We start from the raw sequence: 115,343 nt of genomic DNA on the forward strand, positions 1-115,343 counted from the left end.
AAAGGCCCGAGGCGGCGTAAACGCGCGCCGAATCCGTGACAGGCGCGCGCCCATGTTTTAGGTCTCCGCCTTCGGTTTCACGGCAGACGGCAGGCGCACGCGGATACGTTTGATCCGGCGCGGGTCCGCATCAACGATCTCGAACTCGGCCCCCGACGCATGCGGGATCACCTCGCCACGCGCGGGCACACGCCCGGAAAGAAGAAACACGAGACCGCCCAGAGTGTCGATCTCCTCTTCCTCTTCTTCCTCGGTCAGACGCAAACCGATGGCCGCCTCGAATTCATCGAGAGGGGCTTTGGCCTGCGCGATGAAGACACCCGGCGCGGATTGGGTCCAGAACACATCTTCATCGATGTCGTGCTCGTCCTCAATCTCACCGATCACCTGTTCGACAAGGTCTTCGAGCGTCACAAGCCCGTCCACCCCGCCGTATTCGTCGATAACCAGCGCCATATGCATGCGCTCCGTCTGCATCTTTTGCAGCAGCACCCCGATTGGCATCGAGGGAGGCGCAAAAATGAGCGGGCGCAGCATTTTGCGCAGATTGAACCGCTCGCCCTTGCCATTAAAGCCATGGGTGAGTGCAAAATCTTTGAGGTGCACAAGCCCCACCGGCGTGTCCAACGTGCCTTTGTACACGGGCAATCGCGTCATGCCGCTTTCCCGGAAGACCTCAACAAGATCCTCCTTCTTAATGTCGGTCGGAACCGCCACGATCTCCGCTTTGGGAATCGCAACGTCATCCACCCGCATCCGGCGTAGATTGACCATGCCGGGGCGTTGCACGGGCTGGGATTGCGCCACAGATGGGCTTGCCCCGGCCAAGGCTGTTGTTTCGGAGGGTTTGGCGGTAAATGCCGCCTTCATTCGGTCGAACCAACCAGAGGGATTGCGCCCATGACGGCGCGGTCTGCTCTGTGGTCTGCTTATAGGGTCGATCGGCGCGCTCTGCGCTGCCGTAGAAGACCCAGGCTCGGTGTCGCCCATGCGTCCTTTCCAAATTGAACCGGTCTTTTGCGACCGTTCGCCTAATATGGGTCTTCGAGACCCATGGTTGCAAGTATTTCGATCTCGGTTTGCTCCATAATTTCTGCATCCCTGTCGGTTATGTGATCATAACCCAACAGATGTAACAGACCATGAACAAGCAAATGGGTGACATGATCGGCGAATGTCTTGTCCTGCTCCTCGGCTTCGCGGGCGCAGGTTTCATAGGCGATTGCGATATCCCCGAGCTCTACCGTGCCGTCGAAATCCGGCTCCGGCAGCGGCGGACGCTCTCCCGGCGTGGCCCGCTCGTCCGCCGGCCATGACAGCACATTGGTCGCCTTGTCCTTCTCGCGAAAATCCGCGTTCAGCACCTTGATCCGCGCATCATCACAGGCCAGCACGGAGCCTTCGCACAACTCCGGATCAAGCGCCAGATACGACAAAGTGGCGGCCTCGGCGGCATGCGCCAAGGCCTCAAGCCCCGCCTCGTCCCAGCGGTCATCCTCAATAATGACTTCAACGGCCATGCGGCGCTCCGACGATTTCTTCGCGCTTATTGCGCTTCGTCGGCCTCATACGCTTCGATGATCGCCGCCACAAGCGGGTGACGCACAACATCTTTCGAGGTGAAGTAGTTGAACGAGATGTTCGGCACGCCTGCGAGGATGCGTTCGGCATCGCGCAGCCCCGATTGCACGCCGCGCGGCAAATCGACCTGAGAACGGTCGCCGGTGATCACCATGCGCGAGCCTTCGCCGAGACGGGTCAGGAACATTTTCATCTGCATGGTGGTGGCGTTTTGTGCCTCGTCGAGCACCACAAAAGCGCGGCTCAGCGTCCGGCCCCGCATGAAGGCAAGAGGCGCGATCTCGATGGTCTTTTCCTCTTTCATCTTCGCCAGCTGCTTGGCCGGAAGAAAATCATTCAGCGCGTCGTAAAGCGGCTGCATGTAGGGATCGACCTTCTCGTCCTGCGTCCCCGGCAAGAAACCCAGACGCTCGCCCGCTTCAACAGCAGGGCGCGACAGGATGATCCGGTCCACATGACCATTGATCAGCATGTTCACCCCAACCGCAACCGCAAGATAGGTCTTGCCCGTGCCTGCCGGACCGATCCCGAAGGCGAGTTCGTTCTTGAACAGGTTCTCGACATAGGTTTTCTGCGCGCCAGTGCGGGGTTCGACAAGCTTCTTGCGGGTCTTGATTTCGACCTCGCCACCGCGGAACATTTCCATCTGATCGCCGGGCAAACCGTGTTCGGCAGTGTCGACATGGCCCATCCGGATCACGCCGTCGATGTCGCCGGGCTCGATCTCGCGCCCTGCTTCAAGCTTACTATAGAGTTCCTGAAGAACCGATGCGGCGCGACCGCGGGCACTGCCCGTCCCCATCACGGAAAGCATATTTCCTCGTCGGACAATCTGGACTTCGAGCTTATGTTCGATTTGAGCGAGGTTCCGGTCAAATTCGCCGCACAGGTCTATCAGCAACCTGTTGTCATTGAATTCGAGAAGCGTTTCGTGGACTGCGTCCTGCGATTTCGGGGGTGTCAACGCGCTCAGGCCCAAATATTGTCTCCGACTCTAGAATGGCTCCTGAGTCTGATGGTGCCAAGGGATTGGGGCTCTGGCAAGCTGGGACACAAAATCTTCACAGTGAGAGCGTGCACTCCGGCGGAACATCGCCACAAACTGCACAAAAATTAATCGATCAGCAAAGGCGCACACAGCACACACAACGCAAAACAAAAAGCCACCCAATCATCGGGTGACCTTTCTGTTCTCACGTAAAATCGCGTCTTTGGACCAGTTTTACGATGTCGATGGGTCAATAATAGAAGACCCTTTCTTATAAGGGCCAACGGCCGTATCAGGTGCCGCTGTCCCAGAGCAGACAGGTTTGCCATATTTATCGACACGCGGCGACAGGTAGCCCTCAACACCATCGTCGATGATCCAGTGGTCACATCCCTCCGGGTCGATCCAAATGCCGGCAACCAGATTGGACAGGTGTTTGGCATCGAACCCACGGTCGATGGTTTTATCGCGTTTTGGCACATCCATAAAGCCCGAGTTACAGGCCGACAGAGTTCCGGCAACAGCGAGAAGAGCGATCGCTTTCATGGCTTTCATCGTCTCTCTCCTCACTTGATGCAGATGATTTCGACGCGGCGGTTTTTCTGCATACCCGCTGCGGTCGCGTTCGAGGCGATCGGTTGACGCTCGCCATAGCCGCGAACATCTGCGATCCGGGCCCCGGTCGCTTTTGCGATCTTGGCCACCGCATTGGCGCGGTTGTAGCTCAGACGCATGTTATATTCGTCAGAGGCCCGGCTGTCGGTGTGACCGACGATAATGTATGCGGTCGCATCGGCCTGTTGGAAAAACGCGGAAAGACGTTTCCGCCCCGCCGCAGAGATCGAATATTTGTCGGTCGCAAAAAGCTGGTCGGAATTCATCACCGCGCAGCTTTGAACCGGGTGACAGGTCGGGCGGCCCTGACGGTCGCGCTTGAGGTCCATATAGCCCTCTGCCCCGTCGTCCATCACCCAATGCTCACAGCCATCCGGGTCGATCCAGATCGTCGGCGTGTAATTTTCGCCCTTCACCACATTTTGCGCAAAAGCGGCGGGGCTCACCAATGCCAACCCCGCACTCATCGCTAGGGCCAACACTGCCCTGCTTGTTCCAGCAAACATATCGAATTCGTCTCCCATCCCCACAGGCTAGGCGTCCGCTTACCCGTGATCGGGCGCGCCCCCTGCAGTCTACCGACTGCATACGCCCACTCGCTAAATCATGACTGAAAAATAGCAAGTTTGTGGCGAAAAGATAGCAACTATCGAGGATTGTGGCGAAATTTAGTCATTCATTGTCGCCACGCAGATAACGAAAGAAGCACACCCGCCTGATTGTTAACCAGACGGGTGTTTAATGTAGGATAGGAGAGACGTGTGAGGCGCGCGAACGCTTAGCGAAGCACTTCACCGGCGAGCGAATTCGGGCCGCTCTCGATGATTCTCACCCGAGCGATTTCGCCCACGGCGACATCATCCGTGACATGGACCGCATGGAGATAGTCAGATTTGCCAACCATCTGCCCCGGCAAGCGCCCTTTGCGCTCGAAGAGAACCGACACGTCGCGCCCGACCATGGCGTCCTGGAACGCATGCTGTTGCTGCGTGATCAATTCTTGCAGACGGTGAAGACGTTCAGAGGCGACATCGGGGTCCACCATCTTCGCTTCTTTCTCTGCGGCGGGCGTGCCCGGACGTGGCGAGTATTTGAAGGAGAAGGCGGAGCCATAGCCGACTTCGCGCACGAGGCTCATCGTGTCCTCGAAATCCTGATCCGTCTCGCCGGGGAAGCCGACGATGAAATCGCCGGACATGGCGATATCGGGGCGCGCGGCGCGGATACGTTCGATCAGGCGGAGGTATTCCTCGGCAGTGTGCTTACGGTTCATCGCCTTGAGGATTTTGTCAGACCCGGACTGCACCGGCAGGTGCAGATAGGGCATCAGCTTGTCGCACTCCCCATGAGCCGCGATCAGATCGTCTTCCATGTCGTTCGGGTGCGAGGTCGTGAAGCGGATGCGCTCCAGACCATCCACCTTCGCCAGCTCGCGGATCAAACGGGCAAGCCCCCAAGTCCCACCTTCGCCCGCACCGTGGTAGGCGTTGACGTTCTGGCCCAGCAGGGTGAGTTCACGCACCCCGCGCTCCACCAGATCGCGCGCCTCCGACAGCACACGGTCAACCGGACGCGACACTTCCGCACCACGGGTATAGGGCACGACGCAGAAAGCACAGAATTTGTCGCAGCCTTCCTGCACCGTCAGAAACGCCGCCGGAGCGCGTTTTGCCTTAGGGCGGGCTTTCAGTTTCTCGAACTTGTCCTCTTCCGGGAAATCGGTGTCGAGCGCCTTCTCACCATGACCGGCCTTGGCCTCAAGCTCCGGCAAACGGTGATAGGACTGCGGCCCGACCACCAGATCGACCATTGGCTGACGCTTCATGATCTCTTCGCCCTCGGCCTGCGCGACACAGCCCGCAACGCCGATCTTCAGATCAGGATTGGCAATCTTCAGATCCTTGTAGCGACCAAGCTCGGAATAGACCTTCTCCGCCGCCTTCTCGCGAATGTGGCAGGTGTTCAGAAGGATCATGTCCGCCTCTTCGGGAGACGACACTTCCGTATACCCCGAGCCGCCAAGGCTCTCAGCCATGCGTTCGCTGTCATAGACGTTCATCTGACAGCCATAGGTCTTGATATAGAGCTTCTTGGTGTCGGCCATGGCCAAAAATCCACGTATGATGGGGAATTGAGCCGGTTACCTAGCGCAAGAGCGCTGACAGGGCAAATGGGTTTTGCCGCACTGGGGCCGCAAGCCCCCCACTCCAACCCCGCCCCTTACCCGCTCAACCTGCACAGATCCCAAGAGAGATTGCGCCCCAAGTCCTTGCAATCCCCTGCCCTTCATGCCTTTTTTACCCTCAACGGGGATAGTGACCCGGTAAGGGATAATCATGCGGTACGACAGCCTCGACACTTTCCTCAAAGACGGCAAGGACGCCCTTTTAAAAGGGCCGATCGCGATGATTTTCGCCGAAGACCTCGTCGAAGTCGCCACGACACTGCGCCACCACTTGTCTCTGGGCTTCAAACAAGTGCTGCTCTTTGCCCCCGATGAGGTCAAACTGGCCGAAGGGCTGGAACTGAAAATCCATCGTATCCGCTACATGACCCGTGAGCGTCATATGCTGACCAATGCCGTCAATCGCATCATCGATGCGGCACCCGGCATCTGGATGTATTACTGCTACAACGCGGAATACCTGTTCTTTCCCTTCTGCGAGACGCGCACCATCACCGATATGCTGACCTTCCACACTGAAGAGAGGCGCGATGCGATGCTCTGCTATGTGGCCGATCTCTATGCCGATGATCTGGGGGCGAACCCGAATGCGGTTTCGCTTGAAGACGCGCATCTTGACCGTTCCGGCTATTACGCACTTGGCCGCCCCGACGCGAAAGGGCACGCGAGGGAGCGTCAGCTCGACTTCTATGGCGGGCTGCGCTGGCGGTTTGAGGAACATATGCCGCCCAACCGCCGCCGCATCGACCGGATCGCGCTGTTCAAAGCGAAAAAGGGATTGCGGCTCAGTGAGGAACATCTGTTCAACGACGAAGAGTACAACACTTTCGCCTGCCCCTGGCACCACAACCTGACCGCAACGATTGCCTCCTTCCGGACCGCCAAGGCACTCAAGTCCAATGCTGGCTCGACCTATGACATAGACACGTTCATGTGGCACAACTCCGTCGAATTCGCTTGGCACAGCCAGCAATTGCTGGATTTGGGCCTGATGGAACCGGGGCAGTGGTTTTGAGCGCCTCAAATCCGCGCCAAAACTGCGTCATCCGCTGAATTTCCGGCATCGGGTTGCATTACATATGTAAGCCGTTATCCTCTCGCGCAATCGCAACGGGCACCTGCGCAGAGGCGCGGCCCCGAAATTCACCCCGAAAAGTTAGGACGCCTCATGACCGAAGTTAAATCGGGCGACAAAGTACGCATTCACTACACCGGCACGCTCGTAGACGGCACCGTCTTCGACAGCTCCGAAGGCCGCGACCCGCTTGAGTTCACCGTTGGCTCCGGCCAGATCATTCCGGGCATGGACAAGCACCTGCCGGGCATGACCGTCGGCGAAAAGAAAACCATCGTCGCCGTGGCGGACGAGGCCTATGGTCAGCGTCACCCGGAAGCGCAACAGGCCGTGCCGCGCGCACAAATCCCGGCGGAAATCCCGCTCGAAGTTGGCCTTCAGCTTCAGATGCAATCCCCGCAAGGTCAGGTCATTCCCGTGACCGTGGTCGAGATCACCGAAGAGGAAGTCACCCTCGACGCCAACCACCGTCTCGCGGGCGAAGACCTGACCTTCGCCATCGAACTGGTTGAAATCGTCTGAGCTTAGATTTTGCTCTTCAAAAGAATGAAGGCGGCGCGCATTTGGCGGGCCGCCTTTTTCATTGATCCCACGCAGGTTTGGAGTCAAATGGCGCTATGACCTCCGCGTTTTCTCCAGATTGCTCAAATTGCGCCGCGCTCTGCTGTCTGGCATTGGCGTTCGATCAGGGCGACATGTTCGGCCACGACAAAGCCGCAGGAATGCCCTGTCACAACCTCGATGGCTTCGCCTGCTCCATCCACCCCCAGCTTGCAGATAAAGGCTATCACGGCTGTGTTGCCTTCGATTGTCTCGGCGCGGGGCAAAGGGTGACGGCCCTGTTCGACGAGACATGGCGCGAAGCACCGAAACGCACGGCCCCGATGATCGAAGCCTTTCGCGTGATGCGCGAGGTTCAGAGCCTGCACCAAATGCTTCTGGCCGCCAGCGCCCTGCCCCTCCCGGACGACAAACGCGCAGAGCTGCGCGGTCGGATAGAGGATCTGGAGCAGATCAAGACAGAGCTCGCAATGCTGGCGCAGTTTGATCCGAGCGAGGCGAAGCGCTGGCTCAGAAGCCTCGCGCCTTTCGTCAAACCGGCGGCGTAAAAGCCGCGCGCGCCGCAACCGCCTTGGCATGATGCGCGCAGCCCGGATGGTGGTCGTTGACCATGCCCATCGCCTGCATGAACGCATAGCAAGTGGTCGGCCCGACGAATTTCCAGCCCTTTTTCTTGAGCGATTTGGAAAGCCGTTGCGAGGTCGGTGTCTGCGAAACGATCTCCCCACCGCTCTCATCGGTCTGCGGCTCGAATGACCAGAAAAAAGCGGCGAGCGAGCCGTGTTCGCGCTCCATCTCGATGGCGCGGCCTGCATTGTGAATCACTGCTTCGATCTTGCCCCGGTGACGGATGATACCCGCGTCCTGTACCAGCCGCTCGACATCCTCCCCGTCAAACTCTGCCATGCGGTGATAGTCAAACCCGACAAAAGCGGCGCGGAAATTCTCGCGTTTGCGCAGAATCGTCCACCACGAAAGACCGGACTGGAACCCTTCGAGACAGATTTTCTCGAACAGACGCCGATCATCGGCGACGGGATAGCCCCACTCCTCGTCGTGATACCGGATATACTCCGGGTCAGAGGCGCACCAATGGCACCGGCACAGCCCGTCCTCTGCGGTAAACAGTCGCTCCATCACGCATCCCTTCAAACAAAAAGCCCCGCCATGATGGGCAGGGCTTTCTCAAAACTGTCAAGCTCTTGCGATCAGTGGCGCGCTTTCGGGCGCAGGCGGATCACCACATCGACGGCCGCGATCTCCATGCCCTCGGGCGGTGTCGGCAAGCGCTCGATCTTAAGCTCCTTGGCGGGCGCATCTGTTAGCTCGCCATTGTCTTCCCAGAAGAAATGCGGATGCTCGTCCATGTTGGTGTCGAAATAGCTGCGGGAGCCATCAACCGTGACTTCCTGCATCAATCCGGCCTCACAAAAGGCGCGCAGCGTGTTGTAGACGGTCGCGAGAGAGACTTTCTCTCCCTTGTCACAAGCCGCATCGAACAGGCTCTCTGCGGTGACGTGCCGGTCATGCCCGTCGCCCACGAGCAGGGTCGCCAGCGCTATCCGTTGACGCGTCGGACGCACGCCTGCGCTCGCCAGCCACGCTTCGCCGCGGCGGTTTTCAAGGGTCTCAGTCTGGGGCATGGGCTTCGTCATGTGCGTCCAATTCCTGGGTTTACCGATGAAATATAGAGGATCAGCCACCCAAAATTCAATTAGAAATACTCTAAATTGCCTTTCACATTGTTTTCACCGTGTCAATTTCACCCCTCATCCCCGCGCCTGTTGCGCTTGCGTGGGCACCGGGCGGGGTGATAGAGGGGATGCGACTTTAGAAAGATATGAGGAAGGCAAGGGCGTTCATGGCTGATTACCCTACGAGTTTCACCAAGGAAGACCTGCTCAAATGTGCGGCAGGCGACCTCTTTGGACCGGGCAATGCACAACTCCCGGCCCCGCCGATGTTGATGATGGACCGCATCACCGAGATTTCCGGAGACGGCGGCCTGCATGGCAAGGGCCACGTCGTGGCGGAATTCGACATCACGCCCGATCTGTGGTTTTTTGAGTGCCATTTCCCCGGCAACCCGATCATGCCCGGCTGTCTCGGCCTTGATGGGTTGTGGCAGCTGACCGGCTTCAACCTCGGTTGGCGTGGCTGGCAGGGGCGCGGCTATGCGCTTGGCGTCGGCGAAGTGAAACTCACCGGCATGGTCCGCCCGGACCGTAAAATGCTGACCTATAAGGTCGATTTCAAGAAAGCCGTTCAAAGCCGTCGCCTGACCATGGGCGTGGCCGACGGGATCGTCGAAGCCGACGGCGAAGTGATCTATCAGGTCACCGATATGAAAGTCGCCCTGTCGGAGAGCTGACCTTCTCACCTTTACGGCGACACCTAAAATCATTTGAGACGGCGAAGAGTTCTTCGCCGTTTTTTTGTTGCGCCCTAAGCCCCCAAGGCCCAAGCGCCCCTTTCAGATTTTTGCCCACACATAATTATGAGTTCAGACTCATAATCTTGATTATTAAATTGAATTAGACTCATAACCATTTGCCATCTATTTGAACAACAAAGCACAATAGAAAACGTCTGAAGTGATGATTTTTCGTCGTTAGCGACCGCAAATCACAGCAGGCAAATAGGAGCGATAGACCATGAACATTCCAGCCCAGCGCTTCGATCAAAAAAGCAAAGCCGGTGACTTCACCTTCGTGATCCGCAGCCTTCGCTTCGACGAGAATTACGAGCCTGCGGAGAGCACGCGCCTGACGACCAATTTCGCCAACCTCGCGCGTGGAGAAAGCCGTCAGGACAACCTGCGCCGGGCGCTCACCATGATCGACAACCGTTTCAACGCGCTGGCGCATTGGGACAACTCCAAGGGGGATCGCTATTCGGTCGAGCTTGAGATCATTTCCGCCGATCTGGACATCGAAGGCAATGGTACGGATTTCCCGGCGATTGAAATGTTGAAAACCACGATCGTCGATCACAAGACTGGCGCGCGGATCGAAGGCATCGTCGGCAACAGCTTTTCCTCCTATGTGCGCGACTATGATTTCAGCGTGCGCCTTTTGGATTACAACAAGGGTCGCGACGGGTTCAGCGTGCCGGAAAACTACGGCGATCTGCACGGCAATCTCTTTAAACTCTTCGTCACATCTCCCGCCTATCAGGAGAATTTCACAAAACGTCCGGTGTTCTGCCTGAGCGTATCACACAACAAAACCTACACCCGCACCGCCAACGAACACCCGGTTCTGGGCTTTGAATACCAGCCAGACACCACCTCCTTGACCGAGGCCTATTTCAAGAAAATGGGCCTTCAGGTGCGCTATTTCATGCCGAAGAACAGTGCCGCCCCGCTGGCCTTTTTCTTCTTTGGCGATCTTTTGAATGATTACAGCAACCTCGAACTGATCTCGGCGATCAGCACGATGGAGAGCTTTCAGCGGATCTACCGCCCGGAAATCTACAACGCCAACGCGCCCGCAGGTGTTGTGTACCAACCCAGCCTCGATCATCAGGACTTCTCGCCGACGCGCATCGTCTATGACCGCGAGGAACGCAGCCAACTGGCCGTCAAGCAGGGCAAATACACCGAAGAGCACTTTATCAAACCCTATCAGAGCATTCTGGACGCCTGGTCGGCGCAATACGCTGCTGAATAACCCGCTTTATAAATCTAAGGCGTTTTCCCGATCCGGCGGTTTCAAGCTGGCTCGGGAAACGCCGTTCCAAGTCAGACAAGAAACGCACAAGGTCTCAGATCATGAACAAACTGCTCCCCACCTCCACCGCCGGCAGCCTGCCGAAACCCTCCTGGCTGTCCGAGCCGGAAAAGCTCTGGTCTCCTTGGAAGCTTGAAGGCGAGGCTCTGATCGAGGGCAAACAGGATGCTCTTCGCGTCACGCTCATGGAGCAACAGGTTGCGGGCATCGACATCGTCAGCGACGGCGAACAAACCCGTCAGCATTTTGTCACCACCTTCATCGAAGGCCTCGACGGCGTCGATTTCGAGAAACGCGAGACGGTGAAAATCCGGGATCGTTATGACGCCAGCGTGCCGACCGTCGTCGGTGCCGTGTCGCGCCCGAAATCGGTTTTTGTCGAAGACGCCAAATTCCTGCGCTCACAAACCAAAGCCCCGATCAAATGGGCGCTGCCCGGCCCGATGACCATGATCGACACGCTTTACGACGCGCATTACAAAAGCCGCGAAAAGCTTGCTTGGGAATTCGCCAAGCTTCTCAATGAAGAAGCCAAAGAGCTTGAGGCCGCAGGCGTCGATATCATCCAGTTCGACGAACCCGCCTTCAACGTGTTCTTTGAAGAGGTGAACGACTGGGGCATGGCCACGCTGGAGCGCGCCATGGAGGGCCTGAAATGTCAGAAGGCCGTCCACATCTGCTATGGCTATGGCATCAAGGCCAACACCGATTGGAAGCAAACGCTGGGTTCGGAATGGCGCCAATATGAAATGATCTTCCCGAGCATTCAGAAATCGAGCGTCGATCTGGTTTCGCTTGAGTGCCACAACTCCCATGTCCCGCTGGATCTGATCGAACTCATTCGTGGCAAAAAGGTGATGGTCGGCGCCATCGACGTGGCCAATAAAACCATCGAGACCCCGCAGGAAGTGGCAGACACGCTGCGCAAGGCATTGCAATTCGTGGATGCGGACAAGCTATTCCCCTGCACCAACTGCGGCATGGCCCCGCTGTCGCGCACAGTGGCACGCGGCAAGCTGAATGCACTGTCTGCCGGGGCAGAGATTGTTCGACGCGAGCTCCAAGTCTGAGGGCCATTCGAGCGGCACCTGAAAATAAGGCGTATGAGGGCTCCCTTCATGCGCCTTTAACACGTCTCCTGATGTTCTCCGGGCAGCCTCCCCCTTGCACCGCGCTCCCCCCCTGCACTACAAAGCACGCAAACACCTAAGGGAAGGAATACGCCATGCGTCGCGTCGTCGTCACCGGGTTGGGGATCGTCTCCTCCATCGGTAACAATGCCGAAGAAGTGCTCGCCTCGCTGAAAGCAGGCAAATCCGGCATCACCGCAAATGAAGACATGAAGGAATACGGCTTCCGCTCGCAGGTTGCCGGGGCCATTGATCTGGACATCAAGGAACATGTCGACAAACGCGCTCTGCGCTTTATGGGACCGGGCGCTGCCTATGCCTATATCGCCATGCAACAGGCGATTGCCGACTCGGGCCTTGAAGACAGCGACGTGGTGAACCCGCGCACGGGTCTGATTGCTGGCTCCGGTGGTCCGTCCACCTCCGCCATGCTGACCGCGCATCAGTCGGTTCTCAAGACCATGTCCACCAAGCGTGTTGGGCCGTTTGCCGTGCCGAAATGCATGAGCTCGACGATCTCCGCCAACCTCGCGACGGCCTATCAGATCAAGGGGATCAACTACTCGATCACCTCGGCCTGTTCCACCTCCCTGCATTGCATCGGCTCTGCCTCCGAGCAGATCATGCTCGGCAAACAGGACGTGATGTTCGCAGGCGGCGGCGAGGAACTCGACTGGACCCTGTCCTGCCTGTTCGACGCAATGGGTGCGATGTCCTCCAAGTATAACGACACGCCGGAGAAAGCCTCCCGCGCCTTTGACGCCAATCGCGACGGGTTCGTGATCTCCGGCGGCGGCGCGATCCTCGTGCTCGAAGAGCTGGAACACGCCAAAGCCCGCGGCGCGAAAATCTACGCCGAAGTCACCGGCTTTGCCGCGACATCTGATGGCGCCGACATGGTTGCCCCCTCCGGCGAAGGCGGCGAGCGCGCGATGCGTCTCGCGCTCTCCACGCTGGCTGAGGACCGCAAGGTCGGCTACATCAACGCACATGGCACCTCGACCCCGGTCGGCGACGTCGGCGAGGTTGAAGCCGTGCGCCGCGTCTTCGGCGAAGGTCAGACCCCAGTGATTTCCTCCACGAAATCCATGACCGGCCACTCCCAAGGCGCGACCGGTGCGCAAGAGGCCGTCTACTGCCTTCTCGCGCTTCAGAACGATTTCATCATCCCGTCGATCAACGTCGAAACCCTCGACCCGGCGATCAAAGAGGGTGAGATTGCCACCAAACTGGTGGAGAATGCGGGCCTTGATACGGTGATGACCAACTCCTTCGGGTTCGGCGGCACCAACGGCTCGATGCTTTTGTCGAAATATCTGGGGTAAGAGACACAGATGGCTGATCTTCTCAAAGGCAAACGCGGGCTCGTCATGGGCGTCGCCAACGAGCGCTCGATCGCATGGGGCATCGCGAAAGCCTGTGCCGATGAAGGCGCGGAACTGGCCTTCACCTATCAGGGTGAAGCTTTCGGCAAACGGCTTGAACCGCTCGCCGCCTCCGTCGGCTCCGACACGATGGTTGATGTGGATGTGACCAACCCCGAGCAGATGGACGAAGCTTTTGCGGCGCTCAAAGCGAAATGGGGCAAGCTCGATTTCGTCGTCCACGCGATTGCCTATTCGGACAAATCCGAACTCACCGGACGGTTCCGCGACACGACTGAGGCGAATTTCAAGAACTCGCTGCATATCTCGTGCTTCAGCTTCATCGACGTCGCCAAACGCGCCTCCGAGCTGATGACGGATGGCGGCACCTTGATGACGCTGACCTTCGCGGGATCGAACACGGTTGTTCCGAACTACAACGTCATGGGCGTCGCCAAGGCGGCTTTGGAAAGCTCCGTGCGTTACCTTGCCAACGATCTCGGCCCCGAGGGCATCCGCGTCAACGCGATCTCCCCCGGCCCGATGAAAACTTTGGCCGGATCGGCCATCGGCGGGGCACGCAAGACCTACAAACACGCCGAACAAAACGCGCCGCTGCAATCCAACGCGACGCTCGAAGCGGTCGGCGCAACGGCGGTTTACCTCGCCTCTGACGGTGGCCAATACACCACCGGCGAGATCATCCGCGTCGATGGCGGCTATCACATCATGGGCATGCCCCGGATCGAAAACATCTGAGCCATCAGACAGACGACCAGACAAACCCCGCTTCGGCGGGGTTTTCTTTTGAGTATTTGCCGCAGCAAAGGAAACATGACGCCACGTCCTGCGCGCGCCTGCGCGAAGCTGATGTAGCCTCTTCTCAGGGAGAGAGACATGTATGACTACATCATCATCGGCGCGGGATCGGCGGGTTGCGTTTTGGCGGACCGATTGTCCGGGGACGCGGGGAAGCGGGTTTGTCTTTTGGAGGCGGGCGGCAAGGATCGCTCCCCCTTCATCCATATTCCTTTGGGATTGGCCGTTCTGGCGCGCCTCAAAGGGGTGAACTGGAGCCACCACACCGTTCCCGATGAGGCTCTGAACGGGCGCAGGCTCTACTGGCCGCGCGGGCGGGTGCTTGGCGGATCGTCCTCGATCAACGCGATGATCTACATGCGCGGACACCCCGAGGACTATCGAGGCTGGGCGCGATCTGCGGGCGATATGTGGGACTGGCCGCGTGCGCTGAAGCTGTTCAAGAGTCTGGAGGGGAACGCACAGCTCTCGGATGAGCACCACGGCACCGATGGGCCTTTGTCGGTCTCCGATCTGCGCAGTCCCAATCCGCTTTCGCAAGCCTTTGTCAAAGCCGGTATTGAGGCAGGCTTTCCAAAGCGGCGCGATTTCAACGGCGCGGATCACGAAGGCGTCGGCCTGTTCCAAGTCACGCAGAAAGACGGCAAACGCTTCTCGACGGCGCGCGCCTTTCTCGATCCGGTGCGCCATCGCAGCAATCTCGACATCCTCACAAATGCGCAGGTCACGCGCATCCTGATCGACGGGCGCGTTGCCAAAGGAGTCGCGCTCAACGATCGCGAGATCCGACTCAATCCCGGCGGCGAGGTCATCCTGTCAGGCGGCGCAATCAACTCGCCCCAGCTTCTGATGCTCTCCGGGATTGGCCCCGGCGAGACGCTGCGCGCACAGGGGATTGAGGCGCTGCTGGATCAGCCCGAGGTCGGGCGCAATCTGGCGGACCATCTCGACATCACGGTAATGTCTGCGGCGGCGGATCGTCTGCCCATCGGCATCGCACCTTCATACCTGCCCCGTGCGCTTCGGGCCGCGTGGCAGTTTGTTCGGCAAAGGCAGGGGGAACTGACGTCGAATGTCGCCGAAGCAGGCGGGTTCGTGCGCTCGGCCCCGCAGCGCGACAGGCCCAACCTGCAATTCCATTTCATCCCCGCCTATCTGCGCGATCACGGGCGCAAGACCTCCTTCGGCTATGGCATGACACTGCATGTCTGCGATCTTTTGCCAGCCTCAAAAGGCACGATCACACTGGCCTCCCGCGATCCTTTCGCGCCACCGAAGATCGACGCGAATTATCTCAGCGCGCCGGAGGATGTGGAGACGCTTCTGTCAGGCCTCAAGATCGCACGGCAGGTGATGCAGGCCCCGTCCCTCGCCCACCATGTCAAAGCGGAGCGTCTCCCCGGCCCGGAAGTGCAAAGCGACGCGGCGCTGATCGACGACATTCGCGCCCGGTCGGAGACGATCTATCACCCGGTCGGCACCTGCCGCATGGGGCGCGATGCCGGATCGGTGGTCGATCCCGAAGGCCGAGTGCGCGGGGTCAGCGGGCTGCGCGTGGTGGACGCTTCGATCATGCCCGAGATCATCGCCGGGAACACCAATGCGCCGACGATGATGATCGCGGAAAACATCGCCGATCAGATGAGCGCGCCCCCGCGAAAACGCTGATCTCAGTGACAGCCGCCGGGGCCGCAGCTGTCGCAACTCTCACAGGCCCGCGCCCGGCCCTTCATCTCGATGAACTTTTCGTCCCAGGCTTCACCATCGCCGAATTCAAGGAAGTGCTGATACTGCTCGTGCCGGTCCGGCAGAGGCCGCGCGTGTTTGATTGGACACCAGTAGTATTCCGTCCGCCCCGCCACCTCGCGCACATAGGCCAAAAGCCCGTTGCAATAACCGCAATAGACGCAGTTCAGCTTTTGCATGAAGTTCAGATAGGTGAGCTTGTGCCGATCCACCGCAATGTATTTTTTGCGCTCGACTTTCGGGATGCCGTAGACCGGAAAACAGATCGCCTGATAGACCGTCACGAACAGGTCCATCAAGGTGAACGGAATGATCAGCCCGTAGATCACCGGAGCTGTCACGATCTCCCAAGGCCGGGCGCGGCGCAGGAAAACCGCCCAGCGTACCTTGAGCCTGCGCCCACGCCTGCGCGCTTCTTCCTCGAAGACCACACGGCCATTGCTCAGACGATACTGAAACCGTTCCCGCGCCTCGACCGCCTCCTGTTCAAGCTGCGCCTGTAACTCGCGCAGACTTTCACGCAGTTTCTCCACAGTGCCGTTCATCGGGCCCTCCAGCCTCTTGGTGCTTCGCCTCGACAAGGTAGAGCCTTTTGTACTGAAAACGAAAACTCCTTTTTTGTAACCCTCGCTTCGTCGTGATCTGTTGCTCTTGCGCGCTGACTGTCGGCGATCAGGAAACAGAGCGTTGATCCGCCTCCTGACGAGTCCCGAACAAAAAGCGGGACACATTCTCGCCACATTTTAGACCGATCAAAGTCTGAAACTGGTTCCCAAAAGGCCGCAATTCGACTCGCCATGACTTTTCTGCTGCTCGCCATCGCCCTCGGGCTTCTCGCCCTGCCGCTCGTCATCCGCCCCTTGCCAAGCGAAGGACGGCTCCACGCCAGCGGCTTTAACGGCAATGGCGTCCTTATCGGCTTCGCAGTGACACTGGCCGTCGCCTACCTGACCTCCCCACTGTTCGGTTTCGGGTTTGTTTTCACAGTGTTGTTCCATGAGGTAAGTTCGGCCTACGCCTGCCGCATCATCGGCCATGACAGCGCGCGTATTCGCCTTGTGCCCCTCCCGATCATCGCCCCGCCGCGCTCCGACCGGGCGTTCAGCCACGCCATCGAGGAAAGTTTCGCCGCACTTTATGCCCCGGCGCTCGCCATTGTTCCCATGGTCTTGGCATTTGCCCTATTCCATGTGCTCGCCCCTGTTGCCCCCGCGCTTGCAAATATGATGCGCGTCTCTGCCATCATGCTCGGCACGTTCAATTTCATCGTCCTTCTGCCCTTCATGCCCTTTGCGGGTGGGCGGGTGATACGCGCCATCTCCGATGCGTTCTGGCCCCGCCTTGGCACGGGCATCAGCCTCTTCATGACAGCCGCCTTCGCCTCCGCCGCGCTGCGGGATCATTCCATCGCGATGGGACTGCTTGCGGCGGCCGGGATCCAGAGCTTGCTCTACAAACGCCCCGCAGAGCAAAAGCCCCTGACGCATAACGAAGCGCTTCTGGTCATGGCCTGTTACGCCTTCGTACTCACCGTGCATTACCTCGGCGGCTCGCTCCTTCTGAACATCTGGCTCTGAGAGCGCTGCTCTTCCCCTCCCTGCGCAGACGTGACACTCTGCGCGCAAGGAGGCCCATATGGTTCAGTATTTCACCACGAAAGACGGCTTAAACCTCGCCTATGACGTTCAAGGCGACGGGCCGCCCCTGCTTTGTCTCGCCGGGCTCACCCGGAACATGGACGATTTCGACCCCGTGGTGGTGCATTTCGCGGACCGGGCAAAGGTGATCCGCCTCGACAGCCGGGGGCGCGGTGCCTCGGATCATGATCCGAATTTTCTCAATTACACGATCCCGCAGGAGAGCGCAGATGCCTTGGCCCTGCTCGACCATCTGGGGATCGACAAGGCCGCTATCCTCGGCACTTCGCGCGGCGGGTTGATCGCCATGGCCCTTGCCGTCACCGCGAAAGAGAGGCTTTCGGGCGTGCTCCTGAACGACATCGGTCCGGAACTGGACCCGACCGGGCTCGCCGGGATCATGGACTATCTCGGACGCCCCTCGGCCTATCGCAGCTTTGAAGACGCCGCCAACAAACTGCCGAACGCGCTCGGCGATCAGTTTCCGAATGTCTCCCGCGATCAATGGCTCACCTATGCCCGGAGGATTTGGTCGGAGGGCGAGCGCCGGCTTGAAGCGCGCTATGACATGAAACTGCGCGACGCGATTGAGGCGCAAAGCATCACCGGCGCGGCGCCCGATCTCTGGCCCCTGTTCGAGGCCTTCGCAGGCCTGCCCCTCGCGCTGCTCCGGGGCGAGAATTCGAACCTGCTCAGCGCCGCCTGCATGGAAGAAATGCAGCGCCGACGCCCCGACATGATCGCGGCCGAGGTCAAGGATCGCGGCCATGTTCCCTTTCTCGATGAGCCGGAGAGCCTCGACGTCATCCATCGCTTTCTGGAGGCCCTGTCATGAGAATTGCACTCGGGGACATCACCCTCAATGTCGAGATCAGCGGGCCGGACACCGGTGCGCCCGTGGTCTTTGCCCATGCCCTCGGCACCAATCTGCACCTGTGGGACGAGGTGCTGCCGCATCTGCCCGAAGGCCTGCGTCTCATCCGCTACGACCTGCGCGGACATGGCCTCTCCGACACCCCGAAAGGCCCCTATGCAATGGGCACCTTGGTGCGGGACGCCGAACGGTTGCTCGATCATCTCGGCGTCAAAGACGCGGTCTTCGTCGGCATTTCCATCGGTGGGCTGATCGCGCAGGGGCTGGCGGTCAAACGTCTCGATCAGGTGCGTGCGCTGGTGCTCTCGAACACCGCCGCCAAGATCGGCGCGCGGAGCATCTGGGACAAACGTATTGCGGGCATTCAAGAGAAAGGGCTGGAGAGCATCGTCGCCCCGACGCTCGAACGCTGGTTCTCGCCCAAGTTTCGCAAGTCTGAGGCGGCAAAGCGCTGGGGGCAGTCCATTCTCGATACCTCGTTGGAAGGCTATCTCGGCTGCGCGGCGGCGATTGCAGGGACGGATTTCTACACGCCGACATCCGGGTTGCGCCTGTCGTGCCTCGGCATCGCTGGAGGCTATGACGGCTCCACCCCGCCAGATCTTGTGCGCGAAACCTTAGGCGTCATTCCCGGCTCGCGCTTCGAGTTGATGCGGCGCTCCGGACATTTGCCGCCGGTCGATGCGCCAGAGGATTTTGCCGCGCTCCTGAGCGATTTCCTGAGAGAAATCGCCCACACCAAGCGCGACCAAAATCCGCGCGATCCTATTATTCCGGATCTCGGCAGTCATCATCACGACCATCATCACGAACACGACCACCAACATCATGATCACGATCATGACGGAAAGTGCTGTGGCAAATGATCCTGCGTTTCTCCTGATCCACGGTTCCGCGCACGGGGCGTGGTGCTGGCGCGACCTGCTGGCGGAGCTGCACAGCCGCGGGTTTGAGGCGCGGGCCATTGACCTGCCGTCGCAGGCGGATGATCCCGCCGATCTGGAAGCAGTCGGGCTGAACGAAGACCGCGACGCCATTCTGGCCGACATCGCGTCGCATGAAGACCGCCCTGTTGTGCTTGTCGGCCATTCCGCAGGTGGCTATGCGATCACCGCAGCGGCTGAGGCCGCCCCCGACAAAGTCGCCGCGCTCGTCTATCTCTGCGCCTATGTCCCCGTGGATGGTATCAGCCTTGCCGACCTGCGCCGCTCCGCGAAATCCCAACCGGTTCTGGGCCTGATCGAGAGAACCCGCAACCGGCAAGCTTACCGTTTCAAGCCGGACGCCGGAGGCGAGGCTCTGTGTCACGACTGTTCCGACGACGTCAGAACCTATGTCACCGCCCATCTCGGCGCTCAGGCGATCCGCCCCCAAGAGACGGCCCTCGCAGTAACCACCGCCTCAACCGCCCTCCCCCGCCATTACATCCTTTGCGAGCACGACCGGGTCATTCCCCCCGCCGAGCAACGCACCATGTGCGCGGGTTGGCCTGAGGCTTCGGTCCACACTCTGCCCTGCGGCCATTCCCCCTATTTCGCTGCGCCGAAACGCCTTGCGGACACGCTCGCAGGAATTCTGCATCAAGCGGGATAGACAGCCCCGCAGCGACAGGTCACAAAGGGCGGGTTGTTTTCCCGGAGCCCGGCATGCCCCGTCACCTGCCTATCGTTTTCATCGTCACGACTGTCCTGATCGACGGGATGGGCATCGGGTTGATCTTCCCGGTGCTACCGACCCTGATCCGGGAGTTGACCGGCCAGACCCTCGCCGATGCCGCGATCTGGGGCGGGGTTCTCGCCACCGGCTTTGCCGTGATGCAATTTTTCTTCGGCCCCTTCGTCGGCAACCTCTCCGACCGGTTTGGCCGCAAGCCCGTGCTCATTGCCGCGCTCTTTGTGATGATGATCGACTACCTGATCATGGCGCTGGCGCACACGATCTGGCTTTTGCTCATTGGCCGCCTCATTGCCGGGATTTCCGCCGCGACGCCGGGCACGGCTGCCGCGTTCATGGCCGACATTTCCAAACCCGAAGAACGCGCCCGCAATTTCGGCTATGTCCACGCCGCCCTCGGCGTCGGCTTCGCCCTTGGCCCCGTCATCGGTGGCCTCCTCGCGACACTCGACACCCGCGCGCCATTCTATGCCGCAGCCGGTATCGCTGGGCTCAACATGCTTTTCGGCATCCTCGTCATGCCCGAAAGCCTCTCGCCCCAGAAACGCCGCGCCTTTGACTGGAAACGCGCCAACCCGTTCGGAGCGTTCCGCGCCATCGGGCGGCTCAAAGGCTTGGCCGGTCTGCTCGCCGTTTTCGGCCTCTATGAGACCGCCTATTTCGTCTATCCCGCGATCTGGTCCTTCTACACCGAGGCGCAGTTCGGCTTCGACACCGCCACCATCGGGCTGACGCTCTTTGCCTTCGGTGCCACCATGGGACTGGCCCAAGCCGTCCTCGTCGGCCCTCTGGTCAAACGCTTCGGTGCCTATCGCATCGCGATGGCAGGTATCCTGCTCGACAGTCTCGTCTTCATCACCTTCGGCCTCACCACCAGCGTTCCGATGGTCTGGATCATGTCCGTACTCTCGGGCATTTCCGCCATCTCCATCCCGGCACTGCAATCCATGATGAGCGGTGCGACCCCCGATGATCAGCAAGGCGAGTTGCAAGGCGTCACCGGCTCCATCGCCGCGATGGCCACCATCGTCAGCCCGCTCGTCATGACCGAAACCTTCTCGATCTTTTCCCGCCCCGACACCGCGCATTACCTGCCCGGCGCGCCGTTCCTTCTGTCTCTGGTCATCGTCATGATCGGCGGCCTCATTCTCTGGCGCTGGCAAAACCGTCACGGCCATGCCTGAGCCGCGCCAAGCAGACCATTGACCGCTTTGCGACCAATTTGATCTAGGCACGGGACCGCTTGTGGATTTCATGTTATACTCTACGCCGTAAATAGGAGGAGAAACCATGACACGTCACATCACAGACACGTCTCGCCGAGAGACTGGAAACGGTCGCACGTCTCATTATGTCCCCATTGATCGCGCCGCAACACGCGCGCCGACATGGGATAAAATAGACCGCGCCCGCAAAGCACCGAAAGATGCTTCCCGCGTCAAACAGTTCCTGCGGATCGACCGCGGCAAAACCACCTGAGTCGCGCCATTGATACTCCGCTGTGTGGGCCGCGACTGACGGCCCCGCAGGCTTTGCGAATTTGGATAAAAATTAGTTTGCAAAGATGTAAGCCAGCCACTGAATTGCAAATTTCGTTTCGAAAATCTGTGCACAAAAGTATACCGGGGGTTTCCATAGCCCTTTTCGCAAGAAAGTGACTGGCAGCCCCCCTCCACAAAAGAATAGATGCACTCAAGCTCGACGTACTCTCGGGAGGAAGTGCGTCTGAAGTTTTCTCTCAAATCCCCCCGTCTGTCCAAAATCCGTTTCAGCTATGGAGAGACTTACCTTGTCCACCGCCAAGCGCCACGTGCCTCAATCTCTGCAATCCAAAATCATGTCCGCGGAAGACGCTGCCAGCCTGATCGGCAATGGCACCACCATCGGCATGAGCGGCTTCACCGGCTCCGGCTATCCCAAAGCCGTACCGCAAGCGCTCGCCCGTCGCATCGAAGCCGAGCACAGCAATGGCGATCCGTTCAAAGTGAACATCTGGACCGGCGCATCGACTGGCCCCGAGCTGGACGGCGCACTGGCCAAGGCTGACGGGATCAATTTCCGCCTGCCGTTCAACACCGACAAAACCATGCGTGATAACATCAACGCAGGTAAAACCAATTACACCGACATCCACCTGAGCCAAGTCGCCCCGATGGCTTGGGAAGGGTTCTTCGGTAAAATGGACACGGCTGTCATCGAGCTTTCCGGCATCGCCGAGGACGGCTCCCTGATCCCGTCCTCCTCCGTCGGCAACAACAAAACCTGGCTCGAACTGGCGGATAAGGTCATCCTTGAGGTCAACTCCTGGCAGACCGAATTGCTCGACGGGATGCATGACATCTACTACGGCACCGCTCTGCCGCCGAACCGTGTGCCGATCAAGATCACCAAACCGGACGACCGCATCGGTCAGACCCATTTCAACATTGACCCGGCAAAAATCGCGGCCATCGTGCACACAGATACGCCGGACCGGAACGCGCCCTTCACGCCGCCCGATGCCACCGCGCAATTCATCGCTGGCGAGATCATCGAATTCCTGAAATGGGAAAGCAAACGTGCGGGCCTGCCGCCGAGCCTTCTGCCGCTGCAATCGGGCGTCGGGAACGTACCGAACGCTGTGCTCACCGGCCTGATCGACACGCCCTTTGAGCAGATGACCGCCTATACCGAGGTTATTCAGGACGGCATGCTCGATATGCTCGAAGCCGGAGCCCTGCGCATGGCTTCCGCAACCGCCTTCTCGCTGAGCCCGGAAAAAGCGCAGTACTTCAACGACAACGCGCATATCTTCCGCGACAAGCTCTTGCTGCGTCCGCAGGAAATCTCGAACCACCCCGAAGTGATCCGTCGCCTTGGCTGTATCGCGATGAACGGGCTGATCGAGGCCGATATCTACGGCTCCGTCAACTCGACCCACGTCATGGGCTCTCGCATGCAAAACGGCATCGGCGGCTCCGGCGACTTCGCCCGGAACTCCTACTTGTCGATCTTCGTGACGCCGTCGACCGCGAAAGGCGGTGCGATCTCCGCCATCGTCCCGATGGTCGCCCACACCGACCACATCCCGCAGGACGTCCACGTCATCGTCACCGAACAAGGTCTGGCCGACTTGCGTGGCCTCTCGCCCCGCCAACGCGCCGAGCTTGTGATCGAGAAATGTGCGCACCCGGATTATCGTCCGATGCTGCGTGACTATTACGAACGCGCGAAGAAAAGCTCCTTCGGTGGCCACGCCCCGCATGATCTGCGCGAGGCGCTCAGCTGGCACCAGCGCTTCATCGAAACCGGCTCGATGAAGTAAGACACTCCACAAGATAATCGAAAGGCTCTCCCTCTGCGGAGGGCCTTTTTTATTGTCCTGCCCTAGCACGCCCCCCCACCATCCGGATGTTTCCCGCAGTAAAGGCCGACGCTTTGCCGACACATGTCCGACAGGATGCAGACGCGTATCTTTGACACAGGTTTTCCCCCTGTCCCTTTTCCGGCAGGGCGACTAACATATATTTAAAAATGAATATTTAAAAGAGACTCAGAAAGGATGGGATCATGACTCGCAAAGTCGACGTGGTTGTCATCGGAGCCGGCAGTGCTGGCGTCACAGCGCTCTACACGCTTCTCAGAGCCGGGAAATCCGTCGTTTTGATCAACAGCGGGCCGGAGGGCACCACCTGTGCCCGTGTCGGCTGCATGCCATCGAAAGCCTTGATCGAAGCCGCCTCTCTCTATCACTCCAAGGACCGTCTGGAGATGTTCGGCCTGCGTGGGGCCGAGGCCCTCAGCGTCGATGGCCCCGCCGTCCTCGCCCGCGTCCGCGCCATCCGAGACAAGCTGGTGAATGGCTTTGTCACCCGAACCCACCGCCATCTTGATGAAACGCAATTCATTAATGGGCATGCGAAAATCACCTCCCCGACAAGTGTCGAAGTGAACGGCGAGCGCATCGAGACCGATGCCATCATCATCGCCACGGGTTCAACGCCCGTCCTGCCTGCCCCGTTCCGCGCATTGGGCGACGCGCTTCTGACCACAGACACGATTTTCGAGGAAGAAGACCTGCCGAACTCCCTCGCCGTGATCGGCCTCGGCGTCATCGGCTGCGAGATCGGCGTCGCGATGGGGCGTCTTGGCGTCGAGGTACACGGTTTCGACGCCGCCCCTGTGATCGCCGGGATCAAAGACCCTGTGGTGGCCGCGGCCGCGATGGACTGGCTCGGAAAGGACATGTCCATCACGACGGGCGTTGCCGTTGAACCCCGCCTTGAGCCGAATGGTCAGGTCACCATTCAAGCGGGCGCCAAAACCGTCACCGTGGACCGCGTGTTGGCAAGCATCGGCCGCCGCCCGAATGTGCAAGGCCTCGGGCTGGAAAATCTCGGTGTCGAGCTGGATACCCGCGGCATGCCACCCTACGACCCGGAAACACTCCAGATCGGCGATCTTCCGGTCTATCTCACGGGTGACGCCAATGCGGACCGCCCCCTCCTACACGAAGCCAAGGACGAGGGCAAAATCGCCGTGCTCAACATCCTTGCGGGGGAACGCAAACCATTCCATCGGCGCGTCCCCCTTGGCATCGCGTTCACCACACCGCAAATCGCCTCTGTCGGCGCGTCACTGGATACGTTGGACCCGGAGACCACCGCGATTGGCAGCGCCTCTGCCGCCAACAACGGGCGCTCAAAGGTCAAAGCCGACACCGACGGGATCATCCGGATCTATGCCGACAAGAACAGCCTGAAGCTTTTGGGGGCCACTTTGGCCATTGCCGATGCGGAACATATGGCGCATTGGCTGGCGCTGGCGATGGAACAGGGCATGACGCTGGACGCCTGTCTCGCGTCGCCCTTCTACCACCCTGTTCTTGAGGAAACCTTGCAGGACGCCTTGATGGATTGTCTGGCCAAGACCGGACAGAAACTCCCGCATCCTCCGGGGCTGACACCGGCCTGAATAAAGGTGAGAAGCAATTCGCCTGATGAAGAAGAACAGACAGACGCCGACGGTTGAGACACTGTCGGAGTCTTATGTTTAGGCGATGCGCCCACGTCACAAAACACGCCACTTGAGCGCAGCACCGCACGATCAGACCTGTCGATTGTCAGTGGAGAAAAAAGCGCACGAAATGCAAAAAACGAACTCGGAACACCTCTTAAAACACTGTTTTATTTGCAAATTAAAAATAATCTCGCCCACATAAACGTGCACGTTTGGATCATACACGCGCGACATGAGTTACGTCCTCCAAACTCCGAAAGCGAGGTGCTGCCGTCCCGACAACAAAAAGGCCCGCGCAGCGGCTTGCCTCCACCAGCGCGTCAATCAGCAGCTCAATTACGAGCCCCCAGCGATAGGAACAGGCACAGGAAAGTCGTCGATAGAAATCCATCGAACTAAGCGGTGTGAAGCCGACCCCGCGGTATCGGCATAGGCAAAACAAAACGCACCGACCGGAGCAGATAGGCTAGTGGCTCTTCGCTGTTGATGTGACCGGCAAGTTCGTCAACGCCCGACAGGCATGAAGGTTGATCCGCCGTTGAGTTGATCGATGCCGATGAGATCATGTGTCTGGCCCGGCGTCAGACAAAGCGCAATGGGCCTCCGCGCCTCGTCGGTCGGGGCATGAACCTTGGTCGTCCACCCGTAGAACCCCGCGCCGGTAAGCACGGTGGCTGGTAACACAGTCTTCGACGGGCTGACCGCGATCATGGCACAGGTCTCGCCCCGCAAACCAACCTATCATGGCTGCGTCGACGGCGGGTGATCCTCGCCGGATTTACCGGAGGCTCCAAGCATTGAGCAGGACGGAGCATCATGCGCAAAGCAACAAACAAGATAAGCCAAACTCGCTGAGTACAGGAGATTTGGCCTGCCTCCAGATTTCAGACATGATGTTTCAAATGCGCAATGATTTTTTCCGCTTCATGCCGCCGGTCTGAAAACCGCTGAGAGATGTGGATGTGCCGGGCAAGAGAAATCCGCCGGGCAGCGGTGATGCGGGACATATCAGGGAGAGACGCATGCGCGGCATAACCGTCCAGAAAAGCCATGTCCCGGGCCAGGGTCGTGCCAAGCCCATTATGATACCGAAGCGCCAGCTCATCGAGATGGGCTAGAAAGTTGCCGAGGTCAATCGCCGGGTCCCCCATGGCCACCAGATCCAAATCCAGAAGCGCCACCCCCCCCGCCGAACAGATCACCTGATCCGGATAGAAATCCCGATGCAAAAGGACCGGTTCCGCGGGTGTTTCAAGACGCGCAATATCGGGGGCAAGCGCCCGTTCGACCGCTTGCAACGCCGAGATGTTCTCAGGCGCACGCGCTTTCTCGGCTGCAAGGGCCTGTGTCAGGACGGCGCATTCCTGTGCAAGCGTCCAGTCGCGTTCGACTTCGACCCCACTGGTGTGCAACCGGGCCAGCGCCTCTCCGGTCTGCCGAAGGGCGTTGCGCAAAACCACTTCTGACGTGCCGTTCAAGAGCAGACACGTCAGATCAGGCCCTTTTATTTCCTCTTGAAACCAAAGACATACCTCTTTCATCTCTGCGAGGACAACAGGCACCTGCACCCCATGCCTGCCATCCAGCCCGGCCGCGCGCAGAGCAGACTGAAGCGCAGGCGTGCGGCGATCGGCGCGGCCAAAGCGCAATTTGCCATAGGCCGCACGCCCCACGGCGTCGGCATAGCGGAAAATGGCTCTGCGACCGGGTTTCAGACGGAGACAGTGCACCTCGCTCGGTGTCCAGCCAAGCGCATCAGCGACAGTGCCGGGGGTTTGAGCGATATGGAATGCGGGTGTGCCCAGAGGGGCCAGAAGTGCTTCAACCCGTTGCAACAGCGCTGCGCAGCGCTCTGGCCAGTTCGGGTGACGATCACGGAAGGGTTCGATCAGCAATCCCGCGAGGGCGGCGGCGCGATGCGCGCGGATGTCCTCCGCTGGCATCCCGTAGCCGTCGAGAAACGCCTGGCTCAAATCTTGTCTTGTGTTGGGGTCGTAATCGAGCCGGGCCAGAAAACTTGCGACATCGCACAGAGGATCGCCCGTTCCGGCACGGTCCCAGTCGATAAAACACACTGCGTCATCGGGGGTTACGATCACCTGATCGGCGCTGAAATCACCATGGCTGGCCGCAACCTTGGGACGACACGCGGCAAGATGCCCGGAGAGCATCGCGGCACAATGCAGGGCACGCGGGGCAAGATCGGGCAAAAGATCAGCCAGATCGCGCAGCGACCGAGACGGGTCGGTCGCGGGCAAAGGGCACAGCCCGCGCATCGGGTGCCGGTGCAAGTCTGCCAGCCGTGCACCGATCCGGCGATAGAGCTCAGGGCTTGGACTGTGATCCGCCGCCCGGCCGGCCACCCATTCGATGTCAAGCGTCGCCTGTTTCGCATCACTGGCAAGCAGCCGCGCGCCACCGAAACCTTCGCCCAAACAGGCCCCGGCGCGGGCCTGATCAAAGAGACCGGGCGCAAAGGCCCGGCGCAACCCGCCGTCAATGCGTTGCACAAATCGGCGGTTGGGTTTGAAGGTCACAAGACTGTCGGGATCGGCTTTGCGCAGTTTCCGGGCCGCCGGAATTTTCCTGTCACGCCAGACCGGCAGGGCAACAAGGCAAGCGGGCACATCCCAAATCCCGTGTTTGCGCCAGTTCGGACGCGACAGATAAGTCTCGAAACGTGCTTCGGGCGCGGTCCGCAGGACAAAGAATTGCCCGTCGGCGCACCGAGCCGTGGCTGTGGCATTCACCCCGGGCTTGTAGCGCAGATAGGTCAGTTCCGCGGGGTGCCCCAGAAGTCGGGCCAGATGTTCGGGATCCAAAAGCGCGGCCAGACCGGGCAAGCCGGGATCACGGGCGACAAGATCGCGGTCAGCCTTGCAGAGCATGTTTGCCTCCGCTCTGATGGGCAAACAATCGGGCGAAACCGGTCTCTGTCGCGGCCAGACGGTCCGGCGTCCCGTCTTCCTGCACCCGACCGTCCCCCATCAAGATCACCCGATCGAAACAGCGCGCCAGCGACAGGTCGTGGGTAATGATCAGCGTGGTTCGATCGCGCGCCAGCCGCAGGATTGCCCGGCGCAGATGGGCTTCGCTTTCGGCATCCAAACCGACAGTTGGTTCGTCCAGCATCAGGATCGGGGTTTGACACAGAGCGGCCCGCGCCAAAGCGATCCTCTGCCGTTGACCGCCGGAGAAATTCGCGCCGCGTTCGGCCACTTCGGTGTCATAGCCATCGGGCATGGCGGTGATAAAATCCTCCGCACCGGCAAGCCGCGCGGCGGCGCGAATGTCATCGTCACTGATCTCCCGCCCTGCCCCAAGGGCGATGTTTTCCGCGACGGTTCCGGCAAACAGCACCGGGTCCTGCGGCAGAAAGGTGATCTGGGCACGCAGGCTGTCGAGTGTCACGGCATCGACCGGCGTGCCGTCGATGAGGATCGTGCCGCCCTGCGCCTCTCTCAGGCGCAGCAAGAGCCAGAAAATCGTGGACTTTCCGATGCCAGATGGACCGATCAAGGCAACGGATTGCCCCGCCGGAATATCGAGAGAGAAATCTTTGAGAACCTGCCGCCCGTCGGGGTAATCGAAGCCCACCCTGTCAAAGGAGATATGCCCTTGAAACACCGGGGCCGGATGGGCATCGGCACGGTCGCGGATCTCCGGTTCGGTGTCGAGCAGATCGAACACGCGTTCGGCGGCGGCAGAGGCCTTGGCAAGACGCCCGGAGTATTTCGCATAGTCTCTCAACGGCCGGAACGTGTTCTTGAGATAGGTCAGAAAAACAAGCAGATCGCCCGGTGTGAGCCGCCCGGCAAGCACCGCATGTGTGCCGAACCACAAGACGGCGGCGGTGGTCAGACCGATCATGACATCGACGCTGCGTTCCATCAGGGCGCCAAGACGCCCGGTCTTGATGCTGTCGCTTTGACTGGCACCGTTGGCGGATTGAAACAGCCGCCCTGTGGCCTCTTCGAGGCGCAGCGCCTGTACGGATCGGATCGCACCAAGCATTTCAGAGGCGCTGTCGGCCAGACTGGCCTCGCGTTTGCGCTGCACCCGGCTGGCGGTTTTGATGCGGTTGCCGATCCGCGTGGTCATCAAAAGCAGCACCGGCACCGGCAAAAGCGTCAGAAGCGCCAGCGTCCAGTCGAGCCACATCATCACCGCAACCATGCCGGTGAGAATGAAAACATTCGTCAAAAGCGGCATGACGGCGGTGGTGGCGGTGTCCTTGAGCATGCCGACATCGCCGATCAGTCGCAGGGTCAGATCGCCGGGGCGGGTGGTGTCGTGAAAGGCAGGCGGGAGCTTTTGCAGATGGGCAAAGAGATCGCGCCGCAAGCCGGTCAGCGCCCGACTGCCCGCCACGGCAAACAGACTTGTCGAAACGAATTGAAACAAGGCGCGCAAGCCGATGACAAGCGCCAGCCCCACGGCGCAGAGCGCGATAAAGGCGTTGAGACCAGAGAGGGTCAGCCCACCGATCAGCGTGACCGTGAAAGGGCCTTCGGTCGGGGTGCGCACCACCCGGTCGATGATGAATTTGAGCGGCCAGGGTTCCAAAAGGCGCATGGCCGTGGCCATCAAAAGCGCCAAAACACCGGAGATCAGCGTGCTGCGAGACCCGGCCAGATAGGGGCTGAACCGGCGCAACATGCGTATGAACGCAGGCAAAGCATCGCGCAGACGGTCTTTGCGTTTGCCGCGCAACGTCCTCGAACCGCCCATGATCACAGCCCCTCAGAGGCCACAAGCAACTGGCTCCGTTCGAGCACGGTTCTGGCATTGGCCTGCCAGGTGTGATGGGCGATGACATGGCGGTGCCCTGCCTCTCCCATACGCCGGGCCCGCTCCGGGTCTTGCGCGAGGGTGGCAATCGCCCGGGCCAAGGCTGCGGGGTCATCGGGCGGGCAGATCAGGCCAGTGTCGCCATGCGTCACGATCCGGGCCAGATCGCCGACATCGCTGGCAATCACCGGCAGGCGCGCGCCCATATATTCATAAAGCTTCAAGGGCGAAAAATAGAACTCCTGAGCCGCCGAATAGGGCGCGATTCCGACATCCGTTCTGGCCAGCCAGTCCGGCACCGCGTCATGCGGGATCAGCCCGGAAATCTCGCCGCCAAGCGCTGCGATCCGCTCAGAAAACCGCGCACGCTCCGGTCCGTCGCCGACGATCAACAGACGAATATCGGGCCGTGTGGCATGCAAAATCTCCATGGCGCTGACCAGCACATCAAGATCATGCCAGGGCTTGAGACTGCCGACGAAGCCGACGGTAAAGGGTCGGTTGTCCTGACGAGGGCGGTCATACATCGCGGGGTCAATGGCGTTGGGCAGATGAAGCACATTTTCTGCTCCGTGATCCTGCGCATAGCGGACGACCTGAGGGCTGACGGCGGCGACAAGGGCGGCGGACTGCATGGCCGCCTGCGTGGACGTCAAACAGTCCTGCGGCAAGATCATCTCGCGATGCCGTTGCTGTTCTTCCATCAGTGGCGCGTTGACTTCGAGCACGGAGGAGACGCCGGCCTCCCGCGCCCATGTCATCGCGCTGTGCGACAGAAGTGCGTGGCGTTCATAGACAAGGTCGAACGGCCCGGCGTCGCGCAAAATGTCCGGCAGGGCTAGGTCGAGCGCCATAAGCGCCTGCATCCGCGCCTCAGCGTTGGATGTCGACGGTAGAGACAAAGGCACAACCGGCGTCGTCTCAAGCCCCTTTGGGCGTGTGCCTTCACAGCGGGGCGAGAACAGGGTGACCTCGGCCCCCATGCTCTGAAACGCCCGGACCATGGATTGCACATGCACAGAGGCCCCTTTTGCACCAAAAACCGGAATGCCGGGATCGAGACAGATGTAAGCGATGCGCATCAGAGGCCTCCCTGAGCGGCCACAGCCCGGTCATCACAGCGCAACCTATCGAAAATCCGACCCAGTTCGGCGGCGTTCTTGTGCAGGTTGAAATCGGCTTCGATCCGCGCGCGTGCGTTGCGCGCGAGCGTAGCACGCAGCTCGGAATCGCGCCAAAGCCGGGCAAGCTGATCAGCGAGATCGCGGGGATTGCCCTCCTGCGCCAAAAGCCCGGTTTCTGCCTGTGCCACCAGTTCAGGAATGCCGGTCACAGGGGTGGCGACGACCGGACAACCGAGCGCCATGGCCTCAAGCAGGACGGTCGGCATGCCATCGCGATTGCCGTCGGACCCCACGATACAGGGACAGGCCAAGAGCGTCGCCTTCTGCATCGCGCGGATGATGTCGTCTTGCGGCATCGGGCCGATCAGGCGCACGGTTTCGGACAGGCCGGAGGCGTCGATCTGGTCCTGCAATTCCTGCTGCATGTCACCGCCGCCGACGATCCGGCACGGCAGGCGCAGCCCCTTGTCGCGCAGGATGTGCAGAGCCTCGACAAGAATATGAAACCCCTTTTTTTCGACCAGACGCCCGACAGCCAGAATCCCATGCGGCTGATCTTGCGGGGCGGACCAAGTGAAGGCGTTCAGATCGATACCATTGAAAATCCGAACCAGCTTTTGGGGATCACAGCCCAAACTCTCGTTCAGATACCGCACATTGTAATCGGAGACCGTGACCACCGCATCTGCATCGGCCAGCTTGAGCGGCAGGTGATGATCCTCATCGTAATCGCAATAAATATCCTTGGCATGGAGTGTCACCGACCAGGTGATCCCGGCCAGAGCCGCGGCGATGCGGGCAACGGTGGCCGCCAGCGTGCCGAAATGCGCATGCAGATGGGTGATATTCCGGCTCAGACAGTCCAGCGCCAGAAGGATGGCCTGATACAGGTCGCTCTCACTGCTCTCCGGAAACTGCATCATGGCCGTCATCGCCGTGGGGCGCAGGACGTAAAGCGCCTTTTGTGCCTCCCAAAGCGAGTCCTGTTTGCGCAAAGGCTGACGCAGACGCGTCACGGGGGCACGCACTTTCGAAATGATATTCTGGAAATGCGTTTCCTCGACCGGACGCAGCGCAAAGATTTCGATCTCGCGCCCCTCTGCCTCATGGGCAAGGATTTCGTTGACGACGAAGGTCTCAGAAAACCGCGGATAGCGTTTGACGACATAGCCGATCTTGCCAGTCGTCTGTGCCGGAAAACCAATGGGAGACGGGGAGGAAACGGTCATCAGAGAGCTTCTTTCAGTGCTGGGGAGGAGGAGGTGATCGACGGGGCTTGGGCGAGAATTTCGGCGGCACGGTTGCGGACGCGTTCAAACCCGCTCATATTGAGAGGGCGGGCGGGCCGCGCCGCCGCTTGTGGCCGCGACAGCCACTGGCTCAGACTGTCGGGGGACAGATGTTCGGGCAAAAGCATATCCACGGCGCCTGCGCGCGACAGCCGTTCGGCCCGGATCACCTGTTCGCGGCGAGGGCGGGTGCGCGGGACGATGAGGGACCGTTTGCCGAAGGACAGCGCCTCGCACACGGTGTTGTAGCCGCCCATGGTGATCACCCGGTCGGCAGCGGCGAACAGTGAGATCGGTTCCGGCAGAAAGCGCAGGATCTGCATGTCGTCACGTTCGCCAATCTGGCGCGTCAGGGCGGCTTGATCCTTGCCGGGCATCTGTGTGCCGGTCAAAATGATGCCGCGCCGGTTCGGGGGCAGCGTCGTGCGGGCAAAGCTGTGGCAAAGATCGGCCCCGTCCTTGCCCCCGCCCACGGCACAGAGGACGAAGGGACGGTCGTCCTTGTCCGGCAAAGATTTCGTGGCGGCCTCGGTGGCACGGGGCAACGACAGCCGATGCCGTTGATCAAGATACCCCATGAAGCGGCTGCGGGCGCGGAAATCCGCGCTGAACCCATATTCTTTCGGCAGATCGAAAAAGGCGCGGTCGCCATAGATCCAGATCTCGTCAAACCAGTCACGCAACGCACGCTGGTTTCGTTGCCGGAGCCATTGCGCCCGCACGGTTTCCGGGCTGTCGATGATATCGCGGAGCCCGAGAATGACACGGGCACGCCCGCGCTTTCGCAGCATGTGTAAAGCCGGATCAAGTTCGCCCTGACACCCGCGCGGAACATTGTCGACAATCATCAGATCGGGGTCGAAGGCCGCCAGCGCCGCCTTGATCGTCTCGGCGCGCAACACCGCGATCGTGCGCAGATCAAGACCAAGATGCCGGGCCTCATAGGTGCCCTCGGCGGTCTTGCCATAGGCCGGCAGGGTCAGCATGTCGACGCCTTCAGGGATATGGAACCCGCCCGCCTCGTGCATCCCCGCAATCATCAGGATGTCGGGCCGGGGTTCGATGCTGCGCAGGGCTTGGGCCAACAGAAGATTGCGGCGCAGATGCCCGAAACCGACGGTGTCGTGGGAATACAGAACGATGCGCGGCGCACCGCCGTGCCGGGTGATTTTCGCACCGTTTGCAGAGAAATGTTTCATCGTCTGGTCCACCGATCCTTTTGCGGTTCCCGCAGGCGTATTGCGGGGCTGTTTTGCGTATCGGATAAGGTGGGCAGCCAAGATTGGAATTCAAATTAGAACTTTACGAGGCCGCGCCCGTGAAGATTAGAAGTTTATAAGAATGCCGTCTCGGGTGCTGTGTTCTTCTGTCAGGTGAATTAAATCAGGTCCGCGTGCAGGTGCATGACAGACCTGCGGCCGCACAGGGCGTGGCATGCGCCAAGAGGAGGATAAGGGATGAAAATCCGGGCAAAGCTTCTGGTCAGCCACGGTTTCGTGGCACTTGTGGTCGGCTGTATCTGTGTCCTGATCCTGATTGGATTACAGGCCACGGACGACTCCCGGCATTCCTTTGAACGCAGCTATGAAAGCCTGCGCGAGATCAATGAACTGAACTCGGACGCCAACCGGCTTTCCGAACAGATCGCGGAGTTGTTCACCGTGGGTCTCGAAGGGCGCGGCGAAGTAACCGAAGCCTACGACCATCTGATCGTTCAACTCGATGTGTTGCAAACCGCACTGGAGGCCGATCTGGCCGGGGCGGCGCCCGAAGACCGGGAAAGCGCGCAGGCCATGCTCGACTGGATCACCGAACTTCAGACAGAGGTGGAAGGTCTCGGCGCCGCTGGGGTGGAGATTTTCGATCTGTTGTCGAAAGGCCAGCGCGAGGTGGCGCAATCGCTTTATGCCCGCCGGGTGGAGGACGATCTCGACACCAGTATCGGCACGCTGATCGACGAGGCGATCCGGCGCAATGCGCGTAGCGTCACCGCCGAAATCGACGCATGGGACGCGTTGACCGAACGTCAAAGGCTTTTGGCCATCAGCATCGTCGTCACTGCGGCGCTGGTTGCGGTGGGCACGGCCTTGCTTCTGGACAAACAGGTGTCACGCCCGCTTGCCGATCTGTCGGCGGCGGCGGACAATCTGGCAAGCGGTCACGGCGAGATCGCACTCGACACCCGGCGCAGTGACGAGCTTGGCGATCTGGCCGAACGGTTTCAGGAGATGGTGCAACGGATTTCAGAGCAACAGGCCAGTCTGCGGGCCGCCCGCGATTCATTGGCCGAACAGGTCTCTGAGCGCACCGAAAGCCTGAGCCAGCGCACCGAACAGCTTGAGGCCGCGAATGCGCGCCTGCGCGAGCTGGATTCGAGCCGGACCCAGTTTTTGGCAGACATCAGCCACGAGCTGCGCACGCCACTGACGGTGATGCGCGGTCAGGCGGAGGTCGCCCTGAGAAATCCGAACCCGTCGAGTGAATTGCTTCAGGCTGCGATGCAGGCCATGGTGCGCAAGACGGGTCAGCTCGGCCAGCTCGTCGATGACCTGCTGTTCCTCGCACGTTCCGAAGCCGGGGCGATTCAGGTGATCCCCTCCCCGACCATGCTTCAGGAAACTCTGGCGGAGGTGACGATGGATGCCCGGTCTCTGCGCGCCGCCGATGGGATACGCATTGCCCTGCATCAACCGGAAGACCCGGTGATGGTCGATGCCGATCCGGCGCGTTTGCATCAGGCGGTGATGATCATTCTCGACAATGCGATCCGTCATGCGCCGCGCGACAGTGTGGTGTCGATCGACCTGAAACGGTCCGATGGCATGGCATACCTGTCGATTTCGGATATGGGCGAGGGCTTTCACGAAGCGGATATTCCGCATGTGTTCGACCGGTTTTATCGGGGCCGCAACAGTCGCGGGGCTGGTGGCAAGGGCAGCGGTCTCGGTCTGGCCATCGCCTATTGGATCGTCAGCCGTCATCACGGTCGGATCTCCATCGGGCAGGCGGAAAACGGCACCAACGGCGCGCGGGTGGATGTGATCCTGCCGCTGCTCACGGAAACGGACGGGACGGACCGCCATGCATGATATTCTTCTGGTGGAAGATGACGACGAAATCGCGGATTTCATCCTGCTCGGGCTGACGAACGAAGGCTATAACGTCCGACACGCTAATTCTGCGGCGGCGATGTGGGAGGTGCTTGCGGAACGGCAGGTGTCGCTTATCATTCTTGATCGCATGTTGCCGGATGCAGAGGGCGCGATCCTCTGCGAAACCCTGCGGGACACTCATCCCGATCTGTTTATCCTGATGCTTACGGCAAAGGATTCTCTCGAAGACAAGCTGGCGGGTTTGCGGTCTGGCGCAGATGATTACATCACCAAGCCGTTTTCGTTCGAAGAGTTGTTGTTGCGTCTTGAGGCATTGCTGCGGCGACGCGAGGGCGGCATTTCGGAAAAGAACGGAACCCTGTCCTGTGGTGTCTTCGAGTTCGATCTGACCCATAAATCCGTGCAACGCGAAGGTCGGGAACTTGGCCTGACGCCAACCGAATTCGCCCTTTTGAAATATCTGGCCGACAATGCCGGGAGCGTCGTGAGCCGGATGGACATCTTGTCCGGCGTCTGGGGCAAGAATTTCGATCCGAACACGAATATCGTCGAGGTCTATATCGCCTATCTGAGACGTAAGGCAGACGGTCCATTCGATGAAAAGATGATCCGCAATGTGCGTGGCTTCGGCTATGTGCTGGAAGTCTGAGTCCGGATTTACGGCTGTTTGGGGCTCAGACACCCGAGCGCTGAGTGCGGTCTGGTGGCATTGTGGACGTTGTCGATGAAGTTTAGCAAATCGGCGGGACATCATCGAAGGTATCGTATTCAGCGACATAGACCGCCTAAAGCGTTTCTACTTAAACCTGAATCAGGGTTTGAGCAGAAACGCGGAGCAACGTCCAAGCGGAGCGGGCGTTTCGACTTTATGTGATAGATCAAGTTAAAGTCGAAACGCTTTAGACCTTCAGCGTCTTCATGAAGCTCTCGGCCTGTGCGTTATCATACGGATGTCCTCGACGGCTCATCGACCCGAAGAAGCCGTGTCGCTTGAGGATGCGGCGATGTCGGGATGCTATGGCGGCTTTCAGCGCGGTTGCCGTGAGGCACGTCGATATTGCGACCCAACCCATAAAGCGTTCGGCCAAAAACCTGAGACACAGCTTTGGGCCGAACGCCGCGCAACATATGAACATTGCAGGTGCCCCGCCTTTATCCGATGCCTCAGGTTAAAGACGGGCCACTTTGCCCAACACCCCTTGCGCGAGCAGGCATCCATAACGACGGTCAGATAGGCGAAACCAGTCTTGATGGCGGCATAGGTATGTACCCGGCCCAGATCGGGATCAGTGTGCGGCAGATATCATACTTCTGGCTGAGCGCGCGCCTCGCCTCGTTCTGGAAATAGGCTTCGACAACTTCGCGTTTCTTGGCTGTGCTATGTCGTCGATGCTTCTTGGTCATGTGGTTCTCCTTATCAGAACCACGCCCCGGTCGACATCCTCAGATCAAACTGTCCAGCCCGAGGGGCGCACTCCAGGAATGGTCCAATGACACAGGAGCGCTTTTGGTGGAGTCGATCGGGATCGAACCGACGACCTCGTCATTGCGAACGACGCGCTCTCCCAACTGAGCTACGACCCCACATGAACTTTGATTTGGACCTTTTGCACCGGGTTGTCAAGCATCCCGGCGCATGCGGAAAGCCCGCGTATCAAGCGGGCAATTTGCCGTTTTGTTCGACGAAAGCGATGATGTCGCGCGCCGGGCGTGCACCGGCGATCCGGGCCACTTCCTTGCCGCCCTGATAGAGGATCAGCGCGGGAATGCCGCGGATGCCGTTCTTCATCGAGACGGTCGGATATTCCTCCGTGTTGATCTTCGCGAAGCGCGCTTTGCCCTTGAGCGCCTGCGCAGCCTTGGCGAATTCCGGCGCCATCATCCGGCACGGGCCACACCACGGCGCCCAGAAATCGACGAGCACCGGGAGGTCGTCTTTCTTGGACAGGGCATTGAGGGTTTTCGGATCAAGCTCCGACACTTTCCCGGCCATCAACGGTTCGCCGCAAGTGCCGCATTTCGGCCCGGCAGAGAGTTTCGCCACGGGCACACGATTGACCTGACCGCAGGTCGGACACGCGAGTTTCACATCGGTTTTTTCAAGGGTTGCGGCCATGTCCCGCCTCCTTTTCATATTCGAGTTACAGAATATATGTATCCTGACGGAACCCGGTTCAAGAGGCCAAAATGACACCTTTCCGAGACCTAGACGCGGCGGAGCAAGCCCGCCTACGCAACGCCTACGCCGAAGAGATGGCGCGGCAAACCAACACCTGTTCTATGGACGAGAAAATCAGCCGTTTCAACGCATGGCTCGCGCCGCAGGGCATCTCCTTTTCAGAAGACGACCTGCGACCGAAAAAGCGCTGATTATTCCGCCGCCTCGATATAGTGCTCTGGCGGCGGGCAGAGGCAGATCAGGTTGCGATCACCATAGGCGTTGTCGACCCGTCCGACCGGCGGCCAGTATTTGTCCACCCGGAACGCACCCGGCGGGAAACAGCCCTGCTCGCGCGGGTAAGGCCGGTCCCATTCTGCGACGAGATCATTGACCGTATGGGGCGCGTGTTTGAGCGGATTGTTGTCCTGCGGCAACTCTCCCGCCTCGATCTGCGCGATCTCGGCCCGGATTGACAGCATGGCTTCGCAGAAACGGTCCAGCTCTGCCTTGGTCTCGCTCTCGGTCGGCTCGATCATCAACGTGCCCGGCACCGGGAAGGACATGGTCGGCGCGTGAAAGCCACTGTCGATCAGGCGTTTCGCAATATCATCCACGGTCACCTCAGTGGTCTTCTCGAAGGCGCGCGGGTCGACGATGCACTCATGCGCGACGCGACCCTGTTTGCCCTTGTAGAGTACCGGAAACGCGTCATTCAGGCGCGCGGCGACATAGTTGGCGTTGAGGATCGCCACTTTCGTCGCCTGCGTGATCCCCTGCCCGCCCATGAGCATGCAATAGGCCCAAGAGATCGGCAGAATCGAAGCGGAGCCGAAATTCGCCCCGGAGACCGGCCCTATTTCATCCGAGCCATCCGGCGCGCCGGGCAGGAAGCGGGCGAGGTGCTTTTTCACCCCGATCGGCCCCATGCCGGGACCGCCGCCGCCATGCGGGATGCAGAAGGTCTTGTGCAGGTTCAGGTGCGACACATCCGATCCAATCTCGCCGGGTTTCGCCAGCCCGACCAAAGCGTTGAGGTTCGCACCATCAAGATAGACCTGCCCGCCAAAATCATGCGTGATCTTGCAGACCTCTTTCACCGTCTCTTCGAACACACCGTGGGTCGAGGGATAGGTGATCATGCAGGCGGCAAGTTTGTCGCCAGCGGCTTCCGCCTTCGCGCGGAAATCATCGAGGTCGATATCCCCGTTCGGAGCGGTTTTGACCACCACGACCTTGAGGCCGACCATTTGCGCCGAGGCCGGGTTGGTGCCATGCGCGGACATCGGGATCAGGCAGATGTTGCGCCCGCCCTGCCCGTTGGCGCGGTGATAGGCCTGAATGGTCAAAAGCCCGGCATATTCGCCCTGCGCGCCCGAATTGGGCTGCATCGACATGGCGTCATAGCCGGTGATCTCACAGAGCTTTGCGCTCAGATCATCGATCATGGTGCGATAGCCTTCGGACTGATCCTCCGGCGCATAGGGGTGGATCGCGTTGAACTCCGGCCATGTGATCGGCATCATCTCAACGGCGGCGTTGAGCTTCATCGTACAAGACCCAAGCGGGATCATCGCGCGGTCGAGCGCCAGATCGCGGTCGGCAAGACGGCGCATATAGCGCATCATCTCGCCCTCGGCACGGTTCATGCCAAAGATCGGATGTTCCAGATAGCTCGTCTCACGAACGAGGCTTTCCGGGAAACCGAGACCGGGGAAGCCAGACGGCACCTCCGCCTCATGGCCGAAAGCGCGCCAGACCTTGGCGATCACCTCATCGTCCGCCATTTCGTCCATGGCGATGGCGATGCGGTCCTTGCCCACTTTGCGCAGGTTCAGCCCCTCTGAGACAGCGGAGCGCAAGATCACGCCCTGCATCGCACCGACCTCAACCGTGATCGTGTCGTAGAAGGCGGCGGGAGAAACCTTGAAGCCTTCGGACTTGAGACCTTCAGCGAGTTTCACGGCCTTGGCGTGGATTTGCTCGCCAATGGCGCGCAGCCCTGCGGGACCGTGGAAGACGGCATAGAAAGACGCCATGACGGCAAGCAAAGCCTGCGCTGTGCAGACGTTGGACGTCGCCTTTTCGCGGCGGATATGCTGTTCGCGGGTTTGCAGTGACAGGCGATAGGCACGGTTGCCTGCGGCATCAACGGACACGCCGACAATCCGCCCCGGCATGGAGCGTTTCATCGCGTCCTTGCAGGACATAAACGCGGCGTGCGGGCCACCAAAGCCCATGGGCACGCCGAACCGCTGTGCAGAGCCGACGGCAATATCGGCATCCATCGCGCCCGGCTCTTTGAGCATGGTCAGCGCCATGAGATCGGTCGCCATCACCGCCACGGCTTTCGCCTCATGCAGCGCAGCGATCTGGTCGGTGAAATCCGTGACATCGCCATAGGTGCCCGGATATTGGAAGATCGCGCCAAAGACCTTGGACGGATCAAGGCTTGCCGGATCGGCTACGATCACCTCGACCCCGAGCGGCGCAGCGCGGGTTTTCATCACTTCGATGTTCTGCGGATGACAGTTTTCATCGACGAAAAAGCGCATCATTTTCGATTTCGACACCCGCTGCGCCATGGTCATCGCTTCGGCGCAGGCGGTGGCCTCATCAAGAAGCGAGGCGTTCGCAACCGGCAAGCCGGTCAGGTCCGACACCATTGTCTGGAAGTTCAGCAAAGCCTCAAGACGGCCCTGCGCAATCTCCGGCTGGTAGGGCGTGTAAGCCGTGTACCAAGCCGGATTCTCAAGGATATTACGCTGGATCGCGGGCGGCGTGGCCGTCCCGTAGAACCCCTGCCCGATCAAAGACGTCATCACGAGGTTCTTTTTGGCCACCTTGCGGATATGGCCCAAGACCTCATGCTCGGTCATCGGCGCCCAGTCGAGCGGCGCCATCTGGCGGATCGCCATCGGCACGGTCTCGTCGATCAGAGCATCGAGAGAGCGCGCGCCGATCACCTTCAGCATCTCGTCCATCTCAGCGGGAGACGGGCCGATGTGACGGCGGTTGGCAAAATCATAGGGATTATAGGTCGACGGGGTATAGGCCACGATGCGCGTTCCTCAGCCGATAAAGTCTTTGTATTCCGCTTCCGACATAAAGTCGTCGAGCGCGGACATGTCCTCGATCTTCATCTTGAAGAACCACGCGTCGCCCATCGGGTCTTCACCCACTTTGCCCGGATCGTCGGAGAGCGGGGAATTCACTTCCACGATCTCGCCGTCGAGAGGCGCGAGGATGTCGGAGGCGGCTTTCACGCTTTCGATCACCACAACCTCGTCGTCTTTCGACACGGTGGTGCCTTCCTCGGGCAGTTCAATGAACACCACATCGCCCAGTTGCTCTGCGGCGTGCTCGGTGATGCCGACGACGACCAGATCGTCCTCGACGCGGAGCCATTCGTGTTCTTCGGTGAATTTGATGTCAGCGGCCATGTGTTTACGGTCCCTTGCGTAAGTATCAGCGTTTGTAAGTAGAGGTGCGGAACGGCATCGGCGCAACCGTTACGGGCAGGCGTTTGCCGCGCAGCTCAGCGAAAACTTCGGTGCCGTCCACCGAATAGGCAATCGGCAGGTATCCCATCGCGACCGGGCGCTCGACCGAAGGGCCGAAACCGCCGGAGGTGATCTCCCCGATTTGACGCTCGCTCTCGGCAGAAGCAAAGAGCGGTGTGCCTTCGCGCATGGGCGCCCGGCCCTGCGGCAAAAGCCCCACGCGTTTGCGTTCGGCACCGTTGTGAAGTTCCGACAGGATGCGATCCGCGCCGGGGAAACCGCCTTCGCGCGTGCCGCCCGAGCGACGCACCTTTTGGATCGCCCAAGCGATATTGCCCTCGACCGGGGAAGTCGATGTGTCAATGTCGTGACCGTAAAGGCAAAGCCCGGCCTCAAGCCGCAAGCTGTCGCGCGCGCCGAGACCGATCAGCGCGACGTCGTCCATCGCAACGAGTTGCTCCGCAATCTCAGTGGCCAGCTCGGCAGGGATCGAGATTTCAAACCCGTCCTCGCCCGTATAGCCAGACCGCGAAATCCACCATTCGACCGCATCGACAGTGATCCGCACGGAATCCATAAATTTCAGCTCCGTCACCTGCGGCACAAGGCGCGCCAAAGCCGCCTCTGCGGCCGGGCCTTGCAGCGCCAGAAGCGCGCGGTCGGTGATCTCGGTCACATGGACATGATCCGGCAGGCTGGCATTGAGATGCGCGATGTCCTCTGCCTTGCAGGCCGCATTGACCACGAGGAACAGCCCGTCGCCAGTGTTCGAGATCATCAGATCGTCAAGAATACCGCCGGTTTCATCGGTGAAAATCCCATAGCGTTGCCGCGCAGGTTTCAGGCCCAGCACATCCACCGGCACAATGCTTTCCAACGCCAGCGCCAGCGCTTCGAACCCTTCGGGCGAGGTCAGCATCACCTGCCCCATGTGCGAGACATCGAACAGTCCGGCGGCTGCGCGGGTGTGCAGGTGTTCCTTCATCACGCCCAGCGGATATTGCACCGGCATTTCATAGCCTGCAAACGGCACCATCTTGGCACCTTGAGCCACATGGAACTCATAAAGCGGCGTGCGGTTCAGATCAGTGTTCAGATCGGTCATAGCGTCCCTTTGCATATCGCCGACGCATCTCGGCATCACCTTCGCAGGTTTCCCCACAGGATGCCCCCTCTGTCTAGGTGCCTGAGATCGTTATCCCTTCGGCGGAGGCAAAAACCCCTCTCTCCAGAGTGTTGACCGTGCGAAGGTCCGTTTACCTGAGAGTTTCCCGGGGCGGTTGCTCCTTCGGTAGGGGTGTCCCCTTCTCCCAACGCACGACGTTTTTGGGACGTTATGCGAGGTCCGGATTCGGAGCAAGTCGGAAAAGTTTCCTATCGGAAACATAAGATGAAAAAACCGCCGCGCGGGCAACCCGGCGGCGGTTTGATGTTTGTTTCTGAACAGAAACGCTTAGAGCGTCGGCTTTTTCTGCAAAAGCGGCATGACGTTGGACATGTCCGGGCCGCGCTCCATGCCGGTCACGGCTTTGCGCAGCGGCATGAACAGACCCTTGCCCTTACGGCCCGTCGCCTCTTTCACAGCGGAGGTCCACTCTTTCCAGCTGTCAGCCGTATAGGGCGGCTCGGGCAGCATGGTGAAGGCCTCGGCGATGAAGTCTTTGTCCTCATCGGCAATCAGCGGCGTCGCGCCATCGCGGAACAGCTCCCACCAGCCAGCCATATCGGCTTTGACGGTGATGTTCTCACGCACGACAGTCCAGAACGGCTCGGCGATCTCGGCGGGCACACCCAGAGCCGCCACATCGTCTGCCACATCCGAGAAGGGCTTCGTGTGGTTGATCTGCGAGGTCAGCGCAAACAGGTCTTGGCTGTCGAACTTCGTCGGAGCCGCGCCGAATTGCGACAGGTCAAAACCTTCGACCAGCTCGTCCATCGACGTGCGCAGCTCAACCGGTTGCGAGGAGCCGAGACGGGCCATCAGCGACAGAAGCGCCATGGGCTCAACGCCTTGTTGACGCAGATCGCGCAGGGACAGAGTGCCCAGACGTTTCGACAGAGCCTCGCCATGCGGGCCGGTCAGAAGCGAGTGGTGGGCGAAGGACGGCACCTTGCCGCCAAGCGCTTCGATGATCTGGATTTGCGTCGCCGTGTTGGTGACGTGGTCCGCACCGCGCACGATGTTGGTGACGCCGTAGTCGATGTCATCGCAAACGGAGGCGAGCGTGTAGAGGAACTGACCGTCAGCGCGGATCAGCACCGGATCGGACACAGAGGCTGCGTCGATGGAGATCGGGCCGAGAATGCCATCTTCCCAGTCGATGCGCTGCTGGTCGAGTTTGAAGCGCCAAACCCCATTGCCACGCTCGGCGCGCAGTTTGTCTTTCTCAGCCTCCGACAGCTCCAGAGCAGCGCGGTCGTACACCGGCGGCTTGCCCATGTTCAGGAGCTTCTTACGCTTCAGGTCCAACTCGGTCGGCGTTTCGAACGCCTCATAGAACCGGCCTTTGTCGCGCAGCTCCTGTGCAGCTTCCTCATAACGATCTAGACGCTCGGACTGTTTCTCGAACCGATCCCAGGTGAACCCGAGCCATTCGAGGTCTTCGAGCACGCCATCGGCATATTCCTGGGTCGAGCGCACCTGATCCGTATCGTCGAGACGCAGAATAAACTGCCCCCCGGCCTTCCGCGTCAGCAGATAGTTGAACAGCGCAGAGCGCAGGTTCCCGATATGGATAAAGCCCGTGGGAGAGGGCGCGAAACGTGTGACGATCATTTTCTGTCTCCTGTTGCGCTCCCTCTTTCATATCACGCCTCAAGAGTCCATATCGGGTGCAGTCTGACACATGAATTCACAGAAAAGCGACTGGGGACCACAGCAATGACATCACCGCTTCTCGACGCCTGCGCCCCCGATCTCGACCAGATCGAAGATATTGCGCGCGCCACCATGGCCGATCTGCCGCCCGCCTTCAAAGTGCTGGCGTCGAATGTCGCCCTGACGGTGATGGATTTCGCGCCCGAGGATTTGCTCGCCGAGATTGGCATCCAAGACCCTTTTGAGCTGACCGGGCTTTATACCGGCATCCCGATGACCGAAAAATCCACGATGGATCAGGCCACCGCCCCCGACACGATCTGGCTGTTCCGCCGCCCGATCCTCGATGAATGGTGCATGCGCGGCAATGTGAGCCTTCAGCAGATGGTCGCCCATGTCACCGTGCATGAGCTGGCGCATCATTTCGGCTGGTCGGATGAGGACATCGCCACCATCGACAAATGGTGGGAATACGACTGAGCCGGGGGCAAGCGTCCTGACGCAAATGTCATCCGGTAGGGCCCGTATTGTGCTACACTTCAAGGGTTAGTTTCCAACAGAGAAACCCCGGAGGATGCACATTATGACCCCTATTCGACTGACCACGCCCCACCTGTCCCGCCGTCACCTTTTGCTCGGCGCCGCAAGCCTGCCGGTCGCGGCCAGCATGCCCTTCGGGGCACGCGCGGAGGCGCCGATGATGGGGGCCGCCCTTGCTCCCTATCGCCGCTTCACTCTTGGTTCGTTCGAAGTGACCACCCTCCTCGCGGGCACCCGCACCGTGCCGGAACCGCACAAGATTTTCGGCCTGAACGCCAGCGACGAAGACTTCGCCGCCGCTTCAGAGGCAAATTTCATCCCGGCAGACGCGGCGCAGTTCTTTTTCACCCCGACTTTGGTGAACACCGGCTCCGAAGTGATCCTGTTCGACACGGGCCTGTCCCCAGACGGCATCGTCGCGGCTCTGGCCGCTGCGGGTTACACGCCGGATCAGGTGGACCGTGTGGTGATCACCCATATGCATGGCGACCATATCGGCGGGATTTATTCCGACGCCCCAACCTTCGCCAATGCCGCCTATTCGACCGGCACTGTGGAGATGGACCATTGGGACATGTCCGGCAATGACGGGTTCGAGGCCAAGATCCGCCCGCTGCAGGATCAGTTCGATCTGCTCGAAGGCGGATCTGAGGTGGCATCCGGCATCACCGCGATGGAAGCATTCGGTCACACACCCGGACACATGGCTTTCCATCTCGAAAGCGAAGGCAATCGCCTGATCCTCGGCGCAGATTTCGCCAATCACTATGTCTATTCTCTGGCCAATCCGGACTGGGAAGTGCTCTACGACACCGACAAAGGCACCGCCGCGCAAACCCGGCGCAAACTGCTCGATATGATGGCGGCGGATCGGGTGCCTTTCATCGGCTATCACATGCCTTTCCCGGCCCTCGGTTATGTCCGCGCCAAGGACAGCAGCTTCGAATATGTCCCGGCCAGCTATCAAACCATGATCGAGACCTGATCAAAGCCTGAGCGTTCGGGCCTGCGGCTGCGCAAAAAGCAGACGCAGGCCCCTACCTATCTGACTTGGATCAGGGCTGTTATCGCTACCTGGGGTAGGCTAGGGTCACGAGGCATGTGAATCATGCTTCGAAAAACAGGCTTCGGCACAGACGAAACGGTTGGCAAAAATGGTCCAGATTCTGACAATTACACTGAACCCGACGGTGGACCTTTCCACCGCGACCCCGTCCGTCAGCGCCGGTCCCAAGCTGCGCTGCACCAGCCCTGAGGCCGACCCCGGCGGTGGCGGGATCAACGTCTCCCGCGCCATCAAGTTTCTCGGCGGCGAAAGCAGCGCCTTCACCGCGGTCGGCGGCGAAACCGGCGCGCATCTTTTGCGGCTTCTGGCCGAAGAACATGTCCGCTTCACCGCCTTTTCCGTCACCGGCGGCGCAACGCGCCAATCCATCGCCGTCACGGAGCAAGACAGCGGCAAACAATACCGCTTCGTCATGCCCGGTCCGTATTGGCATCATGAAATGGTCGATGAATCCCTCACGGCCATCGTTCAGGCCGCCCCTGCTGGCGGTGTCGTCGTGCTCTCCGGCTCTCAGCCGCCGGGCGTTCCGATGGATTACCCAGCCCGCCTCGCACGCCATCTCGCCGAAAAAGGCATTCAGCTTTTCGTCGACACCTCTGGCAAGCCGCTGCACGAGCTGACCAAGAACCCGGCCAATCCCTATGTCCTTCGGATGGATGATGTGGAGGCCGAAGACCTCGCCGGGCGCAAACTTCCGACGCGCAAGGACACCGCCGATTTCGCCAGTGAACTGGTCGCGCGCGGCGTAGCCGAAAACGTCATCGTCGCACGGGGGGCCGATGGCTCCACGCTTGCCAACAAGGACGGGCGCTGGCACGCCTCGCGCGCCATCGCGGCAGAAGAGGTGGTTTCCGCCGTCGGCGCGGGCGACAGTTTCGTGGGGGCTTTCTCTTTGGCGCTCACAAAGGGCGACACGATGCAGGACTCCCTGTGTTTCGGCACAGCCGCCGCCTCCTCCGCCGTCATGTCCGCGGGCACGCAGCTCTGTTCGCTCGAACAGGTCGAAGCCCTCCTTCCCGGATGTGAGCTGGTTGAGGTCTGAGGCGTTACGCGCCCTCAGCCGACGCCAGCGCCAGACCATCGACGACAGCCGTAAAGGCCTCGCCGCGAAGTGGGCGCGCCTCCGGCAAGACTGTGTCGCAAGCCGCCTCGACCACATGCATCAGGGACGAGCCGCCAACATAGACCACCGCGCCGACCGCCTCCGGCGAGAGCTGCGCGCGGCTCAATGTTTCGGAAATCGCCTCCTCAAGCTCCGCCCGATACGCCGCGAGGTCGAGCGCGAGTGCGCTGGGTGTCAGCCCCGCAACGAGCCCCTTCTCGACCAATGACAGGTTGATCTCCGCCTCAGCCCCACCATTGGCGACGATCTTTGCCGCCTCGACCGCGAAGGCCACGTCATGGCCCAGTTCCGCCTCGATCACTTCGACAAGACGCGCGAGTTTCTCCGGCTCGACCGCATGGCGTTCCAGATCGCGCACCTTCATCAAGGTTTCGCGCGTGTAGAGAAACGGGATTTTCTGCCAACTCGCCAGATCGTTGAAAATCTGTGTCGGCATGGGCAAAAGCCCGTCTCCCAGCGTGCGGCGCAATTGCCCGCCCGCCCCGAACAGCGGCATGGCATGGGCAAGGCTGAGCGCCCGGTCGAAATGCGTCCCGCCGAGGCGGATACCGTGGGAGGCGAGAATTTCAACCTGTCCTTTGTCCTTCCGAAACAGCGTGAAGTCCGAGGTGCCGCCGCCGATGTCGACAACGAGGCCGATCTCACCGGCCCGCAAATCCTGTGACGCCAGCGCGGCCGCTTCGGGCTCCGCCAGAAAGCGGATGCGGGAAAACCCAGCCATTTCATAGGCCTCGCGCAGATCGCGCTCCGCCTGCGCATCGCGTTCGGCATCCTTGGAATGGAAATGCACCGGGCGTCCGGAGACGACCCCGGTGACGGGCTGGCGGATCTGATCTTCCGTGCGCTGTTTCAGCGTGGCGAGGAATTGCGCGATGACGTCCAAAAGGCTCTGTCGTTTGCCCCCGATGGGACGCGTTTCGCGCAGTAGCGGCGTGCCGAGTACGGATTTGAGCGCCCGCATATAGCGGCCTTCATCGCCATCAATCAGCGCCTTATTCGCCGCAGACCCAAGCCGCATATTGCCGCGCGGATCGAAGAAAACCGCCGTCGGCAGGGTCTTTTCGCCGGGTTCCAGCTCCACGAGCCAAGGCGTGCCATTGGCCGCAAGGCCGAGTGCGGAGTTCGATGTGCCGAAATCGATGCCGACGGTGAGATCCATGACGCGCCTCTTCCAATCCGAAAGGCCGTTGTCTAGCGCTCCCGCTACATCAGAGCAAGGGGCAACAGCCCCTTACTTCTACCCCCTTTCAGCGCGTTAAGGTTAATCAGATTAAGGTTAACGCGCGAGGAAGAGGTACCCGAGGACAGGTTCGGGAGATTAACTCTGATCGCGCCAGCGGCTTGCAATCGGATAGCGACGGTCGAGCCAGAAGGCTCGCGGCGTGAGGCGCGTCCCCGGCGCGGACTGGAAGCGTTTGTATTCCGAGATATAGAGCAAATGCTCCACCCGCTTCACGGTCGCACGGTCAAACCCGGCGTCGACCAGATCGGCCACGCTTTCTTCCCGGTCCACCAGTCCCGTGAGGATCGCGTCGAGCACCTCATAGGGCGGCAGGCTGTCGTCATCGCGCTGATCCGGGCGCAGCTCCGCTGAGGGCGGCTTGTCGATGATCGACACGGGGACAACCTCACCTTCCGGCCCTTTCATCCAGTTGCGGTGATTGGCGTTGCGCCAGCGGCATTGCTCGAACACGCGCGTTTTGTAGAGGTCTTTGATCGGGTTATAGCCGCCGTTCATATCACCATAGATCGTGCAATAGCCCACGGCCATTTCCGATTTATTGCCCGTTGTCAGCAACATAGATCCGAACTTGTTCGACAGCGCCATCAACAAAAGCCCGCGCAGACGCGACTGGATATTCTCCTCCGTCGTGTCAAACGGCAGATCGCCAAAGATCGGCGACAGCGTCTCAGTGATCGCGTCGCGCCCCTGCGAGATTGGCACGAAGTCATAGCGGCACCCCAAACGGTTTGCGATGTCCTTGGCGTCCTCAAGCGACCCCTCGGAGGTGTATTCCGACGGCAGCATGACGCAATGCACATTCTCCGCGCCCAGCGCATCGGTGGCAATCGTCGCAACAATCGCCGAGTCGATCCCGCCGGAAAGGCCCAGAACCACTTTCTTGAACCCGGTTTTACCAAGGTAATCGCGCAGGGATTCGACCATGGCGCGATAATCCTGCTCCCATTCGCCGGGATGTGCGACAATTTCACCCGGCAGGGCGCTCCACTTCCCGTCTTCCTTGACGAAATCGACATGGCGCAGCGCCTCGTCGAACACGGGCATGACATGGGCCGGAGTGCCGTGACGGTTCAGCACGAAAGAGCCGCCGTCGAACACCTGATCGTCCTGCCCGCCGACCATGTTGAGATAGACAAGCGGCACGTCATTTTCGATCACACGCGACACCATATGGGTCAGACGGGTGTCGTATTTGTTGCGGTAATAGGGCGAGCCGTTGGGGACGAGCAAAATCTCCGCCCCGCTCTCGACCTGCGCCTCGGCCACGTCTTCGAACCACGCGTCTTCGCAAATCGGCGAGCCGATCCGCAGCGGGCCGATGGCATAGGGGCCTTCGAACGGGCCTGAGGCGAAGAGGCGTTTTTCGTCGAAAACCTTGTAATTCGGCAGGTGATGCTTGCGCAGAACCTGTTTCACCCGACCCTCGGCCAAAATCCAATAGCCGTTGTAGAGCGCATCGCCATAGGAATACGGCGCACCAAGCCCGATGGCCGGACCATCCACCGTCAGCGCGGCCAGTTCCTCGGCCTTCGCCATGGCGGCGTTGATCAAAGCGGGCTTCATCACCAAATCCTGCGGCTGATAGCCGATCAGGAACAGCTCGGTGAAGGCGATCATGTCAGCCCCCGCCGCCTTGGCCTCCGCATAGGCCGCACGGACCTTGTCCGCATTGGCGTCAATCGCGCCTACGGTCGGGTTAAGCTGGGCTAGGGTAAGGCGGAATTTGTCGATCATGGCTCTCGCGCGTCCTGATATGTTGAGGCAAGGTTTAGCAGAATGACGCCCAAGGGAAAGCCGCTCACAGTAAAAACATTTGAAGCCCGGCAGCCAACCCCCTAGGCTGTCGCCCGACAGCAAGGCCCAACGGGGCAGCACGGCCCGACCCACGGCGTTCTTCGCCAGAGGCAGGCTCCGGAGCAGAAATTCTGGAATGGAACAGAGCAAAGTGACACGGATGCGCATCATGCTTGCCGCGGCGACCCTGATCGGGCTTTCGCCTATCGCCGTCATGGCACAGGACGACCGCCCGGTGGAGACCCACCAATTCGAGGAAGGCGGCATTTACGAAGGCACCTTCAAGGACGGGATGCAGGACGGCGTCGGCACCTACCGTTTGCCGAACGGGTTCGAATACACCGGCGAATGGGTGATGGGTGAGATTAAGGGCCAAGGCCTCGCGCGTTTCACAGACGGCTCCGTCTACGAAGGCTCCTTTACCAAGGGCAAACCAGACGGTTTCGGCAAGATCACCTATGCCGACGGCGGCACCTATGAGGGCGATTGGGTCGCGGGCGAAGCCACCGGCTCCGGCGTTGCGACCTATGCCAACGGCGTGAAATACGAGGGCGGCTTCCTCGCCGCCAAACATCACGGCCAAGGCCGCATGGAAAGCCCGAGCGGCTATATCTATGAAGGCGCCTGGGTGAATGGCGTCAAAAAGGGCAAGGGCAAGATCACCTATCCCGAAGGCGCGACCTATGAGGGCGAAATGGCCCGCGACATGCGCAACGGCGTGGGCGTTCTGACCACCGACGAGGGCATGGTCCTCGACTGCAGCTGGGTGGATAACCAGTGCAATGGCGAAGGCACGATCACCCAACCGAACGGCGATGTCTACAAAGGCCACCTCGTTGCCGGAAAACGGCAGGGTCAGGGCATGGTCTCCTATGCCAATGGCGACGTTTACAAAGGTGAATTCGAGGATGACAAACGCCACGGACAGGGCACCTTCACCGGCGCGGACGGCTATCTTTACACCGGCCAGTGGGTCGATGGGCGGATCGAAGGCGACGGCGAAGTCACCTATCCTGACGGCTCCGTCTACACCGGCCAGTTCAAGGACGACCTGTCTCACGGCAAGGGCAAAATCATCTACCCGAACGGCACCATCTACGAGGGCGATTGGCTCTATGGCGTGCCCGAAGGCGAAGGCGTTGTCCACTATGCGGGCGGCCTCACCTATGAGGGGAGCTTCAAGAACGCGCAGAGCGACGGCCATGGCAAAATGACCTATGCCGACGGCTTCGTTTACGAGGGCGACTGGGTTGCAGGGCAACGTCAAGGCAAGGGCAAAGGCACCTATCCCGACGGCACGTCCTATGAAGGCGATTACGTCGCGGGCAAGCGCGAGGGCAACGGCACCATCGTTATGCCTTCGGGCTTCACCTATACCGGCGAATGGAAAAACGGAGAGATTCAGGGCAGCGGTAAGGCGACCTATGCCAATGGCGACAGCTATGAGGGCATGTTCGTCTCCGGCAAAGCCAACGGGCGCGGCACGATCACCTATAAGGACGGCCGCGTGGTCTCCGGCGATTGGGTCGATGGGGCGCTTGTGTCCGAGGATGCGGCCCCGGCAGGCTCCACGGATGCGCCCTCTGACGCGACCTCGGAAGAGACGGCTCCGGAAACCACCGAGTAATCCTTAAACGGTATCCCCATTGGAGAGGCGGCCCAGAAATGTGGCCGCCTCTTTCCATATCATCTCACGCTTTTCCACATCCATCCGGTCCCATGTCCGGTACATCTGCGCCATGCGTGGATTGCCTTCGAACCTCTCGCGGTGACGATCGAGGAACTGCCAATAGAGAAGATTGAACGGACAGGCCCCCTCGCCCGTCTTCTTGGTCACGGAATAGGCACAGCCCCCGCAGTAATCCGACATTTTATGGATGTAATTGCCCGAGGATATATAGGGTTTCGACGCGATCACACCGCCATCGGCGAACTGGCTCATACCGACCGTGTTGGGCGCTTCGACCCATTCGAACGCGTCAATATAGACGGCCAGATACCATTCATGCACCTCCGTCGGGTTCACCCCGGCCAAAAGCGCAAAATTGCCGGTCACCATAAGGCGCTGAATGTGGTGGGCATAGGCCTCGTCGCGGGTCTGCGCCACGGCATGTGACAGGCAGTTCATCTTGGTCTCGGCGCCCCAATAGAGCGCTGGCAGACTGCGTTGGTGGTTGAGTTTGTTCTGATGCGGATAGTCGGGCCCTTTGAGAAAATACAACCCACGCACATATTCCCGCCAGCCAAGGATTTGCCGGATGAACCCTTCGGCGGAGTTGATCGGCACTTTGCCGTCGCGATAGCGCTTCTCGACCGCGCGGCAGAGGTTCAACGCGTCCAGCAAACCGATGTTGAGATAGGCGGACAGGAGCGAATGGTGCAGGAACCGGTCATTTGACAGCATCGCATCCTGATAAGTCCCGAAATCTTTCAGGTGATGATCAAGGAAATGTTGCTGCGCCCTCTCCGCATCTTCGCGCGTCACCGCATAGGAAAACGGCCGCAGTTTCCCGAAATTCTCACCAAACCGCACCTCTACGAGATCAAGCACTGCGCAGGTAATCTCGTCGGGCTCAAACGTCACAGGCTTGGTGCGGAACAGGTCGTCACTGGCCGGTTTGCGATTATCGTGATCGAAATTCCATTGCCCGCCGCAGGGCTGATCGTCGTCCATCAAAAGCCCGGTCTTGCGCCGCATCTCGCGGTAGAAATATTCCATCCGAAGCGCCTTGCGCCCTTCAGCCCAAGCCGCAAACTCCCGTTCTGACGCGATGAACCGCGTGTCGGGAAGCTGTCGCACCGGGATCGCGCTTTCTTCGGCCTCAAGCCTGAGACGCCATTCCCCCGCTTCGGTCATGACAATCTCATCCGCCCCATGCGCTTGCGCTCTCCGCCGCGCTTCGCCCAAAAGCGATTGCGTGTTCTCCGGATCGTCGAGCTTCGTATAAGCCACCTCCCAGCCCGCAGCGCGCAGCTCTTCGGCAAAGTGGCGCATGGCGGCAAAGATCAGTGCGATCTTTTTCGGGTGGTGCCAGACATAGTCCGTCTCCGCAGTGACCTCTGCCATGACCACCAGATCAAGCGAAGGATCGCCCGCTTGTAGCGATGACATCTCAGGGGAAAGCTGATCGCCAAGGATCAGAAGGACACGGCTCACCACTGCACCTCCTCGCCCTTCCAATCAAAAAAACGCCCCATGTCCTTCGGACCTCGCACATCCATCACCTCGATCAGATGCTCTGCGGCCTCGTCGGGACTTAACTTGTCGCGGCTATAGCCCTCGGTGAATTTGGTCGCCACGGTTCCGGGATGATAGGCGATGAGACAGGACTGTTTATGGCTGCGCGCGATCTCGATCGCTGCGGTACGAGTGAGTTGATTGGCCGCCGCCTTCGCCGCACGGTAGCTGTACCAGCCGCCCAGATGATTGTCGCCGATGGAGCCGACCCGCGCCGTCAGAACCGCCACCACCGACGGGGCATCTTTGGGCAGGAGCCGGGGCAATTCGCGCAGAATGAGCGCCGGACCAATGGCATTCGTCGCGAACTGATCACGGAGCGCTTCTGCGGACAGCGCGCGCAGAGATTTCTCGGGCGGAGCACCTGCGCCGCCCAACTTGCCCGTCGCGATCACCACCCGCTCGAACGGCCCCTCCAACGCCCCAAGATGTGTCGCGACGCTCAACGGATCGGTGACATCAAACCCATGCTCGGACCGAGACAGCCCCGTCACCTCATAAGAACGGGCGGCAAAGGCGCGGGCCAATGCCCCGCCGATGCCGCCCGATGTGCCAATGATCAACGCTTTCATGCCGTGTCTCCCGTATCGTTTTCAATACGAGGGAAAGGCAGGATCGGATCAACCTTTGAGTTTGTTTACCTTCATGATCTTCATGATCATTTTCTCATAGAAGGGTTCGGACACGCCGCGTTTCACTTTGCGCATGAAGTACCATTCAAAGCCAAGTTTCGCCCAGTGCACCCATTTGCCGTGACCGGCCCAGTTGACGTTGCGCGGCGGGTTCTGCGGCATGGCAAGGAAAGCCGCACCACCGTCACCAAAGTCGGCAAGGCAAAGCGCGTTCCAGGTTGCGAGGTTCTTCGGCTCCTCGCCTTTCATGATCAGCGGAATGTTATGCGCAGTCGCGGTCACCATCGACTCGATCATGAAGCCGGTTTTCGGCACACCGGTCGGGATCACGGTCGGCTCCGTCGGCGCGATGGCGATACACACACCGATGCCGAAAATGTTCGGATAGGTCGGGTTGCGCTGGAATTCGTCCACGATGACGAAACCACGCGGGTTCACCAGCCCTTCAACCCCCATCAGCGCCGGAATACCGCGGAAGGCCGGGAGCAGCATGGAATAGGAGAACGGGATCTCGTGTTCCTTCACCGGGTTGCCGTATTGGTCATGCTCGGTGACGAAGGCTTTGCCGTCTTCGAATTTGTTGGTTTTCGCGTTGGTGATCCAGCGGATCGAACGATCACGCATGTAGGATTCCAGCATACCTTTGGTGTCGCCCACACCTCCGAGGCCAAGGTGGCCGATGTAGGGTTCCGGCGTCACGAAGGTCATCGGCACCTGATCGCGGATTTTGCGGCGACGCAGGTCGGTGTCCATGGTCATGGCATATTCATAGGCCGGACCGAAGCAGGATGCGCCCTGCACAGCGCCGACGACAATCGGGCCGGGATTGGCGCAGAAGTCATCCCACATTGCGCCAGATTCGGAGGCGTGCTCAATGGAGCAGACGGAATGGGTATAGCCTTCGGGACCGAAGCCCTCAATCTCATCAAAAGCCAGCTCCGGACCGGTCGCCAGTACGAGATAGTCGTAGGTGACCTCTTTGCCGGAGGCGAGTGTGATCTTGTTCTCTTTCGGATCGAGCGCCACTGCGCCGTCACAGATAAAGTCGATACCCCGGCGTTTCATCACCGGTTCGAGTTCAATGGTCAGCTCGTCTTTCGTGCGCCAGTTGACACCCGCCCACGGGTTCGACGGCGTAAACTGGAAATAGCTCTTATTGGAAATGACCGTGATCTTGTCATCCTTGCCCACGGTTTCCTTCAATTCATAGGCCTGGATGGTGCCGCCAAGCCCGGCTCCGAGCACAACGATATGCGCCATGATGTTATCCCTTCCTTGATACCTCCGCGTTCCGGGTCAACATCCCGACGGAGTTGAATGTGCGTAATTGTAGCACAGGTTATTGCTCACCGGCTTGATATCGCCCCAAATCGAGTCGGTATACATTCGTATTCATATTTCTGAATGGGATTGCAAGGGGGTTTTTCAAGGTGGTCACATGCCGCAGCCCGCACGGATCGGAAATAAGGGGTTTTCAATCCCCCTCGTCCCGGTATATTCCAACCCCATGACGACGATGGCTCATATCCCTTCCCAAGCCCTGCGCCCCTGCGCAGCGCTTCGTCATGACCTTCTTCTTCTTAGCTGCCTCTGAGCGTGCCTTCGGCGCGAGGCTCAGAGGTGACCGCATGCGCCGAGACAGCACAGCCCGAAAGCTAAGAACAACAAGAGAGATTTCAAAATGACCGAGACATCCAAACAGGACCACGTCCTGATTTTCGACACGACCCTGCGTGATGGCGAGCAAAGCCCCGGCGCAACCATGAGCCATAACGAAAAGCTGGAAATTGCCGCCATGCTCGACGACATGGGCGTCGATATCATCGAGGCCGGGTTCCCGATTGCCTCCGAAGGTGATTTCGAAGCGGTCAGCGACATCGCGAAGAATTCCAAGAACTCCGTCATCTGTGGTCTGGCCCGCGCCAACTTCAAAGACATCGACCGCTGCATGGAAGCCCTGAAACACGCCACCAAGCCGCGCATTCACACCTTCATCGGCACCTCGCCCCTGCACCGCGACATCACCTCGCTGTCGATGGATGCGATGGCCGATCAGATCCACGAGACAGTGAGCCACGCCCGCAACCTCTGCGACAACGTGCAATGGTCGCCGATGGACGCGATCCGTACCGAGCATGATTACCTGTGCCGCGTCGTTGAGATCGCGATCAAAGCGGGCGCCACGACGATCAACATCCCCGACACCGTCGGTTACACCATCCCACGCGAGTCCGCAGACATCATCCGCATGTTGCTGGAACGTGTGCCGGGCGCGGACGAGGTGGTCTTCGCGACTCACTGTCACAACGATCTGGGCATGGCGACCGCCAACGCGCTGGCCGCTGTTGAGGCGGGCGCACGTCAGATCGAATGCACGATCAACGGTCTGGGCGAACGTGCGGGCAACACCGCCCTCGAAGAGGTCGTCATGGCGCTCAAGGTCCGTCACGACGTGATGCCCTTTGACACCGGCATCGACACGACGAAGATCATGAACATCTCCCGCCGTGTCTCGCAGGTTTCGGGCTTCCCGGTTCAATTCAATAAGGCCATCGTCGGCAAGAACGCCTTCGCGCATGAATCCGGGATTCACCAGGACGGCATGCTGAAGAACAAGGAAACCTTCGAAATCATGCGTCCGCAGGACATCGGTCTGTCTGGGACGTCCCTGCCGCTGGGCAAGCACTCCGGCCGCGCCGCGCTGCGCGCCAAGCTGGAGGACATGGGCTACCCGATGGCCGGCAACCAGCTGAAAGACGTGTTCGTCCGCTTCAAAGATCTCGCCGACCGCAAGAAGGAAGTCTATGACGACGACCTGATCGCACTGTTGCGCGACGCCGGTGCTGCCGAGCAAAACGAGCGCATCAAGGTGAAATTCCTGCGCGTGATCTGCGGCACCGAAGCCCCGCAATCCGCCGATCTGACGCTCGAAGTCGATGGTGTCGACAAACAGGTCACCGTGCAAGGCGACGGCCCGGTCGATGCGACCTTCAAGGCGATCAAGGAAATCTTCCCGACCACAGCACGCCTGCAACTCTATCAGGTGCATGCCGTAACCGAAGGCACCGATGCACAGGCCACCGTCTCCGTGCGCCTCGAAGAAGACGGCAAGATCGTCACCGGCCAAAGCTCCGACACCGACACGGTCGTCGCTTCCGCCAAAGCCTATGTGAACGCGATGAACCGCCTCTTGGTGCGCCGCGAGAAATCGGCTCCGGATTCGGATGTGAAAACCGTGAAATACACCGACGCGGTCTAAGACAAATCGACAGATCACGAAAAAGGCGCTCCTTCGGGGCGCCTTTTTTACGGGCAACACCAGTTTGTGAGCGGGTCTTCGCCACGCCCCCTGCCTCGCCCCCCTTTCCCAGCGGCCTCTGGCCCCCTATAAGTCTGCCGATATGGGGATTCTCTCCCTTCGGCGCAGCGCAAGAAATCAGGAACATTATGGTGGGACTTTCGAGTATCTTCTCCTCGGATATGGCAATCGACTTGGGCACGGCGAACACGCTGGTCTATGTCAAGGGCAAGGGGATCATTCTCAACGAACCGTCCGTGGTGGCCTATCATGTCAAAGACGGGCGCAAACAGGTGCTCGCCGTTGGTGAAGACGCCAAGCACATGCTCGGCAAGACCCCCGGTTCCATTCAGGCCATCCGCCCGATGCGCGAAGGTGTGATCGCCGATTTCGACACCGCCGAAGAGATGATCAAGCACTTCATCCGCAAGGTTCACAAGCGCACGACCTTCTCCAAGCCGAAAATCATCGTCTGCGTGCCGCAAGGCGCGACCCCCGTCGAGAAACGCGCGATCCGCCAATCCGTGCTCTCCGCAGGCGCCCGCAAAGCCGGTCTGATCGCCGAACCCATTGCTGCCGCCATTGGCGCAGGCATGCCGATCACCGACCCGACCGGCAACATGGTCGTGGACATCGGCGGCGGCACCACCGAGGTGGCCGTTTTGTCTCTGGGTGACATCGTTTATGCGCGCTCCGTGCGCGTCGGTGGCGACCGTATGGACGAGGCAATCATCGCCTATCTCCGTCGCCAGCAGAACCTTCTGATCGGCGAAGGCACAGCAGAGCGCATCAAGACCACCATCGGCACCGCCCGCATGCCCGACGACGGGCGCGGTGCCGTGCTCACGATCCGTGGCCGCGATCTTCTGAACGGTGTACCGAAGGAAATCGAGATCAATCAGGCACAGGTTGCCGAAGCTCTGGCAGAACCCGTTCAGCAAATCTGCGAAGCGGTGATGCAAGCTCTGGAAACCACCCCGCCCGATCTCGCCGCCGACATCGTCGACCGTGGCGTCATGCTCACCGGCGGCGGCGCGCTTCTCGGCGAGCTGGACCTTGCCCTGCGCGAGCAAACCGGCCTCGCGATCTCGGTCGCTGACGAGTCACTCAATTGTGTGGCTTTGGGCACCGGCAAAGCGCTGGAATATGAAAAGCAACTCCGGCACGTTATTGATTACGACACCTGAGACCTTGTGCCGCCCGCGGCGCAAATTGGTTGCCTGAGAGGACATCTTGGCCAGAGACAAGGGCAATGCGGATACTTATGTCCGCCCGATTCGGCGTCTGCTGATCGGGATCATGCTGTTGTGCCTCACCGGATTGTTCATCCTCTGGCGCATCGACAGCCCGCGCGTTGAACGGCTGCGCGCCAATCTGGTGGACAAGGTCGTCCCCTCAATGGAATGGGCTTTGGTGCCGGTCACAAAGACCATCGGCATGGTCGAGAACTTCCAAAGCTACCAGCGGCTTTATGACCAGAACCAAGAGCTTCGCAACGAGCTGCGGCAGATGCAGGCCTGGAAAGAGGCCGCGCTTCAGCTGGAACAGAAGAACGCCAAGCTGCTTGATCTCAACAACGTGCGCCTTGATCCGCGATATACATATGTCACCGGGATCGTCATGGCCGACAGCGGCTCCCCGTTCCGCCAATCCGTGCTTTTGAACGTCGGCGCTCGTGACGGCATCATGGACGGATGGGCCACGATGGATGGGATCGGTCTTGTCGGACGGATTTCCGGCGTCGGCCAAAACACCGCCCGCGTGATCCTTCTGACCGACAGCAACTCGCGCCTTCCGGTCACGATCCAACCCTCCGGCCAACGCGCGATCCTGTCGGGCGACAACTCGATCCGCCCCTCGCTCGATTTCATCGAAACACCGGAGCTTGTGCGCCCCGGTGATCGGGTGATTTCCTCCGGCGATGGCGGGGTCTTCCCGCCCGGATTGCTCATCGGTCAAGTCGCCAAAGGCCCGGACCGGCGTTTGCGGGTCATCCTTGCCGCCGATTACGAACGCCTTGATTATCTGCGTGTCCTGCGCACCCATGAGAGCGAAAAAATCACCGACCCCGGCGAGTTGATCATTCCCGAAGGCGAAGGGCATCCGGTCAGCGCAGTGGAAACACCCGCAGCCTCGGAGGCGGGCGATGGTTGATCCTCGCACCGTCCGCGCCATTTCCTTCCGTCTGGGCTTTCTGCTCATCGCCTTCCTGTCGGCTTTTTTCTATCTTCTGCCCCTCAAGGTCGGCTCAGGGCATTGGCCCGGCCCCGATCTGATCCTGTCCGTCACCTTCGCATGGGTGCTGCGTCGCCCGGATTACGTGCCGGTATTTCTCTTCGCCCCGGTCATGCTGATCGCCGATTTCATCTTCCTGCGCCCGCCCGGCCTCTGGACCCTGCTCAGCGTTCTGGCATTCGAATTCCTGCGCCGCCGTGAAGCCACATCGCGCGATATGCCTTTTGCCGTGGAATGGATGATGGTCGCCGGCGTCATGCTCGCGATGGGCGTGCTCTATCGCCTGACCCTCGTGATTTTCATGGTGGACCAGACCTCCCTTGGCCTCGCACTCATGGGACAATTGTCCACGCTTCTGAGCTATCCTTTCGTGGTGATCTTCTCACACTACGTGCTCGGCATCACCAAGATCAGCCCCGCTGAGGCCGATGACATGAGGTATGCACGATGAAACGCACTCCGACAGAAACGGCCACCTCCAGCCGCAAAATCACCCGCCGCGCCCTGTTTCTTGGCGGCTCTCAGCTTGCCTTCATGGGCGTTCTCGGGCTGCGCATGCGTTACATGCAGGTCGATCAGGCCGATGAATTCCGGCTTCTCGCCGAAGAGAACCGCATCCGGGATTCCCTTTTGGCCCCGGCGCGCGGTTTGATCTATGACCGCAATGGCGCCGTTCTGGCCGAAAACGAACAGACCTTCCGCGTCGTGATCCGCAAAGAAGATGCCGCCGAGTTGGATGCCGTCTTGATGAAGCTCGAAGAGCTGATCGGCATCACCGCAGAAGATCAGGCCCGCGTGCGCAAGGAACTCAAGGATGCCGGCCCCTCCGCCCCGGTGATCATCGCCGACCGCCTGAGTTGGGAAGATTTCTCTCTGGTCTCCGCCAACGGCCCCGCCCTGCCCGGCGTGACGCCCGAGGTCGGCCTGTCCCGCTACTACCCGCTGCATGAAGATTTCGCGCATCTCGTCGGCTATGTCGGCCCGGTGTCGAGCTATGACATCTCGAAGATGGAGACGGTCGATCCGCTCTACAAAATCCCGAAATTCCAACTCGGGAAATTCGGGGTCGAGGCCAAGCTTGAAGACGAACTCAAAGGCAAAGCCGGGCTGCGCCGCGTTGAGCAGAACGCCTATGGGCGGATCATTCGCGAGCTTGACCGCCAAGAAGGCCAGCCCGGCCACAACATCCAGCTGACGGTCGATCACAAGGTCCAGAATTTCATCCACGCGCGTCTCGGTGGCGAAAGCGCCGCCGCCGTGGTGATCGATGTCGAGACCGGCGATCTGATCGCCGCCGCCTCCACCCCTGCATTTGATCCGAACCTGTTCGTGCGCGGCATCTCTTCCGCCGATTACAGCGCACTTTTGGAAAACGATCACCGCCCCCTGCCCGCGAAGTCTGTGCAAGGCTCCTACCCGCCCGGTTCCACCTTCAAAATCGTCACGGCGATGGCGGCTCTGGAAAATGGCGACGTCACGCCCAGTGAAACCGTTCGCTGCCTCGGTCATGTCGAGGTCGGCGGACGTCGGTTCCATTGCTGGAAACGCGCAGGCCACGGCAATCTGAACCTCGTCGGATCGCTGCAACACTCCTGCGACGTCTATTATTATGAGATGGCCCAGCGCACCGGGATCGACAACATCGCCGCGATGGGCCGCAAGCTCGGGCTCGGACAGGCCTATGATCTGCCCCTGTCGGGGGTCAATTCCGGGCTGATGCCAGACAAGGAATGGAAACTCGCGAAACGCGGCGCGGAATGGGTCGTCGGCGACAGTCTCAACGCATCGATCGGTCAGGGCTACGTGCTCGCCACCCCCTTGCAGCTCGCCGTGATGACCGCGCGTGTGGCGACCAATCGCGAGATCATTCCACGCGTCGTGAAATCCATCAATGGCGTCGAGCAGCCGGTCTTGGGCGGCGCGTCACTTGAGTTGAACGAAAACATGCTACGCGCGGTGCGCCAAGGCATGTTCGAGGTCTCCAACAACAACCGTGGCACGGCCTATGCCTCCCGCATCGCCGATGAAAGCCTGCGCATGGCGGGCAAAACCGGCACTTCGCAGGTGCGCTCGACCGTCGTGAACAACAAGGAAGTGCCTTGGGAAGAACGCGACCACGCGCTCTTCGTCGCCTTCGCGCCGTTTGACAATCCGCGCTATGCGGTCTCCGTCGTGGTCGAACACGGCGGTGGCGGCTCCTCTGTCGCAGCGCCGATTGCCCGCGACATCATGCTGTTCTCTCTCTATGGCGCGGTTCCACCGCTGAGCGCCTATCCGTCCTCGCAACAGAACACGATCCGCGAGCGCTTCCGCGCCCTGCCCCTGATCGGCACGGAGCAAGACGGCGACGACGAGAGGAGCCAAGCATGAGCTATCTCGAAAGCAACCTGAAGACGGTCCCCACCGGACTGTCGAAAGTACTCTATCTCAACTGGGCGCTGGTTCTGCTGCTCTCCGCCGTCGCCTCTGTCGGCTTTCTGATGCTCTATTCCAACGCGGGCGGCTCGTTCCAACCTTGGGCAGAACCGCAGATGAAACGCTTCGCGCTCGGCATGGTGGTGATGTTCATGATCGCCATGGTGCCGATCTGGTTCTGGCGAAACATCGCAGGCGTCGCCTATCTCGCATCCTTTATGCTGCTGATCTTCGTGGAGTTTTTCGGCCATGTCGGCATGGGTGCCCAACGCTGGATCGACTTGGGCGTCATAAAGCTCCAGCCCTCCGAGTTGATGAAGATCGCCCTCGTAATGCTCTTGGCCGCCTATTATGACTGGCTGCCGATGGAGAAAGTCTCGCGCCCGCTCTGGGTGCTTATTCCGGTCATTCTGATCCTCGTGCCGACCTTTCTCGTGCTCAAACAACCTGACCTCGGCACCTCGATCCTTTTGGTCGCAGGCGGGGCCATCGTCATGTTCGCGGCAGGCGTCAGCTGGTGGTATTTCGGCGCGGTGATCGCCATCTTCGCGGGGCTCGTGAGCGCCGTCTTCATGTCTCGCGGCACCCCGTGGCAATTGCTCAAAGACTACCAGTATCGCCGGATCGATACGTTCCTCGATCCCTCCACCGACCCTTTGGGCGCGGGCTATCACATCACGCAGGCGAAGATCGCCCTCGGCTCAGGCGGTTGGACTGGGCGCGGCTTTATGCAGGGCACACAAAGCCGCCTCAACTTCCTCCCGGAAAAGCACACCGACTTCATCTTCACCACTCTGGCAGAAGAATTCGGCTTCATCGGCGGTTTTTCTTTGCTCGCGCTTTACGCCGGGATCATCATCTTCTGCCTGATCTCCGCAATGAACAACAAAGACCGCTTCGGCGCGCTGGTCACCATCGGCATTGCCGCGACCTTCTTCTTCTTCTTCGCGGTGAATATGTCGATGGTCATGGGCTTGATGCCCGTTGTGGGCGTTCCCTTGCCGCTGGTGTCCTATGGTGGCTCGGCGATGCTTGTGCTGCTCGCCGCATTCGGGATCGTACAATCCGCCCATATCCATCGCCCGCGTGGCAAAAGATAGAGAGACCGAATGGCCCTGACCCTGCTGTTTTCCGCTCCTGATCGAATTTGGCCCGCCTATGAAAAAGTGCTGCCTCAGGTGTTGGCGCACGCAGGGATCGACGCGGTCCTGACCCGCGACGCGGATCCGGCGACGGTCGATTACATCGTCTATGCCCCGAACGATCACCTGAGCGACTTTAGCCCTTTCACCAATGCGAAAGCGGTGCTGAGCCTCTGGGCCGGGGTCGAGAAAATCTCGCCGAACCCGACCCTGACGCAACCGCTGTGCCGTATGGTGGACGACGGTCTCGCGCTTGGCATGCGCGACTATGTGGTCGGTCATGTGATGCGGTATCACCTCGGCATGGACCGCCACATCCACGGTCTCGGCGGCAACTGGGATAAAACCACGCCGCCTCTTGCACGCGATCGCAAGGTCACCGTGCTGGGACTCGGCGAATTGGGCCAGACCTGTGCCAAGGCGCTCGCGCAGTTGGGCTTCGATGTCACCGGCTGGTCACGCCGTCCGAAAGAGATCGCCGGTCTCACCTGCCTGTCTGGCCCGGACGGATTGCAGCAGGCCTTGAGCACAGCCGAAATCCTCGTCCTGCTTTTGCCCGACACAGCTCAGACGCAAGGCATACTCAATGCCGACACGCTGAACGCCCTTCCGAAAGGCGCGATGATCGTCAATCCGGGGCGCGGCACATTGATTGATGACGATGCTTTGCTGGCTGCATTGGAAAGCCGTCAGGTGGGTCATGCCACCCTTGATGTCTTCCGCATCGAACCCCTGCCCGTGGACCATCCCTATTGGTCTCACCCCAATGTCACGGTCACGCCACACATCGCCGCGGAAACCCGCCCGGCAACGGCTTCCGAGGTCATCGCAGAGAACATCCGGCGCGGCGAAGCGGGTGAGCCGTTCCTGCATCTTGTGGACCGGGCCGCAGGGTACTGACCCCCTATCCTTTGTGCTATAAATACTCAGATCACCGCAGGATCGGCGGCGCGTTCGGGTCCATCCCCGGCGCGGAAGGTCCGTTGGTTTCAAGCGGCTCCGGCTCCGGCAAATCAAACCGAAGTCCGAAGCGCGCCAGAGAAGCACAGACCGGCTCGGAAGATTTGAAAAACGCCACATCGAGCGCCCCGGCCTCGATCCCGGAAAAGATCAGCGCCTCGGAGACGAGCTTTGCAAGAACCGTCTCAGATCCGGGAATTTGATCCACGAATGCAATGAGGTGCGAGCGCACACCGTCTTCGTATTTGACCCCGGACAGATAGCACAGCTTCGCCAGCCCCGCCGCAAGCGCAAGTTTCGCATCCAGCGCCGTGATCAGGAGTTCCGGAAGCCCCGCAGGCGGGAACACCTCTTCGGCTTTGCCGTGGGTTTCCGTCGGCGCGTTTCCGAGCGTCGCGTGCAGCCAATCGACCGCCTCGCCGGGCAGAAGCATTTCGGACGGCGCGACAGAAAGGTTCAGACCAAGCCCGTATCCCGACCCCGCAAGCATTTCAGCCAGTACCCGCCCCGACATCGCCGCATAGGGGGCGTGCCCCGCGAACTCCGCCAAACGCTGCTCACGGTCGAATGCCAGAACAAAGCTGTTCTCTTCGACCGGGAACACACGCGGCGTGATCGGCCCCTCCCCGTCATGTTCCTCTTCCAGCAACAGGAACCACTCGCCATCGGCCACCCGTTCAAAGAAGCGCAGGCGCGCATTGTCGTCCTCCGGCGCGGCCTGCATGGCGGCATGGGCAAGATCAACGGGCGTTTGTTCGGTCATAGCATTTCTCACAACAGCTCTTGGACACGGGCGCGCAAGTCCGGCAGAAGCTCGACTTCGAACCACGGGTTCTTCTTCAGCCAAGCCGTATTGCGCCAGGATGGATGAGGCAAGGGGATGATGCGCGGCCCATAGGCGCGCCAGTCTTTCACGGCGTCCGTCAAACTGCCTTTGAAACCGGTGTGATACCGAACCGCATGCAGTCCCACAGGCAGGATCAGGTCCAGATTTCCAAGCTCTTCCATCACCTTGTCATGCCACGTCTCGCGACACAGCGCAGGCGGCGGGATATCGGAGCCTTTCGCATCATAGCCGGGAAAACAAAAGCCCATTGGCACGATGGCAATCCGGTCACGGTCGTAAAATGTCGGCTCATCCAGCCCCAGCCATTGCCGCAACCGATCTCCCGACGGGTCGGTGAAGGGACGTCCGCTCTCATGCACCCGCGCGCCCGGCGCCTGCCCCGCGATCAAGATGCGCGCAGAAGGCCGGAACCAGACCACCGGGCGGGGCGCATGATGCGTCGCCGTCGCGGCAAAGCGCTCCACACAGAGGCGGCAACCGGAAATGTCTTGAACTAGGCTCATGGCAGAGGTTCTAGCCCACCACGTCCGAAAGCGCCACTTGACTTATTTTGATATTTTTAGAAATATAAAAATGAATCACAGGAGTGGCACATGAGTATTCTACATTTTGACGACATTTCACTGGCAGAAGCCGCAAGCACCTTTGCCGCTCTCGGCTCCGAGCAGCGCCTGCTCGTTCTCCGCGCCTTGGTCCGTGCTGGGCCGAAGGGGCTGACCATCGGTGAATTGGGCGCGCGCACCGGCATCACCGGCGCGACCCTGACCCACCACATGAAAACGCTGGCCGCCACGAAGCTCGCCAAGCAGGAAAAACACGGCCGCTCCGTGATCTGCATCGCCGCCGATTACCGCGAGTTGGACACACTGGTCTCTGCGCTTTTGTCCGAATGCTGCGCCGATTGTGGCGAAGACAACTGCACCCCAGAGGCCCATTGCCACGAAGATCAATCCCCGGAGCATCGTCATGACTGATCTCACACAGACCCCGCCGCGCCAGCCCTCGCTTTGGAAGAAGACCGACAAGGCCTTGTTGCTCTCCGCTCTGGTGCTGATCGCGGTTGCCGTGTTCGACACGGCGAACCTGCTGCCGACCTTCGAATTCACAATCGCCGCATTGTGGCGCGCCGCACCCTTCCTCCTGTTCGCCATCCTCGCGACCGCCTATGTGCAGGCCTCGGGCGCGGAAACCCTCTTGTCCCGCGCCTTTGAAGGGCGCGAGGTGCAGATGATCATGGTGGCGGCCATCGTCGGCGGCATCTCTCCTTTCTGCTCCTGTCAGGTCATCCCCTTCATCGCCGCATCCCTCGCGGTTGGTGTGCCGCTCTCTGCTGTCATGGCCTTCTGGCTCGCCTCCCCCCTGATGGATCCGGCGATGTTCTTCGTCACCTCAGGCGAACTCGGCTTGGATTTCGCCATCGCCAAAACCATCGCGGCTGTCGGCATCGGCCTGCTCGGCGGCTTCGGCGTCAAACTGCTCGGTGGAACCGCCCTTTTTGCCGATCCGCTCAAGGCATTCACCAAACCCTCCAGCTGCGCCACCTCGGGTCTGCGCGGCAAGCCGGTTTGGGCGTTCTGGCGCGAAGAAGGTCGAATCGGCACGTTCAAATCCAGCTTCCTGAAGAACCTGATGTTCCTCGGCAAATGGATGCTCGTCGCCTATGTGCTGGAAAGCGTGATGCTCTCCTACCTCCCCGCAGACATGATCGCGTCTGTGATGGGCGGAGACGGGCTGCGCCCGATCCTGATCGGCGCTCTGGTCGGCGCTCCGGCCTATCTCAACGGCTTCGCCGCCGTGCCACTGATGTCCGGGCTAATCTCTCAAGGCATGGCCGAAGGCGCTGCCATGTCCTTCATGATCGCGGGCGGCATTTCCTGTATTCCGGCTGCGGTTGCCGTCTGGGCCCTAGTCAAACCACGCGTCTTTGCAGCCTATATCGGCTTTGCTTTGCTGGGCGCGGTTTTGGCCGGGGTCATTTGGTCCGTTTTCTAAACACAGCTGCGTGAAATGGACACAGGGGGGGCATTGCTCCCCCTTGCCGCGCTTGCCCTACTGTCCCAGTTGGACTACTCCCGAATAGGTCAACTCGACCGTTCGAAGGATGCAAAGCATGTATAAAATTTGGGATTTCGTCACAAATTATTCCCTGCTTTTGATCTCCGGTACGATTATTGCGCTGATCTGGGCCAATACGGATGCCGCCTCTTACCACCATTTTGTCCACATCCCGCTCGCTGAAGATTTCTTCATCGGCCATCTGCATGTCGATGATCACGGGCATGCGCATCGCACTCTGACCCTGCACTACCTGTTCAACGACGTGCTTATGGCGTTCTTCTTTGCCGTGGCGGCGAAAGAAGTCTGGGAAGCTGTGATCCTGAAAAACGGCTCCCTGCGCGGCAAGAAAGCCGCAACCCCGCTCATCGCCACGGCGGGCGGTATGCTCGGGCCGATCGTCGTCTATCTCGGGCTTGCATTAATGTTGGGCTCGGACACCTATGACGCCGTCAAAAACGGTTGGGCCGTCCCGACCGCGACCGACATCGCGTTTTCCTATCTCGTTGGACGCCTCGTTTTCGGCGCGGGCCATCCGGCCGTTCGCTTCCTGCTGTTGCTGGCGATTGCCGATGACGCCGCCGGTCTTGTGATCCTCGCGATCTTCTACCCCACCGGCGAATTGGCCATGCAATGGCTGCTTCTGTCTCTCGCAGCCGCTCTTGTGGTCTTCCTGCTCGTCAACTGGCTGCCCCGCACCCTTGACCGCCACAATCAAACGCGCCCGAACTCGACCTGGATCCGCAAGCATCTCGGGTTCTGGCCCTATCTGATCGCAGCCTGCATCTCTTGGTACGGCTTTATGCGCGCCGGGATTCACCCGGCTCTCGGATTGTTGCCAATCGTTCCAACAATCCCGCATGCTGACCGAGCTTTCGGCATCTTCTCGGAAGCCGAACAGCATTTGCATGATTTGCTCAACGACATCGAACACAAGCTCAAAGCCCCGGTAGAAGTTATCCTGTTCTTCTTCGGATTGCTCAATGCAGGCGTCGAATTCAACGCCATTGGCGAGCCGACATGGCTGGTGCTGGCCGGCCTTCTCATTGGCAAACCGGCGGGCATTCTAATCATGGGGGCACTGGCGGCACATGTGCTTCGCCTCGGCCTTCCGGCAGGCATGAGAACCATCGACCTGCTGGTCATTGGCTGCATCTCCGCGATCGGTTTCACCGTATCGCTCTTCATCGCATCGGTTGCGTTCGACTCCCAAGCCATGCTCGGCGACACGCCAATTCAGGACGCAGCAAAAATGGGGGCCGTGTTCTCCTTTGCCGCTGCGATCATCTCAATCGTCGCCGGAAAACTGTGCCGTGTGAAGAAACAATACACCTGAAAGCCTGTCGTCTTCTCAGTCACGTTTCCAAATTGAGGCCGAAATCTTCAAACTCGGCCTGAATCCGGCCACATTCCGGCGATCAGAGATGGATTTCCCATCCCAAGACGACATAATATGGCCGAAATATACATATAGAACGGCCTCACAATAAGCCCGGCGAAACCGGGCAGCCGAGGACATATCGAGGCGGGGAGCAGATGCTCGAATTTGACAATGTCAGCAAGTCCTTCTGGACCGGGAAGCAGCGCAAGGTGATCCTTGACCGCGCCTCTTTCCGTGTCGAGCTTGGCAATTCTCTCGGCATTCTCGCACCGAACGGCACCGGCAAGACCACCATCATCAACATGATGTCCGGTCTGGAAAAACCTGACGAGGGCGAGATTAGGCGCGGCTGCCGCGTCTCCTTCCCTCTCGGTTTCATGGGCGGTCTTATCGGCAAACATACGGCTCGGGAAAACGTGCGTTTCATAGCGCAGCTTTACGATCTGGACCCCGATTACGTCGAGGCCTTCTGCCGCTGGCTTTGCGATCTCGACGAATATTTCGACATGCCCGTGTCAAAATATTCCTCAGGCATGCGCTCTCGCTTGTCCTTTGCGCTTTTGCTCGCGCTCGATTTTGATATCTATCTGATCGACGAGGGGATGCCCGCCGCTGCGGATGTGAACTTCAATCGCAAGGCCGGGAGCATTTTGCGCGAACGCCTTGAACGTACAACGATTGTTGTGGTCTCCCACCAGGCGGAGACCCTTGAAAAATTCTGTCGCTCTGCCGCCGTCCTCAGAAACGGCAGGCTCTATATGTTCGACACTCTGGAAGAGGCCAAGGCACTTTATGACTACGAAGGTTAAAGCCCAGAAATTCCGTGTGCGTCGGACACCTCGTGCGGCGCAGCAGGCAGAGGCGAACAAGCCAGCCGAAGGTGTCGTGATCGAACCCGGCACCGCCGACGATAAATTGTTCGACAATAGCGCTGCCGACGACGGGTTCGGCGATGTCCCCTTCCCCGGATCTGCTGCGGCAGATCAAACCGCCCCCAAAGGCCCCGCATCGCGCAGACTGTCGAAAGGCACCGTGGCCCAGTCTCTCAGCTCGGGTCAGACCAAGAAGGTGTCCGGCGGCATGAGCGGCGAAGTCACCCCCGCTGATGAGGCCTCGATTGACGCAGAGATTGATGCCATCCGCCGCGAAGGTCTGACCGGCCGCCAACTCCGCATGGCGCGCCGCGTCGCCCAAAAACATGGGATCGCAGCAACCTCAGATTTCGACGCCGTACGCCTCTTGCGCAAACAGGGCATCGACCCGTTCCAACGCAGCACCATGCTCGACATGGTGACGACGGACAAAGAAAGCTCGAACGCCCTGACCACAACCGACGGCCCCAAACTGCCCAAGACCGTGGACCACAATAGCAAACTGCCGTCCAAGGACATTCTTGAACGCCTGAGCCGCGAAGACGAAATCTCGCGCATTCAACAGGACATCGCGAAACGCCGCCAACGCAAAATGCTGCTTCTGGCCGCGCGACTTATGGTCTTTATCGGCATCCCGACCCTTCTGGCCGGCATCTATTTCTACACCATCGCAACGCCGATGTACGCGACCCAATCCACCTTCATCATCCAGCAATCCGAAGCTGCATCCAGCTCGGGCGGGTTCGGCAGCCTGCTGCAAGGCACCTCTCTCGGCTCGTCGCAGGATTCGATTGCGGTTCAGGATTATCTCACCTCGCGCAACGCGATGCTGCGTCTCGACGCCGATGCCGGCTTCAAGGCGCATTTCTCTTCTGACGCCATCGACCCGCTGCAACGCCTGCCGGAAAACCCGTCCAATGAAGCCGCCTACAAGGTCTATCAGGACCGCGTGAGCGTCGGCTATGATCCGACCGAGGGTCTGCTGAAACTGGAAGTGGTGGCAGCCGATCCGCAAACTTCGCAAGAATTCTCGGACCTTCTGGTGAAATACGCCGAAGAGCAGGTCGATCATCTGACCCAGCGCATGCGTGAGGATCAGATGAAAGGCGCTCGGGAAAGCCTTGAAAACGCCGAAGCCAAAATGCAGGCGGCACAGGAAAAGGTCGTCGAACTGCAAGAGCAACTCGGCATCATCTCACCCGATGCGGAAACCGGCGCGATCATGTCGCAAGTCGCGGCCTTCGAAACCCAGCTGCAACAGAAGAAACTGTCTCTGCAGCAGCTGCTCGACAACACGAACCCGAACCAAGCGCGTGTAGACGGAACCCGTGGCGACATTCGCCGCCTTGAGGGCATCATCACCGAACTGCGCAATCAGCTGACGGATGCAAACAACGGAACAAGCTCTCTGGCCCGGATCACGGCGGAACAGCGTATGGCGGAGGTCGATCTGGCCACGCGCCAAACCATGGTCGCACAGGCCATTCAAGCATTGGAAGCGTCCCGGACAGAGGCAAACCGCCAAGTGCGTTATCTGTCCCTCTCCTCGCCCCCCGTGGCTCCGGATGAGGCAACCTACCCACGCAAGTTCGAGAACACTTTGCTGGCGCTTCTGGTCTTTTCCGGCATCTACCTAGTGGCCTCTCTGACCGCCGCCGTTCTCCGCGAACAGGTTTCCGCCTGATCCGCTTCGAACAGATCTCAAGCCATCAAACAGGAACGCCCCGGATCATTTTTCGGGGCGTTTTTCTATAAAATCATTCCAGCATCGAACGCCGACCTGAGCTGCGGAAAAATCTTTTCCCGATGACAGTTTTTTTGTCGAAAAAGGGTTGCGCCCAGCGCGGGGACGGACTAATTAGCCCCCCACGTTGGGGTGTAGCCAAGTGGTAAGGCACCGGTTTTTGGTACCGCGCACCGTAGGTTCGAATCCTACCACCCCAGCCATTTCCTCCCAGTGTGACGTTCGCCGAAGATTGGAACCTATCCGGTTCTACTTTGCATCTTGCCCGGGCAAGACTGGCATCTGCTGACATTCCGAACGTCTCACCGTCGAGAATCCTTCTGAACTAACAGGCATTTGCGCCGGTGTGATCTCGTCCCTAGACTGAGGTCTGACGAACACGGAGGGCACAGGTATGGCCAACTGGTATTCGGCTGACCTGCACTTCGGCCACCACCGCATCATCGACTTCTGCACGCGTCCCTTCGCCTCAACCGCGGAGATGAACGCGGCCCTGATCGCCAACTTCCAGGCCCGCGTCGCCCACGATGATGATCTCTGGATTTTGGGAGATTTCGCCTTTGGCCGCGCTGATGATACTGCACAGTTCGAGAGCTGGTTTCACAGCCTTCCTGGTCGCAAGCATCTGATCATCGGCAACCACGACGATGAAGCGGTCATCTCTCTTCCATGGGCAAGCGCCGAGTACATGGCCGAGATCCAGGACGGCGATCACAGCCTCGTCCTGTGCCATTATCCGATGATCACTTGGAACGGCGCACGCAGAGGTGCCCTGCAGCTGTTCGGCCACGTTCACGACCAATGGGCAGGCTCACGAAACAGCATAAATGTCGGTGTCGACCAGTGGGATTTTCGACCGATCCAGATTGGAGAAATAGCAAAGCGGGCAGCCCGTATGCCGGTTAACAAGCATTGGGCGGATGTCGAACATGGAAACGAGCTTCTGTAGACCAGTTGAACGGGTGGCATCTCGGACCAGCTGGTTGAGCGATTGCATGGTGAGCGAGAGCTCGGAGGTTCGATCTCGCAAGGGCAGCTCGCATCGGCGTTGAAAAGCACCAGATAGTTCTGCCTTTTTCGTCAGGGGATTTGCCTCTACCGCGCAGACCGGTGCTGTTTTTCTTGAACAAATCCATGCTGCCTTGATCCGCACCTTTCGGCGTGTCGATCGCTGCGCAGTCCTTCCCCTGTCAAACCCGAGGGTGGCCCATGAGCGACCATTTCTTCGTCGTGACGGGCGGTCCCGGTGCGGGCAAGACCAGCCTCATCACCGAGCTCGCCCGCCGCGGCTTTCACACAATCCCCGAATCCGGTCGCGCCATCATCCGCGAGGAGATGCAGAGCGGCGAAGACGCCCTCCTCTGGGCGGACCGCATGGCCTATGCCGAACGGATGCTTGAACGCGACCTCCGCGCCTACGAGGACGCTCAGGCGCTCTCAGGCCCCGTGATCTTCGACCGGGGCATTCCCGACATAATGGGCTACCTGACCCTCTGCGGCCTCCCCGTGCCGCCCCACGTCGCCGCAGCAGCCAAGGCAGCCTGCTACAACGCCCGCGTCTTCCTAGCGCCGTTCTGGGATGAGATCTTCACGCAGGACACCGAACGCAAGCAGACCCGCGCCGAAGCCGAGGCGACCTGTGCCGTCATGCGCGAGACCTATACCGCGCTCGGGTACCAACTCACGGAGTTGCCGCGCACCGACATTGCAAAACGCGCCGACTTTGTCGGTCACCAACTGGCCAATTGACCGTCATCTTCAGGTGCTGCACCGAAACTGCTGAACAAGACAAGTTAAGCGCTCTCTCCGGCTTTCTACGGCTTGAGGTCCTCGACCCCTTTTGACTTCATTATGCAGCTTCGGTCATGTTGCTCCACAGCTCCGCCACAGCGGTCACCCAGATCGGCCCACAACGAGGCCGCCAACGCCGGTTTGCCAGCACCGTTTTGCCGGGAATTTGAGTATAATACATATCTCTACCGGTCCACCCGTCGATGGCCTCTCATTGTTAGATGCAGCGCCAATGACTATTAGGATAGTCAAGGCTCAAAAGAGTAAACGGATACAAGTAGATACCACAAAGAACAGGTCATAAGCGGTACGTAACCCTAAAACGACGCCTTAGGCGGCCTGAAAAAGCCGCCTAATTTCCCTTGCGGAAGCTGAAGGTATATCAAGAGCATCCACATTTTGACGCCTTACCCACAGCCGCGCCTCCTCTTGAGACATATCCCCCCTTCGAGCCAATCTTTGAAGCTGAGTCGAAGTAAAGCGCGACAATCCTAATCCGATAAAGCTCATCATCGATACAGAACTGGCACCCATTTCTAGGTAAAGCGGAATTGCAGGTATCGATTTAATGCTGTCCTCATAGCCATGTTTTCGCAGCGCAAACTCGAGCACTGCATTATAGCAAGAAAACAACCTCACATACTTGAATCTAACATCATTCTCAATCTCCGTTAGAGTCTTCCTGATAACTGTCGCTGTGTTGGATTTAATTCCGTTATCCTGATTGTACTTCAGGTTGGCATCAATAATCATTGGCAAAGGATCCCCGCGCATCCAGCGCCGAATAAGCTGGGTGAAGTATATTGCCGACTTGTCTTTCTTGGGTAACTTAAGAATTTCCTGATGACACCGTTGCAGAACGGCAATGTAGCTATGGTATGCGTTTGGGTCTCTTGGGTGTTTGGGGATAACATAGTCAGGCCCTTTGGACTTGAGGCTTTTTTCCAATCTATCGAGCAGAGATTGCTGCCTGTAGATGGAAACCGTGGGCGCAGAAGAAATTGTCCTTTCGTCCAACTCCACTGAATCGAGCGCCTGTGCTATGGAATTTTCTAACTCAATCTTCGTCCGGCTGCCTTCATCCAGCCCAGCCCTAGACAAAGCATCACTTAACCGACCTCTCATCTGGTCCTGCACAAGCTTCACGAATGTATTTTCATACTCGTCCTGTACTCGAGGGTCGGGCACGCGGTCCCTGTCTCTAATGTACTCGATCAAACCGTCAGCTTGACTAACCAAATGCGATAAGAGTGTTGGCTCAACATCCCGATCACTAGAACCTGATAAAGGGTCAGACTCCCAGGACCCGTAATCAATAAGGAAGATATTGCCTGAGAACTCTTTTCCCAAGCGACCAGCACGTCCTGCGAGATTCCAAAAATCAACTGATGATATTGGAGCTTCACCTTTTCGCGGATTATGGAGGAAGAGGTTTCGAGCCGGCAGATTCACTCCCTGCAGCAATGTACTGGTAGTCACAAGATAGTTCAAACTGCCTTCGCTAAATGCATCTTCAATGGCCTTGCGCACCAAGGATGGAAGGCGGCCATAGTGGTATCCAACGCCCTGTCGTACGAACGACGCCAACTGAAAGTCTGGATGTACGGCTTCCTTTATGAACTTCGAAAGCTCTTCTTGGGCAGCTGTCGGCGTTCTTTCCTCAACATCACTCAGCCCAAAAGCGATCTCCTCACACTCACTTGGGCCATATGCATAGAAAAGGCTTTGGCCGGCACTGCCTAAACGCAGACCCAAATTCACTAACTTTGATTTGTGATCCAGAAGAGGCTGATCGCACTCAACCGTGCCAAGCTCAATGGGTTGCCCATCACTCCAAAAAGACACTTTGGCGCTATTTTGAGGAATGTGGCCTGTATTCAGAAAGAAGATGTTCTGGGTTACCGTCGGCTCATCGGTCGAAACTGGAATGGCCAGCCGTGCAAACCCATGAGCAAGCTTTTCTGGGGCAGATAGGTTTGGCCCAGCAAATACTAACTGACACTCCTCAAACTCTCTTCGATGACTGCGGAAAGCAAGACCCCGCGCGGTCCATCCCCAAGGTTTTGCGCTTCATCGACCACAAGAAGCTCAGGAGAGAGACTTGGATGGGCGGACAATAAGAGTTGCATTCGCTCTTGAGTAACGACAAATACAGCCTTTGCGGGCAACTTCCCTTCCGACGGGATGGGAGTTGTAATCAGCTCAACATCAAGACCAGAATTTACTAGCCACGACGAAACATCTTCGGAGACCTGAGTGATCAACGCTCGAGAGGGAACCAAAATTGATGCGTGAGATATCCGCTTCTCTTCGAAGAGTTTTCTTGCATAGAACTGCAAAACGAACGACTTGCCGGCAGATGTCGGCGCGGATATCCCGATAGTTTTCTGGGAACTTAGCTTGTTCCATAGTGCGACCTGAAAATCTGTTAATGAGAAATCCTGAGCGCCCAACGTTACGGAGTTTTGCTGTCGACGGATTGAATTCTCCGCAATTGTTCTTTGCGGCAAAGAGAATTCACTGGCCTCGTAACGCCGTTTCGCGAATTCCATCGCCGGAAAGTTCCCTAGACGACCCAGTGCCAGCAAAAGGGCATATATTGATCCTGGATGTGAATCCGATGCGTACTCGGATATCCCAGTCGCGATTTCGTACGCGCGCTTGCGCAACTCGGGCCGCTCCGAGCACGCCAGCGTCAGCGCGCTGGAAGTCAGACGACGAAGCATCAAATTGAGCTCACCGTCCTCGCCATTAGGCTCTTCAAATCCAAACATCTCTGAGAATAGACGATTTCTGAGATTGCTTGTATCTTGCTGAAACCTCGGGTTGGACCAGATCCGCTCTGCCAGCTCTTCAATCATTTGGCCAACCTATTCTGCTCTGAAACTTGTCTCGAAAATCTTGAGCCGAGGGAACTGGAACAAGAAAGAACTCAAACCTAAGCTCTCCCATGCCGCGATCTTGAATCTTTCCGGGGAGAGATTTTAGAAATTTTTGGGTGGCCTCGTTCACGGCATTGGTGAACTCCTGCTCACTGTTGTTGGTTGGAAAATCAAAAACCAGCAAACACGCAAAGACAGTGACGCACTGATTGTAGTCCTCGCTGTAGGGGTCAAGATAGTTAATGAAGGCCTGCTTGGCCTCTACGGTTGCGGTGTTGAAATCGGAGAAGCTTGACACGATTGGAATTTCGAACTCCTGGCCGCCCCCATCCATGAAGTCTTTGATCGAGTTCATCGCGCTAGCGAAGGCGTTTCCTAGCGAGTTGTGCGCCTTGGACTCCCCCCAGTAGAGAAGTAATTTTTTCGTGTCTTCATCGAACTTTGCATGAATTCCGTCAGTTCCGTGTACCGGCATGTTATTGTTAGTTTTAAGATACATTTTGGATACGATCTGAGGCGCCCCAAGCAGCCATTCGACCAAAACGAAAAGCAAAATTTCGCCAGCTTCTCCTGACCTGTGGCTGCCCTTCTTCGCTTTTATGAAGAGACTACGAGCGCGCTCGTGTAATTGGGTCGAAATCTGATTGACTAAAACCGGATTATTTTCTGCGAGTGCTTTTTTCATTCTTGCATGAACGGGTACGATCTCAGATCGCGGCAAGCAGAACGATACAATTTGATGGTACAAGACCTCAAGAAATTCGTCGAACGTCTGCTTCCCATCTTTGAATGCTATATAACTACAGCGGACATCAATGCGTTCGCCGAGTTCATCGGTGTCATATGACAAGTGTCGTATTCGACTTGATAGGCTTTCGAAATTGCCTACGAAACTTTCAAGTTGTTCTGCTATTAACATTTTTCTTGCTGGAACCTGCCTGAACTAAGGCGTGCTACGCTCATAGTTTAATTTTGAATCAACACTTCAACAGTTTCTACCTGCGATCAAGAGCGACATACGACCGCCAACATCTCCGCCGTTCTCTATCTGTTACTTCCTTACCCAACATAGCCTCCATAACTCCATGCAGCGCCCACACCATTCCCCGCCTCATGCTGGGAGCAACTCAGGATGCGAGACTTACATTTAAGACATTGTTACACAATAACTTTTACGGCGCTCAGGGAGGAAATGTCGAAACACCCAAACGACGACTTTCGACGCTCAATATCACTATTCGTTCAGCAGCTTCCTACCGAGGATCGCAGGTTTTCCAAATCACCCACAAGATTAGCCGTCCTCAGCGAACGGCTGTTTGCTCCCAGGCGACCTCTTGGCTTTCGCCGGTAGAAATGACCACGAAGGGCAGGACCGGAGACCCTCAGCATCAACGTTTCGACCCCTGCCGTGCCAGGGTGCGGTAGATGGTTGGACGAGAGACGGAGAAAAGCTCGGCCAAGTCAGAGATCGAATACTCACCAGTCGTGTGCATCTTGGTCAGCTCAGCCGCCTGCCGGCCGGTAAGCTTTGGCTTCTTGCCTCTCAGCTTCCCTTTGGCGCGGGCTACCGCCATGCCCTCGCGGGTGCGAAGCCGGATTAGGTCCGCTTCGAATTCGGCGAAAGTCGCCAGCACGTTGAAGAACATCCGTCCCATCGGATCGTCTGGATCATAGACCGTGCTTCCTAATGCGAGCCGCACCCCGCGCACAGCTAGCCCGTCGGCGATGTCGCGCGCGTCCGGCACTGAACGGGCCAGCCGGTCGAGTTTGGGCACCACCAGCGTGTCTCCCGAGCGCACAGCGGCCAGCGCCTGGGCGAGCCCAGGCCGGTCGCGGTTGCGTCCGGTCAGCCCGTGGTCGGTGTAGATTCGCTCGGAGTCGACGCCAAGGATTTTCAGCGCCGCTCTCTGCGCGGCGAGATCCTGAGCGTCGGTGGAGCAGCGGGCATAGCCAATGAGGAGGTTCGTCATGCGGCAACTGTAACGCAACCGCCCCCTTCAACGATAAATAAAACGTACCACTCTATCGAGACAAAATTTGCGCAGTTGCAGCATAGCTAGAGGCCACATGAGGCCCGTCCGTTGAACGATCCTCTTACGGACGCGAGTAAGCCGATTACCAGGGCAGCACGATCCATGTCGCGACTATGGGACGTCTAGCGGAAAGGGCGGAAACCGGTCATTCGCTGCAGATGCCAACGGTTAGGACTTAAACGTTGGGAGCAGACATTGAGCGGCAAACAATTAACCGGCGGAACATATTATTCAGGGCGTTATGTCAGATCACTCACCCTTTGAAGGCTCTTCGAAGCGCGTTTCAATATCCGTAAATGTGATGACTTCCACGGAGTGCTTAACGGCCAATTCCGCAAAAATCAAAGGAGTGGGTTGGCTGAGCAATAAGACACGCTCCACTGTCTCAATCTCCATGCCAACATAGTCGCCCACCTTGTCGAGATTCGCCTCAATCTCTTCACATCTGTTCAAGTGCTTTTTGAGGTCGTCTGGCTTGCCGTTACTCTTGATGATGCCTTGATACTTCGATAACCGATTTGCGACTTCGCCGATTGTCTTATCAAAAGACAAATCTTTGCATTCTATGATGAGAAGGCGCTTACTCGCCTTATTCCATGCCAACACATCAACATCACCAAATGTCTGTGATTTCGGTCTGTTGAAGATTTGACCATCCGATTGATTAGGCTTGGCTTCCCAGCCGATCTCACCGAACTTCTTCGCTACAATGCTATTGAACTCTTCTCCCATCTCACCATTGATTGCGTCCATCAACTTATAAAGCTTCCCGTTCGTTCTGAACATGTCATGCGAAAATGCGCCTTGAAGCGTATTCGCATAGAACCGTTCCAAGTGCTGGACGCACATTGCGGGAGCGATCATCAGCACTGGGTCTTCTTCATCATTCAACTGGATAATGGGTTTCGTCACCAATGACAGTTGTCGTTGAAATCGCCACGGATGCCAAGCGTGGTCAGGATAACCGTCTGACACGTCAGTCCATGATGGACGCGGTTGAAGCGTAAAGCTATCGAGACATTTACCGATTTTTTCATCGTCAAGTTCGATGTCCTTCCCGATCCGTTTGACAAGAGCTGAGCGTGCCTCTTTGACGATCGGCTCGCGATCTGTCTGCAGGATCATCCAAAAACCGCCGATAAATCTGAGAAAATCTTCGGCGCTGAAGCCGAACTCATCAAGCCAAGCGCTCTCAAAGGCATCCTTATCTTTCTGTTCTTTCTCGGAAAGATCGGGCGGTCTTTGGCTTACTTCCTTGGATTCGTAGCGAGAGGCGTATTTTCTCTTCTCTCCTGCGAGGGAGTGTGCGGTAAAATGCTGACCAAACGGTCTTATCACGGAGTCACTGAACCCGTGGTCCATCATGACTTCACCAGCGGGTGAGATCACAATCTCTGGCGGCATAATGCCCGCCAGTATAGCGGCGCGGTATCCGCCCAGATGATGTATTTGTGAGGCATCAGCAAGCAGTCTGTTGATGTCCATATCACCAGGTTCGAAGCCTTTATACAAAGGGGCTTCGCATATGGCAGCCTCAGCGATGATCCTTGAGGCCATGCTCCCAGCAAACAGGCGTCCGATTTCTTCGGACGCATCTTGAACCGCAAAATCATCTGTATCACTCAGTGCCTCGACCGCACCAAAAGTGCGCTTCCACACGTCGCTTTCGTGCGAACATGACTCGTGATTTAGCAATGCGCGCCCAAGCAAAGCTTCACGATCAAAGTTTGCCACCTGTTCCTTGAACCGAGTAGCAAGCACATCAAGCAACTGAGTTAGATAAGCGGCACACGGGCCTTTGCCTTCAATTTTGTGACCGTCCGAGCGGTCGCGACACGACCATCCTAGTCCAATCCGTGTGAAGGCATCGTCTAGCTGTTCAACGACCAAAGGCGACGGCAAATGATCACGAACATAGTCGCGTAAATCTGGTTCAGCGAAGGCGTGTAAGTGCCGCGCTTTCTCTGACTTCACCACTGACCAAATCAGTGTTTCGAGCTCATCGGCATTCAGCTCGCGCCCTTGCGCCTCAACACAGGCGTTGATCAGTGCCCCAACAAGTTGGCGCTCTCCGAAATTGTCCGCACGACGACCTGCCGACATGAAGCCCCTCTTGACATCGATGACAACGTCCACACCCTCGGATTGAGTGCCCGAGCGTCGCTCAATCAGGGAAACAATTTCTTCATCGGTTGGTCTTGGTAGGGTCCCATCAATCGCGATCTCATCGTCGCCAAAAGCGACATGGTGAGACATCTGAACACCCTGCGGCGTCTCATCTTGTGCATCAATCATGCGAAAAACTTTCTCGGCCCAATGCATGGTCAAAGAAAGCAGTTGATAAGCGCTGTGACGGTCCAAGTCATCTTTGGTGCTCACGCTTATCCAATATTTCCCCTTTTCACCAAGATAGACATTTCGATATTCCCCGTCGCGATAGCCAGTCACGTCAACATAAAATGGCGATAGAGATCGCGTACCGTATCGTGGCGTAGCATGTGCGCGTTGCGCTTCTGCAAATGTACCATTGGGACGTTGCAAGGTCCGAATGTCAGACGCTAGATAGGATTCAATCCGCGCATCCAACAAGCTATTTGTTGGGATATGCATCATTCCAGGACGGTCCGCAGCAACAAAATCATGCTCCAACTTCTCATGTTGGACGATGTGTCCATCGTTATTCATCATCCACGCCCACAAATTAAAAATGCCGTTTACATTGATCAGGATGATATTCTGTTCTGACACGGCGTCTTGAGCATCCAATATCTTGAATAAGTCAGTCGTCTTGAATTTAGGCATGTCATGAAAAGCAAGAGCATCATGAGGGGGCATCAAATCAATGCGCCAGTTGTGAGGGAGTCCAGGTGGTCGAAATCCTACGTATCGACCCCAGCCGCATGGAATAACAAGCGTCAAGCCCTCGCGGAAGTCAGACGCCTCAACGCATTTCTTATGCGCTTCCTCTATTGATTTCCCTACATAGTCCGAAATCGGGTCTACTGGGTTCGTGCCGATAAATGTTTCTTCTGTGAAGCCCTCAAATCCATCAACAAAGAACAAGAGGTGTAGGTATCGCCCTTTATCCAGCTCCTGCACGAGTTGTGCGGCATGGAACGGGCCACAATACTGCATCTGAAGTGGCGGAGGGTTTTTCTTGAGCAAGCCCTTATTGGCAAAGAGTTGCACATACGCATTGGCAAGCGCTCCGTGCAGTTCTCTTTCCATGTCCATCCTCTGACATATCGTTATCATCATGTGGCGGATCGCCGTGCCGATCATCGTTGGGTGGAAAACGACCAGTTCATCCTTATGCAGGATGAGAGGATGCCAATCCAATGGGCTATGACCAGGCATATGGTCTAGCAGACCTTTCGCGTGATCTTTCTGAATGAAAAAGGGCTCAAGGGTTGACAGATCAATCGCATGGGCTCCAAGTGCACTCTGCGAGAAGACGACCCTTTGGCGTAACTCTCGCCACGCCTCTGGTGAAGGTTTGCCAATCCCTGATCTCGGTGTTGTGCTCCCTACATAGTATGGCGGGACACCAAATCGTTCTGCGATCAGCTCGGATAGTGTGAGGATCGAGCGAACACCATTCTTCATCATGGTGTAAGGTCCGCCATTCGGCATGTCCTGTAAGATCGTTAAGAACAGTTGAGTGTGGAAGCGATTGCCTTCTGCACTTCCCTCAAACAGTCTATATTGCTGCCCTTCAAATGTGACAGGTGCAACAAATACATCTTCGGTGGCGTCCTCTTGCCGCCCGCACGTCCCCTTATCGAGTGCGTTAAACCAAGCTGTTACATTCGTGGGCGTAGGACGAGATTTTCCTTCTGCATGAAGGAACGCTAAGTGGATAAGGACTTCCAAACGATAATGATTGGCCTGCAACTCGGGTATGGTCATCATGGCGCCAATAATGCGCAAGCAATTTACACGACCATATTTTTTTAGTGCCCTAAAGATTGCTTTGTATTCTTTTGAGAAATCCCCAAATGTTTTGCTGAGGGGAGAACCTGCGAAATTTTCTAGGCTGAAATTCTCGCCAAGATTTAAGCTCGCCATTGTTGCTTCAGGCGGGCCTGATTTTCCTTTTATAAAATCAGAGATCAGCTTTAAGAGATCATCATCGTCTTTAGACACAATACCCTCGCAGGGAGTTGACATATACGCATTTTCGTTTTCCGCGAAGGTCGGCCTTGAGGCCACGCACGCAGCATACTCTTAGCACTTGGTCGTCGGTTCTTAGAGGGTCAGTGGAAACAGTTCTTGGGTTTCGGATTTGTCAGCAACAAGTACTGAGCGTACTCAATCATTCAGCGTTCCCCTATATCGTTCAGCACCAACGAGCACCTACAACATGTGGCCGTTGGGTGGCGTCGATTCAACCGTCGGGGCCGACCTTACCACAACGTGGAAGTCATTATTCTTATGAATGGCTGCTTTGATGGGCCGCGACGTAAAGCCGGAACACCGTACCCAATGGCAGCAAAGGGCCGCCCCTGCCGGGCAGACCGCTGACCTGGGCGTCCAGCACGCCGCGCTGCCGCAAGACCGGTTCCAGCCCGCAGCCAACATTCATGCGAGCCGTTGTATTCGCTTGGGATCGGCCCGGAGTTCGAGCTGGCAGACCGTGAGAGGGCGGTGCTAATTTGTTGCCCTCCAAGTCCCATTGACTATCTCCCAATTGCTAGCAAGTGGGTATCGAGCAATGTTTCCATTATCTCCCCCGGCGGCTGGGCATTGTCTTTTTCGTCGAGGAGTCTCCCAAGCTGGTTTCGGCTTAAATCGAGAACCAATTTTCCTGTGTCGCGAAGCGCTCCGTGTGAAGCGCGTCTCGCCGGTTCGTCAAAGCCTTGAGGTGAAATGATCACCGCAACACCACGGAGAGCCTTTGGGTAAAGATACTTCTCAGTAATGTGGATTAAGTTTGCACCGACAGGATCTTTGTAGTTCTTGAACTCAAAAAGAATATGCCGACTGCCGAAATGCTCAATCAACGTGCGACAAAAAACGTCGCCTCCTTGTATTTTCGAAATGGCGTCAAATCTGCTATCATCACCAGCGACAGGTTTCTGCTTATCCCAGTTACCCAAAACGCCATCGAAAACGTACTGCAGCGCTTCGTAGCAAACATCTTCAAACAAACGCCAGTTTACACCTTTACGGCCCGAAGCAAGGGTTTGCATGTGAGTTTTACCGGTTTCGATTTCGAATAGTTCGCGCTTCAAGTCAGCGCCGCGGGTCGACGCTTGAGGGACTGACTTCGGACCTCCTCCCTGCGACTTCTTCGCTAGCGATAGAGTAATTGTGGTGTTCTTTGCCCTCCTTGCAGATATGCCGGAAGCATCAAAATCACCTAGGGCAGACGACAATTCATCGTCCATTTGGCTGATCCGCTCACGCAATTCAGGATCTGGAGCAAGCGCCAAGAGGTCCTCGATTCCGAGCAGTGTAACATCTGCATCGAGTTCCAATGTGGATGATATATTTTCTCGATAGAGATTGGTCACGATCATCGCATGGTCAGCTTTACAAGCAGCTTGAGCGTTTAGGACCTGCGCGATCGCCTGCTTGGCATTTGGCAGATGCCGGTAGCGTCCCCGATAGAGCTTCACCTCGACAACTGTATTCACGTTGCCGCTCCAAGTGACCAATAGGTCAACCTCTATCTGCGAGGACCCAGTTTTAACTAGTAGGTTACGTTCTACCTCGAAGTTGTTCGCTCGGAATATATCTGCGACTAATTCTTCAAACGCCAAGTATCTGCTACGCGCTTCTTCCCGCCTGCTACGGTCCTCCATACGTCCTCGCTTGTTAAATTTGGCCGCTCCCGGTCCCGTACTCTTAACGCTCGAACATGCCCAATCACAATATGACAAGCGGTTTGATTGCCACGTAAAGTGCAAGTATTTGGTGTTAGCGTCACCTGACCTGGTCAGAAGAGCCCGGCTCTGCTGACCTTGGCCTGCCAGATCATGCTGCACAATGCCGCCGATGGCCGGTTTGGGAAAGTTGCACCGCGGCAACGGTGATCTTTGCCAATGCCAGCAGAGGGCCGTATCTGTCGGGCAGCCCCACTCACCTGGGTGGCCAGCACGCCGCACCGCCGCAGGTCCGCTCCGAGCCCTTCAACGACATTCGGGCCAACCGAAGTTTGGCGGAGGAGTTTGCGGACGCAGAAAAATGTCCCGCCATCTATGCTATCTCACGCTGCGCTGCGGATGCGACAGATCGGTCATTCGTGCATTTTGCAGAATCTTAAGAAGCTAGCCCTTGAGCAAGTCCAAGATAGCCGGGACGAGAGCAATGCCAGCGATTATAAGCCCTCCGATCGCGATCTTCTGGTTGCCTCTAGCACTCCTAACGTCGTCCTCTCGCCTTCTCTCTTCAAGCAGTGCACGGCGAAGTTTCCGACGCTCGTCCGAAATCAAATACTGACTATTGCTCAATCTTGATACGTCCCAAGCGTGCTTGTCGCTGTAGGAGGGCTTGGGGAGATGGAAAGTGTCAGCGTCGTGCAAAACCAACCTGCTTTCAGCGACTTCAACCTCCTCTTCATAGTAGCATAGGATTTGGCTTCTTTCCTCGTCCCATATCTGACGGGCCAGCGGCTCGTCTTTACCCCTAATCAATTCACTTATTCTATGGCGCTCCTCAGCCACTTGCTCTTCAGCTTCATTGAGAGCCAAAACAAGTTTGTCACGGATGGTCATTCTGTCACTCTGAAGACTCGTCTATTCCAGTAATAGTCTACACATTTTCAGTTAACTGGACTCGTTAAGGCTGAAATGACTTGCAGCACGGATTGATCATCGGGCTCGCGCCTCTTCGATTAGGCGTTGAAGGTAACTCGTCCGGTCTTGCTCCCCCCTTTGCTGATCAATCCAAACCCAAGTATCATGTGGCAGACTCATGCGCACCCAGGCCTGCCCGCTGCCCTCTTCTACACGCCGATAATGAATGTTGTGAACTCTACCTGTCGGAATATCAATGTCGTCAACGCGAAGAATTTGCCCTTCTCTTACTTTGCGACGGAACCATGAACCGAGAGCATTATGCTGGTTTTCAACTACTCCCTCAGGCCATCCACGTTGAAACAGTTCACTCAGCGTAAATTCGTCATTAATGGGGCGATCTTCAATAAGGCGATTTATATAAGCAATGTGCTGGTCGAACGGCATTGGTGATCCTTTGTTTGATGTGTCACTGATCTGCAACCTCGCCTCGCGCAACCAACGCTCTATTTGGACTTGTCGCGCTTACGTGCCGATCTATCAAGTCACTTATGCAGCCTGTCGCTTTCATGCCAAGGCGTTTTGTCTTCCCTCAATGAGGGGCGGCGGCATTGATTGTAAGAGCCATTGATAACCGGAAAATCGCGCCTTCTGCCCGACGGCGTGTGTCAGGTCCTGCACGCCGCGCGCCACATGAGCGGAGACATTCGCAACTTCGCTGTGACTGACATTGCGCATCACCATCAAGCCGCTTTTCGCGATCCAGGTGAGCGTTACCGATACTGCGAAGGGTTTCTGCGCGATGCCGCGAACGGTAGTCCGCAGTATCGACCTCTGACCGCTCAAAATGCTGCGGCATGCACGAATGGCGGATTCGGTGAAGCTGCGGTGCAGCGTTGGCTGCCATTGTGAAAGGCAGGTCTGGGCCGGGAGCGAAGGACTGTCGCAGATCCCTTGCACGCAGGTGGCGCTCCTGGGGGCCGTCTACGGGTCGTCCATGCCCTCGGGCGGTGAAACACTGCGGATGCTTTCGAGGAGTTGGCGAAAGACCGGATCAGAGTAGCGGTGACTTTTGAAGAAGTTCGCGAATTGGCAGATCAGCTGGATGTTTCCGCGCAGGTAGCCCAGGTCGGAATCTATCCGATCGGCAGAGACGAGAAAGTGTTTCTCGAAAGGGGTCCTCGGCTCTCCGTCGTAGAGCATTTGGCAGCCCGTGAGCGCGCAGGTCCGTCCCCTTTCCATCAGCTCGGCAATACGTGCCTCAAGCTCGGAGGGAGTCATATCGGTCATCTTGTCCTTCACGCGTCGGAGTTCGAGTTGACCACGCGAGGTCTTCACGGTGTCCAAGATGGTTGAGACTATGCGACGATGGGCCTTGTCCCGGGCCGCGGTAACTAGCGCCCCGCCCCGGTGCGCAATGCGTCCGTCCTCATCCGGCCGGTTCCAGGAGCCGATTACCCAGACAAAGCTGTGAGCGTCGATCAGGCGGACGTCTGTACCCGTCTGACGGGTGAGCTCTTCGCGGATGGCCAAAAGATGGGCAATGAACGCTTGGTAGTTATCCCAAGAAGCGCGCCCCTTCAGTTTGAGTTCTGCGCCGATCTCTACAAGACCTGCCTGAAGCCCACCCGGGGCAACCGGAACGAAGCGGTTTATATCTTTGAGAAAAAAGAGGTATCCCAAGAGCGGATAGTTCCTGCCCAGCATGCCTCCGTCCGAGAGGTCGGTAAAAATCCGAGACTCGTCTCGACGATCCAAGTAGAGATCGCGCAGGAGGCGCTCAAATTCCAAACGCCGTCCACCACCCTCCGAACGGATATCGATGAGCGCTCGGTGGGACACCGCCGGAGGCCACCAGACAAGCAAATTGTTCTGCTCGATCCCGAGACCCTTGTCCTCTTGGATCTCGATCGCATCGATCACACGGGCGGTTATCGTCCCCGATCCGGGTGCCAGGTCTTCCCAGTCGGATAGACCAAGGCGCCCGCGAGCGATCTCATGGTTTCGCACCTTGTAGCCCTCTTCATGGTCGATGAGCCCCGAATTGAAATCGGTGAAACCGTCGCCCCCCGAACTTCGAGCGGCGAGAATTGTACGAAAGATCTCCAGCCCACCGGCAATGCCTTCGGCGGTCACCTTGGGTGTAGTGTCCATTCTTGATTTTCCATTGGTTATGCCAAGAGCCTCACGTCATTAACAGGCTCTATAAAACCGAGAGACCCCATTTCGCGCAAGGGACCGGGCGACGCGCGAAGCGAGGCCGATCCTGATAAAGTTTCGTACGCTGGGGCGGCTCATTCTCGAGCGCCTCGTTCGGCTTTTCACATAGGCAGTGAATGTCTGATTCTGCGATCGATATAGCGACAGACGAAGCTGGATGAACGGCAGCTAATGGGATGTACCGGCTGCTTCCCCCAGCAGGTTAGGCTGTGCCTATGTCTGCAAGTTGGAGAAGTAGCATGGAGAAGAAGACCTTCGATCAGCTGATGTCCATCGGGATCGACATTGGCAAGGATACATTCCACCTCGTCGGGTTTGACCGGGATGGCCAATTGGTGTTGCGCAAGCAGATCAAGCGATTGGCGTTGGTTGCGACATTCGAGAAGCTGCCACGATGCGTCGTCGGGATGGAGGCTTGCCTGAGCGCCCATTTCGTCAGTCGGACCCTGCGCCAGCTTGGTTTCGAGCCGCGCATCATCCCCGCGATTTATGTGAAGCCTTTCATCAAGGGGCAGAAGAACGACTACAATGATGCAGAGGCCATCGCAGAAGCGGCGCTGCGCCCGAACTTGCCGATCGTGCCGGAGAAGAGCCAAGACCAGCTCGACCTGCAGGCCCTTCACCGGGTGCGCTCGCGTCTGGTGTCGCGCCGGACCGCGACCATCAACCAGATCCGCGCCTTCCTGATCGAGCAAGGCATCACGGTGCGCAAAGGGCTTCGGGCTTTGAAGAACTCCTTCAAGGTGATCCTCGAGGAGCGCAAAGACGAGATATCGCCGCGCATGCGGGCCATCCTGATCGGCTTGTATGGCGATTGGCTCTGGCTGGATGATCGGATCGACGCGGTCTCGAAAGAGATCGAGCAGATCAGCCGCACCGAGGAGAATTGCATCAACGTCATGACCATTCCCGGTATTGGACCGATGATCTCGACGGCCATGGTTGCCGCGATTGGCACGGGAGAAGCATTTGGTCGTGGACGGGATTTCGCCGCATGGGTCGGCCTGGTTCCCAGACAATACAGCACGGGCGGGCGAACGGTGCTCGGCCGCATTTCCAAACGTGGCAGTCGATACCTGAGGATGCTCTTCGTTCAGGCTGCCAAGGTCATCCTCATGCGGGCCAATCGATGGCCTGACTTCAGCTTTGGTGATTGGCTGACCCGGGCATCGGAAAGAATGAACAGGAACAAGCTGGCCGTGGCGCTGGCAAACAAACTTGCTCGCATGGCATGGAGTATCCTCAGACATAGAACCGCATTCGACGCACCGAGAGACGAGGTCACTGCCGGCATCTGAGCCGGGGTGACCCAAAGGAGTTCGCGACATATCGAAAGCATGGAACGGAACAAATACGCCCCCAGAATCTGACGGCCCTAACGGTCATGATGGACCTTGCCGCTAATTAGATCACGGCGCGTGCGTAACCCCAACAAGGCCACGACCCGCGTGTCGATTAACAGGCCGGATACATATGAGCGACTTCCGAGATCATGCCAGAAATCATTTGCGAACAGCAGCCGGTACATACAAAAGGGCCGGACGCGTTGCTCACCACGCGAGCAGCGCCCCCGCATGCCGCGTCTGTTTCCTGCCGCGCAGCGGTCGCATCAACCATAGTGCCAACCTCCGATTTTGCCGCCTGTTTGAAATGCGATAGGGCGAAGCGAAGATCGTTCGAGATCCTCCAATGTTATGTGAAGCTTTGGCCATCATTCGATCAGCCACACCTACCGCTGCAGGGATGACCAATGACAATCCCTTTGGCACAGCCTAATCTAGCCACATGAATGCCTCTAATTGGTCCGACACAGAGAACGACGCGGTCGTGGCATCTTATTTCGAGATGCTCAGTGATGAACTCTCGGGACGAAGCTACAACAAGGCGGCGGAGAACCGTGTGCTACAAGAGCAGACGGGGCGGAACCGCGGCTCGATCGAGTTCAAGCTCTGCAATGTCTCGGCCGCGTTTGTCGGGCTGGGCCTACCGATCATCAAGGGCTACCGTCCGCGGTTCAATTTTCAGATATCGCTCGCAGAGGCGGCCTCGCGTTGGTTGGCGCGTCATCCTGAGTGGGAACTTGCCCTTCACCGTAAGGAAGCAGCCGCGCTGGCAGAGCCACCATCGCTCTTCGTCGGGGCGGCACCTACACTGCGAAATGCACCGCCACCTGCAGAGTTGGAACAGATGCAGCGGGTCGCGCGGCACTTTGATGTTGCAGGACGCGACGAGCGCAATCGGGCTTTGGGGCATGCGGGCGAAGAGCGTGTCTTCCATCACGAGCGCCAGATGCTCAAACAGCATGATCGGGACGACCTGGCCCAGCGTGTTCGCTGGGTCTCAAAGGAGGATGGCGACGGCGCAGGCTATGATATCGCGAGCTTTACCCCGGAGGGGCGCGAACGTCTGATCGAGGTAAAGACGACCAATGGATGGGAGCGCACACCATTTCATATCTCACGGAACGAGCTGGAGGTCGCCGCCGAGCGCCGCGACGACTGGTATCTGTTCCGTCTCTACGATTTCGCACGCGCCCCTCAGGCCTTTGAGCTGAGGCCGCCGCTTGACGCGCATGTCACACTTACCGCCACCAACTTCCAGGCCAGTTTTCAATGACGCAAAGCCACCGCATATTCGCTCGCACGATCGGTATTGATTATTCGGGCGCTGAGACCGCCGAGGCTAGCCTGAAGGGCTTGAGGGTCTATGAAACCTTCGGCGACAGCGAGGCGTGCGAAGTCTTGCCTCCACCGGGTCCCAAGAAATACTGGACCAGAAGAGGGCTGGCGGAGTGGCTACAGCAAGAGCTTGATGGTGCTCGTCCGACGATCGTCGGCATCGATCACGCTTTCTCTTTCCCAATGCGCTACTTCGAACGCCATGGATTGGAGCCGGATTGGCCAACCTTTCTCGACGATTTCTGCCAGCATTGGCCCACCGATCAACCTTACACCTATGTCGATTTCGTGCGGCACGGGAATGTCGGTAATGGTGGCGCCAGAACAGGTGAACGGCGCTGGCGCCGACTGACGGAAGAAGCGACCGGTTCGGCCAAATCGGTGTTCCACTTCGATGTGCAGGGCTCTGTCGCCAAGTCGACCCATGCTGGCATTCCTTGGCTGAAGCACATCCGGGCTGCGCGCCCCGAGTTACACTTATGGCCCTTCGATGGATGGACCCCGACTGCGGGCACGTCAGTGATCGCCGAGACCTACCCGAGGCTTTGGAGCTCCGCTTACCCCAAGGATGATCGAAGCCCGGACCAGCATGATGCCTATGTGATCGCACGCTGGCTACAGGAGGCTGATCAGCGCGGCGAGATCATTAATGCGCTGACGGCTCCGGAGCCTGAGCCGATTGCGGCTACGGGGCTAGTCGAGGGGTGGATTTTGGGAGCATCTTGGCCGCCACAGAAGACCAAGAGCGCACCACGCAAGAAGCGCACCGCTTCCGAGGGCAAAACGACAGAGCCTGGCTTCATTAATCGCAACCTGCAGGAGGTCGTGACGCGCACCGACCTGCCGGGAAACGACCACAATCAGGTCACCTATATCTTGAGGTGCCAAAGCTGCGACCATCGGTACGGGGCAAACGGGTCTGATATTTTCCAGCGCCGTTGCCCCGTTTGTGGAGCCGGACGCCCAGGTCTCCCGATCAGCTAGGTGGCATCATGGCTTACGCGCAGCATGGCGGGCTGGGCGACAACAGCGCAAATGTCCGCGACCACCTTCTCGACATGAAGCGGTCAATGTCACGCCTGGTCGGTGGTGCTCGATTTTTCATCGAATGTCGCGGATCGGCCAAGCAAGTTCTTCTTTCACCCTGTCGACATGTTAAATGTCAAAATGACTTTAGACATCCCATTGAAAACAAACAGGAATGATTCGCTCCCCCAGTTGACTTGCGAATCGCGAACCCACATGATTCGGGCATCCGTCAATTAGAATTGCCCAAGGTTCGCACATGAAAATCCACGGCGCAGCCGAGATCATCAAATGTCGTCTGCGGATAGAGGCAGGCTTTACGATCAAAGAACTTGCGGCCCATCTCGGGCGCAATCCTTCTACGATCAGCCTGGTCATTGGCGGTCACCGGAAGAGCCTTCCGGTCATAACTGAAATCGCGCGCCTGCTTGGCGAGGACCCCGAGGAACTGGCTTCGCTTCTCACCCAACCCGAAGGAGAAGCCTCAATGACCTAAACCATCGATCTCGATGAAAGAACAAAGGCCCCGCAGCGCGAAGCGTGCAGAGCCCTTGGTAGGTTTAAGCACCTCTTTCATCCCACCACACCAGCGAAAAGTCAACAGGCACGCGTGAGCGGCTTGCTCCTGCGTGTCCTCGCAATCCGGTGCCGAACGGCCCGGAAACAGGGATGCTTTGCCATGAATATGCCAATCGAACGCAGTCTATACGCCCCGGTCACGCCGGTAGGTCGCGACCTATCCGGGATGCCTGAAGCCTTCCGCAGGGCCTATGGCCCCACAGAAGCGTTTCCCGATGATCTAACGGGGGAAGTCATTCGCGAAGATTGCCCCGTGCTTGCTTACCGCGGTCAGCGTCGGATCAATCCAAGGTCGCGATCTTCATGCAGAATCTTCGCCGTGTATCCCGACCTTGAGACCGGCTTCCCACGTATCTATGGCATGGACAGTGGAATTGAACACGGCAACTTGGTGGTCACGTTGATCGATCCGAGAGTTCGCCAAGTCCATGAGCAATTCGGTCCGGTGAAGTTTCGCAAGCCGGACGGCACTAAGGGCAGGCATTATTTCGACCTGCTGATCACCTACAAGACCGGACGCAGAGTTGCAGTTGCTGTCAAACCAACGTCTCGCCTGGCATCCGGTCGCTTTCTAGCCGAGCTGGAACAGATTAAGCGTGCCGTGGTACCGGACTTGGTGGACGAAGTCCGCTTGGTTACAGAGCAGTGCTTTTCACGCACTGAAGCCATGAATGCGGCGACCTATCTGCGGTTCTGTCTATGCCCGGATGCTGAGGCGGACGCTCGCCTCGAAGAGACGGTGGCAAAACTCGACGGGGAGCTGACCATCGCTGATCTGATTATCCTCAGTCGTACCGGCTCACGGGGTTTCCGTGCTGTGTACCGTGCCATCTTTGAACAGCGCTTGGGCTTGACTAGCAGCGGAAGCATCAACCTCCACTCGATCGTTCGGAGGCCGCAATGACAATCCGGATGAACTTCGATAGGGTCACACGCTACTATATCAACTCGGTCCCATATTTTTTCGAAGAAGCAGACGATCAATACGCGTTTTTCCGACGAGATGACGGATCGGCCGCGGTCGAGCGTTTTACCTGGCCGACGTTGCATGAGATCGTGCAGCAACCAGAGTGGGACTACGAGAAGCTGTCCAAAAGCGTGGACGAGGCGAAATCCCAGCCGGACCTTTATGCGTGCTTGCAGACGTTATCGAAAGCGAACCAAACACTCGTTTCCAACCGATGGTGTTTCTTCTGTGGAATCGACCGAAGATACATGGAAGGCGGTCTTATCCTGAAACCGCGTTCGGTTGCAGAACACTATCCTCAAATTAAGGCTTACGCGGCTGAGGAGTGGAAAGCTTTTCATGAGATTTATGGCAGCAAGTACTTCAGTTCCACCAGCAATGGCTTTGGCTTCGATGCATCCCCAACTAGCATTTTGAGGTGGTACCGCGCGGTTAAAAAATCTGGAGGCCGGATGGATGCTCTTATCGATCGGCGCGGTAAGGCCTCAAAGCTCGACATTGATCAGGATAGTTACCTCTTCATTCAGCAGCACCTGAGAGAGTATCTGCTGAACCAGCGTCATACGGGGCGTGAGGTTGTTGAGAACACGATTCGCGCGGTGAGGTGCGAAAACGAGCGTCGTGGCGCCGCCGGACTCCCCCTTCTGCAGACACGAGGCAAGACCGCACTCTGGGAATGGCTACGACGGTTCGATCGCTTGGAGGTCGACGCTGGTCGCGAGGGCAGCGCGATCGCGAAGCGTAGATATCTCGGGGTTGGAAAGACCGACCTTCCCAGCCGACCGGGTCAGGGCTTCCTGGTCGACGAATGGGAAATCGATGCGCGCACAATCATTTTAAATGGGCCAATGCGTGAAGGCCTTGATCAAAAAACCATCGACAAGCTTCCGCGGGGGCGCCGCTGGCTTTACGTTGTCATAGATGTGGCCACCAGGTACATCGTCGGTCTGGTGGTTGCATCGTCGCAAAATTCTGCATCGGCCATTCGCGCGCTGGAAATGGCGACACGTGACAAAGCAGACCTTGCCGCAGCTGCGGAAACCCAATCCAGCTGGAAAGGCTTTCCCTTTGAGAGCGTTGCAAGCGATACAGGATCAGCATTCAGAGCTGGCCCGACGACGCGCGCGGTCACCGAATCTCACGCGACGTATTCGTATCCAAACGTGGGAGAGCCGCAGTTGCGTGGCACCATAGAACGTGTGTTTCGCACCTTCACGCATCGGGCAATGCCATACATCCCGGGACGGACTTTCTCTAACCCGAAAGAGCGTGGTGACTATCAGACAGAGGAGGCTGCCGTCCTGACCGACGATCAATTGGCATTGATCTTCATCCGATATGTCGTCGACGTTTATCACAACACGCTTCATCTGGGTCTCTTCCAAGAGACGCCTGCGGCGGCATTAGAGCGGCTCAGCGGCACTGTCGGAATTCCCCCTCAGTTGCCGCGTTCCATGCGCCGGAGGGCTTTCGGAATATGTCTAGAGCGCCAGGTAACAGCCAAAGGAATCTCGGTGACCGGGATCGCCTACAATTCTCGCGCACTCCAGGTGTTACGACGCCGACCTCAGAACACGAAGGTCACGCTTTATCTGGACCCCAACGACCTTGGCACGATCAGCGTCTGGACCGGAAAGGAATGGCTCGAGGTAGAATGCAGTGTCGAGAATTTTCACGGGGTGAAACTCGACGAATGGGTTGCCGTCGGGCGGATTCTGCGGCGTCGTTACGCTGGGCAGGCGGCCCTTGCCGCCGACACCATATGGGACGCGCTTCAGGCAATGCGCTCTCGGGCGAATGAAGCCATGCGGATCATGGGGGTGCTGCCGCAACAGACCACCGCAGAAGACGTGGAGCGCCTGGAAAAGGAGCTCTACCTCGGGCTCTCGGTCATCGAAAACGAGGGGCCGGACTTGGAGGGGCTGGAACGCTCCACTGACGGGATCGGCTACATCATAGGCGATCCTGACGTCGGACAAAGTGATGCACCATCGGTCGAAGCTCTTTCTCCCTCTACTGATGTTCCTGACGATGACGGAGATCCGGACGAAGACACCACCTGGTGGCAGGAAGGAGGTGATCTATGACACTCGCCCTTCAGCCGAGCGACGTCGATCGCAGTGTCCAGGCACTGCGCCGCGACATCTTCATCGAAAATGCTGACGCGAAACGCATCGCGTGTCAGATAGAAGGTTCTCTTCGGGAGTTCCTTGCAGCGAAAGAGCTTGGACACCCTTTCGACGCCAGAGGCGTCGTTGTTCTGGGCCGGAGCGGGACCGGCAAAACCAAGAGCGTCCTGCATGCGCTCGAAACCCTCGGTCTACACAGAACGGCCGTAGGTCATTCTCCGCGCGGCCATGTTTTCGTTCCGCTCCGGGACGATGTGACCCTTCGCAAGCTCCGCATGCTGATTTCATTGGAATATGGTTGGACGCCAAAGGCTCGCGATTCCGCCGAGGACATATGGCAATACGTTGCCGCCTACATCGAGAGGTTACAGACGCAAGTTCTGGTCTTGGACGAAATCCAACATGTGCGTGCCGCAGGCGCCAAGGACCGCCAGTCCATGCGAGACGCATTGAAATCACTGGTGCAGCCTCAGAAAGGACAGGTCATCCCCATCCTGATCGGCACCCCGGAGTTCGCGGAAATCCTCAACTCGGACCAGCAGTTCAAGCGCCGTTACAGTGTTGTGCACATGACTGATCTCGATCCCGGCATCGATGCGTCTCGGGCAATAAAGGTTCTGGCGCGCTATTGTCGGGGGATGGGGCTAGAGCTCGGCAAAAGCGTGAAGACACGGGACTTTGCCGAGAGATTGCTTCACGCCTCCTATTACGCCTTCGGCGAGCTTTGTGAAATCTGCATCTTGGCTCTGAAAGCGGCTTTGGTCGCTCGCGACAAGGTGTTGGAGATCGAGCATTTCCGGTCCACCCATGCGCAACGCTTCGATTGCCTGGCAGAGATGAATCCGTTCATCGCTGAAGATTTCGTCAGCATACCCACAGATGTCAGCTTGGACGGGCGAAGGGGGCTGTGAACGTGCAATTACAACAGGTTTCTGCGCTCCCCGTCGCCTTGGCCGCCAAGGAGGGCGAGCCAGCATTCTCGACCCTGTCGCGTAACGCTTCGGCAAACGCTTCAAGGTCCACTGCCGAGTTTTGCACTGCAATGGGGGTCGGCAAGGCGGCGATCTGTGCTGGTGATCCGCAACAACTTAAAGCGTTGGCGGCGCTCACCGGCTCATCCGGCACAGACATGATCCTAAACAGTCCCCACAAGATCAGTGAGAAATACACTGAGCTTCATGGGCATCGTTTTCTGAGCCGGTCCATCCGCAAACACGATCTTGCCATCTGCCCCATTTGCTGGCGGGAGGATCTGTCGTTGGCCGATGGCCACTTGGACGGCTGCGCGGTCCGTTGGGAATGGTTGCCCCGCTTCATGAGTTGTTGCAGTCGCCATAAAATCGCACTGATTGAGCTACCTTACGCAGATTACACGACCTGCTATGACCATGTGCTTCGTGCTGAACTGGCGGAAGGATGGCTACATAGCCTGGAGGAGCGAGTTCAGCAGCAAGCCTTGTCGGTCTTTGAAAGCGTGGCTCTCGAGCGGCTTGAGCAGAACACCCAGATGGTGGACTGGTTGCCTGATATCCAGATCGACACCCTGGAACGTTGGTGCCTGGGACTGGGCGCGTTTATCGCCGAAGGCACCTTACGCCCCGATGCATCACCGCTCGCAACGCGGCGCGAACTTATCGATCTGGGCTTCTCGGTCACCCGTGCTGGGCACGCGAAGCTGCTTGATGAGGTCGATCAAGCGCTCGGACGGCATTCGACGCGGCTCAGCAAGACATGGTTTCACGGTTGGGCGCTGCAGGCCTCGATGCAGGACGAGCGGCGGGCGTTTCGCGACATCATGTTCGGCCTTATCAAGGATCAAGGCGACTACTGCCTATTGTCCAGACACCAGTACGCCCCGCCCGAAGTGCAGGTTGATGCGTGCATCAAGAAGATCGCCGAGACCACGGACCGATCCCGCAAATGGGTCAGGCGCACCTTGATCCTTGATGACCTTTTGCCCAACGGAAGAGTTCCGGTCGGCCTTGATGTCAGGGTACGCCTCAAAGCGTGCACCATGCACATAAAAGCGCTGGCCGAGAGCTTCGGGGCAGAGCAGGGCGCAAACTTTTTAGGTGTCGGCATCACGTTGTTCGAAGGCCTCGTCTCTGAAAGGGTGATTACACCGATTACGACCAAAGCCTTCAAGAAACCGCGTTTCAGCGCTGATATGCTGGATGATCTCCTCAACCGAATGAAAGCTCGTGCGATCCTCCAACCCGATCATGCCATCCGCAAAGATATGATCAGCCTCTCGCATGCATCATTTGTGCTGCGGTGCCCAGCAGGCCACATTCTGCGCTTTCTTGAGGCGGGCGAGCTGCCCGGTTCCTACATCAAGACAACCGAGATCGGACTCGCTGGGCTGAGAATTAGTCATAAAGAGCTGCTCGCTGCGATACGCCGTCAACAGCGTGCCGATTTGACACTGGAGGAGGTGCGTAAGCGTTTGGCCCTGAGCAGCCGAGAACTTCGTCAAGTGGTTGCAGCTGGGTTGCTCCATGTAGATCGTCGGCGACCCAATGGGCTTCGAAACGCCGCGGAGTTCATAACCTGCGACGATTACGAGGCCTTCCTGGAGAGGTTCCAAACGCCAAAGACTGCTGCCCAATACCTCGGGCGAACGCCCAGAGAAGTGACGGCGCTGGTCATAGCTTCGCAGCTTAGCCCCGTGATTTCAGGAAGCGATGCACGGGTGTACGACCGGGAGAACATTCTAAGCCTCTAAACTTCAAAGGCTTTCGCGGGCACTACTAGGTTGGTCCCGTGCTCATCAGGTCAAGAGACCTGTCCGCCTTATCCAACGTGAATACAAGTGAAATCTCGCCCTGTCGCTTCCGCGGCAGGGCGAAGGCATTTCTGGTAGTACGATAGGGCGAGGTGCCGTGCTCGGCTGCGCGAGGCACCCTGTCAGGGGACTTTGATCCACGTTTGCGCCCAGTCAGTGTTATTCGGGCAAGACTGCGATCTGAGCCACAGTTTCATGGGCTTTGAGGAGCCATAGCGCGGAGGTTCCAGTCTTCCCCGGAAAAAGCTCCAAGTTGGTTGTGAGGCCCAAATAGAAAAAGATTCTGGATCAATCACTTGAGAACGTGTCAGATTCCAATCTTAACCGAACATCACACCCAGACCAAAGAAACAAGGCCCGACGGAGCAATCCCGCCGGAAAGTGCCCCTGTTTTATGCCCCTGTGCCTTCTACGGGTGCCGAGGGTGTCGGGCTGCTTATCTGTAGCGGGCCATGTTAACGGGCCCCTAGAGTATCTCGTGAACGCCCCCGTTCGCCGCGAAGTCCCGCTCATCCATCAGGTTCTCCCCCCGCGTCCCGATCTCCAGATGCTCGGGTTTTAGACACAGACGGTTATTGCACCGATGCCGCACCACGTCGTCATAGCTCGCCGCATACCGGTTCAGGATGCAGTAGATAAAGCGGTAGGCATGCAATTGCTTTCCAAGGAACCTGCCCCGCCGAGCATCACGGGTCTCGCTCTCGATACAGCCGGTCACCGCCGGGTTGACGTTCCTGTTTGCGCCACACGATTAGACCAATGGCGGACAATTCCCGCTGTCGTATATCCCCCGCGCAAGCTCCGCCGAAGCACGCGAACGCCTTGTCGTGGGCGGTGAACACCATGCGCGCGGATCGGCGCGGACATACGGCATTCGGCTGTAACACAGACGCATACAGGCAACATTCACCGTCGCGGTAACCCCATCGATCAAGACATCTCATAGCTCCAATCGACCTGATAAGCCTCGCCGGGATCGAAGCGCCCTGCCAAAGGCACGCTTCCAGCGTGACGGTACATTGGCTGCAGCCGAGGCTTCTCTCATCGCTGTCGATCAACGGGTCGCATAACGCCGAACGGCATCATAGCTGCCATCATAGCCACGGTTGTACAACTCTTCGTAAATCCGAACCGGCGTCAGACGTTGCCGCTTGGGCTGCGGGTCATTCTCCGCCAGCATCTCATCCAGATCGGACCGCCACGGATCGACCTTCGTCCGGGGTTGGGTGGATCGGTCATAGCTGAACTCGGTTGCCCCGGACCGGACCATTTTGCGCCCGTTGTTCGGGGAAACGCCCGTCTAAAGCGTTTCTACTTAAACCTGAATCAGGGTTTGAGCAGAAACGCGGAGCAACGTCCAACCGGAGCGAGCGTTTCGACTTTATGTGATAGATCAAGTTAAAGTCGAAACGCTTTAATCTTCGCAATCGCCTCCACAACCGACATCTCCATCGCGCTCCCTCATGCATCGGAGGAAGCATCAAATCGGAAATATCAAGGGGGGAGGCAATCTTGCATGCCGATTCACAACTCACGACAACAAAATCGATCACAGCCGGGATCACAATCAAGCTTCCAAAGGCCGACGCCGTCCCGACGACGCGACGACGCGACGACGCGACGAATTTCAAGAGAGAACGCACTCAAGACCGCCAAGGACATAGTGCCGCCACCGATCACTTTCGGCGATAGAAAATCCCGACCGCCACAAGGAATAACCACGTGAACAGCGCGGCAACTTGAACGTACCCTCTGTGTCTCGGCATATTATCTCAGCACCAAGCATACTTATTCCACTTCGGTATAGGCCGGAGTGTCAAAGCCAAATGAATGGGGCTGGCACTTAGGCCAGCCCCATTTTCAGTCTTTCGCGTTCGATCAATGAATGGCGTCACTCTCGCGAATGGAAGCGACCTCTGCGGTCGAAACAGGTGCCGCATCGTTCCCCCACGCGCTGCGCAGGAACGTCGCGAGTTCCGCCACCTCGTCATCATCCAGCCGGTCCGCATACCCCTGCATGACGAGATGCATCGGGCGCTTCTCGGTCGACGGGATGTCAGTCCCGTTCAGAATGATCGAGATCAGAGGCGTCACTTCGGACCCGTTGACCAGAGCATTCCCCGCGAGTTCCGGGAAAATCTCCGGCGCCCCTTTGCCGGTGACGAAGTGACAGGCCGAGCAGTTGTCGAGATAGAGACGTGCGCCGAGCGGCATATCCGGATTGGCCTCCGTCAGCATCTGAGCGGTCGCTTCTCCGGCAGCATCGGCGACAGGGTCGGGCATGACTTTCATCGTGCCCGCGACAGAAGCCACCTCGGCATCTTCGCCCAACAAGAAGGAGGCAATGGCCAGATTGTCCTCGTCCGTCAGGTGTTGGAGCGAATGTTCGACCACCAGCGCCATCTCACCGTTTGCTGTGGAATATGCGTTGCGACCGGTTTCGAGATACGCGGCGGTCTCTTCGACACCCCAATCGGCAATGGTCGATTTCGGGCCGTAGATCGCGGGCGCATTCCAGCCATCGATCACGCCACCTGCGAGAAAGCTCTCTTCGTCGGCCGTCACCCCGTCCTGTGCCATAAACTGGGTGCGGGGGCTATGACAGGCCGCACAGTGGCCCGCACCTTCGACGAGGTACTGCCCACGATCCTGCATGTCGGATGTGCCCAAGGGCGCGAAGCTTGCGTCACCCGAAAGCGCCAGCCAGTTCCAAGCCCGAATGCCGAACCGCATGTTGAACGGGAAGGAAAGCTTGGTCTCTTCAACCTCGTTCGTGACCGGCTCGACCTCGTTCATGAGGTATTCATAAAGCGCGCGGATGTCGCTCTCGCTCATGTGACGGAAGTTTTCGTAGGGCATCGCCGGATAGAGATGTGTCCCGTTCGGCATCACGCCATCGACCATGGCGGCACGGAAGTCGTCCAAGGACCAACCGCCGATCCCGGTCTCCGGATCGGGAGTGATGTTGGTGGACCAGATCGTGCCCATCGGGCTGGCGATCGCACGCCCGCCAGCAAGCGACGCGCCCCCATCCGCAGTATGACAGGCCACACAGTCGGAGGCATACATCACATACTCACCCTGACCGGGTTCCGGCTGCCAATCGGCGGCCAGTGCCTCGTTCGGCGCGGTGCGCTGCACCGGCACAAAGATAAAGGCCAGAAGGGCGACCACGCCCAACACCACGAGACCAGCGACAATTCTGAGAAAGGTTTTCATATTTCGTCTCCTCAGACCAGCGGCCGCGGGTTGGACAGATACTGGGTGCGGATCGCATTGACCGTCCAGTACGCCAGACCACCGACAAGGCCCGTCGGGTTGTATTGAGTGTTTTGCACGAAGTTACCGGCCCCCATGACGAAGACGTTGTGCTTGTCCCAAGCTTGGCAGTAGCGGTTGACGGCGCCTTCGTCTGCGGTCTCTGACATGATGTGACCACCTGTGTTGTGCGTGGTTTGGTACGGGACGACGCTGTATTGCGCGCCCAGCCCTTTGAACGCCACACCCATGCTGTCCGGGTTCATCGACTCGGCCAGAGGAACCATCATTTCTTTCATGTATTGGTTCATCTTCAGGTCGTTGTCCTGCCAGTTGAACGTCATGCGCATGAGCGGACGGCCATGTCGGTCCTTGTAGGTCGGATCGAGATCGAGGTGGTTGTTCGCATAGGCCATGTGGGACCCGTGCGAGCCGATCGACATCTTGTGTCCGTACCACTCCGCAATGCCCTCTTTCCAACCTGCACCCCAAGAGGGCGTGCCTGAGGGGAGAGACATGCTACGGATCGGCTGCCCGTTGAATGTCCCGGAGCGCCAATACGATCCACCAATGAACCCGAGTTCCCCAAAGTCGTTCTGGTTGATCGAGAAGTCATCAATACAGACCCCGTTCGCCCCGTGCCCGACGAAGGGGTTGAATTCCTCGTCCTTGTAGAACATCGAGACGCCACCATTCATTTGGTACGCGTAGTTCTTGCCAACCGTGCCTTCCCCCGTCAGCGGGTTGTAGGCAGCGCCGCCGATCCCGGAGAGCAACATCAGGTGGACGTTGTTCAGCTGGTAAGAGGAGAGGATCACGATATCCGCAGGTTGAAACACTTCTTCCTGCGCAGCATCGTCCCAATAGGTCACACCCGTCGCGGTTTTGCCATCTTCTGCCAGCTCGACCCGTAGCACTTCGGATTCCGTACGGTATTCGAAATTCGGCATCCGCTTGAGCGCATCGAGGATGGAAGTTTGCGGCGAGGATTTGGAATACTGGTAGCACCCGAAGCGCTCACAGAAGCCACAGTAGTTGCACGGCCCCATCTGCATTCCGTAAGGGTTCACATAGGCGGTCGAGGCAATCCCTGCCGGAGCTTGGAACGGGTGATAGCCAGATGCGACACAGGCATCATGGAATTTCTGGCTGTCCCAAGTGCGCTTTTGCGGCGGCATCGGATAGTCTTCCGAACGCCAGCCCTCGAACGGGTTCCCGCCCTCTTGAATTTCGCCGTTCAGATTGCCAGCCTTGCCGGAGATTCCTGCGACTTTTTCAAAACGGGTAAAGTAAGCTTCAAGCTCATCATAGCTCACGGGGTAATCGCCGAGGTTCATACCCTCCGGAATGATCTCTTCGCCCCAGTTTTCCTCGACATAGGACCGCAGGCGAAGCTCTTCCGGCTGCGGACGCCAATTCAAACCGTTCCAGTGCGTGCCTGCCCCGCCAACACCATTGCCCGGAAGAAAAGACCCGAGTTTACGGTACGGAAGCGCGGTTTCGCCATCGTTGCGACGCACCGTCACCGTTTGCTGACTGGGCTTTTGCATCATTTTCAGACGCACACCATATTTCAACTCGTCAATCTGGTTCGGGTATTTGAAATCCGGCACGGTCGCCTGATCATGGCCGCGTTCAAGGGCGACGATCTCCAAACCTTCTTGTGCCAGTTCGATCCCCGCAATGGAACCGGTCCAGCCAAGGCCGACGATCACGACGTCTTTTTTCTGTTCTTGACGTGCCATGCTCAAGCCCTTTCACCGCTGATGGACACAGGTCCCAGCGGGTATTCGATATTGTGACGTTCCGGCCATTCGCGGAACGCCGCCCGCGCACCTGGGAAGCCAATGTAGACCCAAGACTGCATGCCATGATTTCCGCCATAGATCGGATCGGCGAAGTAGCCTTCCTTGGTGTTGGACAGCAGAAGAGAAAAGAAATCGCGCAATTCGTCAGTCAGCCCGACTTCGCCTTTCTGAAGCGATGTCAAAGCTTCATCCTGTTGCGCGGCTTCCAGTTCGGAAAAATCGCTGCCGTAGGTCTCCGCGCACCATGCGTTAAAGGCGGGGATGGCCTCACGGTAGATTTCAGCGGGGCTCAGCGGTGTTTGCCAGCCGAATGCAGGGTCGGCGCTCGCATTATGCGGGCCTTCCATGTACCAGTCGTCGGCTGTGCCAAAATCACCGGCAAGCTGGAGATCAATGAAGACGGGAACGCGCGTTTCGATCGCGCCCGGACCGTCTCCCGCGGAGGGGATCAGCCTTGCGGTCGCGGCCATAACAAAAGCCCATTCGTCAGCGTTGAGATACGCGCGTTCATATTCGTCGAGGGGCACAGGGGGAGTGGTGTCTTTTGCCATAGTGGGGCTTGCAAGCCCGGACAAAACGACACCAGCGGCGGAAGCTTTCAGGAAGCCGCGCCGGCTGGGGTAATCTGGATGATGTGTCATTGTGGTTGTCCTGCCGTAGGGGTGGGAACATCCGCACATTGCTTGATGTGCGACATAATGCCACCATACGCCCCACTCTGGGTTTAGCGCAACCAAAGGCCTTTTGAGAATTGACCTTCAAGAGGCCTGATCGCCGGATCACGACACTTCAAATCAAAACGTCAAAAAATCAACTTTACCGCAGTTTCAAGGGAATTTCGGGATCAATTCAGCCATTAGCCTCGCGATATCTTCCCTTTTGGATGTTCATAAATGCATGTAGATATGTTCGCCCCTGCGCAAAACTTGCGCAAGGGAATGCAACAGCTTTCCACCCGATCAGAGTTGGACTTCTTGGGGGTGGGAGGGCTGAAAACCCCTTTCCTAAAGCGTTTCTACTTAAACCTGAATCAGGGTTTGAGCAGAAACGCGGCGCAACGTCCAAGCGGAGCGGGCGTTTCGACTTTATGTGATAGATCAAGTTAAAGTCGAAACGCTTTATCGGTTTCACGCGCTTGCTTTATGGGCCCCTCGATATGGATGAATTCAACACGGGAGTGCAAAAACTGCGCATAGCCGAGTTTGGCGCCAGGCGCAGAGAATGTGACCGCTTCGTCGACATTCTCAAAGCCAGCCCATTGGCAACATTCCCTCCCGGCTTTCATGAGGGAGACAAATCTGCCGATCCATTCTGCCAATCACAACGAGTGTCGCTTGCACGAAAACAATCCAACGCTGAGAACCAAAGCCGCCGAGCAGCACAACCATGAGTCAAACCCGATTTGACTGCAAAAAGAATTGATACAATATCCTAAAATTTCCCATCACACTGATATAAAAACAAATCCAATCCCCCAGCCATTTCACCCTAAATCAGATATGTCAGAACAGCGCGCCCCGAATGCTCTTTGCACAGCCTCAGCTCAGGATTTTACGGAACCGAGCCAGCACCATAAACAGGGCCACAATCGACATCGCCACCATCGCGGCAAGCTGTCCGATCACGAGATCCAGCCCTGCGCCCCTATAGAGGACGGATTGGGCGAAGGAGACGAAATGCGGCGAGGGGCTGATCGTGCGCATGACGATCTGGAGCCAGTCGGGCATGGATTCGAGCGGGGTAATGCCCCCTGACAGAAGGATCATGATGACGATCACCGGAATGGTCAGAAGTCCGAATTGCCCCATGTTGTGCGTGAAACTCGCGAGCATCAGACCGAGCGAAGCCACCGACACGACATAGATCGCCGCGCCGAGCACATAGAGCGCCAGAGACCCGGCAATCGGCACCCCCATCGCCCCCTGCACCACCAGTACAAGGCTCAGCACAGAGGCGAAAAGGATCACGCCGCCGGTGGCGAAGATTTTCGACAGGACGATCTCATGCGGACGCACGGGCATCACAAGCACATGTTCGATGGTGCCACGTTCACGTTCGCGGATCAAAGACGCCCCGGACAAGATCAGCATCAGCATCGTAACGTTGTTCATCAGCTGCATCACGGAAGTGAACCAGCGCGCGGTCATGTTTGGATTGAACCGGCTGCGGAACACCACATTCACCAGATCATCGCTGTCGACGCCCGGCGTGAGATAATCGGAGACGGTTTCGGCCAGCAGCTGGGTCATGAAGGACGAGCCATTGCCCGCAAAGGCCACGGCGGTGGCATCCGCAAGAATTTGTATTTCAGCCTCATCGCCCCGGCGCAGATCGCGCTCAAGATCGGGGGGCAGAGAGACGACCAGAACATAGTCGCCATTGGTCTGCGCCTCTGCCGCCTCCGCCGGGCTCAAAAGCACGGGCGTAGCAAAGAGGGGCGCGCGGATTTCGTCGATGATCCGGGCCGAAAGCGGGCTGTGGTCTTCATCGACCACAGCGACGGACAAATCCTTCACCTCGGTCGAACCGGCATCAGACACAAGCCAGACGGCCGCGCTGAACACGTAGAGGATCAAGGCGACCATCACGAGATCGCCGCGGATCGCACGCAGCTCCTTGACCGTCAGGCGGAGGATATTGGCGAGGCTTTTCAACATGTCAGGCCTCCTGCTTGCGCAGGGCAAGCACGGATAGGGTAAGATAGATCAGGCAGAACCCCGCGATGACGAGGATGTTCATCGCCACATCGCCGAAACCGAAGCCCTTGAGGAAGGTGCCGATGGAGACCGGCTGGAACCATGCACCGGGGAAGGACAGGCCTACGATGCGCCCCATGGGCGCGAGCGTGGAGACCGGCGTGATCAGGCCGGAGAAATTCACCGTTGGAATGATGGATAGCACCGCCGTCGCGAAGACCGCCGAGACCTGTGTGCGGGTAAAACTCGACATAAACTGCCCGAAGCCCGTGGTGGCAATGACATAGAACAGCGCGGCCAGCCCAAGCGCAGGCAGGCTGCCATGCAGCGGCACCCCGAAGACCCAAAGACCAAGCCCCGCCAGAACCCAGAAATTGAACCAGGCGATGATGATATAGGGGATTTGCTTACCGACGAGGAACTCCACCTTGCGCACCGGGGTGGCGCGGAAGTTGGCAATCGTTCCGGTTTCCTTTTCGCGCACGACCGAGATCGCCGACATGATCGCCGGGATCAGCATCAGGATCAGCATAAGCATCGACGGCACCATGGCATGCGCGCTTTTGAAGGCCTGATTGTAGAGATAGCGCGTCGTGACCGACAGGCTGTCGGAGCTTTCCGTGCCCGTCTCGGTGGCAAGGTCGTCAGCGAATTGCGTCAGAAGGCCAAGCGCATAACCCTCGGCGGTTTCTCCACGGAACGGCATAGAGCCGTCGATCCAGAGCGAGATTTCCGGCGTGTCGATCCCTTGATGCAGCGCCTTTCCGAAGCCATCGGGAATTTCCAGCGCCACCGTCAGATCGCCCCTCTCCATCCGCCGATCCAGCGCATCAAGCGTGGTAAAATCGTCTTTCTGGTCGAATTGCGGAATGGAGCTGAACGCCTCGATCAGACGACGGCTTTCCGGCGTGTGATCCATGTCGTTGACCGCAAAGCTCAGCTTATCGACATCAAAGGAAATCCCGAAGCCCATGGTGATCAAAAGGATGATCGGCCCCGCAAGCGCAAAGAACATCCGGATCGGATCGCGGATCAATTCCAGCGTTTCGCGCGAGGTATAGGCCCAAAGACGGCTCAACGCGCGTTGCAGCGCATTGGGGGCGACGGCCTCGACATCATTCTTCAAAGCATCGGTGTCCGCCGCGCCCTCATCGGCCTGCGTCTCACCTTCCAGCGCTGCGATGAAAGCCTCTTCCAATGTCTGTGCCCCGCGCCGTTCGGTCAGCTCCTCGGGGGTGCCGACATCGAGCACGCGCCCGGCATGCATAAGCGAAATCCGGTCGCAGCGTTCCGCCTCGTTCATGAAATGGGTGGAGATGAAGATCGTCACCCCCTCGTCGCGCGACAGCGAAATCAGCTTGCGCCAAAACGCATCGCGCGCCAGAGGATCAACCCCGGAGGTCGGCTCATCTAGGATGAGTATGCGCGGCTCGTGGATGGTCGCGACCGCCAATTGCAAACGCTGGCGGATCCCCAAAGGCAGCCCGTCGGGCATCGACGCCGCCACCTCGGTCAGTTCGAATTCGTCCAAAACCTCGCGCACTCGCTCCGCGCGGCGCTCGGGTGGAATGTGATAGAGCTTGGCGTGCAATTCGAGGTTCTGCCGCACCGTCAGCTCGGCATAGAGCGAAAAAGCCTGTGACATGTAGCCAATGTCCTGGCGCGCGGCCATGTCGCCGTTCTCAAGCTCTGCGCCAAAGAGTTTCGAGCGCCCTTCCGTCGGCTGCAACAGCCCGGTGAGCATTTTCATCGTCGTCGATTTGCCGCAGCCGTTGGAGCCGAGAAAGCCGAAAATCTCGCCTTCCGGAATGGTGAAACTGACATGATCGACGGCGGTAAAATCGCCGAAACGCTTCACCAGATCGAAGGCCTCGATGGCCGGCATCGCGCCGTCTTTTTTCGGCAGAGGCCGCAGGGTCACTCCGACCTCCTCGCCCTCCTCTTTCGGCAACATTTCGATGAAGGCCTCTTCGAGTGTCGCCTTGCCCGCTTGCGCCCGGATGTCCTCCGGGCTGCCTTTCGCGATCACCTTGCCGTCGTTCATAGCCGCCAGCCATTCAAAGCGTTCCGCCTCTTCCATATAGGCGGTGGCGACCAGCACACTCATGCCGGTGAGCTTGGCGCGAATGCGATCAATAAGCTCCCAGAACTGTCGCCGGGACAAAGGGTCCACCCCGGTCGTCGGCTCGTCGAGGATCAGCAGGTCAGGATCATGGATCAGCGCCGCGCAAAGCCCCAGCTTTTGCTTCATCCCGCCCGACAGCTTGCCCGCCGGACGATCAAGAAATGGCCCAAGCCCCGTGGCCTCGGTCAGCATGGCAATGCGTTCGCGCCGCTCTGCGAGTTTCTGGCCAAAGAGACGCCCGAAGAAATCGAGGTTCTCGCGCACACTCAGCGTCGGATAGAGGTTTTTGCCCAGCCCCTGCGGCATATAGGCGATCCGCGCACCGAGGGTGCTGCGGGCACTGGCGTCGCGCATGTCATGGCCTAGGACCGTGACCTCTCCCGCTTGCGCTTTGCGCACACCGGAGATGAGGCCCAGAAGCGTGGATTTGCCGACCCCGTCCGGTCCGATCAGGCCGACCACTTTCCCGGCGGGAATGTCGAGCGTCACATCGTCGAGCGCAAAGACCGCTTTGTAACGATGCGACACGGCGTTCAGACGTGCCACATATTCCATGTCGGATCACTCCGGCACGTTGACGGTCAGATGCTCCGGCCAGTCCACATCAGGTGCGGTGCGCACAAAACCGATGCCCCGCACCCCGCTTTTGATCAGGCTCTCATATTTCGCCAACAGCGCGCGTGGCACGGACAGTTTCACCCGGAACACAAGCTCTTCGCGCTGCTCCTGCGTTTCGACATTCTTCGGCGTGAATTGCGATTGCGGCGAGATGAACGTGATCGTCGCGGGAACGACATAGTCGGACATCGGATCGAGAATGAGCCGCGCCTCATCGCCCACCGCAAGCGTGCCGATCACCGTCGCGGGCAGGTAGATGTTCATGTAAACATTGCTCAGATCAAGCATGGTCACGACCGGATACCCAGCGTCAATCACCTCGCCCGGTTCATGCAGACGATACAGCACCCGCCCCCGGAGCGGCGCCTTGATCGTCAGATCGTCGAGCGCCAGTTGCACCTGTTCTTGATCGGCCTCAGCGGCGGCGATGGAGGCCTTGGCGTCCTCGATTTGCGCCTTGGCCATCTCGACGGCAGCTTTCGCGCTGTTGAGCGTGTTGGTCGCGTCATCGAGCGTGCTTTGCGCCGTGGTGCCGCTTTCATGCAGCTTTGCCACACGGTCGTAGCTCGTTTGCGCCACGGAAAGCGCGCTTTCGGCCTGCATCAAAGTCGCCTGCGCCACAGTCAGCCCGGCTTTTGCCCGGAGCACCGCCGCCTTTGCGGCATTGAGCTGCGCCGTTGCATCCGCCGTACCCATTTGCGCAATCACATCGCCCGCAGACAACAGATCGCCCTCCGCCGCCGTGACACTGTCGATCCGCCCGGCGTATTTCGTGGCAACATCGACGGTCTGCGCCTCGATCCGGCCGTTGGAGCTGTAGATGCCCGCCTCACCGTTCGACTTGCCGAATTTTTCGAGCAGAGTGTCGAACCGGTTTTCCGCCATTGCGGGGGAGACAGCACTACCGAGGGTCGCGGCAATCAACAGAATTTTGGCAATGGAACGAAGACGTGGCGTGAAATGCATAGTGTCGGCCTTTCTCAGGAAGGACTCGCAATAAATCGCGTATAGATTTTTGAGTATCATGCTTTTCTTCCGACAGAAATCAACAATGACAAAATCGTCAATTTGAACATTTGCGTGAGTTTACCTCTGATACGCGCGAAACGTCATCGCCCTACGGCCTCAAAGCAAAATCCCCGCACGCGGGCGGAGCTCAAGATCGCAAGGTTCAAAACTCCGCCGTGACGGGTTCAACCGCTCATCAAACGCACGGTGAGGATAACGCAGAACAGCATCAGGATAGCGCTTAGACCTTGCCAAAACCGCAGCGGATTGCGCGCAGCAAGCGGCACATGGGTCTGTGCCTTCCAATCCGAGCCGGGTCGTTTCAAATCCGCAATGAATTCCGACAGGGCATGATAACGGAGCAACGGATCGGGATGCGTGGCACGTTTCAGAGCCATATCGACCCAAGCGGGGAGACCCGTCTCGTCATCCCTCGCAGACGCATATTGCAGCCGCGCCTGATCACGCCGGGACTGGATGCGTGCGACCTGCGTGCCGTAAGGCAGACGCCCGGTGAGCATTTCATAGACGATGATCGCCAGCGCAAACTGATCCGAGCGCCAGCTAAGCGCATCGCCCGTGAAATACTCGGGTGCGGTGTATTGGTAGGTTCCCGGCATCTCGCCCAAAGTGCCGGGCGCAATCTCTTCGACTCCGGCGACGGACACAGAGCCGAGATCGATGATCTTCACCGTCCCCTCCGCGTCGATCATGATGTTCTCGGGGCGAATGTCCTGATGCACCATTTCGCGACGATGGATGGCGCGCAGACCCATGGCGATTTGATCGGCGATCTTGCGAACCGTTTCGAGATCGGGCTTTGGATGATCCACCATCCATTGGCGCAGCGCTTGCGCCTCGAAAAATTCGGTCGCGGCATAAAGCGCGCTTTGCGTTTCCGGCATTTTGGCCGCGCGCAGCACATACGGGGAACTGATCCGCCGGGCAATCCAGTCTTCCAACATGAAACGGCGCAGATAATCCTGATCCGCAGCCGTATCGGTCGCCGGGATTTTCAGCGCGACACGATTGCCTTTCGGGTCAACGGCCAGAAACACATGTGAGCGCGCAGAGACATGGATCGGGCGCAGGATACGAAACCCGTCGATCTCCTCTCCGTCTCGCGGCAGTTTCGGTACCGGCAAATGCGCCGCCTCAATGTCAAAGGTGCCATCGGGGAGGCCATCGATCCGGACAAGCTGCACAGTGAGATTGTCGTCGCTGCCTTTCTCAAGCGCACGTTCCACGATCTGGCGGGCGGCGACATCCAGATCACCTGCGCGCGCGAGCGTCTCAGTGAGGTCTTTGCCGTCGATAAACTCGTGCAGGCCATCGGTGGAGAGCATATAGATGTCTCCCACGGCCAGAGGCAGCTTGCGGTAATCAATCTCGACACTCCCCTCCACCCCCATCGCCCGCCCGAGGTAGCTTTCGCCCTGCGAAAGTGTGACGCGGTGATCGACGGTGAGAGGTTCCAAGCTCTTGCCCACAAGGCGCTGGATACGGCTGTCCCCGACGTGAAAGAGATGTGCATCGCGGCCCTTGAGGATCATTGCGGACAAGGTGCAGACCCGTCCTGCATCTATGTTGCCGATCCCCGTGTTGCGCCCAGAGAGCCAAGCATTGGTCGCGGAAATCACACGCGCGGCGGCGGTCTTAACCGTCCAAGCGTCGGGCGTGGCGTAGTAATCTGTCAAAAGACTTTTGACGGCAGTCTCCGAAGCTTCGGCACTCACCGCAGAGGATGAAATCCCGTCGGCAAGCGCGAGCGTGATTCCTTTGAGCGTCAGCGCGCGTCCGTCCGGGATAATGGCACCGTGAAAATCCTGGTTCTCAGCTTTGCGTCCCGCCGTGGAATACTGGCCGAGCGTGACCTTGAGACCCTCCGGGGCTTTGGCATCCTTTGGCATCATGTCCCTCCCCCAAACGAAAAAGGCCCCGCAAAATGCGGAGCCTTTTCCAGCGCTTGAACCTTATTCTGCCGGAACGCCGGAGATGTCGTCGTTGCGGGAAGCGTTGCGCTTCGGGGATTCTTTGAAGTGCGTGGCGTAGATCATCGCGCCGACAAAGGTCAGACCGCCGACGAGGTTGCCCAGAACCACCGGAATCTCGTTGTACATCAGGTAATCGCCCCAGGTGAACTGACCACCCAGCATGATACCCGAGGGGAAGAGGAACATGTTGACGATGGAGTGTTCGAAGCCGAGGTAGAAGAACACGATGATCGGCATCCACATCGCCATGATCTTACCGGAGACGGAGTTGGACATCATCGCGGCCACGACGCCGGTGGAGACCATCCAGTTGCACAGAACGGCACGGGTGAACACGGTCAGGAGACCTGCGCCACCAGCAGCGGCGTAACCCAGCGTACGGGCTTCGCCGATGTGACCGATTTTTTGGCCGACGGCGTTGGGTTCAGACGAAAAGCCGGTCGTGAAGACGATTGCCATCAGAACAGCGGTGGTCATTGCGCCGGCGAAGTTGCCGACAAACACCAGCCCCCAGTTGCGGAAGACGCCTTTCCAGGTGCAGCCCGGACGTTTCGCGATCACGGCGAGCGGTGCCAGAGTGAACACGCCGGTCAGAAGATCAAAGCCCAGAAGGTAGAGCGTTGCAAAGCCCACCGGGAAGAGCAGCGAGGCCACGAGGAAGTTGCCGGTGTTGACGGCGATGGTCACCGCAAAAGCGGCCGCCAGCGCGAGGATGGCACCGGCCATATAGGCGCGGATCAGAGTGTCTTTGGTCGCCATGAAAATCTTGGATTCGCCCGCATCGACCATTTTGGCGGCGAATTCCTTCGGTTGTACATAAGCCATTGAATTGTCCCTAGTTGGTTTGTTCCACGAAGTCGGCCCCTTCACCTCAATAGGCATAAGAAGACCGTTTGCAGCACATTGAATTTGCGCTGCATTATTCCAGTGAGCCCAAGAGTTCCTTCAGTGATTAAGCTTAGAGACCGAGCAGTACGGTCTCGCCGTCCAGTTTGACCGGGTAGGTCGCGGTCGCGCCCTCGTCGGCGCCTTGCGCAGTGCCTGTTTCGAGGGAAATGACCCAGTTATGAAGCGGGCATGTGACGCATCCGTCGTGCACAATGCCTTGGCTCAGTGGCCCGTTCTTATGCGGGCATTTATCTTCGAGGGCGAAAAGACGGTCGTCCGTGGTGCGGAAGATCGCGATCGTCATCTCGCCCTTTTTCACGCAGCGCGCGCCTTGACGCGGGATGTCGTTCAGGGTGCCGACTTCAATCCAGTTTTTCGTCTGCATGTTCATTCTGCTGCCTCCAGTTTGAGGGTGGCCATCGGGGCGAACTCATGGGCTTCGGCACCCGCGACACGTTCCGCCCAAGGATCGACCTGCGCAAATTGCTGGGAATAGGCGAAACGCTCCGCATAAGCTTTGCGTTCATCCAAGTTGTCGTAGATCACCTCGCGGATGTGGTCATAGCCAAGACGCTCCGCCCATTTGTAAATCCGTTCCAAGTAAAACCCGGTCTCACGGTAGTATTGCGTCAGCGCGCAGACCGTCTCCATGACCTCTTCCTCGGTGGCGACTTTGCCCAGAGGCGAGGTGCCTTGGATGTGCAGACCAGCCGCACCGCCATAGACGATCTCATAGCCACTATCGACACAGATGATGCCGATGTCTTTGCAGGTCGCCTCGGCACAGTTGCGCGGGCAGCCGGTGACCGCGAGCTTGAGTTTCGCCGGAGACCAGGAGCCCCAGAGCGCTTTCTCCAGCTTGATGCCCAGACCCGTCGAGTCCTGCGTGCCAAAGCGGCACCAATCCGTCCCGACGCAGGTTTTCACCGTGCGCAAACCTTTCGCATAGGCTGCACCGGACACCATACCCGCGTCATTCAGGTCAGCCCAGACCGGGAGCAGGTCTTCTTTTTTCACGCCCAGAAGGTCGATGCGCTGACCGCCTGTCACCTTCACGGTCGGGATGTCGTATTTGTCCGCCACATCTGCAATGGCACGAAGCTCATCGGGCGTGGTGATCCCGCCGAACATCCGCGGCACGACGGAATAGGTGCCGTCTTTCTGGATGTTGGCGTGGACGCGTTCGTTGATGAAGCGTGACTGCTGGTCGTCTTTGTACTCGCCCGGCCAATCGGCCACGAGATAGTAGTTCAGCGCCGGACGGCATTTCGCGCAGCCCTCAGCCGTGGACCATTCGAGCTCTTGCATGATCGCGGGGATGGATTTCAGCTCCTTCGCCTTGATCATACGCCGCACGAAACCGTGGCCGTGGGTGGTGCAGCCGCACATGCCCTGCGCCTCGGGGAGTTTGAAGTCATCGCCCAAGGTCACGCCCATGACGCCCTCGACCAGCCCCGTGCAGGTGCCGCAAGACGCAGAGGCCTTGGTGTGGGCACGTACATCGGCCAGAGAGGTGAGGCCTTTGTCTTTGATCGCCGCGACGATCATGCCCTTGGTGATGCCGTTACAGCCACAGATCTCCGCATCATCCGGAAGGGCCGCGACAGCCGCGAGAGGATCGGCCTGACCGCCGCCCTGATGGGCCTGACCGAAAATCAGGGTTTCGCGCATCTCGGAAATATCTTCACCCGAGATGAGCATCTGGTTGTACCACGCCCCATCGGCGACATCGCCATAGAGCACTGCTCCGATAAGTTTATTGTCTTTGAGAATGACGCGCTTGTAGGTGCCGCGCATCGCATCGCGCAGCACGATATCCTCACGCCCCTCCCCTTCGGCGAAATCGCCGACGGAGTAGAGATCGCAGCCCGTCACCTTGAGTTTCGTCGGTGTCTCAGTATGGGCGAAAGCAGCGGTCGAAGCCCCGGCAAGATGCTCGGCCGCCACTTTCGCCATGCGGTAAAGCGGCGCGACAAGTCCATAGACCATGCCGCCCACTTCCACGCATTCTCCAACAGAATAGATATTCGGATCAGAGGTCTTCATCGTGGTGTCGGTCACGATACCCCGGTTGACCTCAAGCCCGGCTTCCTTGGCCAGAGCCACGTTCGGGCGAATGCCGACGGCCATGACCACGAGGGACGCGTCGATCACGCGGCCGTCGGCCAGTTCCACGCCTTCGACCTTCTCTGTGCCGATGATCTGCTTGGTGTTGGCTTCGCAAAGCACCTCGATGCCACGGCCTTCCAGCTCTTTCTGCAACAGGTAGCCCGCCGCCGTATCGAGCTGACGCTCCATCAGGGTCGGCATCAGGTGAATGACCGTCACGTCCATGCCGCGCATCTTCAGCCCTGCGGCAGCCTCCAGCCCCAGAAGGCCGCCGCCGATCACAACGGCGCGCCCGCCTTGCTCGGCGGCTTTGATCATACCGTCGGTGTCATCGAGATCGCGGTATGCCAGAACACCCGATAGATCGGAGCCCGGCACAGGAATGATGAACGGGTTCGAGCCGGTGGCGATGACCAGCTTGTCATACTCAGCCACAACACCGCTCTCGGAAATCACCTTGCGCTCGTGGCGGCGGATTTCAGAAATCTTGTCACCTTGGTGCAGCGTGATGCCATGTTCGGCGTACCAGCCTTCACCGTGAATGATGATATCGGCGTAAGTCTTTTCGCCCGACAGAACCGGAGACAGCATGATGCGGTCATAGTTCACACGCGGCTCGGCGTTGAAGATGGTCACATCGTATTGATCGGTCACCTCGAACAGATGCTCCAGCATCCGGCCCGGAGCCATCCCGTTTCCAACGATAACGAGTTTTTGCTTGGTCATAACGGCACTTCCTCTCAGAACGCAGTTCGTACCTGACGAACCCAATTTGTCTTTTGGTGAGAATGCAGCGCCGTTGCTGCGGACCCCGCGTGGGGGCTATGTAAAATCACGTCGCGTCCTTGCGACATGCGAGCGCATGGCTCGTTAAGCTCGATCTTCTAGGGGATCGGCCTCATTCGACAAGAGAGTTTCGCCGCAACCGCATCAAAGTTTTTCGCGATCGCAGCGAAATTAGCCTATTTTCTATGCAACTGCTCTCCAACACTCCACAAAAAAGGCAGGGATAAAATGCCCTGCCCCTTCCAATGTGCAATCCGTCTGCGGCTTAGCCGACCTGACGACCGTGGGACCAGACCCCTCGAATCACGGGCGTTCCCTCAATTCGGGCGATGCGCACGAGATCGGCATGCAGCCCCGGCGCGATCCGTCCGCGATCCGAAAGACCCACCGCTTCCGCAGGGTTGGCGGTCACTGTCGCAATCGCACGCGGCAGATCATCCCAGAGATCGGCCAGCAGAATGGCAGAGGACATCAGCGCGGAAGGCACGTAATCCGAAGACACGATATCCAACAGCCCGCGTTCAGCCAGTTCATGCGCCGCGACATTGCCGGAGTGCGAGCCGCCGCGAATAAGGTTCGGCGCGCCCATCATTGCGGCGATGCCGTGCAGTTTGCAGGCCTGCGCCGCCTCAATCGTGGTCGGGAACTCCGCTACGCGCACGCCATGCTGGCGCGACACCTCAACATGTTCCGCCGTGGTGTCATCATGGGAGGCCAGAACGGCGCCGTAACGCTTCGCCTCGGCCACTGCCACCGCCTCATGACGCACCGCATAGGTATCGCGCAGCTCATAGAGGTGGTTCACGTGATCATCGAACTCCGCGTCCGACATGCCGCGTTTCTTTTGGACATAGTCCTTGAGCTTTGAAAGGTCGCGAAACTGACGCTGTCCCGGCGTGTGATCCATCAAAGAGACAAGCCCGACGCGATCTTCGGGGCCAAACTCAGCCATCTCGGCTTCCAACGTCTCCGAGCAAATCTCGGCCCGCAGGTGCAGGAAGTGGCTAATCTTCAAAGCGCCGAGATCACGCAGATGCATCACTTCGCGCGACAGGTTGCGGGCATATTTGCCATAGCCCGCATCGCCGCGCGTGTGGATGGACCCGACCCGCATCGCGTCAAAGACAGTGGTGATCCCGACCGAAGCCAGCTCCGCGTCATGGGCGATGATGGCGGCCTTGTGCGGCCAGTCGACTTTGGGGCGCGGCTCGATATGGCGTTCAAGGTTGTCAGTGTGCAGCTCGATCAGGCCGGGGATCACCATATCCCCGCCCACATCGACAGCACCGGGCGCAGCCGTGCCGCCCGTGCTCACATCCGCAATCTTGCCATTCTCAACACGCAGGCTGCCCTCGATCACCTCTGTAGGCAAAACGATCTTGGCATTGGTCAAAGTAAAGTCGGTCATCACATCGTCCTTGTCAGAAGCGCCTCACTGCCCGATCAATGTCACACGCATGTGACAGAGGCCGGGTAAGGACAGCGCTATGGAAGAATTCAAAAGATACGCGGTGTACTACGCCCCCACCCCGGGGCCTTTCGCCGAATTTTGCGCCCATTGGCTGGGCTGGGATGCGTTCGAAGGCATCGGCCTGCCGCATCCGGTCATCGAAGGCCTGCCCGCGCCGGTTGCGGAGATCACCGCGACGCCGCGCAAATACGGGTTCCACGGCACGCTCAAACCGCCGTTTCGCCTGACCGGCACGCGCGAAGAGCTGATGGCCGATCTCTCCGCCTTCGCCGCCGGGCATGCGCCCGTCGAATTGGAGGGTCTCGCGCTCAAACGCATCGGCGGCTTTCTGGCGCTCACGCCGACCGGCGATCTTGCCCCGCTTGAGTTTCTCGCCGAACAAATCGTCGCCAC

At 58.5% G+C, this 115,343-nt stretch carries 97 protein-coding genes, 2 tRNA genes, 2 pseudogenes and 1 riboswitch (2 of these 102 running past the window's edge); of the genes and pseudogenes, 49 read left to right on the top strand and 52 right to left on the bottom strand.

The features are described 5' to 3' along the window. The 7 genes from lnt to miaB all read right to left on the bottom strand — a co-directional run. Positions 1-54 carry the 5' portion of an apolipoprotein N-acyltransferase gene (lnt, locus tag ACYBHZ_RS00825; protein WP_460272286.1) on the bottom strand. It extends 1,449 nt beyond the left edge of the window, so the window shows 54 of its 1,503 coding nt (coding positions 1-54); its start codon is at positions 52-54; the stop codon falls past the left edge of the window. A gap of 3 nt (positions 55-57) precedes the next feature. Then, positions 58-870, bottom strand: coding sequence for a transporter associated domain-containing protein (locus ACYBHZ_RS00830; protein ID WP_460272287.1), 813 nt, complete (start codon positions 868-870; stop codon positions 58-60). A 161-nt stretch (positions 871-1,031) separates the two neighbouring features. Next, a complete protein-coding gene (gene ybeY, locus ACYBHZ_RS00835) occupies positions 1,032-1,520 on the bottom strand; it encodes an rRNA maturation RNase YbeY (protein WP_460272288.1) in 489 nt (162 codons plus the stop codon). A 26-nt stretch (positions 1,521-1,546) separates the two neighbouring features. Further along, entirely contained in the window at positions 1,547-2,560 is a 1,014-nt protein-coding gene (locus tag ACYBHZ_RS00840) for a PhoH family protein (RefSeq protein WP_460272289.1), read from the bottom strand. A 243-nt stretch (positions 2,561-2,803) separates the two neighbouring features. Continuing rightward, positions 2,804-3,124, bottom strand: coding sequence for a hypothetical protein (locus ACYBHZ_RS00845; RefSeq protein WP_460272290.1), 321 nt, complete (start codon positions 3,122-3,124; stop codon positions 2,804-2,806). Between the two features lie 11 nt (positions 3,125-3,135). Further along, on the bottom strand, positions 3,136-3,690 hold the full coding sequence (locus tag ACYBHZ_RS00850) for an OmpA family protein (protein ID WP_460272291.1): 555 nt from the start codon (positions 3,688-3,690) through the stop codon (positions 3,136-3,138). 272 nt (positions 3,691-3,962) lie between these two features. After that, the gene (miaB, locus tag ACYBHZ_RS00855; protein WP_460272292.1) at positions 3,963-5,288 is read right to left on the bottom strand and encodes a tRNA (N6-isopentenyl adenosine(37)-C2)-methylthiotransferase MiaB; all 1,326 of its coding nucleotides are present in this window, start codon (positions 5,286-5,288) and stop codon (positions 3,963-3,965) included. Between the two features lie 232 nt (positions 5,289-5,520). On the opposite strand from miaB, the gene ACYBHZ_RS00860 reads away from it, so the two are divergent. From ACYBHZ_RS00860 to ACYBHZ_RS00870, 3 genes are all read left to right on the top strand, one after another. Next, positions 5,521-6,384 carry a hypothetical protein gene (locus ACYBHZ_RS00860; protein ID WP_460272293.1) on the top strand — a complete coding sequence of 288 codons (864 nt, stop codon included), beginning with the start codon at positions 5,521-5,523 and terminating at the stop codon, positions 6,382-6,384. A gap of 153 nt (positions 6,385-6,537) precedes the next feature. Then, on the top strand, positions 6,538-6,966 hold the full coding sequence (locus ACYBHZ_RS00865; RefSeq protein ID WP_460272294.1) for an FKBP-type peptidyl-prolyl cis-trans isomerase: 429 nt from the start codon (positions 6,538-6,540) through the stop codon (positions 6,964-6,966). A 95-nt stretch (positions 6,967-7,061) separates the two neighbouring features. Beyond that, positions 7,062-7,553, top strand: a complete 492-nt coding sequence (locus ACYBHZ_RS00870) for a hypothetical protein (RefSeq protein ID WP_460272295.1) — start codon at positions 7,062-7,064, stop codon at positions 7,551-7,553. On the opposite strand, the gene ACYBHZ_RS00875 is transcribed toward ACYBHZ_RS00870, so the two are convergent. Together ACYBHZ_RS00875 and irrA are read right to left on the bottom strand one after the other, a co-directional pair. Next, positions 7,537-8,142 (bottom strand): DNA-3-methyladenine glycosylase I, encoded by a 606-nt coding sequence (locus ACYBHZ_RS00875; RefSeq protein ID WP_460272296.1) that lies wholly within the window; start codon positions 8,140-8,142, stop codon positions 7,537-7,539. The genes ACYBHZ_RS00870 and ACYBHZ_RS00875 overlap by 17 nt on opposite strands. A 71-nt stretch (positions 8,143-8,213) precedes the next feature. Beyond that, the gene (gene irrA / locus ACYBHZ_RS00880) at positions 8,214-8,660 is read right to left on the bottom strand and encodes an iron response transcriptional regulator IrrA (RefSeq protein WP_460272297.1); all 447 of its coding nucleotides are present in this window, start codon (positions 8,658-8,660) and stop codon (positions 8,214-8,216) included. 206 nt (positions 8,661-8,866) lie between these two features. Here irrA and fabA point away from each other — a divergent pair, with 206 nt between their 5' ends. The 6 genes from fabA (at position 8,867) to ACYBHZ_RS00910 (ending at position 15,717) form a co-directional block, all read left to right on the top strand. Next, positions 8,867-9,376, top strand: a complete 510-nt coding sequence (gene fabA, locus ACYBHZ_RS00885; protein WP_460272298.1) for a bifunctional 3-hydroxydecanoyl-ACP dehydratase/trans-2-decenoyl-ACP isomerase — start codon at positions 8,867-8,869, stop codon at positions 9,374-9,376. A 283-nt stretch (positions 9,377-9,659) separates the two neighbouring features. Further along, complete coding sequence (locus tag ACYBHZ_RS00890; RefSeq protein ID WP_460272299.1) at positions 9,660-10,676, top strand: DUF1852 domain-containing protein; 1,017 nt, start codon at positions 9,660-9,662, stop codon at positions 10,674-10,676. A 101-nt stretch (positions 10,677-10,777) separates the two neighbouring features. Next, positions 10,778-11,806 carry a methionine synthase gene (locus ACYBHZ_RS00895; protein WP_460272300.1) on the top strand — a complete coding sequence of 343 codons (1,029 nt, stop codon included), beginning with the start codon at positions 10,778-10,780 and terminating at the stop codon, positions 11,804-11,806. Between the two features lie 155 nt (positions 11,807-11,961). Continuing rightward, entirely contained in the window at positions 11,962-13,191 is a 1,230-nt protein-coding gene (gene fabB / locus ACYBHZ_RS00900) for a beta-ketoacyl-ACP synthase I (RefSeq protein ID WP_460272301.1), read from the top strand. Positions 13,192-13,200: 9 nt separating this feature from the next. Continuing rightward, the gene (locus ACYBHZ_RS00905) at positions 13,201-13,989 is read left to right on the top strand and encodes an enoyl-ACP reductase FabI (RefSeq protein ID WP_460272302.1); all 789 of its coding nucleotides are present in this window, start codon (positions 13,201-13,203) and stop codon (positions 13,987-13,989) included. Between the two features lie 138 nt (positions 13,990-14,127). Continuing rightward, a complete protein-coding gene (locus tag ACYBHZ_RS00910) occupies positions 14,128-15,717 on the top strand; it encodes a GMC family oxidoreductase (protein ID WP_460272303.1) in 1,590 nt (529 codons plus the stop codon). Positions 15,718-15,719: 2 nt separating this feature from the next. Here ACYBHZ_RS00910 and ACYBHZ_RS00915 read toward each other — a convergent pair whose 3' ends face one another. After that, positions 15,720-16,340, bottom strand: coding sequence for a hypothetical protein (locus tag ACYBHZ_RS00915; protein ID WP_460272304.1), 621 nt, complete (start codon positions 16,338-16,340; stop codon positions 15,720-15,722). A 252-nt stretch (positions 16,341-16,592) separates the two neighbouring features. Between ACYBHZ_RS00915 and ACYBHZ_RS00920 the strand changes: the two genes are divergently transcribed. The 8 genes and pseudogenes from ACYBHZ_RS00920 to ACYBHZ_RS00955 all read left to right on the top strand — a co-directional run bounded on the left by ACYBHZ_RS00920 (position 16,593) and on the right by ACYBHZ_RS00955 (position 24,933). Then, positions 16,593-17,372 carry a hypothetical protein gene (locus tag ACYBHZ_RS00920; RefSeq protein WP_460272305.1) on the top strand — a complete coding sequence of 260 codons (780 nt, stop codon included), beginning with the start codon at positions 16,593-16,595 and terminating at the stop codon, positions 17,370-17,372. A 58-nt stretch (positions 17,373-17,430) separates the two neighbouring features. After that, complete coding sequence (locus tag ACYBHZ_RS00925) at positions 17,431-18,267, top strand: alpha/beta fold hydrolase (RefSeq protein ID WP_460272306.1); 837 nt, start codon at positions 17,431-17,433, stop codon at positions 18,265-18,267. After that, positions 18,264-19,043, top strand: a pseudogene (pcaD, locus tag ACYBHZ_RS00930) (3-oxoadipate enol-lactonase); the annotation flags it as partial. The gene ACYBHZ_RS00925 and the pseudogene pcaD, both read left to right, overlap by 4 nt. A gap of 103 nt (positions 19,044-19,146) precedes the next feature. Next, positions 19,147-19,899, top strand: coding sequence for an alpha/beta fold hydrolase (locus ACYBHZ_RS00935; protein ID WP_460272307.1), 753 nt, complete (start codon positions 19,147-19,149; stop codon positions 19,897-19,899). A 53-nt stretch (positions 19,900-19,952) separates the two neighbouring features. Further along, positions 19,953-21,164, top strand: coding sequence for a TCR/Tet family MFS transporter (locus ACYBHZ_RS00940; RefSeq protein ID WP_460272308.1), 1,212 nt, complete (start codon positions 19,953-19,955; stop codon positions 21,162-21,164). A gap of 106 nt (positions 21,165-21,270) precedes the next feature. Continuing rightward, positions 21,271-21,459: a hypothetical protein gene (locus ACYBHZ_RS00945; protein ID WP_460272309.1), complete on the top strand. Its 189-nt coding sequence runs from the start codon at positions 21,271-21,273 to the stop codon at positions 21,457-21,459. 310 nt (positions 21,460-21,769) lie between these two features. Further along, entirely contained in the window at positions 21,770-23,284 is a 1,515-nt protein-coding gene (locus ACYBHZ_RS00950) for an acetyl-CoA hydrolase/transferase family protein (RefSeq protein ID WP_460272310.1), read from the top strand. Positions 23,285-23,529: 245 nt separating this feature from the next. Then, a complete protein-coding gene (locus tag ACYBHZ_RS00955; protein ID WP_460272311.1) occupies positions 23,530-24,933 on the top strand; it encodes a dihydrolipoyl dehydrogenase in 1,404 nt (467 codons plus the stop codon). Between the two features lie 549 nt (positions 24,934-25,482). Here the strand turns inward: ACYBHZ_RS00955 and ACYBHZ_RS00960 are convergent. From ACYBHZ_RS00960 to ACYBHZ_RS00985, 6 genes are all read right to left on the bottom strand, one after another. After that, positions 25,483-25,689 carry a hypothetical protein gene (locus tag ACYBHZ_RS00960; RefSeq protein ID WP_460272312.1) on the bottom strand — a complete coding sequence of 69 codons (207 nt, stop codon included), beginning with the start codon at positions 25,687-25,689 and terminating at the stop codon, positions 25,483-25,485. Between the two features lie 173 nt (positions 25,690-25,862). Next, the gene (locus tag ACYBHZ_RS00965) at positions 25,863-27,866 is read right to left on the bottom strand and encodes a phosphotransferase (protein ID WP_460272313.1); all 2,004 of its coding nucleotides are present in this window, start codon (positions 27,864-27,866) and stop codon (positions 25,863-25,865) included. Next, complete coding sequence (locus ACYBHZ_RS00970) at positions 27,850-29,709, bottom strand: ABC transporter ATP-binding protein (RefSeq protein WP_460272314.1); 1,860 nt, start codon at positions 29,707-29,709, stop codon at positions 27,850-27,852. The genes ACYBHZ_RS00965 and ACYBHZ_RS00970 overlap by 17 nt, the downstream gene beginning before the upstream one ends. 2 nt (positions 29,710-29,711) lie before the next feature. Continuing rightward, on the bottom strand, positions 29,712-30,851 hold the full coding sequence (locus ACYBHZ_RS00975) for a glycosyltransferase family 4 protein (RefSeq protein ID WP_460272315.1): 1,140 nt from the start codon (positions 30,849-30,851) through the stop codon (positions 29,712-29,714). Beyond that, a complete protein-coding gene (locus ACYBHZ_RS00980; RefSeq protein WP_460272316.1) occupies positions 30,851-32,122 on the bottom strand; it encodes a glycosyltransferase family 4 protein in 1,272 nt (423 codons plus the stop codon). The genes ACYBHZ_RS00975 and ACYBHZ_RS00980 overlap by 1 nt, the downstream gene beginning before the upstream one ends. Next, positions 32,122-33,381, bottom strand: coding sequence for a glycosyltransferase family protein (locus tag ACYBHZ_RS00985; protein WP_460272317.1), 1,260 nt, complete (start codon positions 33,379-33,381; stop codon positions 32,122-32,124). The genes ACYBHZ_RS00980 and ACYBHZ_RS00985 overlap by 1 nt, the downstream gene beginning before the upstream one ends. 258 nt (positions 33,382-33,639) lie before the next feature. Between ACYBHZ_RS00985 and ACYBHZ_RS00990 the strand changes: the two genes are divergently transcribed. Further along, complete coding sequence (locus tag ACYBHZ_RS00990; RefSeq protein WP_460272318.1) at positions 33,640-35,271, top strand: sensor histidine kinase; 1,632 nt, start codon at positions 33,640-33,642, stop codon at positions 35,269-35,271. Further along, entirely contained in the window at positions 35,264-35,944 is a 681-nt protein-coding gene (locus ACYBHZ_RS00995; RefSeq protein WP_066708885.1) for a response regulator transcription factor, read from the top strand. The genes ACYBHZ_RS00990 and ACYBHZ_RS00995 overlap by 8 nt, the downstream gene beginning before the upstream one ends. Positions 35,945-36,522: 578 nt before the next feature. On the opposite strand, the gene ACYBHZ_RS01000 is transcribed toward ACYBHZ_RS00995, so the two are convergent. From ACYBHZ_RS01000 to trxC, 3 genes are all read right to left on the bottom strand, one after another. Beyond that, positions 36,523-36,699: a transposase gene (locus tag ACYBHZ_RS01000; protein ID WP_460272319.1), complete on the bottom strand. Its 177-nt coding sequence runs from the start codon at positions 36,697-36,699 to the stop codon at positions 36,523-36,525. 104 nt (positions 36,700-36,803) lie between these two features. Next, positions 36,804-36,879: transfer RNA gene (locus ACYBHZ_RS01005), tRNA-Ala, on the bottom strand. 70 nt (positions 36,880-36,949) lie between these two features. Further along, positions 36,950-37,411 carry a thioredoxin TrxC gene (gene trxC, locus ACYBHZ_RS01010; RefSeq protein WP_460272320.1) on the bottom strand — a complete coding sequence of 154 codons (462 nt, stop codon included), beginning with the start codon at positions 37,409-37,411 and terminating at the stop codon, positions 36,950-36,952. A gap of 71 nt (positions 37,412-37,482) precedes the next feature. Here trxC and ACYBHZ_RS01015 point away from each other — a divergent pair, with 71 nt between their 5' ends. Further along, positions 37,483-37,665, top strand: a complete 183-nt coding sequence (locus ACYBHZ_RS01015) for a hypothetical protein (RefSeq protein WP_460272321.1) — start codon at positions 37,483-37,485, stop codon at positions 37,663-37,665. On the opposite strand, the gene gcvP is transcribed toward ACYBHZ_RS01015, so the two are convergent. The 4 genes from gcvP to gltX form a co-directional block, all read right to left on the bottom strand. Next, complete coding sequence (gene gcvP, locus ACYBHZ_RS01020) at positions 37,666-40,512, bottom strand: aminomethyl-transferring glycine dehydrogenase (protein ID WP_460272322.1); 2,847 nt, start codon at positions 40,510-40,512, stop codon at positions 37,666-37,668. 12 nt (positions 40,513-40,524) lie between these two features. After that, positions 40,525-40,884, bottom strand: a complete 360-nt coding sequence (gcvH, locus tag ACYBHZ_RS01025; protein ID WP_460273169.1) for a glycine cleavage system protein GcvH — start codon at positions 40,882-40,884, stop codon at positions 40,525-40,527. Positions 40,885-40,921: 37 nt separating this feature from the next. Next, a complete protein-coding gene (gene gcvT / locus ACYBHZ_RS01030) occupies positions 40,922-42,061 on the bottom strand; it encodes a glycine cleavage system aminomethyltransferase GcvT (protein WP_460272323.1) in 1,140 nt (379 codons plus the stop codon). Between the two features lie 133 nt (positions 42,062-42,194). Further along, positions 42,195-42,279: riboswitch (glycine riboswitch) on the bottom strand. Positions 42,280-42,409: 130 nt separating this feature from the next. Continuing rightward, positions 42,410-43,732 carry a glutamate--tRNA ligase gene (gltX, locus tag ACYBHZ_RS01035; protein WP_460272324.1) on the bottom strand — a complete coding sequence of 441 codons (1,323 nt, stop codon included), beginning with the start codon at positions 43,730-43,732 and terminating at the stop codon, positions 42,410-42,412. A 105-nt stretch (positions 43,733-43,837) separates the two neighbouring features. Between gltX and ACYBHZ_RS01040 the strand changes: the two genes are divergently transcribed. The 3 genes from ACYBHZ_RS01040 (at position 43,838) to ACYBHZ_RS01050 (ending at position 46,422) form a co-directional block, all read left to right on the top strand. Further along, a complete protein-coding gene (locus tag ACYBHZ_RS01040) occupies positions 43,838-44,254 on the top strand; it encodes a metallopeptidase family protein (protein ID WP_460272325.1) in 417 nt (138 codons plus the stop codon). A 103-nt stretch (positions 44,255-44,357) separates the two neighbouring features. Beyond that, complete coding sequence (locus ACYBHZ_RS01045; protein WP_460272326.1) at positions 44,358-45,299, top strand: MBL fold metallo-hydrolase; 942 nt, start codon at positions 44,358-44,360, stop codon at positions 45,297-45,299. A 169-nt stretch (positions 45,300-45,468) separates the two neighbouring features. Further along, positions 45,469-46,422, top strand: a complete 954-nt coding sequence (locus ACYBHZ_RS01050; RefSeq protein WP_460272327.1) for a 1-phosphofructokinase family hexose kinase — start codon at positions 45,469-45,471, stop codon at positions 46,420-46,422. A 4-nt stretch (positions 46,423-46,426) separates the two neighbouring features. Here ACYBHZ_RS01050 and ACYBHZ_RS01055 read toward each other — a convergent pair whose 3' ends face one another. After that, on the bottom strand, positions 46,427-47,662 hold the full coding sequence (locus ACYBHZ_RS01055; RefSeq protein WP_460272328.1) for an Hsp70 family protein: 1,236 nt from the start codon (positions 47,660-47,662) through the stop codon (positions 46,427-46,429). A 159-nt stretch (positions 47,663-47,821) separates the two neighbouring features. After that, on the bottom strand, positions 47,822-49,480 hold the full coding sequence (locus ACYBHZ_RS01060; RefSeq protein WP_460272329.1) for an NAD+ synthase: 1,659 nt from the start codon (positions 49,478-49,480) through the stop codon (positions 47,822-47,824). A 220-nt stretch (positions 49,481-49,700) separates the two neighbouring features. Here ACYBHZ_RS01060 and ACYBHZ_RS01065 point away from each other — a divergent pair, with 220 nt between their 5' ends. Then, positions 49,701-51,167 (top strand): MORN repeat-containing protein, encoded by a 1,467-nt coding sequence (locus tag ACYBHZ_RS01065; protein ID WP_460273170.1) that lies wholly within the window; start codon positions 49,701-49,703, stop codon positions 51,165-51,167. 3 nt (positions 51,168-51,170) lie between these two features. Here ACYBHZ_RS01065 and ACYBHZ_RS01070 read toward each other — a convergent pair whose 3' ends face one another. Genes ACYBHZ_RS01070 through ACYBHZ_RS01080 form a run of 3 tightly spaced genes read right to left on the bottom strand, consistent with a single transcriptional unit; the run spans position 51,171 to position 54,670 of the window. Beyond that, positions 51,171-52,697 (bottom strand): cryptochrome/photolyase family protein, encoded by a 1,527-nt coding sequence (locus ACYBHZ_RS01070; protein WP_460272330.1) that lies wholly within the window; start codon positions 52,695-52,697, stop codon positions 51,171-51,173. Then, the gene (locus tag ACYBHZ_RS01075; RefSeq protein WP_460272331.1) at positions 52,694-53,350 is read right to left on the bottom strand and encodes an SDR family NAD(P)-dependent oxidoreductase; all 657 of its coding nucleotides are present in this window, start codon (positions 53,348-53,350) and stop codon (positions 52,694-52,696) included. The genes ACYBHZ_RS01070 and ACYBHZ_RS01075 overlap by 4 nt, the downstream gene beginning before the upstream one ends. A 48-nt stretch (positions 53,351-53,398) precedes the next feature. After that, a complete protein-coding gene (locus tag ACYBHZ_RS01080) occupies positions 53,399-54,670 on the bottom strand; it encodes an NAD(P)/FAD-dependent oxidoreductase (RefSeq protein WP_460272332.1) in 1,272 nt (423 codons plus the stop codon). 421 nt (positions 54,671-55,091) lie between these two features. Here ACYBHZ_RS01080 and ACYBHZ_RS01085 point away from each other — a divergent pair, with 421 nt between their 5' ends. The 7 genes from ACYBHZ_RS01085 to ACYBHZ_RS01115 all read left to right on the top strand — a co-directional run bounded on the left by ACYBHZ_RS01085 (position 55,092) and on the right by ACYBHZ_RS01115 (position 63,400). Next, positions 55,092-56,669, top strand: coding sequence for a 2-isopropylmalate synthase (locus ACYBHZ_RS01085; RefSeq protein ID WP_460272333.1), 1,578 nt, complete (start codon positions 55,092-55,094; stop codon positions 56,667-56,669). Between the two features lie 188 nt (positions 56,670-56,857). Next, positions 56,858-57,895, top strand: coding sequence for a rod shape-determining protein (locus ACYBHZ_RS01090; RefSeq protein ID WP_460272334.1), 1,038 nt, complete (start codon positions 56,858-56,860; stop codon positions 57,893-57,895). A 46-nt stretch (positions 57,896-57,941) separates the two neighbouring features. Then, the gene (gene mreC, locus ACYBHZ_RS01095; protein ID WP_460272335.1) at positions 57,942-58,862 is read left to right on the top strand and encodes a rod shape-determining protein MreC; all 921 of its coding nucleotides are present in this window, start codon (positions 57,942-57,944) and stop codon (positions 58,860-58,862) included. Beyond that, positions 58,855-59,394 (top strand): rod shape-determining protein MreD, encoded by a 540-nt coding sequence (locus ACYBHZ_RS01100; RefSeq protein ID WP_460272336.1) that lies wholly within the window; start codon positions 58,855-58,857, stop codon positions 59,392-59,394. The genes mreC and ACYBHZ_RS01100 overlap by 8 nt, the downstream gene beginning before the upstream one ends. Next, entirely contained in the window at positions 59,391-61,313 is a 1,923-nt protein-coding gene (mrdA, locus tag ACYBHZ_RS01105; protein WP_460272337.1) for a penicillin-binding protein 2, read from the top strand. Before ACYBHZ_RS01100 ends, mrdA begins: the two co-directional genes overlap by 4 nt. Beyond that, positions 61,310-62,458, top strand: a complete 1,149-nt coding sequence (gene rodA, locus ACYBHZ_RS01110; protein ID WP_460272338.1) for a rod shape-determining protein RodA — start codon at positions 61,310-61,312, stop codon at positions 62,456-62,458. The genes mrdA and rodA overlap by 4 nt, the downstream gene beginning before the upstream one ends. Before the next feature lie 9 nt (positions 62,459-62,467). Continuing rightward, on the top strand, positions 62,468-63,400 hold the full coding sequence (locus ACYBHZ_RS01115) for a 2-hydroxyacid dehydrogenase (RefSeq protein ID WP_460272339.1): 933 nt from the start codon (positions 62,468-62,470) through the stop codon (positions 63,398-63,400). A 31-nt stretch (positions 63,401-63,431) separates the two neighbouring features. On the opposite strand, the gene ACYBHZ_RS01120 is transcribed toward ACYBHZ_RS01115, so the two are convergent. Next, positions 63,432-64,223, bottom strand: coding sequence for an SseB family protein (locus tag ACYBHZ_RS01120; protein WP_460272340.1), 792 nt, complete (start codon positions 64,221-64,223; stop codon positions 63,432-63,434). 8 nt (positions 64,224-64,231) lie between these two features. Further along, positions 64,232-64,810: a uracil-DNA glycosylase family protein gene (locus ACYBHZ_RS01125; RefSeq protein ID WP_460272341.1), complete on the bottom strand. Its 579-nt coding sequence runs from the start codon at positions 64,808-64,810 to the stop codon at positions 64,232-64,234. Between the two features lie 90 nt (positions 64,811-64,900). Here ACYBHZ_RS01125 and ACYBHZ_RS01130 point away from each other — a divergent pair, with 90 nt between their 5' ends. The 8 genes from ACYBHZ_RS01130 (at position 64,901) to ACYBHZ_RS01165 (ending at position 72,108) form a co-directional block, all read left to right on the top strand. Further along, positions 64,901-65,281: an ArsR/SmtB family transcription factor gene (locus tag ACYBHZ_RS01130; RefSeq protein WP_460272342.1), complete on the top strand. Its 381-nt coding sequence runs from the start codon at positions 64,901-64,903 to the stop codon at positions 65,279-65,281. Further along, entirely contained in the window at positions 65,274-66,299 is a 1,026-nt protein-coding gene (locus ACYBHZ_RS01135) for a permease (protein WP_460272343.1), read from the top strand. Before ACYBHZ_RS01130 ends, ACYBHZ_RS01135 begins: the two co-directional genes overlap by 8 nt. Positions 66,300-66,417: 118 nt before the next feature. Next, complete coding sequence (locus tag ACYBHZ_RS01140) at positions 66,418-67,698, top strand: Na+/H+ antiporter NhaA (RefSeq protein WP_460272344.1); 1,281 nt, start codon at positions 66,418-66,420, stop codon at positions 67,696-67,698. A gap of 200 nt (positions 67,699-67,898) precedes the next feature. After that, entirely contained in the window at positions 67,899-68,552 is a 654-nt protein-coding gene (locus tag ACYBHZ_RS01145; RefSeq protein WP_460272345.1) for an ABC transporter ATP-binding protein, read from the top strand. Beyond that, entirely contained in the window at positions 68,536-70,299 is a 1,764-nt protein-coding gene (locus ACYBHZ_RS01150; protein ID WP_460272346.1) for a capsule biosynthesis protein, read from the top strand. The genes ACYBHZ_RS01145 and ACYBHZ_RS01150 overlap by 17 nt, the downstream gene beginning before the upstream one ends. Before the next feature lie 188 nt (positions 70,300-70,487). Next, positions 70,488-70,562 (top strand) — tRNA-Gln (locus tag ACYBHZ_RS01155). Positions 70,563-70,753: 191 nt separating this feature from the next. Beyond that, the gene (locus ACYBHZ_RS01160; RefSeq protein WP_460272347.1) at positions 70,754-71,308 is read left to right on the top strand and encodes a metallophosphoesterase; all 555 of its coding nucleotides are present in this window, start codon (positions 70,754-70,756) and stop codon (positions 71,306-71,308) included. A 260-nt stretch (positions 71,309-71,568) separates the two neighbouring features. Next, positions 71,569-72,108, top strand: coding sequence for an AAA family ATPase (locus ACYBHZ_RS01165; RefSeq protein WP_460272348.1), 540 nt, complete (start codon positions 71,569-71,571; stop codon positions 72,106-72,108). A 372-nt stretch (positions 72,109-72,480) separates the two neighbouring features. Here the strand turns inward: ACYBHZ_RS01165 and ACYBHZ_RS01170 are convergent, their stop codons facing one another. The 10 genes from ACYBHZ_RS01170 to ACYBHZ_RS01215 all read right to left on the bottom strand — a co-directional run bounded on the left by ACYBHZ_RS01170 (position 72,481) and on the right by ACYBHZ_RS01215 (position 85,959). Then, positions 72,481-73,995: a helicase-related protein gene (locus tag ACYBHZ_RS01170; protein WP_460272349.1), complete on the bottom strand. Its 1,515-nt coding sequence runs from the start codon at positions 73,993-73,995 to the stop codon at positions 72,481-72,483. Positions 73,996-74,141: 146 nt separating this feature from the next. Then, entirely contained in the window at positions 74,142-75,011 is an 870-nt protein-coding gene (locus ACYBHZ_RS01175) for a DEAD/DEAH box helicase (protein WP_460272350.1), read from the bottom strand. Beyond that, positions 75,004-75,882 (bottom strand): HamA C-terminal domain-containing protein, encoded by an 879-nt coding sequence (locus ACYBHZ_RS01180; RefSeq protein ID WP_460272351.1) that lies wholly within the window; start codon positions 75,880-75,882, stop codon positions 75,004-75,006. The genes ACYBHZ_RS01175 and ACYBHZ_RS01180 overlap by 8 nt, the downstream gene beginning before the upstream one ends. A 538-nt stretch (positions 75,883-76,420) precedes the next feature. Next, the gene (locus tag ACYBHZ_RS01185; RefSeq protein WP_460272352.1) at positions 76,421-77,002 is read right to left on the bottom strand and encodes a recombinase family protein; all 582 of its coding nucleotides are present in this window, start codon (positions 77,000-77,002) and stop codon (positions 76,421-76,423) included. A gap of 312 nt (positions 77,003-77,314) precedes the next feature. Next, positions 77,315-81,211 (bottom strand): hypothetical protein, encoded by a 3,897-nt coding sequence (locus ACYBHZ_RS01190; RefSeq protein WP_460272353.1) that lies wholly within the window; start codon positions 81,209-81,211, stop codon positions 77,315-77,317. Positions 81,212-81,744: 533 nt separating this feature from the next. Continuing rightward, entirely contained in the window at positions 81,745-82,872 is a 1,128-nt protein-coding gene (locus ACYBHZ_RS01195; protein WP_460272354.1) for a restriction endonuclease, read from the bottom strand. Positions 82,873-83,337: 465 nt separating this feature from the next. Beyond that, the gene (locus ACYBHZ_RS01200; RefSeq protein ID WP_460272355.1) at positions 83,338-83,784 is read right to left on the bottom strand and encodes a hypothetical protein; all 447 of its coding nucleotides are present in this window, start codon (positions 83,782-83,784) and stop codon (positions 83,338-83,340) included. A 96-nt stretch (positions 83,785-83,880) separates the two neighbouring features. Then, the gene (locus ACYBHZ_RS01205; protein WP_460272356.1) at positions 83,881-84,252 is read right to left on the bottom strand and encodes a hypothetical protein; all 372 of its coding nucleotides are present in this window, start codon (positions 84,250-84,252) and stop codon (positions 83,881-83,883) included. A 120-nt stretch (positions 84,253-84,372) separates the two neighbouring features. Next, a complete protein-coding gene (locus ACYBHZ_RS01210) occupies positions 84,373-84,765 on the bottom strand; it encodes a hypothetical protein (RefSeq protein ID WP_460272357.1) in 393 nt (130 codons plus the stop codon). Positions 84,766-84,789: 24 nt separating this feature from the next. After that, on the bottom strand, positions 84,790-85,959 hold the full coding sequence (locus ACYBHZ_RS01215; protein WP_460272358.1) for a hypothetical protein: 1,170 nt from the start codon (positions 85,957-85,959) through the stop codon (positions 84,790-84,792). 305 nt (positions 85,960-86,264) lie between these two features. Here ACYBHZ_RS01215 and ACYBHZ_RS01220 point away from each other — a divergent pair, with 305 nt between their 5' ends. The 9 genes from ACYBHZ_RS01220 (at position 86,265) to ACYBHZ_RS01260 (ending at position 96,129) form a co-directional block, all read left to right on the top strand. Continuing rightward, entirely contained in the window at positions 86,265-87,323 is a 1,059-nt protein-coding gene (locus ACYBHZ_RS01220) for an IS110 family RNA-guided transposase (RefSeq protein ID WP_460272359.1), read from the top strand. Between the two features lie 487 nt (positions 87,324-87,810). After that, the gene (locus ACYBHZ_RS01225; protein ID WP_460272360.1) at positions 87,811-88,641 is read left to right on the top strand and encodes a protein NO VEIN domain-containing protein; all 831 of its coding nucleotides are present in this window, start codon (positions 87,811-87,813) and stop codon (positions 88,639-88,641) included. Next, entirely contained in the window at positions 88,638-89,687 is a 1,050-nt protein-coding gene (locus ACYBHZ_RS01230) for a hypothetical protein (protein ID WP_460272361.1), read from the top strand. Before ACYBHZ_RS01225 ends, ACYBHZ_RS01230 begins: the two co-directional genes overlap by 4 nt. 8 nt (positions 89,688-89,695) lie before the next feature. Next, complete coding sequence (locus ACYBHZ_RS01235) at positions 89,696-89,908, top strand: hypothetical protein (RefSeq protein ID WP_141244456.1); 213 nt, start codon at positions 89,696-89,698, stop codon at positions 89,906-89,908. Positions 89,909-89,988: 80 nt separating this feature from the next. Beyond that, positions 89,989-90,225, top strand: a complete 237-nt coding sequence (locus ACYBHZ_RS01240) for a helix-turn-helix domain-containing protein (protein ID WP_460272362.1) — start codon at positions 89,989-89,991, stop codon at positions 90,223-90,225. Positions 90,226-90,408: 183 nt separating this feature from the next. Next, positions 90,409-91,212 (top strand): TnsA endonuclease N-terminal domain-containing protein, encoded by an 804-nt coding sequence (locus ACYBHZ_RS01245; RefSeq protein WP_460272363.1) that lies wholly within the window; start codon positions 90,409-90,411, stop codon positions 91,210-91,212. Continuing rightward, positions 91,209-93,362, top strand: coding sequence for a Mu transposase C-terminal domain-containing protein (locus ACYBHZ_RS01250; RefSeq protein WP_460272364.1), 2,154 nt, complete (start codon positions 91,209-91,211; stop codon positions 93,360-93,362). Before ACYBHZ_RS01245 ends, ACYBHZ_RS01250 begins: the two co-directional genes overlap by 4 nt. Continuing rightward, positions 93,359-94,315: an ATP-binding protein gene (locus ACYBHZ_RS01255; RefSeq protein WP_460272365.1), complete on the top strand. Its 957-nt coding sequence runs from the start codon at positions 93,359-93,361 to the stop codon at positions 94,313-94,315. Before ACYBHZ_RS01250 ends, ACYBHZ_RS01255 begins: the two co-directional genes overlap by 4 nt. A 2-nt stretch (positions 94,316-94,317) precedes the next feature. Then, positions 94,318-96,129, top strand: coding sequence for a TniQ family protein (locus tag ACYBHZ_RS01260; protein WP_460272366.1), 1,812 nt, complete (start codon positions 94,318-94,320; stop codon positions 96,127-96,129). A gap of 835 nt (positions 96,130-96,964) precedes the next feature. On the opposite strand, the pseudogene ACYBHZ_RS01265 reads toward ACYBHZ_RS01260, so the two are convergent. The 12 genes and pseudogenes from ACYBHZ_RS01265 to ACYBHZ_RS01320 all read right to left on the bottom strand — a co-directional run. Further along, positions 96,965-97,483: pseudogene (locus ACYBHZ_RS01265) on the bottom strand (IS21 family transposase); the annotation flags it as partial. A 584-nt stretch (positions 97,484-98,067) separates the two neighbouring features. Continuing rightward, positions 98,068-99,408 carry a cytochrome c gene (locus ACYBHZ_RS01270; RefSeq protein ID WP_460272367.1) on the bottom strand — a complete coding sequence of 447 codons (1,341 nt, stop codon included), beginning with the start codon at positions 99,406-99,408 and terminating at the stop codon, positions 98,068-98,070. A gap of 11 nt (positions 99,409-99,419) precedes the next feature. Further along, the gene (locus tag ACYBHZ_RS01275; RefSeq protein WP_460272368.1) at positions 99,420-101,192 is read right to left on the bottom strand and encodes a GMC family oxidoreductase; all 1,773 of its coding nucleotides are present in this window, start codon (positions 101,190-101,192) and stop codon (positions 99,420-99,422) included. 2 nt (positions 101,193-101,194) lie between these two features. Further along, on the bottom strand, positions 101,195-101,935 hold the full coding sequence (locus tag ACYBHZ_RS01280; protein ID WP_460273171.1) for a gluconate 2-dehydrogenase subunit 3 family protein: 741 nt from the start codon (positions 101,933-101,935) through the stop codon (positions 101,195-101,197). 858 nt (positions 101,936-102,793) lie between these two features. Beyond that, the gene (locus tag ACYBHZ_RS01285) at positions 102,794-103,912 is read right to left on the bottom strand and encodes an ABC transporter permease (protein ID WP_460272369.1); all 1,119 of its coding nucleotides are present in this window, start codon (positions 103,910-103,912) and stop codon (positions 102,794-102,796) included. A 1-nt stretch (position 103,913) separates the two neighbouring features. Beyond that, positions 103,914-106,631: a ribosome-associated ATPase/putative transporter RbbA gene (rbbA, locus tag ACYBHZ_RS01290; RefSeq protein ID WP_460272370.1), complete on the bottom strand. Its 2,718-nt coding sequence runs from the start codon at positions 106,629-106,631 to the stop codon at positions 103,914-103,916. A 6-nt stretch (positions 106,632-106,637) separates the two neighbouring features. Then, entirely contained in the window at positions 106,638-107,660 is a 1,023-nt protein-coding gene (locus tag ACYBHZ_RS01295; RefSeq protein WP_460272371.1) for an HlyD family secretion protein, read from the bottom strand. Positions 107,661-107,887: 227 nt separating this feature from the next. Further along, entirely contained in the window at positions 107,888-109,615 is a 1,728-nt protein-coding gene (locus ACYBHZ_RS01300) for a protein kinase domain-containing protein (protein ID WP_460272372.1), read from the bottom strand. Positions 109,616-109,675: 60 nt separating this feature from the next. After that, a complete protein-coding gene (locus ACYBHZ_RS01305; protein ID WP_460272373.1) occupies positions 109,676-110,521 on the bottom strand; it encodes a formate/nitrite transporter family protein in 846 nt (281 codons plus the stop codon). Between the two features lie 133 nt (positions 110,522-110,654). Continuing rightward, positions 110,655-110,975: a nitrite reductase small subunit NirD gene (gene nirD, locus ACYBHZ_RS01310; RefSeq protein ID WP_460272374.1), complete on the bottom strand. Its 321-nt coding sequence runs from the start codon at positions 110,973-110,975 to the stop codon at positions 110,655-110,657. Then, a complete protein-coding gene (nirB, locus tag ACYBHZ_RS01315; protein ID WP_460272375.1) occupies positions 110,972-113,419 on the bottom strand; it encodes a nitrite reductase large subunit NirB in 2,448 nt (815 codons plus the stop codon). The genes nirD and nirB overlap by 4 nt, the downstream gene beginning before the upstream one ends. 325 nt (positions 113,420-113,744) lie before the next feature. Beyond that, positions 113,745-114,887: an alpha-D-ribose 1-methylphosphonate 5-triphosphate diphosphatase gene (locus tag ACYBHZ_RS01320; protein ID WP_460272376.1), complete on the bottom strand. Its 1,143-nt coding sequence runs from the start codon at positions 114,885-114,887 to the stop codon at positions 113,745-113,747. Between the two features lie 79 nt (positions 114,888-114,966). Here ACYBHZ_RS01320 and ACYBHZ_RS01325 point away from each other — a divergent pair, with 79 nt between their 5' ends. Continuing rightward, positions 114,967-115,343 carry the 5' portion of a DUF1045 domain-containing protein gene (locus tag ACYBHZ_RS01325; protein WP_460272377.1) on the top strand. 307 nt of this gene lie beyond the right edge of the window, so the window shows 377 of its 684 coding nt (coding positions 1-377); its start codon is at positions 114,967-114,969; its stop codon lies beyond the right edge, outside the window.

Source organism: Celeribacter sp. ULVN23_4, assembly GCF_054788345.1.

Bases quoted from the DNA above. Each gene is read 5' to 3' on its own strand.
- ACYBHZ_RS00830 (WP_460272287.1), bottom strand. From the start codon at position 870: ATGAAGGCGGCATTTACCGCCAAACCCTCCGAAACAACAGCCTTGGCC.
- ybeY (WP_460272288.1), bottom strand. From the start codon at position 1,520: ATGGCCGTTGAAGTCATTATTGAGGATGACCGCTGGGACGAGGCGGGG.
- ACYBHZ_RS00845 (WP_460272290.1), bottom strand. From the start codon at position 3,124: ATGAAAGCCATGAAAGCGATCGCTCTTCTCGCTGTTGCCGGAACTCTG.
- ACYBHZ_RS00850 (WP_460272291.1), bottom strand. From the start codon at position 3,690: ATGTTTGCTGGAACAAGCAGGGCAGTGTTGGCCCTAGCGATGAGTGCG.
- miaB (WP_460272292.1), bottom strand. From the start codon at position 5,288: ATGGCCGACACCAAGAAGCTCTATATCAAGACCTATGGCTGTCAGATG.
- ACYBHZ_RS00860 (WP_460272293.1), top strand. From the start codon at position 5,521: ATGCGGTACGACAGCCTCGACACTTTCCTCAAAGACGGCAAGGACGCC.
- ACYBHZ_RS00865 (WP_460272294.1), top strand. From the start codon at position 6,538: ATGACCGAAGTTAAATCGGGCGACAAAGTACGCATTCACTACACCGGC.
- ACYBHZ_RS00870 (WP_460272295.1), top strand. From the start codon at position 7,062: ATGACCTCCGCGTTTTCTCCAGATTGCTCAAATTGCGCCGCGCTCTGC.
- ACYBHZ_RS00875 (WP_460272296.1), bottom strand. From the start codon at position 8,142: ATGGAGCGACTGTTTACCGCAGAGGACGGGCTGTGCCGGTGCCATTGG.
- irrA (WP_460272297.1), bottom strand. From the start codon at position 8,660: ATGACGAAGCCCATGCCCCAGACTGAGACCCTTGAAAACCGCCGCGGC.
- fabA (WP_460272298.1), top strand. From the start codon at position 8,867: ATGGCTGATTACCCTACGAGTTTCACCAAGGAAGACCTGCTCAAATGT.
- ACYBHZ_RS00890 (WP_460272299.1), top strand. From the start codon at position 9,660: ATGAACATTCCAGCCCAGCGCTTCGATCAAAAAAGCAAAGCCGGTGAC.
- ACYBHZ_RS00895 (WP_460272300.1), top strand. From the start codon at position 10,778: ATGAACAAACTGCTCCCCACCTCCACCGCCGGCAGCCTGCCGAAACCC.
- fabB (WP_460272301.1), top strand. From the start codon at position 11,962: ATGCGTCGCGTCGTCGTCACCGGGTTGGGGATCGTCTCCTCCATCGGT.
- ACYBHZ_RS00905 (WP_460272302.1), top strand. From the start codon at position 13,201: ATGGCTGATCTTCTCAAAGGCAAACGCGGGCTCGTCATGGGCGTCGCC.
- ACYBHZ_RS00910 (WP_460272303.1), top strand. From the start codon at position 14,128: ATGTATGACTACATCATCATCGGCGCGGGATCGGCGGGTTGCGTTTTG.
- ACYBHZ_RS00915 (WP_460272304.1), bottom strand. From the start codon at position 16,340: ATGAACGGCACTGTGGAGAAACTGCGTGAAAGTCTGCGCGAGTTACAG.
- ACYBHZ_RS00920 (WP_460272305.1), top strand. From the start codon at position 16,593: ATGACTTTTCTGCTGCTCGCCATCGCCCTCGGGCTTCTCGCCCTGCCG.
- ACYBHZ_RS00925 (WP_460272306.1), top strand. From the start codon at position 17,431: ATGGTTCAGTATTTCACCACGAAAGACGGCTTAAACCTCGCCTATGAC.
- ACYBHZ_RS00935 (WP_460272307.1), top strand. From the start codon at position 19,147: ATGACGGAAAGTGCTGTGGCAAATGATCCTGCGTTTCTCCTGATCCAC.
- ACYBHZ_RS00940 (WP_460272308.1), top strand. From the start codon at position 19,953: ATGCCCCGTCACCTGCCTATCGTTTTCATCGTCACGACTGTCCTGATC.
- ACYBHZ_RS00945 (WP_460272309.1), top strand. From the start codon at position 21,271: ATGACACGTCACATCACAGACACGTCTCGCCGAGAGACTGGAAACGGT.
- ACYBHZ_RS00955 (WP_460272311.1), top strand. From the start codon at position 23,530: ATGACTCGCAAAGTCGACGTGGTTGTCATCGGAGCCGGCAGTGCTGGC.
- ACYBHZ_RS00960 (WP_460272312.1), bottom strand. From the start codon at position 25,689: ATGATCGCGGTCAGCCCGTCGAAGACTGTGTTACCAGCCACCGTGCTT.
- ACYBHZ_RS00965 (WP_460272313.1), bottom strand. From the start codon at position 27,866: ATGCTCTGCAAGGCTGACCGCGATCTTGTCGCCCGTGATCCCGGCTTG.
- ACYBHZ_RS00970 (WP_460272314.1), bottom strand. From the start codon at position 29,709: ATGGGCGGTTCGAGGACGTTGCGCGGCAAACGCAAAGACCGTCTGCGC.
- ACYBHZ_RS00975 (WP_460272315.1), bottom strand. From the start codon at position 30,851: ATGCGCATCGCTTACATCTGTCTCGATCCCGGCATTCCGGTTTTTGGT.
- ACYBHZ_RS00980 (WP_460272316.1), bottom strand. From the start codon at position 32,122: ATGACCGTTTCCTCCCCGTCTCCCATTGGTTTTCCGGCACAGACGACT.
- ACYBHZ_RS00985 (WP_460272317.1), bottom strand. From the start codon at position 33,381: ATGAAACATTTCTCTGCAAACGGTGCGAAAATCACCCGGCACGGCGGT.
- ACYBHZ_RS00990 (WP_460272318.1), top strand. From the start codon at position 33,640: ATGAAAATCCGGGCAAAGCTTCTGGTCAGCCACGGTTTCGTGGCACTT.
- ACYBHZ_RS00995 (WP_066708885.1), top strand. From the start codon at position 35,264: ATGCATGATATTCTTCTGGTGGAAGATGACGACGAAATCGCGGATTTC.
- ACYBHZ_RS01000 (WP_460272319.1), bottom strand. From the start codon at position 36,699: ATGACCAAGAAGCATCGACGACATAGCACAGCCAAGAAACGCGAAGTT.
- trxC (WP_460272320.1), bottom strand. From the start codon at position 37,411: ATGGCCGCAACCCTTGAAAAAACCGATGTGAAACTCGCGTGTCCGACC.
- ACYBHZ_RS01015 (WP_460272321.1), top strand. From the start codon at position 37,483: ATGACACCTTTCCGAGACCTAGACGCGGCGGAGCAAGCCCGCCTACGC.
- gcvT (WP_460272323.1), bottom strand. From the start codon at position 42,061: ATGACCGATCTGAACACTGATCTGAACCGCACGCCGCTTTATGAGTTC.
- gltX (WP_460272324.1), bottom strand. From the start codon at position 43,732: ATGATCGTCACACGTTTCGCGCCCTCTCCCACGGGCTTTATCCATATC.
- ACYBHZ_RS01040 (WP_460272325.1), top strand. From the start codon at position 43,838: ATGACATCACCGCTTCTCGACGCCTGCGCCCCCGATCTCGACCAGATC.
- ACYBHZ_RS01045 (WP_460272326.1), top strand. From the start codon at position 44,358: ATGACCCCTATTCGACTGACCACGCCCCACCTGTCCCGCCGTCACCTT.
- ACYBHZ_RS01050 (WP_460272327.1), top strand. From the start codon at position 45,469: ATGGTCCAGATTCTGACAATTACACTGAACCCGACGGTGGACCTTTCC.
- ACYBHZ_RS01055 (WP_460272328.1), bottom strand. From the start codon at position 47,662: ATGGATCTCACCGTCGGCATCGATTTCGGCACATCGAACTCCGCACTC.
- ACYBHZ_RS01060 (WP_460272329.1), bottom strand. From the start codon at position 49,480: ATGATCGACAAATTCCGCCTTACCCTAGCCCAGCTTAACCCGACCGTA.
- ACYBHZ_RS01065 (WP_460273170.1), top strand. From the start codon at position 49,701: ATGCGCATCATGCTTGCCGCGGCGACCCTGATCGGGCTTTCGCCTATC.
- ACYBHZ_RS01075 (WP_460272331.1), bottom strand. From the start codon at position 53,350: ATGAAAGCGTTGATCATTGGCACATCGGGCGGCATCGGCGGGGCATTG.
- ACYBHZ_RS01080 (WP_460272332.1), bottom strand. From the start codon at position 54,670: ATGGCGCATATCGTTGTGCTCGGAGCCGGGCTTGGCGGCACCATCCAG.
- ACYBHZ_RS01085 (WP_460272333.1), top strand. From the start codon at position 55,092: ATGACCGAGACATCCAAACAGGACCACGTCCTGATTTTCGACACGACC.
- ACYBHZ_RS01090 (WP_460272334.1), top strand. From the start codon at position 56,858: ATGGTGGGACTTTCGAGTATCTTCTCCTCGGATATGGCAATCGACTTG.
- ACYBHZ_RS01100 (WP_460272336.1), top strand. From the start codon at position 58,855: ATGGTTGATCCTCGCACCGTCCGCGCCATTTCCTTCCGTCTGGGCTTT.
- mrdA (WP_460272337.1), top strand. From the start codon at position 59,391: ATGAAACGCACTCCGACAGAAACGGCCACCTCCAGCCGCAAAATCACC.
- rodA (WP_460272338.1), top strand. From the start codon at position 61,310: ATGAGCTATCTCGAAAGCAACCTGAAGACGGTCCCCACCGGACTGTCG.
- ACYBHZ_RS01115 (WP_460272339.1), top strand. From the start codon at position 62,468: ATGGCCCTGACCCTGCTGTTTTCCGCTCCTGATCGAATTTGGCCCGCC.
- ACYBHZ_RS01120 (WP_460272340.1), bottom strand. From the start codon at position 64,223: ATGACCGAACAAACGCCCGTTGATCTTGCCCATGCCGCCATGCAGGCC.
- ACYBHZ_RS01125 (WP_460272341.1), bottom strand. From the start codon at position 64,810: ATGAGCCTAGTTCAAGACATTTCCGGTTGCCGCCTCTGTGTGGAGCGC.
- ACYBHZ_RS01130 (WP_460272342.1), top strand. From the start codon at position 64,901: ATGAGTATTCTACATTTTGACGACATTTCACTGGCAGAAGCCGCAAGC.
- ACYBHZ_RS01135 (WP_460272343.1), top strand. From the start codon at position 65,274: ATGACTGATCTCACACAGACCCCGCCGCGCCAGCCCTCGCTTTGGAAG.
- ACYBHZ_RS01140 (WP_460272344.1), top strand. From the start codon at position 66,418: ATGTATAAAATTTGGGATTTCGTCACAAATTATTCCCTGCTTTTGATC.
- ACYBHZ_RS01145 (WP_460272345.1), top strand. From the start codon at position 67,899: ATGCTCGAATTTGACAATGTCAGCAAGTCCTTCTGGACCGGGAAGCAG.
- ACYBHZ_RS01150 (WP_460272346.1), top strand. From the start codon at position 68,536: ATGACTACGAAGGTTAAAGCCCAGAAATTCCGTGTGCGTCGGACACCT.
- ACYBHZ_RS01160 (WP_460272347.1), top strand. From the start codon at position 70,754: ATGGCCAACTGGTATTCGGCTGACCTGCACTTCGGCCACCACCGCATC.
- ACYBHZ_RS01165 (WP_460272348.1), top strand. From the start codon at position 71,569: ATGAGCGACCATTTCTTCGTCGTGACGGGCGGTCCCGGTGCGGGCAAG.
- ACYBHZ_RS01175 (WP_460272350.1), bottom strand. From the start codon at position 75,011: ATGATTGAAGAGCTGGCAGAGCGGATCTGGTCCAACCCGAGGTTTCAG.
- ACYBHZ_RS01185 (WP_460272352.1), bottom strand. From the start codon at position 77,002: ATGACGAACCTCCTCATTGGCTATGCCCGCTGCTCCACCGACGCTCAG.
- ACYBHZ_RS01195 (WP_460272354.1), bottom strand. From the start codon at position 82,872: ATGGAGGACCGTAGCAGGCGGGAAGAAGCGCGTAGCAGATACTTGGCG.
- ACYBHZ_RS01200 (WP_460272355.1), bottom strand. From the start codon at position 83,784: ATGACCATCCGTGACAAACTTGTTTTGGCTCTCAATGAAGCTGAAGAG.
- ACYBHZ_RS01205 (WP_460272356.1), bottom strand. From the start codon at position 84,252: ATGCCGTTCGACCAGCACATTGCTTATATAAATCGCCTTATTGAAGAT.
- ACYBHZ_RS01215 (WP_460272358.1), bottom strand. From the start codon at position 85,959: ATGGACACTACACCCAAGGTGACCGCCGAAGGCATTGCCGGTGGGCTG.
- ACYBHZ_RS01220 (WP_460272359.1), top strand. From the start codon at position 86,265: ATGGAGAAGAAGACCTTCGATCAGCTGATGTCCATCGGGATCGACATT.
- ACYBHZ_RS01225 (WP_460272360.1), top strand. From the start codon at position 87,811: ATGAATGCCTCTAATTGGTCCGACACAGAGAACGACGCGGTCGTGGCA.
- ACYBHZ_RS01230 (WP_460272361.1), top strand. From the start codon at position 88,638: ATGACGCAAAGCCACCGCATATTCGCTCGCACGATCGGTATTGATTAT.
- ACYBHZ_RS01235 (WP_141244456.1), top strand. From the start codon at position 89,696: ATGGCTTACGCGCAGCATGGCGGGCTGGGCGACAACAGCGCAAATGTC.
- ACYBHZ_RS01240 (WP_460272362.1), top strand. From the start codon at position 89,989: ATGAAAATCCACGGCGCAGCCGAGATCATCAAATGTCGTCTGCGGATA.
- ACYBHZ_RS01245 (WP_460272363.1), top strand. From the start codon at position 90,409: ATGAATATGCCAATCGAACGCAGTCTATACGCCCCGGTCACGCCGGTA.
- ACYBHZ_RS01250 (WP_460272364.1), top strand. From the start codon at position 91,209: ATGACAATCCGGATGAACTTCGATAGGGTCACACGCTACTATATCAAC.
- ACYBHZ_RS01255 (WP_460272365.1), top strand. From the start codon at position 93,359: ATGACACTCGCCCTTCAGCCGAGCGACGTCGATCGCAGTGTCCAGGCA.
- ACYBHZ_RS01270 (WP_460272367.1), bottom strand. From the start codon at position 99,408: ATGAAAACCTTTCTCAGAATTGTCGCTGGTCTCGTGGTGTTGGGCGTG.
- ACYBHZ_RS01275 (WP_460272368.1), bottom strand. From the start codon at position 101,192: ATGGCACGTCAAGAACAGAAAAAAGACGTCGTGATCGTCGGCCTTGGC.
- ACYBHZ_RS01280 (WP_460273171.1), bottom strand. From the start codon at position 101,935: ATGTGCGGATGTTCCCACCCCTACGGCAGGACAACCACAATGACACAT.
- ACYBHZ_RS01285 (WP_460272369.1), bottom strand. From the start codon at position 103,912: ATGTTGAAAAGCCTCGCCAATATCCTCCGCCTGACGGTCAAGGAGCTG.
- rbbA (WP_460272370.1), bottom strand. From the start codon at position 106,631: ATGGAATATGTGGCACGTCTGAACGCCGTGTCGCATCGTTACAAAGCG.
- ACYBHZ_RS01295 (WP_460272371.1), bottom strand. From the start codon at position 107,660: ATGCATTTCACGCCACGTCTTCGTTCCATTGCCAAAATTCTGTTGATT.
- ACYBHZ_RS01300 (WP_460272372.1), bottom strand. From the start codon at position 109,615: ATGATGCCAAAGGATGCCAAAGCCCCGGAGGGTCTCAAGGTCACGCTC.
- ACYBHZ_RS01305 (WP_460272373.1), bottom strand. From the start codon at position 110,521: ATGGCTTATGTACAACCGAAGGAATTCGCCGCCAAAATGGTCGATGCG.
- nirD (WP_460272374.1), bottom strand. From the start codon at position 110,975: ATGAACATGCAGACGAAAAACTGGATTGAAGTCGGCACCCTGAACGAC.
- nirB (WP_460272375.1), bottom strand. From the start codon at position 113,419: ATGACCAAGCAAAAACTCGTTATCGTTGGAAACGGGATGGCTCCGGGC.
- ACYBHZ_RS01320 (WP_460272376.1), bottom strand. From the start codon at position 114,887: ATGACCGACTTTACTTTGACCAATGCCAAGATCGTTTTGCCTACAGAG.